The organism is Rhizobium sp. Leaf341 (assembly GCF_001424325.1).
GTDB lineage: Bacteria > Pseudomonadota > Alphaproteobacteria > Rhizobiales > Rhizobiaceae > Ferranicluibacter.
The window spans coordinates 226,659-338,098 of the sequence record NZ_LMPE01000003.1 but is presented as its reverse complement, the minus strand read 5'-3'; the positions used below and the strand labels follow the sequence as shown (position 1 = coordinate 338,098).

Annotated in this window: 110 protein-coding genes, 1 tRNA gene and 1 pseudogene (1 of these 112 only partly in view); 58 read left to right on the top strand and 54 right to left on the bottom strand. The window is 62.8% G+C overall.

What is annotated here, in order from left to right; all coding sequences use genetic code 11:
* From ASG03_RS03240 to ASG03_RS03180, 13 genes are all read left to right on the top strand, one after another.
* A protein-coding gene (locus ASG03_RS03240) for a phage tail length tape measure family protein (protein WP_062692162.1) crosses the window boundary here: on the top strand, nt 1–1,367 show its 3' end. The gene continues 1,747 nt to the left of window position 1, outside the view; 1,367 of the gene's 3,114 nt are visible here — the last part of the coding sequence; its start codon lies off the left edge, out of view; it ends in the stop codon at nt 1,365–1,367.
* Nucleotides 1,368–1,369: 2 nt separating this feature from the next.
* Nucleotides 1,370–2,137, top strand: coding sequence for a hypothetical protein (locus ASG03_RS03235; protein ID WP_062692160.1), 768 nt, complete (start codon nt 1,370–1,372; stop codon nt 2,135–2,137).
* A complete protein-coding gene (locus tag ASG03_RS03230; protein ID WP_062692158.1) occupies nt 2,137–2,739 on the top strand; it encodes a hypothetical protein in 603 nt (200 codons plus the stop codon). The genes ASG03_RS03235 and ASG03_RS03230 overlap by 1 nt, the downstream gene beginning before the upstream one ends.
* An 18-nt stretch (nt 2,740–2,757) precedes the next feature.
* Complete coding sequence (locus ASG03_RS03225) at nt 2,758–3,174, top strand: DUF6950 family protein (protein ID WP_062692156.1); 417 nt, start codon at nt 2,758–2,760, stop codon at nt 3,172–3,174.
* Nucleotides 3,171–5,402, top strand: a complete 2,232-nt coding sequence (locus tag ASG03_RS03220) for a hypothetical protein (RefSeq protein WP_062692153.1) — start codon at nt 3,171–3,173, stop codon at nt 5,400–5,402. Before ASG03_RS03225 ends, ASG03_RS03220 begins: the two co-directional genes overlap by 4 nt.
* Complete coding sequence (locus ASG03_RS03215) at nt 5,399–5,821, top strand: hypothetical protein (RefSeq protein WP_162241356.1); 423 nt, start codon at nt 5,399–5,401, stop codon at nt 5,819–5,821. Before ASG03_RS03220 ends, ASG03_RS03215 begins: the two co-directional genes overlap by 4 nt.
* A 68-nt stretch (nt 5,822–5,889) precedes the next feature.
* Nucleotides 5,890–8,007 (top strand): hypothetical protein, encoded by a 2,118-nt coding sequence (locus tag ASG03_RS03210; RefSeq protein ID WP_062692149.1) that lies wholly within the window; start codon nt 5,890–5,892, stop codon nt 8,005–8,007.
* The gene (locus tag ASG03_RS03205) at nt 8,004–8,759 is read left to right on the top strand and encodes a hypothetical protein (RefSeq protein WP_062692148.1); all 756 of its coding nucleotides are present in this window, start codon (nt 8,004–8,006) and stop codon (nt 8,757–8,759) included. Before ASG03_RS03210 ends, ASG03_RS03205 begins: the two co-directional genes overlap by 4 nt.
* 72 nt (nt 8,760–8,831) lie before the next feature.
* On the top strand, nt 8,832–9,668 hold the full coding sequence (locus ASG03_RS03200) for a glycoside hydrolase family 108 protein (protein ID WP_062692145.1): 837 nt from the start codon (nt 8,832–8,834) through the stop codon (nt 9,666–9,668).
* Nucleotides 9,665–9,916, top strand: coding sequence for a hypothetical protein (locus ASG03_RS03195; protein WP_156381717.1), 252 nt, complete (start codon nt 9,665–9,667; stop codon nt 9,914–9,916). The genes ASG03_RS03200 and ASG03_RS03195 overlap by 4 nt, the downstream gene beginning before the upstream one ends.
* Nucleotides 9,917–10,033: 117 nt before the next feature.
* On the top strand, nt 10,034–10,315 hold the full coding sequence (locus ASG03_RS03190; protein WP_062468522.1) for a hypothetical protein: 282 nt from the start codon (nt 10,034–10,036) through the stop codon (nt 10,313–10,315).
* Nucleotides 10,312–10,755, top strand: a complete 444-nt coding sequence (locus ASG03_RS03185) for a hypothetical protein (protein ID WP_062692138.1) — start codon at nt 10,312–10,314, stop codon at nt 10,753–10,755. Before ASG03_RS03190 ends, ASG03_RS03185 begins: the two co-directional genes overlap by 4 nt.
* A 24-nt stretch (nt 10,756–10,779) precedes the next feature.
* A complete protein-coding gene (locus ASG03_RS03180; RefSeq protein ID WP_062692136.1) occupies nt 10,780–12,570 on the top strand; it encodes a phage head spike fiber domain-containing protein in 1,791 nt (596 codons plus the stop codon).
* 249 nt (nt 12,571–12,819) lie between these two features.
* Here ASG03_RS03180 and ASG03_RS21330 read toward each other — a convergent pair whose 3' ends face one another.
* Nucleotides 12,820–13,602: a hypothetical protein gene (locus tag ASG03_RS21330; protein WP_156381716.1), complete on the bottom strand. Its 783-nt coding sequence runs from the start codon at nt 13,600–13,602 to the stop codon at nt 12,820–12,822.
* Between the two features lie 151 nt (nt 13,603–13,753).
* Nucleotides 13,754–14,323, bottom strand: coding sequence for a hypothetical protein (locus ASG03_RS21325; RefSeq protein WP_156381715.1), 570 nt, complete (start codon nt 14,321–14,323; stop codon nt 13,754–13,756).
* Between the two features lie 313 nt (nt 14,324–14,636).
* On the opposite strand from ASG03_RS21325, the gene ASG03_RS03170 reads away from it, so the two are divergent.
* Nucleotides 14,637–14,915 carry a hypothetical protein gene (locus ASG03_RS03170; protein ID WP_062692131.1) on the top strand — a complete coding sequence of 93 codons (279 nt, stop codon included), beginning with the start codon at nt 14,637–14,639 and terminating at the stop codon, nt 14,913–14,915.
* Between the two features lie 361 nt (nt 14,916–15,276).
* Here the strand turns inward: ASG03_RS03170 and ASG03_RS22215 are convergent, their stop codons facing one another.
* Together ASG03_RS22215 and ASG03_RS03165 are read right to left on the bottom strand one after the other, a co-directional pair.
* Nucleotides 15,277–15,513, bottom strand: coding sequence for a DUF4189 domain-containing protein (locus ASG03_RS22215; RefSeq protein ID WP_156381714.1), 237 nt, complete (start codon nt 15,511–15,513; stop codon nt 15,277–15,279).
* 352 nt (nt 15,514–15,865) lie between these two features.
* Nucleotides 15,866–16,105, bottom strand: coding sequence for a hypothetical protein (locus ASG03_RS03165; protein WP_062692129.1), 240 nt, complete (start codon nt 16,103–16,105; stop codon nt 15,866–15,868).
* 13 nt (nt 16,106–16,118) lie between these two features.
* Between ASG03_RS03165 and ASG03_RS03160 the strand changes: the two genes are divergently transcribed.
* Together ASG03_RS03160 and ASG03_RS21320 are read left to right on the top strand one after the other, a co-directional pair.
* Complete coding sequence (locus ASG03_RS03160; RefSeq protein ID WP_062692127.1) at nt 16,119–16,316, top strand: hypothetical protein; 198 nt, start codon at nt 16,119–16,121, stop codon at nt 16,314–16,316.
* Between the two features lie 259 nt (nt 16,317–16,575).
* Nucleotides 16,576–16,782: a hypothetical protein gene (locus ASG03_RS21320; RefSeq protein ID WP_156381713.1), complete on the top strand. Its 207-nt coding sequence runs from the start codon at nt 16,576–16,578 to the stop codon at nt 16,780–16,782.
* A 394-nt stretch (nt 16,783–17,176) separates the two neighbouring features.
* Here the strand turns inward: ASG03_RS21320 and ASG03_RS21315 are convergent, their stop codons facing one another.
* From ASG03_RS21315 to ASG03_RS03145, 4 genes are all read right to left on the bottom strand, one after another.
* Nucleotides 17,177–17,341, bottom strand: a complete 165-nt coding sequence (locus tag ASG03_RS21315) for a hypothetical protein (RefSeq protein ID WP_156381712.1) — start codon at nt 17,339–17,341, stop codon at nt 17,177–17,179.
* A gap of 31 nt (nt 17,342–17,372) precedes the next feature.
* Complete coding sequence (locus ASG03_RS21310) at nt 17,373–17,618, bottom strand: hypothetical protein (protein ID WP_156381711.1); 246 nt, start codon at nt 17,616–17,618, stop codon at nt 17,373–17,375.
* Between the two features lie 175 nt (nt 17,619–17,793).
* Nucleotides 17,794–18,030: a DUF6894 family protein gene (locus tag ASG03_RS03150; RefSeq protein ID WP_062692122.1), complete on the bottom strand. Its 237-nt coding sequence runs from the start codon at nt 18,028–18,030 to the stop codon at nt 17,794–17,796.
* A gap of 193 nt (nt 18,031–18,223) precedes the next feature.
* On the bottom strand, nt 18,224–18,490 hold the full coding sequence (locus ASG03_RS03145; protein WP_062692121.1) for a DUF6894 family protein: 267 nt from the start codon (nt 18,488–18,490) through the stop codon (nt 18,224–18,226).
* 740 nt (nt 18,491–19,230) lie between these two features.
* Between ASG03_RS03145 and ASG03_RS03140 the strand changes: the two genes are divergently transcribed.
* Entirely contained in the window at nt 19,231–19,968 is a 738-nt protein-coding gene (locus ASG03_RS03140) for a response regulator transcription factor (RefSeq protein WP_244475140.1), read from the top strand.
* A gap of 78 nt (nt 19,969–20,046) precedes the next feature.
* Here ASG03_RS03140 and ASG03_RS03135 read toward each other — a convergent pair.
* The 4 genes and pseudogenes from ASG03_RS03135 to ASG03_RS20920 all read right to left on the bottom strand — a co-directional run.
* A pseudogene (locus ASG03_RS03135) lies at nt 20,047–20,373 on the bottom strand (integrase core domain-containing protein); the annotation flags it as partial.
* A gap of 128 nt (nt 20,374–20,501) precedes the next feature.
* Complete coding sequence (locus ASG03_RS20930; protein ID WP_082475511.1) at nt 20,502–21,083, bottom strand: DUF1349 domain-containing protein; 582 nt, start codon at nt 21,081–21,083, stop codon at nt 20,502–20,504.
* 641 nt (nt 21,084–21,724) lie between these two features.
* Nucleotides 21,725–22,216: an ArsR/SmtB family transcription factor gene (locus ASG03_RS22210; RefSeq protein WP_082475510.1), complete on the bottom strand. Its 492-nt coding sequence runs from the start codon at nt 22,214–22,216 to the stop codon at nt 21,725–21,727.
* Nucleotides 22,217–22,573: 357 nt separating this feature from the next.
* On the bottom strand, nt 22,574–25,225 hold the full coding sequence (locus tag ASG03_RS20920; RefSeq protein ID WP_162241355.1) for an EAL domain-containing protein: 2,652 nt from the start codon (nt 25,223–25,225) through the stop codon (nt 22,574–22,576).
* A gap of 603 nt (nt 25,226–25,828) precedes the next feature.
* On the opposite strand from ASG03_RS20920, the gene ASG03_RS03120 reads away from it, so the two are divergent.
* The gene (locus tag ASG03_RS03120) at nt 25,829–26,041 is read left to right on the top strand and encodes a hypothetical protein (RefSeq protein WP_062692116.1); all 213 of its coding nucleotides are present in this window, start codon (nt 25,829–25,831) and stop codon (nt 26,039–26,041) included.
* 319 nt (nt 26,042–26,360) lie between these two features.
* Here the strand turns inward: ASG03_RS03120 and ASG03_RS22205 are convergent, their stop codons facing one another.
* Nucleotides 26,361–26,693 (bottom strand): ArsR/SmtB family transcription factor, encoded by a 333-nt coding sequence (locus ASG03_RS22205; RefSeq protein WP_082475508.1) that lies wholly within the window; start codon nt 26,691–26,693, stop codon nt 26,361–26,363.
* A gap of 629 nt (nt 26,694–27,322) precedes the next feature.
* On the opposite strand from ASG03_RS22205, the gene ASG03_RS03115 reads away from it, so the two are divergent.
* Nucleotides 27,323–27,688 (top strand): response regulator, encoded by a 366-nt coding sequence (locus ASG03_RS03115; protein WP_062692115.1) that lies wholly within the window; start codon nt 27,323–27,325, stop codon nt 27,686–27,688.
* Nucleotides 27,689–27,774: 86 nt separating this feature from the next.
* Here the strand turns inward: ASG03_RS03115 and ASG03_RS03110 are convergent, their stop codons facing one another.
* Nucleotides 27,775–28,002 carry a hypothetical protein gene (locus ASG03_RS03110; RefSeq protein WP_156381710.1) on the bottom strand — a complete coding sequence of 76 codons (228 nt, stop codon included), beginning with the start codon at nt 28,000–28,002 and terminating at the stop codon, nt 27,775–27,777.
* Between the two features lie 244 nt (nt 28,003–28,246).
* Here ASG03_RS03110 and ASG03_RS03105 point away from each other — a divergent pair, with 244 nt between their 5' ends.
* Entirely contained in the window at nt 28,247–28,447 is a 201-nt protein-coding gene (locus ASG03_RS03105) for a hypothetical protein (protein WP_156381709.1), read from the top strand.
* Between the two features lie 107 nt (nt 28,448–28,554).
* A complete protein-coding gene (locus ASG03_RS21305) occupies nt 28,555–28,725 on the top strand; it encodes a hypothetical protein (RefSeq protein ID WP_156381708.1) in 171 nt (56 codons plus the stop codon).
* A gap of 183 nt (nt 28,726–28,908) precedes the next feature.
* Here the strand turns inward: ASG03_RS21305 and ASG03_RS03100 are convergent, their stop codons facing one another.
* The 8 genes from ASG03_RS03100 to ASG03_RS03065 form a co-directional block, all read right to left on the bottom strand.
* Entirely contained in the window at nt 28,909–31,260 is a 2,352-nt protein-coding gene (locus ASG03_RS03100) for a bifunctional diguanylate cyclase/phosphodiesterase (RefSeq protein ID WP_082475507.1), read from the bottom strand.
* Between the two features lie 15 nt (nt 31,261–31,275).
* Nucleotides 31,276–33,009: a pilus assembly protein TadG-related protein gene (locus tag ASG03_RS03095; RefSeq protein ID WP_082475506.1), complete on the bottom strand. Its 1,734-nt coding sequence runs from the start codon at nt 33,007–33,009 to the stop codon at nt 31,276–31,278.
* Entirely contained in the window at nt 33,009–33,434 is a 426-nt protein-coding gene (locus ASG03_RS03090; protein WP_062692106.1) for a TadE/TadG family type IV pilus assembly protein, read from the bottom strand. Before ASG03_RS03090 ends, ASG03_RS03095 begins: the two co-directional genes overlap by 1 nt.
* A 128-nt stretch (nt 33,435–33,562) precedes the next feature.
* Nucleotides 33,563–33,820, bottom strand: coding sequence for a hypothetical protein (locus ASG03_RS21300; protein WP_156381706.1), 258 nt, complete (start codon nt 33,818–33,820; stop codon nt 33,563–33,565).
* A 138-nt stretch (nt 33,821–33,958) separates the two neighbouring features.
* Entirely contained in the window at nt 33,959–34,546 is a 588-nt protein-coding gene (locus ASG03_RS03080) for a hypothetical protein (RefSeq protein ID WP_062692102.1), read from the bottom strand.
* Between the two features lie 216 nt (nt 34,547–34,762).
* Entirely contained in the window at nt 34,763–35,074 is a 312-nt protein-coding gene (locus tag ASG03_RS03075) for a hypothetical protein (RefSeq protein ID WP_062692100.1), read from the bottom strand.
* Between the two features lie 7 nt (nt 35,075–35,081).
* Complete coding sequence (locus ASG03_RS03070) at nt 35,082–35,399, bottom strand: helix-turn-helix domain-containing protein (RefSeq protein ID WP_162241354.1); 318 nt, start codon at nt 35,397–35,399, stop codon at nt 35,082–35,084.
* Nucleotides 35,400–35,415: 16 nt separating this feature from the next.
* Complete coding sequence (locus ASG03_RS03065) at nt 35,416–36,543, bottom strand: site-specific integrase (RefSeq protein ID WP_062692095.1); 1,128 nt, start codon at nt 36,541–36,543, stop codon at nt 35,416–35,418.
* A gap of 1,350 nt (nt 36,544–37,893) precedes the next feature.
* Here ASG03_RS03065 and ASG03_RS03055 point away from each other — a divergent pair.
* Complete coding sequence (locus ASG03_RS03055) at nt 37,894–38,115, top strand: hypothetical protein (RefSeq protein WP_156381704.1); 222 nt, start codon at nt 37,894–37,896, stop codon at nt 38,113–38,115.
* A gap of 172 nt (nt 38,116–38,287) precedes the next feature.
* Here the strand turns inward: ASG03_RS03055 and ASG03_RS03050 are convergent, their stop codons facing one another.
* From ASG03_RS03050 to ASG03_RS03040, 3 genes are all read right to left on the bottom strand, one after another.
* A complete protein-coding gene (locus ASG03_RS03050; RefSeq protein WP_062692089.1) occupies nt 38,288–38,524 on the bottom strand; it encodes a helix-turn-helix transcriptional regulator in 237 nt (78 codons plus the stop codon).
* A gap of 198 nt (nt 38,525–38,722) precedes the next feature.
* A complete protein-coding gene (locus ASG03_RS21650; protein WP_062692087.1) occupies nt 38,723–39,238 on the bottom strand; it encodes a hypothetical protein in 516 nt (171 codons plus the stop codon).
* Between the two features lie 3 nt (nt 39,239–39,241).
* The gene (locus ASG03_RS03040) at nt 39,242–39,502 is read right to left on the bottom strand and encodes a helix-turn-helix domain-containing protein (protein ID WP_062692085.1); all 261 of its coding nucleotides are present in this window, start codon (nt 39,500–39,502) and stop codon (nt 39,242–39,244) included.
* Nucleotides 39,503–39,572: 70 nt separating this feature from the next.
* Here ASG03_RS03040 and ASG03_RS03035 point away from each other — a divergent pair, with 70 nt between their 5' ends.
* Nucleotides 39,573–39,824 carry a hypothetical protein gene (locus ASG03_RS03035; protein ID WP_062692083.1) on the top strand — a complete coding sequence of 84 codons (252 nt, stop codon included), beginning with the start codon at nt 39,573–39,575 and terminating at the stop codon, nt 39,822–39,824.
* A 718-nt stretch (nt 39,825–40,542) separates the two neighbouring features.
* Here the strand turns inward: ASG03_RS03035 and ASG03_RS03030 are convergent.
* Nucleotides 40,543–40,616 (bottom strand) — tRNA-Gln (locus ASG03_RS03030).
* 1,231 nt (nt 40,617–41,847) lie between these two features.
* Between ASG03_RS03030 and ASG03_RS03025 the strand changes: the two genes are divergently transcribed.
* The 3 genes from ASG03_RS03025 to ASG03_RS03015 are packed head-to-tail and all read left to right on the top strand — an operon-like array spanning nt 41,848 to nt 44,549.
* Nucleotides 41,848–43,386: a Ppx/GppA phosphatase family protein gene (locus ASG03_RS03025; RefSeq protein ID WP_082475583.1), complete on the top strand. Its 1,539-nt coding sequence runs from the start codon at nt 41,848–41,850 to the stop codon at nt 43,384–43,386.
* A complete protein-coding gene (locus tag ASG03_RS03020; RefSeq protein ID WP_062469844.1) occupies nt 43,383–44,165 on the top strand; it encodes an RlmE family RNA methyltransferase in 783 nt (260 codons plus the stop codon). The genes ASG03_RS03025 and ASG03_RS03020 overlap by 4 nt, the downstream gene beginning before the upstream one ends.
* Before the next feature lie 3 nt (nt 44,166–44,168).
* The gene (locus ASG03_RS03015; RefSeq protein WP_062692081.1) at nt 44,169–44,549 is read left to right on the top strand and encodes a VOC family protein; all 381 of its coding nucleotides are present in this window, start codon (nt 44,169–44,171) and stop codon (nt 44,547–44,549) included.
* A 305-nt stretch (nt 44,550–44,854) separates the two neighbouring features.
* Here ASG03_RS03015 and ASG03_RS03010 read toward each other — a convergent pair whose 3' ends face one another.
* The gene (locus ASG03_RS03010; protein WP_062693019.1) at nt 44,855–46,279 is read right to left on the bottom strand and encodes a DHA2 family efflux MFS transporter permease subunit; all 1,425 of its coding nucleotides are present in this window, start codon (nt 46,277–46,279) and stop codon (nt 44,855–44,857) included.
* A 450-nt stretch (nt 46,280–46,729) separates the two neighbouring features.
* On the opposite strand from ASG03_RS03010, the gene ASG03_RS03005 reads away from it, so the two are divergent.
* On the top strand, nt 46,730–47,731 hold the full coding sequence (locus tag ASG03_RS03005; protein WP_062469835.1) for an MBL fold metallo-hydrolase: 1,002 nt from the start codon (nt 46,730–46,732) through the stop codon (nt 47,729–47,731).
* A gap of 62 nt (nt 47,732–47,793) precedes the next feature.
* Here the strand turns inward: ASG03_RS03005 and ASG03_RS21645 are convergent, their stop codons facing one another.
* Nucleotides 47,794–48,102, bottom strand: a complete 309-nt coding sequence (locus tag ASG03_RS21645) for an ATPase inhibitor subunit zeta (RefSeq protein WP_062692079.1) — start codon at nt 48,100–48,102, stop codon at nt 47,794–47,796.
* Between the two features lie 405 nt (nt 48,103–48,507).
* On the opposite strand from ASG03_RS21645, the gene guaB reads away from it, so the two are divergent.
* The 3 genes from guaB to ASG03_RS02985 all read left to right on the top strand — a co-directional run bounded on the left by guaB (nt 48,508) and on the right by ASG03_RS02985 (nt 51,359).
* Nucleotides 48,508–50,004, top strand: coding sequence for an IMP dehydrogenase (gene guaB, locus ASG03_RS02995; protein ID WP_062469829.1), 1,497 nt, complete (start codon nt 48,508–48,510; stop codon nt 50,002–50,004).
* A 73-nt stretch (nt 50,005–50,077) separates the two neighbouring features.
* The gene (locus ASG03_RS02990) at nt 50,078–50,488 is read left to right on the top strand and encodes an MAPEG family protein (protein WP_062692077.1); all 411 of its coding nucleotides are present in this window, start codon (nt 50,078–50,080) and stop codon (nt 50,486–50,488) included.
* Nucleotides 50,489–50,579: 91 nt separating this feature from the next.
* On the top strand, nt 50,580–51,359 hold the full coding sequence (locus ASG03_RS02985; RefSeq protein WP_062692076.1) for a 3-hydroxybutyrate dehydrogenase: 780 nt from the start codon (nt 50,580–50,582) through the stop codon (nt 51,357–51,359).
* Here the strand turns inward: ASG03_RS02985 and ASG03_RS02980 are convergent.
* The gene (locus ASG03_RS02980) at nt 51,334–52,272 is read right to left on the bottom strand and encodes a hydrogen peroxide-inducible genes activator (protein ID WP_062692074.1); all 939 of its coding nucleotides are present in this window, start codon (nt 52,270–52,272) and stop codon (nt 51,334–51,336) included. The genes ASG03_RS02985 and ASG03_RS02980 overlap by 26 nt on opposite strands.
* A gap of 333 nt (nt 52,273–52,605) precedes the next feature.
* Between ASG03_RS02980 and katA the strand changes: the two genes are divergently transcribed.
* Nucleotides 52,606–54,102: a catalase KatA gene (gene katA / locus ASG03_RS02975; RefSeq protein WP_062469817.1), complete on the top strand. Its 1,497-nt coding sequence runs from the start codon at nt 52,606–52,608 to the stop codon at nt 54,100–54,102.
* A 64-nt stretch (nt 54,103–54,166) separates the two neighbouring features.
* On the opposite strand, the gene ASG03_RS02970 is transcribed toward katA, so the two are convergent.
* The gene (locus ASG03_RS02970) at nt 54,167–55,117 is read right to left on the bottom strand and encodes a LysR substrate-binding domain-containing protein (RefSeq protein WP_062469814.1); all 951 of its coding nucleotides are present in this window, start codon (nt 55,115–55,117) and stop codon (nt 54,167–54,169) included.
* Between the two features lie 195 nt (nt 55,118–55,312).
* Between ASG03_RS02970 and ASG03_RS02965 the strand changes: the two genes are divergently transcribed.
* A complete protein-coding gene (locus ASG03_RS02965) occupies nt 55,313–55,603 on the top strand; it encodes a DUF1127 domain-containing protein (protein ID WP_062692072.1) in 291 nt (96 codons plus the stop codon).
* 218 nt (nt 55,604–55,821) lie between these two features.
* Here the strand turns inward: ASG03_RS02965 and ASG03_RS02960 are convergent, their stop codons facing one another.
* The 8 genes from ASG03_RS02960 to ASG03_RS02925 all read right to left on the bottom strand — a co-directional run bounded on the left by ASG03_RS02960 (nt 55,822) and on the right by ASG03_RS02925 (nt 64,481).
* Nucleotides 55,822–56,643 carry a DUF937 domain-containing protein gene (locus tag ASG03_RS02960; RefSeq protein WP_062692070.1) on the bottom strand — a complete coding sequence of 274 codons (822 nt, stop codon included), beginning with the start codon at nt 56,641–56,643 and terminating at the stop codon, nt 55,822–55,824.
* Nucleotides 56,644–56,760: 117 nt separating this feature from the next.
* Complete coding sequence (locus tag ASG03_RS02955; RefSeq protein ID WP_062692068.1) at nt 56,761–58,134, bottom strand: glutamate--cysteine ligase; 1,374 nt, start codon at nt 58,132–58,134, stop codon at nt 56,761–56,763.
* 145 nt (nt 58,135–58,279) lie between these two features.
* Nucleotides 58,280–59,017: a 16S rRNA (uracil(1498)-N(3))-methyltransferase gene (locus ASG03_RS02950; protein ID WP_062469800.1), complete on the bottom strand. Its 738-nt coding sequence runs from the start codon at nt 59,015–59,017 to the stop codon at nt 58,280–58,282.
* A 9-nt stretch (nt 59,018–59,026) separates the two neighbouring features.
* The gene (locus tag ASG03_RS02945) at nt 59,027–60,532 is read right to left on the bottom strand and encodes an inorganic phosphate transporter (RefSeq protein WP_062472172.1); all 1,506 of its coding nucleotides are present in this window, start codon (nt 60,530–60,532) and stop codon (nt 59,027–59,029) included.
* A 376-nt stretch (nt 60,533–60,908) separates the two neighbouring features.
* Nucleotides 60,909–61,424 (bottom strand): NUDIX hydrolase, encoded by a 516-nt coding sequence (locus tag ASG03_RS02940; RefSeq protein ID WP_443216576.1) that lies wholly within the window; start codon nt 61,422–61,424, stop codon nt 60,909–60,911.
* Nucleotides 61,425–61,768: 344 nt separating this feature from the next.
* Nucleotides 61,769–62,533 carry a FadR/GntR family transcriptional regulator gene (locus ASG03_RS02935; protein ID WP_443216586.1) on the bottom strand — a complete coding sequence of 255 codons (765 nt, stop codon included), beginning with the start codon at nt 62,531–62,533 and terminating at the stop codon, nt 61,769–61,771.
* 158 nt (nt 62,534–62,691) lie between these two features.
* On the bottom strand, nt 62,692–63,306 hold the full coding sequence (locus tag ASG03_RS02930; protein ID WP_443216585.1) for a L,D-transpeptidase: 615 nt from the start codon (nt 63,304–63,306) through the stop codon (nt 62,692–62,694).
* 338 nt (nt 63,307–63,644) lie between these two features.
* Nucleotides 63,645–64,481 (bottom strand): L,D-transpeptidase, encoded by an 837-nt coding sequence (locus tag ASG03_RS02925; RefSeq protein ID WP_062692065.1) that lies wholly within the window; start codon nt 64,479–64,481, stop codon nt 63,645–63,647.
* A 219-nt stretch (nt 64,482–64,700) separates the two neighbouring features.
* Between ASG03_RS02925 and ASG03_RS02920 the strand changes: the two genes are divergently transcribed.
* The gene (locus ASG03_RS02920; RefSeq protein ID WP_062469788.1) at nt 64,701–65,345 is read left to right on the top strand and encodes a DNA-3-methyladenine glycosylase I; all 645 of its coding nucleotides are present in this window, start codon (nt 64,701–64,703) and stop codon (nt 65,343–65,345) included.
* A gap of 53 nt (nt 65,346–65,398) precedes the next feature.
* On the opposite strand, the gene ASG03_RS02915 is transcribed toward ASG03_RS02920, so the two are convergent.
* From ASG03_RS02915 to ASG03_RS02905, 3 genes are all read right to left on the bottom strand, one after another.
* On the bottom strand, nt 65,399–65,599 hold the full coding sequence (locus tag ASG03_RS02915; protein WP_062469785.1) for a hypothetical protein: 201 nt from the start codon (nt 65,597–65,599) through the stop codon (nt 65,399–65,401).
* A gap of 92 nt (nt 65,600–65,691) precedes the next feature.
* Complete coding sequence (gene copM / locus ASG03_RS02910; RefSeq protein ID WP_062692054.1) at nt 65,692–66,123, bottom strand: CopM family metallochaperone; 432 nt, start codon at nt 66,121–66,123, stop codon at nt 65,692–65,694.
* Nucleotides 66,124–66,159: 36 nt separating this feature from the next.
* Nucleotides 66,160–66,579: a hypothetical protein gene (locus ASG03_RS02905; protein ID WP_062692053.1), complete on the bottom strand. Its 420-nt coding sequence runs from the start codon at nt 66,577–66,579 to the stop codon at nt 66,160–66,162.
* Nucleotides 66,580–66,746: 167 nt separating this feature from the next.
* Between ASG03_RS02905 and hisS the strand changes: the two genes are divergently transcribed.
* From hisS to ASG03_RS02880, 5 genes are all read left to right on the top strand, one after another.
* Nucleotides 66,747–68,231, top strand: coding sequence for a histidine--tRNA ligase (gene hisS, locus ASG03_RS02900; RefSeq protein WP_062692052.1), 1,485 nt, complete (start codon nt 66,747–66,749; stop codon nt 68,229–68,231).
* Nucleotides 68,232–68,334: 103 nt separating this feature from the next.
* A complete protein-coding gene (locus tag ASG03_RS02895; RefSeq protein WP_062692051.1) occupies nt 68,335–69,480 on the top strand; it encodes an ATP phosphoribosyltransferase regulatory subunit in 1,146 nt (381 codons plus the stop codon).
* Nucleotides 69,477–70,178, top strand: coding sequence for an ATP phosphoribosyltransferase (gene hisG, locus ASG03_RS02890; RefSeq protein ID WP_062469770.1), 702 nt, complete (start codon nt 69,477–69,479; stop codon nt 70,176–70,178). The genes ASG03_RS02895 and hisG overlap by 4 nt, the downstream gene beginning before the upstream one ends.
* Nucleotides 70,179–70,323: 145 nt before the next feature.
* On the top strand, nt 70,324–71,031 hold the full coding sequence (locus ASG03_RS02885; RefSeq protein ID WP_062692050.1) for a glutathione binding-like protein: 708 nt from the start codon (nt 70,324–70,326) through the stop codon (nt 71,029–71,031).
* A gap of 205 nt (nt 71,032–71,236) precedes the next feature.
* On the top strand, nt 71,237–72,469 hold the full coding sequence (locus tag ASG03_RS02880; RefSeq protein WP_062692048.1) for an NAD(P)/FAD-dependent oxidoreductase: 1,233 nt from the start codon (nt 71,237–71,239) through the stop codon (nt 72,467–72,469).
* Nucleotides 72,470–72,475: 6 nt separating this feature from the next.
* Here ASG03_RS02880 and ASG03_RS02875 read toward each other — a convergent pair whose 3' ends face one another.
* The 3 genes from ASG03_RS02875 to groES all read right to left on the bottom strand — a co-directional run bounded on the left by ASG03_RS02875 (nt 72,476) and on the right by groES (nt 75,228).
* Entirely contained in the window at nt 72,476–72,697 is a 222-nt protein-coding gene (locus ASG03_RS02875; RefSeq protein ID WP_062692046.1) for a DUF3072 domain-containing protein, read from the bottom strand.
* Nucleotides 72,698–73,215: 518 nt separating this feature from the next.
* The gene (gene groL, locus ASG03_RS02865) at nt 73,216–74,853 is read right to left on the bottom strand and encodes a chaperonin GroEL (RefSeq protein WP_062469759.1); all 1,638 of its coding nucleotides are present in this window, start codon (nt 74,851–74,853) and stop codon (nt 73,216–73,218) included.
* A 78-nt stretch (nt 74,854–74,931) separates the two neighbouring features.
* The gene (groES, locus tag ASG03_RS02860; protein ID WP_062469756.1) at nt 74,932–75,228 is read right to left on the bottom strand and encodes a co-chaperone GroES; all 297 of its coding nucleotides are present in this window, start codon (nt 75,226–75,228) and stop codon (nt 74,932–74,934) included.
* A gap of 253 nt (nt 75,229–75,481) precedes the next feature.
* Between groES and chrA the strand changes: the two genes are divergently transcribed.
* From chrA to ASG03_RS02830, 6 genes are all read left to right on the top strand, one after another.
* Nucleotides 75,482–76,849, top strand: a complete 1,368-nt coding sequence (chrA, locus tag ASG03_RS02855) for a chromate efflux transporter (protein ID WP_082475504.1) — start codon at nt 75,482–75,484, stop codon at nt 76,847–76,849.
* 124 nt (nt 76,850–76,973) lie between these two features.
* Entirely contained in the window at nt 76,974–77,822 is an 849-nt protein-coding gene (locus ASG03_RS02850; RefSeq protein ID WP_062469749.1) for a TIGR01459 family HAD-type hydrolase, read from the top strand.
* 1 nt (nt 77,823) lies between these two features.
* Entirely contained in the window at nt 77,824–78,804 is a 981-nt protein-coding gene (locus ASG03_RS02845) for a bifunctional riboflavin kinase/FAD synthetase (RefSeq protein WP_062692043.1), read from the top strand.
* A 347-nt stretch (nt 78,805–79,151) separates the two neighbouring features.
* Nucleotides 79,152–82,088, top strand: coding sequence for an isoleucine--tRNA ligase (ileS, locus tag ASG03_RS02840; protein WP_062693017.1), 2,937 nt, complete (start codon nt 79,152–79,154; stop codon nt 82,086–82,088).
* 188 nt (nt 82,089–82,276) lie between these two features.
* The gene (locus ASG03_RS02835; RefSeq protein ID WP_062469743.1) at nt 82,277–82,894 is read left to right on the top strand and encodes a hypothetical protein; all 618 of its coding nucleotides are present in this window, start codon (nt 82,277–82,279) and stop codon (nt 82,892–82,894) included.
* A 7-nt stretch (nt 82,895–82,901) separates the two neighbouring features.
* Nucleotides 82,902–83,381, top strand: a complete 480-nt coding sequence (locus tag ASG03_RS02830) for a GNAT family N-acetyltransferase (protein ID WP_062692041.1) — start codon at nt 82,902–82,904, stop codon at nt 83,379–83,381.
* Between the two features lie 3 nt (nt 83,382–83,384).
* On the opposite strand, the gene ASG03_RS02825 is transcribed toward ASG03_RS02830, so the two are convergent.
* Nucleotides 83,385–83,834 carry a nucleoside deaminase gene (locus ASG03_RS02825; protein ID WP_062692039.1) on the bottom strand — a complete coding sequence of 150 codons (450 nt, stop codon included), beginning with the start codon at nt 83,832–83,834 and terminating at the stop codon, nt 83,385–83,387.
* 757 nt (nt 83,835–84,591) lie between these two features.
* Between ASG03_RS02825 and ASG03_RS02820 the strand changes: the two genes are divergently transcribed.
* The 3 genes from ASG03_RS02820 to ASG03_RS02810 are packed head-to-tail and all read left to right on the top strand — an operon-like array spanning nt 84,592 to nt 87,526.
* Nucleotides 84,592–86,094 carry a pseudouridine synthase gene (locus tag ASG03_RS02820; protein ID WP_443216584.1) on the top strand — a complete coding sequence of 501 codons (1,503 nt, stop codon included), beginning with the start codon at nt 84,592–84,594 and terminating at the stop codon, nt 86,092–86,094.
* A 6-nt stretch (nt 86,095–86,100) separates the two neighbouring features.
* Complete coding sequence (rsmD, locus tag ASG03_RS02815; RefSeq protein WP_062692034.1) at nt 86,101–86,664, top strand: 16S rRNA (guanine(966)-N(2))-methyltransferase RsmD; 564 nt, start codon at nt 86,101–86,103, stop codon at nt 86,662–86,664.
* A 7-nt stretch (nt 86,665–86,671) separates the two neighbouring features.
* Nucleotides 86,672–87,526, top strand: coding sequence for a patatin-like phospholipase family protein (locus tag ASG03_RS02810; RefSeq protein WP_062692031.1), 855 nt, complete (start codon nt 86,672–86,674; stop codon nt 87,524–87,526).
* Between the two features lie 27 nt (nt 87,527–87,553).
* On the opposite strand, the gene ASG03_RS02805 is transcribed toward ASG03_RS02810, so the two are convergent.
* Nucleotides 87,554–89,386: a monovalent cation:proton antiporter-2 (CPA2) family protein gene (locus ASG03_RS02805; protein WP_062692029.1), complete on the bottom strand. Its 1,833-nt coding sequence runs from the start codon at nt 89,384–89,386 to the stop codon at nt 87,554–87,556.
* Between the two features lie 201 nt (nt 89,387–89,587).
* Between ASG03_RS02805 and ASG03_RS02800 the strand changes: the two genes are divergently transcribed.
* From ASG03_RS02800 to lpxK, 6 genes are all read left to right on the top strand, one after another.
* Entirely contained in the window at nt 89,588–90,934 is a 1,347-nt protein-coding gene (locus ASG03_RS02800) for a TldD/PmbA family protein (protein ID WP_062692026.1), read from the top strand.
* A gap of 189 nt (nt 90,935–91,123) precedes the next feature.
* Entirely contained in the window at nt 91,124–91,939 is an 816-nt protein-coding gene (locus ASG03_RS02795; RefSeq protein ID WP_062692024.1) for a 3'(2'),5'-bisphosphate nucleotidase CysQ, read from the top strand.
* Between the two features lie 78 nt (nt 91,940–92,017).
* Entirely contained in the window at nt 92,018–92,245 is a 228-nt protein-coding gene (locus tag ASG03_RS02790; RefSeq protein ID WP_062469721.1) for a DUF4170 domain-containing protein, read from the top strand.
* A gap of 166 nt (nt 92,246–92,411) precedes the next feature.
* Entirely contained in the window at nt 92,412–93,725 is a 1,314-nt protein-coding gene (waaA, locus tag ASG03_RS02785) for a lipid IV(A) 3-deoxy-D-manno-octulosonic acid transferase (RefSeq protein WP_062469717.1), read from the top strand.
* Between the two features lie 92 nt (nt 93,726–93,817).
* Nucleotides 93,818–94,588 carry an HAD family hydrolase gene (locus tag ASG03_RS02780; protein WP_062693016.1) on the top strand — a complete coding sequence of 257 codons (771 nt, stop codon included), beginning with the start codon at nt 93,818–93,820 and terminating at the stop codon, nt 94,586–94,588.
* Nucleotides 94,588–95,643: a tetraacyldisaccharide 4'-kinase gene (gene lpxK, locus ASG03_RS02775; RefSeq protein ID WP_062692023.1), complete on the top strand. Its 1,056-nt coding sequence runs from the start codon at nt 94,588–94,590 to the stop codon at nt 95,641–95,643. The genes ASG03_RS02780 and lpxK overlap by 1 nt, the downstream gene beginning before the upstream one ends.
* 42 nt (nt 95,644–95,685) lie before the next feature.
* Here lpxK and ASG03_RS02770 read toward each other — a convergent pair whose 3' ends face one another.
* The gene (locus tag ASG03_RS02770) at nt 95,686–95,961 is read right to left on the bottom strand and encodes a DUF2093 domain-containing protein (RefSeq protein ID WP_062469707.1); all 276 of its coding nucleotides are present in this window, start codon (nt 95,959–95,961) and stop codon (nt 95,686–95,688) included.
* A gap of 199 nt (nt 95,962–96,160) precedes the next feature.
* Nucleotides 96,161–98,083, bottom strand: a complete 1,923-nt coding sequence (gene mutL, locus ASG03_RS02765) for a DNA mismatch repair endonuclease MutL (protein ID WP_062692022.1) — start codon at nt 98,081–98,083, stop codon at nt 96,161–96,163.
* Between the two features lie 516 nt (nt 98,084–98,599).
* Here mutL and ASG03_RS02755 point away from each other — a divergent pair.
* Together ASG03_RS02755 and ASG03_RS02750 are read left to right on the top strand one after the other, a co-directional pair.
* Complete coding sequence (locus ASG03_RS02755; RefSeq protein ID WP_062692020.1) at nt 98,600–100,405, top strand: response regulator; 1,806 nt, start codon at nt 98,600–98,602, stop codon at nt 100,403–100,405.
* A gap of 177 nt (nt 100,406–100,582) precedes the next feature.
* Entirely contained in the window at nt 100,583–102,064 is a 1,482-nt protein-coding gene (locus ASG03_RS02750) for a putative bifunctional diguanylate cyclase/phosphodiesterase (protein ID WP_244475138.1), read from the top strand.
* 123 nt (nt 102,065–102,187) lie between these two features.
* Here ASG03_RS02750 and ASG03_RS02745 read toward each other — a convergent pair whose 3' ends face one another.
* From ASG03_RS02745 to ASG03_RS02720, 6 genes are all read right to left on the bottom strand, one after another.
* On the bottom strand, nt 102,188–102,823 hold the full coding sequence (locus ASG03_RS02745; protein WP_062692019.1) for a PRC-barrel domain-containing protein: 636 nt from the start codon (nt 102,821–102,823) through the stop codon (nt 102,188–102,190).
* Between the two features lie 196 nt (nt 102,824–103,019).
* The gene (locus ASG03_RS02740; protein ID WP_062469681.1) at nt 103,020–104,747 is read right to left on the bottom strand and encodes an IlvD/Edd family dehydratase; all 1,728 of its coding nucleotides are present in this window, start codon (nt 104,745–104,747) and stop codon (nt 103,020–103,022) included.
* A gap of 130 nt (nt 104,748–104,877) precedes the next feature.
* Nucleotides 104,878–105,750, bottom strand: a complete 873-nt coding sequence (locus ASG03_RS02735) for an SMP-30/gluconolactonase/LRE family protein (protein WP_062692018.1) — start codon at nt 105,748–105,750, stop codon at nt 104,878–104,880.
* A complete protein-coding gene (locus tag ASG03_RS02730) occupies nt 105,747–106,445 on the bottom strand; it encodes a 2-dehydro-3-deoxy-6-phosphogalactonate aldolase (RefSeq protein ID WP_082475580.1) in 699 nt (232 codons plus the stop codon). The genes ASG03_RS02735 and ASG03_RS02730 overlap by 4 nt, the downstream gene beginning before the upstream one ends.
* 82 nt (nt 106,446–106,527) lie before the next feature.
* Entirely contained in the window at nt 106,528–107,484 is a 957-nt protein-coding gene (locus ASG03_RS02725) for a 2-dehydro-3-deoxygalactonokinase (RefSeq protein ID WP_244475137.1), read from the bottom strand.
* The gene (locus tag ASG03_RS02720; RefSeq protein WP_062472144.1) at nt 107,481–108,251 is read right to left on the bottom strand and encodes an SDR family NAD(P)-dependent oxidoreductase; all 771 of its coding nucleotides are present in this window, start codon (nt 108,249–108,251) and stop codon (nt 107,481–107,483) included. Before ASG03_RS02720 ends, ASG03_RS02725 begins: the two co-directional genes overlap by 4 nt.
* Before the next feature lie 181 nt (nt 108,252–108,432).
* Between ASG03_RS02720 and ASG03_RS02715 the strand changes: the two genes are divergently transcribed.
* The 3 genes from ASG03_RS02715 (at nt 108,433) to ASG03_RS02705 (ending at nt 111,138) form a co-directional block, all read left to right on the top strand.
* Nucleotides 108,433–109,335 carry an IclR family transcriptional regulator gene (locus ASG03_RS02715; protein WP_082475503.1) on the top strand — a complete coding sequence of 301 codons (903 nt, stop codon included), beginning with the start codon at nt 108,433–108,435 and terminating at the stop codon, nt 109,333–109,335.
* 198 nt (nt 109,336–109,533) lie between these two features.
* Nucleotides 109,534–110,271 carry a helix-turn-helix transcriptional regulator gene (locus ASG03_RS02710; protein ID WP_062469672.1) on the top strand — a complete coding sequence of 246 codons (738 nt, stop codon included), beginning with the start codon at nt 109,534–109,536 and terminating at the stop codon, nt 110,269–110,271.
* A 96-nt stretch (nt 110,272–110,367) separates the two neighbouring features.
* A complete protein-coding gene (locus ASG03_RS02705; RefSeq protein WP_062692016.1) occupies nt 110,368–111,138 on the top strand; it encodes a helix-turn-helix transcriptional regulator in 771 nt (256 codons plus the stop codon).
* Nucleotides 111,139–111,440: the final 302 nt, after the last annotated feature.

Below are 111,440 nucleotides of genomic sequence, written 5' to 3'. Positions count from 1 at the left end.
GTGGCATGTCTGCGCAAGACCAGAAGATCGTCCAGATGCAGCGCCAGTATGGTCTGCAGGAGGATCCAAACAGCGCTACAGGCCAGGCAATTGCTCGGTCGTTGCAACTGGATGAGATCCAGTCCGCATCCGACCAGTTTATCGACAACCTCAGCGGCGCGCTCTTGAGCGGTGGCGAGGATATCGGCAAGAAGCTGGGCGACATGATCCTGCAGGAGCTTCTGTCTTCCGCACAGAAGCAGCTTTCAGGCATCCTAAAGCAGGTGTTTGGGGCGCTGTTGCCTGGAGGGGCAGGGTCTGCCGCTGCACCAAGTGCAGTCGGGGCTATTGGCAGCGTTGCTTCCGCAGCAGCCCCCGCAGGCACCGTCGTTCGCGGCGGAAGTGCCGTGGATCTTGCTAGCAACCTTCTTGGCCAAAGCGAGCGAAGCCCTGGAAACATCAACGCCTTCCTCAAGAAGGGCGGGGTGGACATCAATGCGGCTCAAACCGCTTGGTGCGCGGGCTTTGTCAACTCTTCGCTTGAGCAGGTCGGCGTCAAAGGCTCCGGTTCGCTGACGGCGAACTCTTTCCAAAACTGGGGCACCAAGATTGCGCCGGGCCTCGCGCAAAAAGGCGACGTTCTTCTTCAGACCAATGGTTCCGGGGCTGGGCAGTCTGGCGGACACGTCGGGTTTGCTACAGGCGCAACGCGCGTGGCCAACGGCCAGCAGCAACTGCAAATGCTCTCGGGCAACTCGTCCGACTCGGTAATGAACAGCTGGGTCAGCGCCACAGAGGTTCAGGTCCGCCGTTCTACCGAGGCAGCCGGAGCGCTGGCCAAGGTTGCGCAGTCTTCCGGCGCAGCCACTCAGGGCCTCGGCAGTCTGGCAAATGCTTTCCCAGAGGCACCACAAGCGGGCGGCGGCATGAGTTGGTTGTCCAAGCTGTTCATGCCGAACTTCGTCCCGAACGGCGCACAGGCAACGATCGCTGCTGGCGGCGGCATCGGCCTCTACGACTCCGGCGGCTACACCGGCCCAGGCGGCAAGATGACGCCCGCCGGCATCGTGCACAAAGGCGAGTACGTCTTTGATGCAGAGTCCGTGCGACGCCTCGGGGTGCCAAACCTCGAGCGGCTTCGCGGATACGCCTCGGGCGGTATGGTGGGCGCACCCGTCGCACCGCGCCTCAACAAACGCCAGTCGATCGACACCGGCCAGAACACGCCCCGCGACTTGAACGTCAATGTCAGCGGTGCGTCCGGCGATCCGCATGTGCGCGAACTCGTGCGGCAAGGCGTTCAAGAAGCGCTTGCCGCTGATCGCGAGCAACAGCGACGCGGCGGGTTCGGCAACATGCAGAGTAAGTTCGCCAGCCAGAAGGGGTAATAATGGCCCGATACCTAAACGTGCCTACCCTTGAGGCGAACTTCCTGGCGCCGCTTAAGACGACGTTCGACGTCCAGGGATCATCCCTTGACGGCGGACGCAACAGCTTCGGCGAAGGCATCACGATGGAGATGACGGGTGGCGGTGTCGTGACCGCCACCTACGAAGACTGCAAGATCAAAGACAAAGAGCAGTTTCGCTACATCAACCAGCTTGGGGCGCGGCTGAACGGATCCTTCCGGTTTGTAAACGTCCCGATCATCACAGACTGGTTTGGGCCGTTTCCGGCTGCGGGTCGTCTTCCTTCCTTATCGGTGGGCAACATCCCGCATTCTGACGGCTCGTTCTTTTCCGACACGTCCGGCTACAGCCAGACGACGGTATGGGGTGCCGTGACGGAAGCGGCTGCGCTGAATGCCGGCATCTTGAAGCTGAAGATCTACGGCATGCCGCGCAGGCTTGACTGGTCGGAATGGTTCTCGATCTATCATCCAACGAAGGGGTGGCGGGCTTACAGGTTCTGGGACATCCTGGAAGCGAAGCCCGCTTTGCCCGACGGGGTGGACGTCATCGACGGAGCATCACGACCTTTCCAGCAGTACCGCTTGGCGATCGGCCCGGCACTGCGTGAAGCGGTTCCGGTCGGCACGCGTGTCGAGTTCGCGCGCCCTCGCTTCGTTGCCAAGTTTCCGGCCGGCTTCACGCTGCCATCAGTCGTCGAGGCGTTCTTCGTCACGCAGCAATCCATCCAGTTTACCGAGGCGTTTTGATGGGCTGGGTACCAGACAACATCATCCAAGAGCTGCGCGGCAGCCACCAGCTCGGCATCTTCATGCGGGTGGACACTGATCCTGCACTGCACCTATGGTTCGGCGTAAACGACATGCCGATCGGCTTTGACAGCATTGATCCGGATGGGACGGTCTACCTGGGTGGCGGAAGGCTGCAGGGCATCCCGACGCTCGAGATCCTCGTCAACGGGACGTCGGATAGTGTCGAGTTCACGATCTCCGGAATTGAGCCAGAGGCCGGCTCCAAGATGATCAACAGCCTTCCACCCGTCCGCGGCGCAGAAGTCCATATGGGCATCACGACGCTGGATCAATATTTCCAGCCAATGAGCAAGATCATCCCGCTCTGGCAAGGCACGGCCTCGCATATCGGAGAGGCCAGCCCGGCGGTTCAGTCGGGGCAGAGCCCCTCTTTGACGCTCTCCCTGGCTGTTGCCGCTGGCAATGAGACCAGATCGCGCCCGTCGCGGTCTCTCTGGTCGAGCGCGCATCAAAAGGCGATCTACCCGACCGACAAGTTCTGTGACGGAACGGCCCGTCTTGCGCGGGGCGTCCAGCCCTCTTGGCCGCAATACGGCTAACGCCGGCAAGGTGACTCCATGACATCGCTGACAGAGTATGCGGCCCTCCCGCACCGCTGGGTGTGGGGTGGGATGGGCGGTCATGACTGCACGACATTCTGCGCGCGCTGGGTTGAGATCGTCACAGGTAAAAATCCAGGCGCTGGCCTGATCGGCACCTACTCTTCGCGTGAGGAGGCAAATGCCCTTATCGCGTCTCATGGCGGCATTGAGCGCATGCTCGACGAACGCTTGGGGCAGGTCGGCATCAGCCGCGCTAAAGCCCCGCGGTCCGGGGACGTAGGCCTGATCTCCGCACCCGTCGGTTTCGACGCCACGGGCATCACCAACAAACAGATTCCCGCCATCCGCTTCGGCCCCTTGTGGCTGGCGATGTCGGCGCGCGGTCCTGTTGCAAAGCAGGCAACGCATAGCGCTGCCTGGAGAATTGAATGATCAGAGACGAGCGCTTTTATTCGCACTCATACGCGACGCCTGATCAACGGATTCTGTGGGAGCACACGCTTAGACGCACGACAACGCTCTATCCGATCGCGCGACGCGACCCGATCTTCACGCCACTGTTCGTCGCCATGGGCCTGACAGGCACGATTGCCGGCACGACAATTACGACTGCGTCGATCGCCTCCGCAATTGCCACAACGGCGCTGACATTCGGCCTTCAGATGTTGATGGCGCCAAAACCGCCGAAGCCCGAGGATGGCAAAGCGCCAAAGACTCAGGCAATCCCTTATCGCGCCTGGTGCGTTGGCACGAACCGCATGGCCGGCGCCTACATGCTTTGGGAGTCGCTTGGGAACAACCTTGTTGCCATCCAAGCGATTGCTGGCCACCCTGTTTCTGCCTACAAGCGTTTTTGGCTGCACGATGACGTCGTCGAGCTCGCGGACCTCGATGCAGTCGGTCAGCGCAAGACCTCTGGCGATCCTTACCGCGATAACGTCTACATCTTCCGGCGGCTCGGAAGCGAAAGCGCCGCGGCTCTTCATTATCAGAACATCATCGACCGTTACGCTGACAAACCAGCGTCAGAGCGCCTTTGGACGTCTCAGCATCTCGGCTTTGGTCAGGCATCCGTCGCGCTGTTGGCGCGTGCGGCCAAAGCCAAGGACCAGCAGAGCCGGTTTCCCTACGGTGTACCGAACCTGACCGCCGAAGTTGACGGTGCCAAGTGCTGGGATTTCAGGAACGCGGCACAGAGCCCGACGAACCCTGCGACATGGACGTTTACGAAGAACTCCGCGCTCATTCTGGCGTGGCATCTGTGCTTTAGCGAGTTCGGCGAGCGGCTGGATTATACGAAGGCCCTCTTGCCGACGCTCGATCTTTGGAAAGAAGAGGCCGACATCTGCGATGAGGCCGTTCCGCTTCTCGGAGGCGGCACAGAGAAGCGCTACGAGTGCAACGGCTGGGACACGGCAGAAAACAGCCCAAAGGCCGGCTTGAACGCCATCCTTGCAACCTGTGACGGCCATCTGGTCGTTCGCGGCGACGGCGCCCGTATTCTGACAGTGGGCAAGTTCCGCGAAAGCCGGTGCGTCACTCTGACGGATGCCGACATCATCGGGCACTCGATTCAGTACGATGTCCTCTTCGAAGACGAGATCAACCGCCTCGTTCCGAAGTTCACGTATCCGGAGGTCGACTACGCGACCGCTGACACCGACTATTTCGAGGACATCCCGGCGCAGATCAACGCAGGTCGGGTTCTTTCCGAGGAGGCCGAATACACGTGGGTCCAGCAGTGGCGGCAGGCTCGCCGACTTGGCAAGCGGGAATGGCTCCGGATCCAGCAGAAGGTCAACGGTTCGATCGATGTCTGGAACTCAGGAATCAACGCGGTCTACAGCCGCTGGGTAAGGCTTGCTACGCCGATCCGCCTTCCGCGGCTCGATGGAAAGATCGTCGAAAACCGCAGAGCCGTCGTTGCCCTGACGAAGGGCGGCTTCTCGATGGATATCAAGGCACATCCAAGTGACATCGACGTCTGGATACCAGCCACAGACGAGGGCAAGCAGCCGCCTGTTCCGCCCAAGCAGAGCAAGGACAACATCCCGATACCAGTCATCAATCTGGTTCAGTCAAAAGCCAATGGCTCGAGCGTTTACATTCGCGTGGACGTCATAGATCCGAGCGATGACAGCCTGACACCAACGGTTCGCTTCCGCCTGTCCGATGACGGGACAGGCAATCCAGGGGAATGGGTGGAGCAGAGTTTTCCTGATGCTGTCCCGTCAGGCGGCTTCATCAAGATGAATACGAATGTCGTGCCGTCTAACAAGCTGCTTGATATTCAGGTCGCTTTCATGACGTCGAAGAAGACAGGCACATGGTCGCTTGTGGCGCAGGTTTCGTCGACCGTCGATTCCACCGCGCCAGCAGTCGCTGAAGCTCTGTCGTGGACATCACCGACGTTCAGCGCGCGCGCGGCCAACGCCACAGCCTCACAGGGTCGAACTGCGTACCTTACCTTCAAGATCGGTACGACGGCGCAAACCTTCGCGGCGGCAACCCTTATCAACAAGCTGGCCGCCGCACCTGGCGACGTTCGTTACGTGCAGCCAACACCCGTAGCCGGGACAATCCGACGCCTTTGGGTGCAGCCCGAAAACGGTTCCGGCGTCGTCGGCCCGACCGCCTACCTGGATGTGACCTTCCCATGACGCAAACCGATGAACGAGCAATGGTGGCAGCCGCTGACCAGGCGGCCGCTGATGCCAAGACGACCGCGAAAGCGGCGCAGGATCTGGCATCGGCGATCGACAGCAGCATCAAGGCTGGTGCTCTCGTCTGGGAGTATTACTACACGATCACACAGGCTTTGCCGGTGTCGGTCGCGCTTTCAGGTCTCCGGCTTTCAGCTCCCGCGGCCAAAGCGAAAGTCGGGGATCTTGTTTTTATCCACCAGGCTGAGCGACCCAAGGTCGGGGCACTGACGCTCGGCTTCATCTTCGTGCAGTCAACCGGCTTTGTGAACGCAGATGGCGCGATCGACGTGAACTGCGTTCTACCGCCAATCAGCGCGGTTGGCGCCTTGTCGGTTCCGCTCCGGCTTCGCGGCTTCCGCCCGCCGTCCGCCTGATCACCGCAACAATTTGAACATCTCGCACCCTGCCTTCGGCGGGTCGCTTCCGCATGGAGAACAGCCGTATGGGACAGATCACTGACCTGGCAAAAACCGTATATGCACTTGGTCCCTCGACGGCGCCATCCCAGCCCGACAAAAGCCAGATCGTTTCTCTGTTTCAGCTTCTGGAAACGATTCTGGGCACAGCGATCAGTGGGCTGGTCATCGGCAATTCGGTCGTCTACGCGACGCGTGCAGCGCTTTATGCGGCAGCCGCAAGACCCGCCGGCAGCTTGGCTATCGTCTACAACGACAGCAACCAAGCTTATAACGGCGTCTATGTGACGAATGGTGGGACTGGTTCGGCGGCGTGGTCGCTGACCAGTCTGATCCCGCCCAGCAGTTTCGTTGCGGACCTTTCCAACGTTGTTTCCGGGCTTGCCGCGGAGGTTGCCGCTCGCACCACGACCACTGATGAAGTCGTGGCCGCGCGCAGTGGTCAGCCGAGCCTTACGGCGCGCTTCACCACGGAAGTTGCAGCCCGCACCGCCGGCGATGCGAAGGTGAAGGCGTCGTTCGGCCGAGCCTTGTCGGGGACACGTTCGCGCGGCGGCAAAACCCCAATGTCGAAGGGCAATGCCGGGGCGGTGACATGGTTTGACGCGCTCCTGCAGCGGGTTCGGTCATACGGCGATCCCCTGACGGGACACGCGGTTCGTCGGGCCGGCTGGATCGTCCCGATGGTCAACCGGATGGGAGCGATCATCGGTGGCATGGCGCGCGATGGCGAATGGTATTCGCCCGGCGCTGTTTCTGCTCCGATGGCATATCCGGTCGTCGTAACCGATGGCAATCGAGCACAGGCGCATGTCGCTGATGGCGCGGTCGAGCGGCGTCTGTCGCTCTACGAGAGCCCTGTGCGCGCCAGCAAAGTTGCAGCTCCCGGCCTGGTGAGGTCGGCATGCGCGGATGGTTCGATCCGGCATTCTTCCTATCGAGGGCAGGGGGTCGATCTGGCGCCCGACAATGCGCTGCGCCTCATCATCAAAATGGGCCAGTCCCTGGGGTATGGAGGCGTCAATAACGACCCTGCCGCCTACATCACGCAAGCGCCGTCGCCGCGGGTGTTGATGTGGCAGCAAGGCGTCGTGCCAGCCGGGGCTTCACAGGCAGCTATTGCCGCGTCTGCACTGACCACCATGGTACCCGCTTTCGAGCAGGTTATATCGGCAAACTTCGGCGAAACAGGCGACGTCGCGCTGGCCTGGATGCTGAACGGCCCGGCTGGGCGGCGAGGTGGCTCGACCTATCAGGTCGCCAACTTCTGCAAGGGCAACACGCCTTACAGCGGGATCAAGAAAGGCACGGTGCCTTACGCCAATGCGATCGCGCATCTTCAGGCCGTCAAAGCATGGTGCACGGCCAACGGCTACACGCCGGTCATCGAGGCGCTGATCTTCGATCACGGCGAGAACGACAGCGCGGCTGATGTTAGCGAGGCGACGTTCCAAGGGTATCAGGTCGAACTGCTGACCGACTTCTCTGCCGATGCCGCTGCAATCTTCGGGGTCACACAGTTCTGGCCCATGTTCGTGGTCCAGAAGGGCATCTTTCGCAGCGGTCTCTTGTCCGGCCCGTCGCTTGCGCAAGCCAACTGCAACGCCGCCAATAGCCGTATGTTCTGCGTCGGCCCGCAGTACATGATCGACTTCCAGGACTTCTACCATCCTCCATCCTGGATGCACCGAGTTCGCACGGCATACATCGGCAAAGCGATCAGATCGCGCCTGATGACGAACGAGGACACGTGGTCTCTCCTGAAGGCCGTCTCCGGCACGATCGTTGGGCAAGGATTCGAGCTCGTCTTCAACGTGCCGCGGGGGCCGATCCAGCTCGACACGTCCATCGTCTCCGACCCTGGGACGATGGGCATCACCTACACGGACGACAGCACCACCCCGGCCGTCATTTTGCCCGGTTCGCTGAGGGTGAGTGGCCCGGACCGGATTGTCGGGTCGTTCGACAAAATGCCGACCGGCGGCAATCGAAAGATCCGGATCGGCTGGGCAGCCGGCACCAACGCGGCGCAGGGCCGCATCAACGGGCCGAGAACCTGCATCCACGACAGCGATATGGAGGCATGCCCGGCCACCGGCTGGCTTCTCCTCAACTATGCAATCCATCAGGAGATCAGCCTATGAGCTATAACCTTGCCGTTCCCGGCCCGTCTGTTGCCGGCTTGCCGATGCCAACCCTTTCGGCGAGCGAGGCGGCAGCCTTGGAAACGCCCGGGCTCATCGAGCGCATCTCGGCGCGCGACCCGGCCTATTCCGAGACGGGCCTTGCCTATTACGGCGGCGTTTCCGGCGGGCTCTGGCGGGGCCGTGGTGGCGCTTTTGCGGATAAACAAAGTCTCGGGCGGCCGTCAGTTCGCTTCAATGCGGGTGGATTTGCCTACGTCACGGGACAACTGGCCCTGCCGCCATCCTACACGATCTATGTGTTGGGCCGCGTGAATGCAGCCAAGAGCTTCAACTCGTTGTTCTCCTCACTATCTCAGACGGATGCTCGTGCATGGATGTGCATGGACGCCGCAAGGACTTTGCGGCTCATCCACGGGGCGGGACAGGTGGGGACGACAGCCACGGTCGCAGACGGCGCATCGTTCGTTGCCATGGCTTCGTTTGATCTCGCAACACTGACCGGCGCTGTTTCGCTCAACTCGCTGGGCGGGTTGGTTACCGGCGCCTTGCCCATTCAGAAGGGCAGCCCCGTGTCGTCGATCGGCGGAATTCAAAGCACCGACAACGACACGACAGCCCTGCACACGCTCAACGGCTGGATCGAAGAGGTCTGGATCTATTCAGGATCTCACGGGCTCGACGGCGCGGACGACACGCGTGCCGCCATTATCGGGCACCTGGCTGCCTACGGCGGCGTGACGCTTTCCTGATCACTGCTGCTGCGGTCGGGCGGGCATGATGCGTGTCGTTTGAAGCTACCAACACCACAAGAGGAAACAACCATGGCGCGGGAAACCCTTCCCGTCGCCCTTGACCTGATGTTCGGGCACGAGGGCGGCTATTCAAATGCCAAGACGGACAGCGGGGGCCCGACCAAGTACGGCATCACGCATAAGACGCTGGCGGCGCACCGCGGACTGAAGTCGGTCACGGCCGCCGAGGTCAAGGCGATGACGCTGGCTGAAGCCACGGCGATCTACGAAAAATCCTACTGGACGCAGTCTGGCGGCGATCTTCTGCCTGTCGGCCTCGACTATGCGGCCTTTGACTTCGGCGTGAACTCCGGACCCGCGACGGCGATCAAGAAGCTGCAGGCCGTGCTTGCCGCCGCAGGCGTTTACACTGGCAACATCGACGGGCATATCGGCGAGCAGACGCTTGCCGGCGTGAAGGCTTACCCGGGCGGCGTTCGAATGCTGATCATCGCCTATTGCGACGAACGCATGAAGTATCTGCGTGGTTTGGGCGGGTCCACGGGCTTTGGCCCGAATGGTCGCGGCTGGACGATCCGCGTGACCGGCAAGGATCCGCTGAAGAAGTGGAAAGACCAGCCGGGCGTCGTTGGCAACGCGCTTCGCATGACCAGTGCAAAGGGTCCGGATCCTGTGGCCGTGGTGGCGCCGGTCGAGGCTGCGGCCAAAGCAGACACCAAGATCACCGGCCTACCTGAGATCCTGAAGAAGCCGGAGGCATGGGGCCCGCTGGGCGGCCTCCTGTCGGCCTGTGGCGCGATTGCCGCCGGTAGCGGGCCGTTGCAGTGGGCGCTGGCGATCGCGCTTGTGGCGGGCGTTCTCGTCGGCGTCTGGTACTTCGTGCGGCGTGTGAGGCGAGGGGCTTGATCATGTTCGCAGGAATATGGGCCAGGATCCAAGGCTACGTCGCGGCGGCAGGTGTGGTGCTGGGCATCGTCATCTCCGCCTTTCTCTACGGCCGCACTGACGGCAAGGCAGACGCGGCCGCAGAAGTGGCCAAAAACAACGCGCGCGCCAGACAAAAATCCAAGGAAGTCGAAAATGAAATCAACGGTCTGGATGATCGTGGCGTTGACGATGGTCTCGCTAAATGGATGCGCGACGGCAAGCGGTAACTATTGCGACATCGCGAGCACGATCAGGCCGTCTGTTCTCGACAGTATGACGACGGAGACCAAGCGTCAGATCCTCGCAGAAAACGAAAAGCTCGCAAACCTTTGCGGGGTAAAGGCATGACAGAACCAGTGCCCGGCCGCCTCGTCGAGCTCTCCGAGGATACGCGCAGCTGGCTGGCTGACCTGCGGGAAGACGAACTCAAGACCCTCAAGGAAGTCGTGAAAATGCCAGCGGACGATGTTCGTGACGGCTTCAAGATGGTGCGCGATCTGCGAACCGTCGCGCGGTTCCTGCGGTGGCTCATCTACGGCGCGATCGCGATCTTTATCGCAACCGTCGCGCTCTACGAAAACGTCCTGAAAATATGGGGCTGGATCAAAGGAGTGCCTGCAGCATGAAGCGCATTCTTTACGGCTTTATCGCCGGAGCCACGGCTGCGATCGTGGCCGTGAGTTCTTTCAACATGGCCGTCATGGTCGTCGACCGCGAACCTCCCATCACCTACCAGGCAGCCCGCGCGATCGACACGGAAACAAAGCCAGGCGGCACGATCGAGGTCGAATACAAGGTTATCCGCAACCGTATCTGCCCGGTGGTCGCCAAGCGATGGATCCACGATTCCGCGGGCCAGAAGCATTCCGTGCCGCAGTACACCGTTGGCGCCGATCTGACGGCGGGCAGGGAAACCTATCGTCGGTCGATTACCGTTCCAACGTCTGCGGCGATCGGTCCGGCACGCTATGAAGTCGTGCTCGAGTACACCTGCAACCCTCTTCAAAAGCTGCTTGGCCCGACGACCGTAGTGTCTCCGCCGGTTCGCTTTGTCATCGTGCCTTAAGGGCCGTTTTCTCAAGGATTCATCATGGCTTATCGTTCCGGCAATTCGTCGGCCGCGCGGGTTGCGCGCATGCATTCGACAGCAAGCTACATCGGGAAGGGGATCGTCGCGTCCGTAGGCCCGTGGGCGCCCACTCCCGGCGCCATTCTCGACATCGACTTCGCAAGCGATCGCGCTTACGCGGGCGGCCAGACATTCACGAGCATCGCGGCATATCTTGCTTCTCCCGGCCTGTCTTTCACCCGCGCCAGTGGGAAGACTGCAGTCCGTCGGGATGGCACCCTCAACTTGTTCGCCAACGACGCGCCGGCGCGCACAGGACGCGGCGTGACGCTCGAGCCTGCCATGACGAACTATGCGCCATACAGCAGCGATTTCACCGCAGGCTGGTCGTTTATCCCTGGCGGCACAGGCGTTCTTTCGGCGCCGGCAAGCGCGACTATTTCCGCGACCTTCCCGCTTCCGGACGGCATGAATGGCGATGTCGGCAAGGGCTTCACATGTACGGGCCTTGTCTGGGACGCGCCTCGCAGCCGCTTTCTGGTAGGCAATGATGGCCGCAATATCGAGACGGGCGGCAATGGGCTGGTGAAAACCTCGATCGTCGCCCTCAACGCTGCTATGGCCAAGACTGCAGAATGGGCAATCGTGTGGCCAGGAGACGCCACGAACAATTTGGGCATTCAAGGGATAACGATCGACACGCCCAACGACCAGGTTGCGGCTGTTACCCCCGGCCACGACTTTATTGCCTTTTTCGATCCCACCAGCATGGCATATGTGGGGAAGATCGACTTGCCAGTTGGCACGCAGCCCAACGGGCTTGCCTACGATGCCAGCCGCGACGCCTTCTGGGTTTCCAAGACTGACGCGTCGGTCATCAATCTCTTCAGCCGCGCCGGCACCATCATCCGGACTTACCGCCCGGGCGTGCTGGAAGCGCAGGGTCTTGACCATCTCTCGCGTATTGAGGCGACCGACGAGCTCGTCTTCACGTCTGGTGCGAACGGTTCGTCCGGCATCGTCTGGACGCTTGATTGCGGCAAAATGCGGGTCAAGCGCGCGATGACGGTCGTCGAGGCCAAGGCAATCGAGGGCGTTGCAATTGTCGGTTCAACTATCAACGTCGTCTCGGATGGATACTTCCACGGTGCGGGTGCGCCCTACAACGTCAACGCGCTCCTGAAGTACCCTCTCTCGGCCCTGGTGGACTTCGCCTACCTCCGGCTCTGGCAGGACTTCGAAAGCCTGAACGGACTAGCGGTGAAGGCCGATCGGCTCATCTTCAACAAGGGCGCCGGCCAGACACAAGCCGATTTCTCGCTCGTTTCCATCGGTGGCCTGGCGTCCGGCGCAAGCGCAACCAAGACCTTGTCCATGTGGGCGAAGAGCGCGGACGGTGCCACCTATACGGCCTTCATGCGCTGCGACACGACGATCCAGAACATTGTCATCGGGCCGAACTGGCAGCGCTACTCGATTACAGGCACAATGGTGTCCGCGCCTTCGATCCAGATCGGGCTGCGCAAGGGGAATGCGCCTTATCTGACGGACGACTTCTGCGACATCGTGGTCGGTGGCGTCCAGTTGGAACTCGGATCTTTCGCCACCAGCTTGCTCGACAATCCCGGCGCCGCGGCTGTTACGCGCGCGACAGACGGCGGCGTTCTCGCTGTCGTTGCTGGCCCGAAAGATCTCATCGCTACATTCGACAACAGTACTATGCAGACGATCGCGGCCGTGAACGGCAACTATGCTGTCCCGACCAATCTCAATCGATCGACGCTCGCGCGGTTGGTGGCCTTGGCGGCTTAGGCTGCCACTCCATCATCGAAAATGCCAAACCAAATTCTTCTCATTGAGAGAGCACTGATATGTTAGATGAGCATAGTCTCGCAAGTTCCATCCCGGCGGAGTGGACGGCGTTTGAAATTCGGTCACTGGCCAAAAGGGCGCGATACCGCTGTGAACTGTCCAGAATTGATGACGAACTTGGCGAGATCATTAAAGTCGGCTTTGGCGCCACCGTCCATCTGGCGGTATGTGCCGCCGTGGCTTCCGCACCTATGATAGAGTCAAGATGACGTTATTCCTCACAGTGTCCACTTGTGCGATCATAGATCGTAGGTTCCACAAAACTCTCCGTCCCGCTAGTGGAACATCATCTGCAAACACTAGAAGATGAACGTCGGACATTTGCCGGTAGATGTCTCCCATAGACCCAGCTGGAGATTTTAACCTAGACGTTATTCTGTTTGGAATGGGCACCGCTACTTCCAGTGGACTGAGTCCTTGATTTAGAAATCGCGCCCCGAGAATGGCCACGCCCATATTCCCAAGGGTAGCTGGTGTAATAATCGCTAGCTCGACGAGAGTTCTGTGTTTCCCTATAATGTCTAGGTCGTGGAGATCCTTGATCAAATTTCCGCCGCCGGCGTATGGCTTCTGTTGCCGCACAATGTTTTGAAACTTTTCGCCCAATCTGTGCAGCTGCCGCTTCTTGTCGGCAAACATTTCATCCAAAGCGCTTTCACTACTGGCAACTGGAAACATCAGCTGACGCGAGGATACTCCCTTCAGCAGTCCACACTCGTAAACGAGAAGGTCCAGAACGGCCCGGCAATTATGGATACAATCGATCATGCCGTCTTCGATCTCTTCAGGAATGGCCTTTGACGGAACTCGGATGTGTTCGTAAAACCCCTCGCCATCCGGCCCGATTGTTTGCCAGTTAACTGATAAATTGCTTCGGAACACGCGGTCGAGATCAACAAGGCGGTCGTAGAGCGTAATGGCTCGTCGAAGTTTTCGCGCTGATGAATAAAAGGGGTCCCGCGTCCGGCTCATGCCTTGTCCCGCGTGGCTGGATGTTTCCCGCGATACTCTTTTTCTGGTGGACCTGATAACGGCGCAAATGGATAATGTGAGGATGTTCCTGCCCCTGCAACACGGAGCTCGCCTTGCGAATGACTAGTGAGCGTTGCTCGTTTTCGCCAAGCTAGGAAAACCCAAGCTTCGCCGGAATTGTTGTAATAGCGATGGAGCGACGGCCTAAAAGTAATCGGGCCCTCGAACCGCCTGAAGTCTGCATTCTCGCCGTTCGAGCTCCAAGCAAATACAGGCCTTCGCCGGGTAACGTAAGCCCCGTCCAGATTGCTCTGTTTATTTTCTCGAAGTCGAGCGTGAAAGGCTGGCGTACACCTTTGACGGTTACACCATGCATTGCGAAGGTCCCAGCGGCTAGTTTGCACGCCCATGATTCGAGAGCAGAGCCGTCGATGAATATCCAATTCGGTGCGGGAACCGTCTGCCTGTAGTGAAGTGGGCTGAGCTTTTCGCGCAGCTCTGCGTAAAGCTTTCCAGCCATTTCATCCAGCGGCGCGAGGCACTCATTATGGCGTTTACATAATATGTTGCCGCCATGCGAGTTAATCCCAATGATCACATCCTTTTCGGGATCAGCGTCTCGAAAACCACGCGCGCCGATTTCTTCCCATTGCTTAAGAATGCTCTTTGAAAGAGGGTGTTCTAGAGAAATCTGATTATCGCAGTCGCAAGTGTCTCCCATATAGCATTTTGGGTGAGAGTATCCGGTCGTCGGAGGCTTCGGCGAGTGGTTGAATGCCGACGAACGATATGCCCCATCGATGGAACGGCAGCATTTCGCTATAGGCTTCCCACTTCGGCAGGGGCAATGTGGCCCTAGCCAAGGAAGCCGCGTTTTTTGTTTTTGCATAACGATCTCCCGGCATTCTCACGCTGCCAATGAATTACGATGATTAACTTGCATATCAAAATGTAAGCTTAGATTGAACTGCTTGGCACCCCATCACCATGTGGTGGGGTGGCCGACTTCGCACCACCATCCTATCTCCGCCTCCATGAGCTCCTATGAAACCCAGTTTCGCGCCATCGTTGGTGACAATCATAAGCCGTCCGATCACCTCGACAGCGATCAAGCGCAAGCGTTGTCGGCGCAGATTTTCGGAATGCCCGACGTGCAGATCGTTCGGAATGGATTCTTCATTCAGTACGAAGGATGGTCGATTGACCAAGACGTGTACCTATCGGTTTCGGTCACGGATGATCATCTAAGCGGGACGCGCGCGCTGTGTGAGCCAAGTATGGATATCGAGCGAGTTGTCGGCGCGGATTCCTGACGGAGACGAACCGCGCTACGATTCGAACACGGCGCCACCTGGGCCATCCCGTGCGTTATGTTCTGCGGGGTGGGAGCGGCATTATCGAGCTAGCCGTCTTTGATGGGATGAAAGCATCGGGGGAAGCGATCGACGCGACTGCGGGCCGAGGACGTGACCGCAGGTAGCGGTTCAACGATCCCCTGAACCATGGCAAGGACAAAACCGAGCGTCGGTCCTTTGACATTTGGTCACTGGCATGACTGAGCCAGTACATCTGATTATCAGCTTGTAGTCCCGTCTCCGGTCACCCGGCGGCGGGGTTTTGCGTTTCGCCTTCTGGTCCGATCATCCGGACGACGATCGCTATGATGTACTAATATCAATCGTCCTCATCGCAGGAATCGATCTCACATTCAGACTCATTAGTCGTGCGGTTTGCGCACTCGTTTAGAGCCTTCGTGCGAGCACCGTCCTCTGAAGAGTAGTTGTAGCTGTAGCCATAGCTGCCTTCCTCCGAGACAGCGATGCAGCCCCAAGCGAATGCGGATGTATTGGAGCCAACAAGTGCTCCAGCAATTGCCAGAGCGGTGAGTGCCGCCCGTACAATAGTCGTCATGTTATTCCCCCCCAGTGCGGCGAAAGTGCCGAATTCCACGTAACACCAGAATTGGAAATCTCAAATGCTTCTTCTCGGCCTGGCTGAACTCAATTGAGCCATTGAGAATGCGCTTCGCCGCTCGCCGACGCGCACTTCCGCTTCTCAGTTCGGAGAGGGGTCAGTTGTCGCGGATGCCGGCACGATGGTCGTGGTGGGAGCCTGTTCTTTGGGCTGATAGCCAATCCAGAATAGCGACACAGCGGCAACCAGCGCGAAGGCTGCGAGTAAAGCGGCTCGTTTCATCCCTGGCTCCTGATCTTGGTGCACGCTGAACGTGCGCTCAACTTTGTTTGTTTGCCAGACTGAAGTCCTACTGCTTCTGCCCCGTATCCGGTTCCCGGGGGTGGGGTTGTTTTAGGAAGAAGCCATGCTCGATTTCCGCAAAAAGTGGCTCGGCCCGAGCTTCCAGAAGCACCACATCCAGCTGGACGACGAAGTCTACATCGTCCTGCATCGGTTCACGGAAGCTGATCGCGGCTACCCGCATGACCACCCATGGAGCTTCACCACGACGATCGCCAAGGGCAGCAATGTTGAGGAGCTCTTTCATCTAGACGGCACAAGTGAACGCGCTGCGCAAGCGCGTCGGTTCATTCCATGTGACGGCCGGTCACATCCACCGCATCGTCGAGCTGCCCGAAGGAGCATGCGTCACTGCGGTTCTCTATGGCCTGAAGGAGTCGGAGTTCGGCTTCTACCAGTTCAGGCCGGATGGCGCTAGGCAGCGCCGGTGGGATGAGGCTGAGTGGAGCTGGGCATGATCGTTTGGCTCATCGCCTCATCTTCGGCCTAAGCAAGGATTACCAAGCTTACCGGCGCCTATGATCGGGAGCACTTTGATTGTGCGATGGGCTTCGGCCCGCCCGAAGACATCGGTCGTTGGCGCTGAAGGAAGAGCGAATGACCACCGGCAGACCGGCAACGTTATGTCAGTCCCTCGCACTTCTGCACTCAGGCTATCTCGACCAGCACGAACTTTTTCCTACGAGACGAGTTCCGGTTTCCTACGGGAGGCCCGAGATGGAAAGTATCGAAAACTGGTTGCATCATGAGTTGAAGGGTCTGATGCCGCAAGGCACTGACGCCCAGGAAAAGGCCGACGTGAAGCTTTACGCTGAGAGGCTTTGGCATGCGGGAATAAGCGCTGGCTACACGAACGATCAGCTCAAGGAAGCTTGTGGTGGCGACATCGAGCGGTATCTACTCGATCAGCTCCACCGCCCTTGAACGTTACCTGATCGCCACGCCCGCCAGCGCCTCCATCCCGCGTCGAGCATCCAATGCGCTACTGATCCCGCATACCGGAAAAGGAGCCGGGTACTCTTGCCTGGCCTTAAACTAGCTTATCGATCGCAGCTTCAATGCTTGGCCTTAAATCAGGTGGGCAGCGCCTTATTCGCACATTTGCAATGGTCGTGTCGAAGGAGGCGAGTTCTCAATCCCTCGCTCTGACAGAACATCCGCTATCCATGACATCTTAGGCACGAATCCGTAAGTCGCCTTCACTTTCTGCTGAATAGCTCGGTACGTTGCCTTCTGACCCTCCCAAATCATGCGAAACGCAAACCAAGCCACACTGATGCGGCTTGCGGCGATGGGGGTTTAGACGACCAATCATCATCTAGTGATGGGTAACGTTGTTTCGCATGTGGACCAGAAGTTTGATCGGATCGTAGCCAAACTCGCGGCTGTATGCCTGAATGAGCCGTGCCAGGAACTCCTGGGTTTCACCGGCAGCCGCATGCATCTGCAGATGCCGGACACAGTCTGCGAATGATGGATTCATGCGCGTTCTCCGCGCTGTCGAGCAAGCCGCCTCATGAATAGGAGCCGGGCACAATGGCAAGAAACAAGGCGGTGGCCAGCCCAAGGATCAGCGCGCATTCTACGACAACGAGCAGTACTCGACGGATCAGAAATGAGCGTCGTGCTGCGATAGGGGACCGTGCGTGGTCGAACACCGAATGACTTCGAAGGGGAAGGCTGCGATAAGCTGCTTTTCCTTCCCACTCATCGGCTGCAAAAACAGCGGTGTATTTGGCTAAGGGCTTCTTGGAAGACATGATGTCCTCCTCATGTTGAGGCCAAGGCTTTTAGCCCTTAAGCGGCAGCGCCCGCTAAATTTGCTGCAGAAGATTAACTCTGCGCTTTATAGGTGAAGATGGCAATAGAGCTATGCGCAGAGCTTTACGCAGGCCGCGACCGATCACAGCTGACCATTCATGATCATATGCGAAGTCACGTGAATCGGATAAGTGACCTGAACGCAAGCTCGCCTGCGACGGCACCGTCCTCGGTGGTGATTTCAAAGCAGCTGCCGTCGATGACGTGATTAGCCAACACCTTCTCAGCGAGCATTTCCCGCGCAGCTTGAGATGCTTCCTCGTAAGCTTCTTCGAAGGTAGCAAACTCGGCACCTTCCAAATCCCGATCGAGAACGTCATGCCTCCGAATGTTGAAGTAGTAGTGGGTCATGATGGCTCCGTTCAGTAAGCGCACCGAACAGCCTAACGGCACCAACGTTCCCAGCCCAAGATGATTTGGCGAGGTTTCATGCTCTTTTTGCGCCGTGATAGCCTCAATGCGGCGCGACTTGACTCACGCCGTTCGTTCCGCGCGGTGGAAGCGGCAATCGATGTAAGAGGTTCTAGCACCAAGGGCTGCAAGGCTAGTTACGCAGGCTTTTAGGTAAAGTAACCGACTTGCTAGCTGGTCCTTCGATCGTGAAACTCAGATCGAATTGGACTACCCCTTCCGGGTCGACAACCACCATCTCCCACGTGTCGCCCATCCAGCTGTTCATTTCGCCATCATTTATCATCTCAGAAAAGGCCCTCAGCGCTTCCATTTTGACGTCTTCAATCGTCTCAAAATCCAGTCCCACTTGATCTACAGCGAAAATGCCATTTCGAACGTGGAAAAAATAGCGGGCCATTTCTAGGCCCTTTCTGCGATAGCTTTTGAGTAAAGCCGATATTAACGGCGCATAAACTGCTTGATAAGGTCGAGCTCAATGTGACGTGTAACGTAAAAAATTTCCTCGCGGACGCTCAAATCATTTGGCGCGGGAAATTTCGGCCGAGTTCACTTGGCAACTAGGCTTTGTCATTGTCGTGCTCATGGCCTAAGGCCCGCTCGGCAACCTTACTCGCCGTTGTCTAGTGACTGAAGCGGTGATTGGGTCGCAGTACCGCGTGATACCGAAAACCTCATGCCCGTTGATCTCAAGGCCAATGTCTATAGCCTGCGTGAGACCACGCACGGAAGAACCTCTTCCAATTAACTGTCGTGCGCTTTGTAGATGGAGATAGCAATAGTGACAGGGATATCTTTTGCATGGCCATTATACGCGGCAGCATTTCCTACTGTTATGATTGCAAAAAAACGACGATTTATAAAACCTGCAGTCAAAAAATGAAACATACAAACGCTTTAGTTTAAAATTTCACTTAACAATTGGTTGATTTCGTGTAACGTTGAGAACGTCCTAAAACTAAAGAGTTTGGGTAATTTGAGTCTATACAATTCTTGTTTGATGTGGGCGTCTCCCGCATGCGGCGCCTTGCGGGCCATTTAATCTCTATGGCGGACAGTATACGCATAGGTACGCGCCGGGTCGTCTCAAATCGATTTCAAAGTTTCGGCACAGTTGTGCAGTCATTAATTGGAGCGGACATGATGCCCGTCGCAAATTCAGTTATCGCTCATTTACCACTGCTACAGCCATACTACCCGCAGCGTGGATTGGATGACTTGCAAGGCGATATGGAGGTTTCCAAGCTCGCTATCATCGATGACCGGCCACTGGAACGGGAGTGCCTGGCGCGAGGTCTTGTAGCGAACGGTCTTCGCATGAACGTTGAACTGTTTTCAACGATCTCTCTGTGGCGCAACGCCGCAAACACTACCTATGTCGGTATACTTATTAACATTGGTCGCGACGATTTCAGTAAGACTACCCTCCGGCGGGACGTCCGGCAACTGGTCGCCGACTATCCTGATATTCCTATAATCTTTCTTGCGGTAAATAGAGAGATTCGGCAGGTCATCCATGCTTTTGAACTTGGCGTTCACGGCTATATCTCGTCAGCGATCGGCCTTGCCGTCTGCGTTGGCGCGATTTCTCTGGCTGTAGCTGGTGGCGTTTTTGTCTCGGCCGATAATCTTGATGAGCTGCGCCAGCTAATCGCGGTCTCTACGGATAGAGATCAGCGGCGTAGTGAAATTTTCACGAGCCGCGAGATCAATGTCATTGATGCGCTGCACAAAGGTAAGCCCAACAAGATCATCGCATATGAGCTTAATCTTCGGGAGAGCACGGTGAAGGTGCATGTCCGAAACATCATGAAGAAGCTTCAGGTACGCAACCGAACTGAGGTGATATTTAAGGTCTCCGCAATGTTCGACGACTGAAGTCGCGACGAAGTCGGAGTATCAGAGTTGCTACAACTTTCGGATCTGGAGTGCACCCCGTTTCACCGGACATGTCGGCTAGTTTGATTTATCCCTGATGAACTGCCGAGGGGAAGGTATCTTGAGCGCGGAATGGGGATGGATTTCGTTATAGTCCTCAACCCATCCGTCGATGAGCCGGAGCGCTGTTTCGGCGTCCGGTAGTGCTGCGATGCGGATATAGTCCCGCTTCAGGGTTTTGACGAAGGCTTCCGACATGCCGTTCGACTGCGGACTGGCCATCGGCGTGAAGCAAGGCGTCAGATTGAACGCCTGGGCAAACAGCGTCGTGTCCCTCGCGGTGTAAGCAGAACCATTGCCGGAGAGATGCTCGATTGCGTGCGGGGCTCGGGTTGCAGCGAACCGCGTCGCGCCTTCAAACCAGCTATACCCGCCATCGTTGGTGGTTCATCAAAGCGGTCGTCGTTTTCAGCGAGGCTCCTCGCCCATGCGCCAGAATCAAACGCTACGGCTTCAGTATAGAGAAATGACGGCTACGTAAGGTCGTGAAGGTCTTTGCCCAAGGCCGGTCCCAATTGCCACTCACTAAATCTGACCTCCAAGCCTTCACGTTCGGGTGTGCAGCACATTGGCCCAACGAGATAATGGTCAGCTTTTGGGAAAAGACAGAGGCGGACCAGTGGCCAAGTTTGCCCATCCTGTGAAGCTTGTATCCTCAGAACGCCGTTCTGGACGGTCACCCTTATCCAGAAATCTGATGGGTTACCTTCATAACGCCCCGTTGCCCAGTCGGAGGCTTCATCCGTCAGCACACTGCCGAGCAAGCCATATCCATCCGAGAATTCGATCCCAGTCTTTACCCACCGTCTTTCATCAAGCCTGACCATGAGGCCAGCCTGATCGTAAAGATGCTCAAAATTCGCTTGGACTCGAACCTGGGCAGTGAAATCGCATTGGGCCTTGAATGCGTAAAAGTGGCCGCTGTCTCGCACAAATCCATAGTGCGTCTCTCGCCAAAAATCCGTGTTGGCGTCAGTTGTTACGGAAAGTTCGGGATCCGAAGCATTTATTTTTGTGGGCTCATTGAGCCACCTTCCATTTCTAAGACTTCGCAACAGCGTCTCCTATGACACAACCAGCGGACTTGATCAGCTTCAACTTTCGTAAAGCTGTAGTTCCCAAAGATCCGAATTGCCGCCAACAGGCAGGGTCTGACAGGTGACGTCCGCTTCGGGCCTTCATGGACGTCGAGCACATCAGAGGCACTATCTCCTAAAACTGCCTGTCCGCTTACAGTCCTATAGCAGACGCCGCCGCACCATCATCACAGGGTGGCGCTTCACCCCCGGCTCGATCATGTGCGCAAGGAGCTTCACATCCACCGCGAGATCAATCGCAGGTAATAGTGGTGTGGCCCGCGCGAAGAAGAGAGGAGTGGGACGGCTGACAGCAACGAAGTCAGTCCATTGCCGGCTCGTCACTGTACGACCATTCTTTGAATCGTTCCGTGCGGCCGGCCTTGGTAAGGCGGTAAGACGGAATACGCCCATCCATTTCGATTTCGACTAGTCCCAGATCGCGGGCGACGATAGCAGTCTTCAACCCCACGCCCTTCGGCGCCCTTCTAAGCTCGTAAGTAGCAAGAGCGGCGAGCAGTTTTTTCTGGCGATCGTTCTTGGGAGCGCGCATCGCAAGGGGCAACTAAGGGGCACAGACACGAAGTGTCGGGCGCGTGGGCGTAATGGCGAAACCACGATCATCGCCGATGAAATACAGGTGCCGGAGGCAAGCCTCCGAGGACGATCAAGTTTTGCAGACATTTCTCGCCCGACAGCCCATTTGCAAAACTGTCACACCCGCACCTCGATAGAGGTAGAGTTGTGTCGCATGATTCTCGCTGGGACTCAATCGAACGTTGAGCAGCACGTGACTTCATTGACCGTCTCCTCCTAAGGCGTTCTGGCGGCGTCTGGCTTGCGGCAATAGCAATCACTTGCAGCGCAAACTCAGACGCAGATGGGCTAAGTGAGCAATACCGCCGCTGGCTTTGTCGCCTCTGATCGATTAAGCCAGCCGACTTCAGCTTGCCCAAATGCTGACAAGTTGAAGTATGCGAAATACCAAGCATTGCCGCTAGTTGTCCTACCGTAAGTTCGGTCTCGAGCAGGGCGTTCAGGATTTTAATGCGTTGGGTATTACGCAAGGCACGCAGCAGGGCTGAAGCACGATACGCCTCATCTTCGGTCACTAATCATCCTTGAATCGCATGGGTTATCAGGTCCTCAGTGGGGCTTGATAGGAGCCGCTCTTAGATTCGCAGCTGTCGCCAGCACGGTGGCTTGCTCGTGCGAGAGAAGGACCATCGGCACACCATCAACCACCAGCGCAAGGCCGGATCGCGCGTCGACTACTGACCACATATCGTCAGTGTCATGAAGGACTATGTAAGCGTCTTGTTGATAAGGATCAGGCATAGGCGTCAATAGCAAAGCCAGCCACTGCCATCAAGAATATAATACAGCTATTTCTTATCGAGCTTCGTAGTGATTTTTTTGTGCGGAGTAGGTTGGGTATCGCACGCTATTATCAGATCTCACGGCCGTTCTTACGAGTTAGGTACATATTTGCTCTTCGGGACAGGCATTGAGGTATCAAGGATTTGTCCGAAACAAACGACAGCGACACGCTCTCCAGTCGCTTTGGCAATATACATATACTCGTCGGCGCGCTCGACGTATGACAGGGCCGTGTCATACGCTTGCAGGAAAGTAACCCCTACAGCTGCCCCGGTTGATGTCACTTGTCCATTGACGGGTATGGGCTTGAACACGCGTTCCATTGTCTTCAGGAGTTGTGACTGAAGGTCACCGGCCAGCTTGCGGTCAACATCTAGGACCACGACGAATTCGTCACCGCCGATCCTCGCGATAAAATCGGTTGCTCGAAAGCTTTCCCGGAGCCGACTTGCTATCGTTTGGAGAACCTCATCCCCAGCGGAATGTCCAAGGGTATCGTTGACGGCCTTGAATTTATTGAGGTCGATGAACGCGAGTGCGAGTTTCCGGTCGTTTCGCAGGTTTCGAGCAACAGCCTCTGCAAGGAACTCGTCAAACGCGGCGCGATTGGGTAGGCCGGACAGAGCGTCCGTACGAGCCGAGGCCTTGAGGGCATGTTCAATCTCACGCTGTTGCCTAACGCGGGCCGAGACGTCGAGGATGATCTCGACGTCGAACGAAATGTTATCGATCACTGTGCGCTGCGCTGAAATCAAAGTCGGAACAATGGTGCCGTCAGCGTGAGCGATATCTACTTCTTCAAGCTGATACGATCCTTCTTCCGCGAGTAGCCGATGTCGACGATCTCGTGCCGGATTATCGATGGCGGCGCCTTCGTCGGTCAGCCGTTTGCCCTTGATGTCGTCCCATTTCAATCCTGTGAGGCGCAAGTAGGCTTCGTTCACCTTGACATAGGTGGAAGTTCGCGCGCCGCTTGTCGTGATCGACATGGCAATGGGTGATAGCTCGAACATACGCATCAGCATGGAAACAAGATGTTCCGTCGGCAGATCCTGAGCTGCAGGCGCTGTTTGATTTGCATCAAATTGCTTCTTGGAATGAAAGCTTATTGCCGAAGGCACGGCAGGATCCTGAGGGGCCCCAGTGGCAACCACCGCCGACCGTTCAACCATCTCTAGGATTGTTCGATAGCGCGGACTTTTTGCCCCGAACTCTTCTTCTGCAGAAATCTCCGTGATCACGCCAAACCACTTTAGGATCTTGCCGCCGGTGTCGACATGGGGCTTTGCCCGGCTCAGCATCCACTGCCAGGTCTCGTCCTGAAGCCGCATCCGAAACATGGTTTCGAACGTGTTCCCGGTGGGCAGCCATTCCAGCCACTCCTGCCTCACGCGCAGCCGATCATCGGGATGCATGCGGTCATACCAATCGACGATCCGATCAGCCGTGGTCAGTTTGGAGGTGTCAGGTGTCGGACCCATGAAATTGACGACACCGCTGGCATCGCTCGACCAGGGAATGTTGGGACTGAGCCCTATCGACCAACGCGCGTGATCCTCCGTTTCCATCAACGCCGCTTCGATACGCCTGCGCTCCGTCATGTCGATGGCCGTCACCGATATACCGATCGGCTCGCCAGCATCATCGTCCACGCGCTGGTTGATGACGAAAAATTCTTTTTCATGCCCGATCGGCTGGTAGTCTTCTACGGTGACGGTTTCGCCGTTCAGGACTCGCTGAAGATCTCTGGTGACGTGGCGCGCTTCTCTGCCGGGCATGAAGTCGTGGACAGTCCGATTGACCATCTGGTCCGGCGTCAAACCGAGCATCTGGGCAAAGCGGGTATTAACGCTGATGTGACGAAGATCCAGGTCGAGAAAGGCGAAGCCTATCGGCGCTGTGCTGTACAGCACATCCAGTTGGTGGACACGATGGAAAAGCGAGGCGTTGGCCGCCCGTGTCGGCATTGCCTGCTGCTCACGGGAATTGAGAAGCCGAAGGGTTTGTTGACCATCGGCCGGTCTCCCGAAAAGCCAGCCTTGGCCGACGTCACAGCCAAAACGACGTAATAACGCTGCCTGCTCATCCGTTTCTACACCCTCTGCGACGACTGTCATGCCGAGGCTCTGCCCCAACCCGATGACGGAAGCGACAATTTTTCGGCTTCCACTGTCGTGCTGCATCGAGCGCACGAAGCTCATATCGATCTTCAGCTTGTCAAAGGGAAAGCCATGCAAGCAGGTCAAGCTCGCGAACCCGGTGCCGAAATCATCCAAGGCAAGGCCCATGCCAACGGACTTGAAGGATTGAATGGTTGACTTAACAGTCTCGTCATCTTCCAGAAGAGCACTTTCGGTGATCTCGACATGGATCCTGCTCAACGGAAATCCTGTCGCACTGATCGTCGTGGTCAGAAACTGAAAAAGATTTGGGTCGCGAAATTGAGTGGGCGAGATGTTGATCGCGAGGACGAAGGACCCTGGCCAAGTCACCGCTTGGCGACAGGCGTCGGTCACGATCTTGCTTGTCAGCGCATTGATAAGGTCACTCCGCTCGGCAATTGGAATGAAGGCGCATGGCGCAATCGCCTTACCATCTTCAGTGCTCCAGCGTGCAAGGACTTCGAAACCGAAAATTGCGCCGCTATGGATGTCAACGAGGGGTTGAAATGCCGGCCATATCTCATTCGACGATATCGCTTTTCGCAGCGATTCTGCCGTAGCGATAGCGGTTTGGGCCATTGGTGGCCGCTTGGCCTCGACCGAGTCGGGCGACTTTTGCGAGCGTTTACTGCTACGTTGGCGACGAGTTATCATAGCGCTTCCACCTGTACGGAAGCACAGTGGAGAAACTTATTTAAAGACTGATTAGCTTTGCAGTCTCGATGCTAGCAATTTGTTCCCGTCCAACACTTACCTAGGCTGTTCCAATGTGGGGGACGTCATCCAAAGCGTTCGTTTCATCAGAAAGCTGCTCCAAGGAACAATTACATGATAGTGCTTTGCGATAAGCTTTCCAACCTCCAATACCGACGTCCCTCGCGCTTAAAGTCCGGTCGCCTACATTAAATCGACTTTCGTCATCAAGTTGAAGACGAGGCCGTCTGCTCGATAATTCATTCGCGCCTCGACGCCTACCGACATGGCCAGGGTCTTTTTTGATCATGCGCGTTCCAAATCCACTGCCTGAAGGTAGTGAGACTTGCGGCCCCAAGTCCACCCTAGAGATCAATCGGAGGTGACCCACGACGAACGCGCGGCTGCGCACGGCCAGGCTATTTACCTCTGTGCCCATCACGACTAATGGTCAGCTGTTAAAAGCATATTAGATAAGGGTTTTTTTAAATGTGGCTTGTCCTCACCCAGAAGAACAACATAACCACGGTGGTCGATTTCGGAAAAGTTGCCTATTTTTGGCGGACAACCGAGGATGAAACCCGTATTGAGTTTGCAGAAGTTGTCGTCAACTCTAAGCAAGTTGAAGTCTTTAAGAGCATCACGGTTCTGGAAAAATTGGAAACTATCAGCAAAATGCTGAAGGCACGACCTGCACAATAGCTGCAATTGGCCAGCTTTGCGCCCGATGATGTTCACAATACAAGTGCTGCGTACAACGGTTTGAAAGCGGCGCGACCCGGACCACCCCGCGCTATGTTCTGCGGGGTGGAGGTGGCATTTCGATCTCGCACCATCTTACGGGTGAAAGGCATCGGACGTAGCGATCGATGGGAATGCGCGGGTGCCAGAGGTAAGCCTCCGAGGACCGTAAAGTTTTGCAGACATTTCCCGTCCGACAGCCCATTCGCAAAAACTGTCACACCCAAACCTCTTGCGAGGTTACTTCATCTGCCATGATTCTAGCTCGAACGAAATAGGTTTAGCCAGCCGGGCGGCCTCTCGAGCGTTTCCGTTTTGGGTCAATCAACGGTGCATGCTCTTCGCCTACAGCGATCAGCTGCTGCAAGGTTTTGGACATAGATGGCGCGATCCTGCAGTGTTGAGATTGCTTGTCTCGTCTCTGAGCGAGAAGGCCTGCTGCTTTGAATATGAGCAAATGCTGTGAAGTCGCGGATGGAGAAAGCCCAATTATGTTCGCCAGATCCCCGACTTTTATCTCCCGCTTGGCCATGCCTTGCACCATCCGGACGCGCATGGGATTAGCGATTGCTCGAAGAATGTTCGCTGCACGCCCGGCCTGGTCTTCCGTCATGATGTATGCTCACCTTTGATATGCACTTTAACGGCAGCGTGGTAGGCGCTCTTCTCGGTCCCTTTGGTCCTCCCAGACCTTCGATCCCGCGTTGCCGGCTGCGCGTTACCTATGACACCACCTCTTATGGCTGCAAAGAACCTTTTCCATCGTTTCCCTGAGAAGGGGCCAAAAGGCGAGCGCTTATGACCCGATTGCCAAAGTAAAACCGAGTATGCGGCCTATACGATCCGCCGTCTTAAAGTCGTCTTCATTGAACATGGGAGGCTCCGATGATCCCAATGCAAGCTCACGCAGTGCCAGTAGATAGTCAAGACTGCACATCAGCTCCTGCGATGGCTGCAGCGACAGTAGCTGCCGGTCCCCGAAACATCCCCAGCACGAACCAACGAAGCAAAGGGAGTTGATGCGTATAGGCGATGAACATTGTGCCAACGATTGAGGCAGTCCATACGACAGCTATTTCCATTGTCCGCCCCGGGAAGTTCTGAGTTCATCAATTATCAACAGAGCCCAGACGATCGAGCTGTGAATGTGGCCTTGTTAAATTAACGATTGATTTTGCGGAAAACCGGAATACGAATGCGTGGTCTTCCGCCGGAGGACCCTTCATTTGATGCGGATAAGCCATGCTTACGAAGCTCAACGTCCTTGTGCTCGAAGACGAACCTCTCATCGCTCTGGATATCGAAGACACTCTGGAGCGAGCCGGGTTCGGCAGAATCACCTTATTGCATACCTGTCGTGATGCGCTGCACTTCCTCGCACAAGAGAGACCCGATGTCGCTCTGATCGATGTCCAATTGCAAGACGGTGTCTGCAACGAAGTGGCTGAACATCTCGCTGCTGCGAATGTGCCGTTCGTGGTCTATTCAGGCTTGGAAGAGGCCGCTGAAGAGTTGGGAGAAAGCTTCCGTCGCGGACGGTGGCTGCTAAAACCTGCCTCAGCCAAAGATCTGGTCGAGGCTTTGGAAGGGAGTGTGGCCGGTGCCTGACATCAGGAAAGCGTCGAGCTGAGTTAATGGATGGATCTTTGAAGGGGCCCATCCCGTATCACTGTGTCGGCGGCGATCCAGTAATTTTAATGCAGCAACCGGGTACCGCGTGTCGCTTGTTCAGCAACTGGCGTGACGAGATAGATGACGGAACCCTCCGGATCGAGTGAGAATTCTCGCGGCTCAGCTCCCGCAGTGATCACCTCGATCCACTCTTCGAATGTTGCAACGAGCAGATGTCCAGTGATGTCGAGTAGCGAACGCAAATCTGACGGTGTCATCACCGATGTCGCGAGGAGGACGTCATGATGCATGACTTCGATTCTGTAATTTTGCATAAATGGGCTTTAGCTGAGAGGTAGGTTGCATTCCTTACGCTACAGTACGAGCAGCTTGGCAAATGCATTGCGATCACATGCTTACCAGTAAAGTTAACTTCGAGCCTGCTAACCAGACGGGCGCTCCTCTTGAAACCCTCTCGACAAGCTCCTGCCATCTGTATGACGAGGGAACGAAATGCTGTTTGGTAAATTTGTCACCTGAATGACGGAGGCAAAAATGCGGTATGAAGCCGGCATGGCATTCTTCTTCGACGTGTTTTCGAAGTCAGTCCTGATAACGTTCCGCGGCCGAGAGTACACCCTGCAGGGCCCTTACCCCACCCAACGTGTCGCATTCCAGGCAGCTGAACAGTTCTGTCTCGACCGTGGTTGGGTCGATCCCCATGCAAACACCGATGGTCGTCAGAAACAGCAATAAGCAGTTGCAATTTTCAGCAACTCTATTTTTAGGGTTGCGTTTAACACGCCTTGCGCAAGCTTTGTGCGTTATGTTTTCCTGAACCCAGACCATCCGGGAAACACAACATGGAAGAGAGAGAATACTGCATTGAACATCTGACCGCCGCTCAGCTCCTCGCAAGGCAAGCAGGGGATATCATCTTAGCTTATCTCATAGGCATGGCGTTGATGCATGCGCAGGGTCTCGGCGATGAAGATGATGCTGAGATCGACGAGTTGGCGGAGCGGTCGGCGTGATTTTAGATGAACGCGTCCGCTCGGATAGCTTCGCTTAAGTTCACCATGTTAATGACACTTCGGAGATTGGCTGTACCGTTGCCCGGTTACAATCTCCGAGGTGCTAACAAGACTGCAGAGCCCGTAGCACGAGCTACGGGCTTTTGCGTCTAGAACATCAAAGAGCTTAGCACTGCGGCCCCGTCATCTGCCGCCGGCGAACGCCGTCCGTCCGGAAGACCTCGCGATGCGCCTTTCCGGTCCGGCCGCTGGTTTCCCGAGCAGATATCCCTGAGCATGCGCGCAGCCTTCGTCGATAACGATCTGATACTGGGCCGGTGTTTCGATGCCTTCCGCCGTGACGGGCAGGCCTAGCGAGCGTCCGAGGCTGACCACCGACCGCACGATTGCACGGGCATTGGGATCGGTGGCCATGCCTGCTATGAAACTCCGGTCGATCTTCAGGCGGTCGAACGGAAACGACTGAAGGTTGCTCAGCGAGGAGTAGCCCGTTCCGAAGTCGTCCATCACGATTTTCACGCCAAGCGCTTTGATCTGCGTCAGGATATCGAGTGTCATGGCACGGTCCTTGAGGAGCGCGGTCTCGGTGATTTCAAGTTCCAGTCGCTGCGGGGCAAGCCCGGTGACATCCAGAATGCTGCCGACGACGAAAGCCAGGTTCGCCAGCCGGAACTGGATGGCGGACACATTCACCGCGACCTTGAGCGCCGGGTTCCAGTCGGTAGCCTGCCTGCAAGCTTCCATAAGTGCCCATTCCCCGATCGCGAGGATAATGCCGCTCTCCTCCGCGATCGGTATGAACAACTCCGGAGAAACATTGCCTCGCGTCGGATGCGTCCAACGCAGCAGGGCCTCGTATCCAACAGTTTGACGAGGCTCCAGGGCCTCGATGGGCTGGAACACGAGATGAAGCTCGTCTCGGGCAATCGCCTGGCGCAGGTCGCCTTCCAGAAGGCGACGGTCGCGCCGCTCTTGATCCATCGTGAGATCGTAGAAAGCGTGCATGCCCCGCCCGCCGGCCTTTGCTCGGTAGAGCGCGACGTCGGCAGCCTGCGTCAGCGTGTCCGCGTCAAGTCCATCCTTTGGATAAACGGCGATCCCGATGCTGACCCCCACCGCCGTCGGGTCTATGGAGACGTTCATTCTCTCCCGGAAGGCCGCGTGCACGCGTTCCGCAAGCGCTCCGGCGCTCACGTTACCCACCCCTTCCGACGTGAGTATCACGAATTCGTCGCCGCCGATCCGCGCGACCGTGTCGCCTCCGCGGCAGCAGGCCCTGAGGATGCCCGCGACATCCCGGAGCACTCTGTCACCCTCGGCGTGACCGAAGAGGTCGTTGACGGCTTTGAAGCGGTCGAGGTCCAGGGCGAGAAGGGCGAATGGCTTTCCGGTCTCAGCGCCATGGGCGAGCTGCATCTCCAGACTGTCCTGGAACGTCGATCGGTTGGTCAGTCCGGTCAGGATGTCGTGGCGGGCGAGATACTCCACCTTTTTCTGTACCGTACGCCGTTCCGTCAGATCACGAAGCGCGATGACCTGGGAGGGTCGTCCACCGTATTCTATGGTATGGACCGCGATTTCGAAAACGCGGGCCTTTTCTCCCAACAGGGGAACTGCTTCCAGAGTGCCCGTCCGTGCGGCGTCTATCGGTTGGCCGTCCGACGCGGTCATGAGGTCATCGGGCCGCAAGCCGACGAGGGCGGCGGCGTCCCGATCGAGGAGACGGGCGAACCTGGCGTTGACCTCGATGATCGCGCCATCCCGTACAATTGCCAGACCGTCGAGCGTCGAGTTGGCGAAGCCTTTCAGGTCGACGAGATGGCGGTCGATGACGACGGCGACGATGGACGATGCAAGGATTAGCAGCGTGACCATCGCGACGGAGCTGGTCAGCCAGATGGTGTCCGCCGACCCTTTCGTCGAAAGGGCGATGGAAGGGTCTGGCGTGATGACGGTCGCTGCCATCGAGGTGAAGTGGAGGACACAGATGCCAAGCACTGCCGAGCCAGCCGCAGGGACTATGCGCATGCGGGTCCGCACGTGCTTAAAGGCCAGAAGACATAGAGTGAAGAGGGCGAACGCGATGGCGCCTCCTGCTGCGATCTCGGCCCACTCGAAGTGAAGCCGGGCTGCCGCCTCGAGTCCGGCCATTCCGACGAAATGCATCGCCGCTACCGCAAGCGTTATCAAAGCGGCGGACGTCGCTAGCCTGTAAACGTCTTGGAAGCCACCCTGGATAGCAAGCCAAAAGCCCACGATGGCGATAAGGGCCGAAAACGCAGTGAGGAGAAGGTCAAAGTGTAGGGTGATACTCCCTTGGTAAGCGAGCATTGCGACGAAATGCGTAGCCCAGACGCTCAGTCCTGCCGAACATGCCGCGACAATGCGCCAGTTTCGCCTGCGCGCGTGGGTGTTTTCTTCCGCACGCATCAAAAGATGGAAGAAGGCGAGCATTCCGATGGAGGCGATGACGGCGGAGACCGACGTGATCGCGGCGTCGTGTCGGTCGGTGACGCAGTCCAGAACGGTGAACATCAGGTTCTCCTCCGCCTACTGCACGAGAACGGGGTTGGCGCAGTCCACGCCCGTTACCTGGATATCGGCTTCTCCCACCCGTACTCCCGCCGTCGCCAGCACGCTGTCGAGCAACGCGTCGACACTCGGAGTAACGGCGCCCAGAGTCTTTGCCAGCGCCGCCTGCAGGACTTTCGGCGGAGTCAGTGACAGACCGAGGAGCAGCTTCACTTCGACTGAAAGGTCCAGATTCGTGATGAGCGACTGCGTCGCCGATGTCGTGAGACCCGTGCTCGACACGGACTTCGTCATGCCGCTGGCGATGGCGGACGGCGAAAACGTGACCCTCTTGAGCTGCGTGCCGCCGACGGTCGTCGACGACATCCCGTCGATCGCAAGCGCTGGCGTATCGACGAGCCTTGTTCTCGTCACCCTCGGCTTCGAGCCGAAATTCTTCATGGCTGACGTGTCGACGGAGCCAATGGACACCTCCGCGACGCCGGGTGCGGCGTCGATGCTCACCGTGGCGTTGTCGGGCTTGCCGCCGTGGCATTGGATGTCTGCGAGCTTCGCTTCGGCGTGTGCGACCTCCACATAGAGGGGCAGGACGATCTTCGTTCCAAGAAGTTCGGCAAGCCCGTCGATCCGGACCGTGGCGGAGAGGCGCACCTGCGCCGTTCTGACCGCCTCGCCTGGTTCTCCGATGCGGTACGGAGGCGCGCTGACCGGCGGCTCGCCGACGGCGAGATTGAGATCGACGGTTCCAAGGCCGGGGAGGGCAGCCTGCGTCTGGACGGAAACGAGATCGGACCCGTTCGCCACCGACGCGCTCGACTGCAGGAGATCGAGCAAGCCCACTTTCATCGCGATGCCGTTTTTTGCATCGACCCTCAAACGCGACTTCGAACCGAGGTCGACGAAGCGCCCGAGCGTGAACTTGTCCCCGCCCGGGGGCACGATCCTGCGGAGTTCGCTGACAAGGCCCGACGCTCCCGCGGCGACCCCGCCGTACTTTGTCACGGCGCTCAGGAGCTGAGGCATAGTGAGCTCGGTCTGGAGAACGTCTTCGTAGGTGGCGGCGGTCAGGTTGAGGTCGGTGGCCAATCCCTTCGACAGGCGGAAAAGGTCGATATCGGCCGCCGCCAAGGAGCGGTAGTCCACGGCGCTGAACGTGAGCTTCGCGCCGAGCATTCTGCCTAAAATGGCGTTGAGCAAGCCGCCTTGAAGGCTCGCGAGCCGTGACCCGATCGAAAACGCGGCCGTCTTCGATATCGCGGCGGTCCCGGTCGCCGACAACATCGGCGGAGCGGTGAACATGCCCGCGAAGAACAGCGTCCCCGGCTGCTGCACATGGACGCGAACGGCATCCGCCAGCTGCGCGGCGGGCTTGAAGCGCTCGTCGGGCGAAAGCGCTGGATCGGGTGCGTAGCGTCCCTTTTCGACCGTGACACGCCCGGTGGGCGCGGCGACGGTCCCTTCCGGAAGCAGGGCGCCTTTCGGCGACTTCCATCCCTGCGGGGTCTTGAGAACCATCGCAAGGCCGTTGTTGTCCAGATGGGCGAGGAGTGCATCGTCCGAATGCGCCATGTCCGAGGCGACGGCGATCGCGGCAAGGTCCGCCACAGTCTGGAGCTGTCGGTGCTCGAGCGTCAGCTGACCGTAGTCGACGGCGACGGCGACGATGCCGAGGCAGGCCGGAAGTGCCAGCGCGGACATGACGGCGATGTTGCCGTCCCTACTGGAAACGAGTTTCGACAACGAGCCCATCATCACACGCCACCGATACGGATGGTCGTGGAGCGGACGATCGTCGAGCTCGGCATCGCGAAGGTCATCAGGTTCCAAATCGGAAGGTCACTCGCGTCGTAGGTGAGCTTGACGGTGAACTGATTGGCAACTGCCGCATCATCTGCAACCTGAACTATCAACCGTGCCTGGTTGATCAAGGCGTATCCTGCAGTCGCCTGAGACGTCGCGTACCCTGTCGCGAGGCTTGTTCGCTCCGCGGGTGAAAGTCCCGCGACAGCAGAACGGGCTGTATCCGCGGCGATCTGCTGTAGAGAATGACAAGCACCGAAGTATATGCCCCACCCGAACATGCTAAAAAGCATGCAGATGAAGAGCGGAGCCAGCATTGCGAACTCGATTGCGGCAACGCCCTCTGCGTTGCGCGAAAAGCGTGACATAATATTCATCACAACCTCACGGTCTATTGCGGACCGAGCCCCCTCGGTGCGCCATTAGGTTGCACTTCATTTATTAACGATGTATTAAAGACACATTCACTAGTTTTGGTGAGATTTGGAAGCTGCTATCTCCGGTTTTATAAAGCGGCGGGACCTGCACATTGGTCTGAAGGGGAAAATGTCCGAGAGTTTTCAGCGGCAAGTCCCAATTGTGGGGCAAACTCTGCGGGCGTGCGCAACATCCTCAGTAATTCTCCACGGCGACGTTTAGTGTCTCCCTGACAAGATGCTCGTAGAAGAAATAAAGCTGTTCCGACGCCTTCGTTAAAATGGAGGACGCTCTTGCTGATTCGAAGATCAACATCGGCGTGGTCGGCTTGAGTAAGTTCGTCCATGGAGCTCTCTTTATTCCTGTCCTCGCGGTGATCATGATGAATGCATGGACGGTAACAAGCTGCATAGTGACACGCCACCTTGCAAAGCTTAAAAGTTTTCGAAGCTTCCCAAGCTGTATATAGCTACCGAAGGCAAGTTCATTTAATGCTCCTTCGAAGCTCTACCCATCTCGAATTGTCAGTAAGCTCAGTCCTTCGGCTGTTTAGAACTGCGCTCTCGGGCGGCTTACGAACGGCTGCCCGAGACGCTGCTATCTGCTCGGCGCGCTCCATCGTCGATAGATGCGGAAACCAATCATCGGCTTCCTTTTTGAAAAACCAACCTGTCTTCTCTGGATAGACGGCAGCAAACCATGTGATGAAGAGGCCAACGGGGATGGGCGACTTCCCAGCCAGGACAGAATAGTCGAGGCAGGCAACCAGAATGATCGTCTCCGCATCAAGATCCGTGATGTCGTCGAGAAGGGCATCTGGATCGCTGTTCGCGTGCTTGGCAAAATTTCGAGGACGATTGGAGGTGTCGTTTATCTGCTTCTCAGTAGAGCCGTGCACCTCAACGAACTTCTTCCGCATCCTTATTTTTCCAGTGCGTTTCAGCAGTTGATCGCAGATCTCACTGGCATTGCTGGCAAGCTGATAAGCGGCCAGCGGCTCATTCAAAAACCACTGAATATGTATGGCTGCCAGTAGCTGCCGTCGCGCGGCATCAAGCTTCGATATGGTCATAATAAGATCCCAGGCAGGCCTCGTTTTCGGCGGATCAAGAGCGTGCCACGATCTATTACAAATGTCTTGTGGCGGCTCGATTGCGGACCGTTTGGCTGGACGGAATGAAACGGAGGAGACTGGCCGGTAGTCGATGTTCTGACAATTGCTAAGTTTGGGCGAAGGCTGCGCTGTTCGCAACGTTGGGATCTGGATCCCACATCACGCCCCCTTGCCCTAGCCGGCGAGGGTGCTTTTTTGCTTTGTAGCGCGGTTCACCCTCCTCCCCACCCACTGCCCCAGCCGCTCTTCACCATCTGGCGCTGTCGCTGCGAACCCAGCCGTGATCCCGAAGTATCCGTCATAGAACTTCCGCACCAATGGGACGGGCCGGCCGTCATGCAGCGGGTCAATGTGCGGAAAGCCCTTTCTCATGAGCTGCGGGATGACCGTTTTCACATACAGATCTGCTCGCTCCTTGCCCACGATCGCCACTGCGATCTGCTTGTCGGTTGCGAACATGGGGAGTGAGGCGAGGGGGTCTGTCATGATTGGCTCAACGCTTCCGTTTAGTCTCGGCGATCAGGCGATCAACGTTCGCCATAAAATCTCCACCCATACCACTATGTGCGGCCGCCACATTCTGCGTCTTGGCCCCGCTGACGGGTGCGTCCCGCATCCTCCGCCGGTTCACGAAGTCTTCGATGTCTCGTGGATGGAACGCCATGCGCTGCCGCACCGTGCCATTGCCTATAGCGATGAAGGCGATCTCGCCGTTGCGGACAAGATCGCGTAGAGTCTTGGTCGACATGGCCAGCAGGGTGGCGACCTCTTTGGTGGTCAGTAGCTGAAGCACTTCTGCTGGCTTCTTCATCGCTTCCTCCCTTCCGTCACGTCGCATTGTCTTTCTGCCCAACTCCCCACTTCACGTGCTTCCCCACATAGCCCAATGGATCCGCCCACCATTCTGCAGATCGCCACAAGTCGGGGACGGGCAGGGTGTTGATTGCCTCAATGAGCGGCGTCTGCGGCAGATTGGTGTAATGCCGGCTCATGCTGTCCACCGCGTGGCCAAGGATCTGGTCTTTGATGTGTGGGTGGATCTGGTTTATCACCAGCTGCGTCGAGACCGTGTGCCTGCCTGTGTACGGGCTCACATCGTTGATATGAATGCCTTGCTTCGCCAGACGTTCACGCGCGCCGTTGATCGCTCCCTTTAGCTGGCCGCCGCGTTCCTCAAAAAGTTGATAGGCAGTCCCGCGGTAGTTCTGAAAGACCTGAGGCGGTCCCTTCTTGCGCTTCAGAAGCGACGTGAAGAGCGGCACCAGGAACTCATGTATCGGAACGCCGCGCGGCTCTCCTGTCTTTGTGTGCTCGAGCGTGATCCATCGTCCGGCCACATTGACGTCGCCTGGCTCAAGCGTGAAAAGCTCAACCGGCCGCATGCCTGTGTAAAAGAGCGCCGTCATGACCATGGCAGGGGCAGGGGACATGTTCAAAACGAACTCTGCGGCTCGCTCGTAGGACACGGGATGGGCGCCAGACCTCGCGGTTGTCGATCGCTTCCTGGTGCCCTTTTGCTTCCTCGGTCGCGCCCACAGCCTTGGCTCTGCCCATTCATTCTTTGTGGCATGATTCCAGACCGCAATGAATGGCGTGAAGAGCTGCCGGTTGCGTGTGACGGCCGTTGTGTCGGGGTAGAGCTTGAATGACAGCAGGTCCAAGTGATTCTGATGGATGTCCCGCAGCAGCGTATTGCCGAAGGCATTGACCAGCGGCGCCATGAAGCGCGTAGACCCTCCGGCGACGAGGTAGGCGTCGACCGCCGTCTTGAACGTCACGACCGCTTTCTTCCCGAATATGCTTTCGTCCAGCAGCGCGCGCTCCCGCAGAACGCGAATGGTTTCTGCGGCAGCTTTGTCAGCGGTCTTTGTGGACTCGCGAACTGCGAGGCCGCGGACGGTGCCGCTGAGCCAAAAGTTCGGGCTGCCTTTTCGTTTGTAGAGTTTGAGGACCACCACAGGCCTCCCATAAGAAAACACTATGCCGCCGGCACGAATGCCGATGACGTTGTCACTCTCCTCTGTGGTGGTATTCGCGCGGCTTGGTGGGCCGCCATCAAAAGCTAGATGGCGGGGAGCGGCTGGTCAATATCCGTGTTGCGTTCAGCGAAGCAGCTACCGAAGCGGCTTAGGTCTTGGTGGGAACGGCCCCTTCCCCTGATTGGCACGCGCTGCAGCTGCCGCTTTTGCATACTTGGGCGGGATCGATGCTTTAACTTGGGCCTGCGACGGAATTGTCACCCTCCGCCATCCGTTCATCGTCATGCACTGTTTGACAAATTGATCAGCTGCTATTGCGTTTCCGATCGCGTTACCAAGTCCGGCACCAGCCACGTAAGCCTGGCTCCCGTAAGCGATATACCCCGTTTGCGTGCTCGACGACATCATTTGGCATTGGGCTTCTACCATCTCCATGTTGGGTGGATTCGGCACAATCGGAACGTACGTGTAATTCGTTTGGCAAGCCGATAGTGTGGCAGCGCAAAGTGCTGCAATCATGGTCTTTTTCACTGATGTCCCCTAAACCCCTACGGGAAGTACCATAATTTAACGGGGCAGCTTTGCAACAGGTTATACCAGTTTGCCGCGAAACTTTCGGCACGTGATTAACCGGTGCCCTTGCATGTTTGCGAAACACTGGTTAGGCAAAATGAATCCCTTGACTCTCCTCGTCTACCAGAACAAAATGGGAACATAGTCCGCCGTTTCTGAAAACATTCCCAACCGAGAGTCCTCCCATGACTAGCGCGTCGCACCACCGTGTTCAGCAATCCGAAGCATTCCAAATGTCAGCCGATACCCTGGCTGAGGAAATCATTGCTTCCTATAACGGCGACCACAGGGCAGCGCTAAAGTCTGTTCTGGCGGATTCGCTGTTCTTCCAGTCACAGCTGCACACTGCGTCGTGCTTGCTCTCCAAGGGGATGGGGAGGGGCTGGACTCCTGCCTTCGAACGGATCCCTGTTCGGGAGCGCTGACCGTGAAGCACAATCGCGGCAGCGAATTGCGTGCGGAAATGTCAGCGCCATTTAAGCCTGCCCGTAGCAGAGACGCGAACTACGATTTATGGCGTCTGATTGGCCACCTTCCCCAGTATGAGATTCTTGGCGGAAGGTGCCCGCAATGCTCGCACGTTGGCTGGCTCGACATGGCTGCCGTTCGACAGCGGGCAGGGGCTAATATGAGCCTTAATCAGTTTCAGGAAAAACTGAAGTGCCATTGCGGAAACCGCAGCGGTAATTGCTTGATGATCGGCACCTTGGCGCGATGAAGCCCACAAATGACGAGACAGGAACCGAGTTCACAATGACAGCCGACCGCGCGATCATCTCCCTTTTGCAGGAACTCAACATCCGGCCCTCTACGGACATCAGCCTGTTCGAGATTGGTCCGCCGCTAACACGACAGGGTTACGATCAAGACGCAATTCTGAACGGTTTGTTTTTCCTCCAGCGGCAAAAGATGATCGATCTTCGCGGCAATCGGCTGCACGTCCTGAAAGAACTACGCCACCAAACAGGGCATTGATCAGTCGATGTTCAGTTGACATTCCTGACTTAATGGTCGCTCAGGCTGCGCAGCATGTGATTGGTGGCGGTTGAACGTTGTTACGGTGTTTTTTCCCACCAAGTGTTTCAGCGAGCCCAAATAGCTTCAAGTTTGCCATCTGGGAGCAGTTCATAGAGGCCTATGTCGTAGTCTAGGCCCACCGGTCTTTACGCACCTGCGCCGTGATACGCGCCTCAATCTTTTTCTGGATCCAGTCGAGCACCTCGCTTTTCACGAAGGCAACTCGTCGATCGCCGAGGTCGACGGCAGCCGGGAAACGCCCGGTCGCGCGATACCGGTTCAGCATCCCTCTCGACATACTCGTCATAGCTGCTGCCTGGTTTAACGAAACCAAGACCGCGATGTCGTTGTCGTGCTTGTTGAACATATGGCTCTCCCGGTTAGTAAGGTGAGCATAGTCGGCATTGGCGATCTGGGCAACGCAGCGGCGAAGAAAATTTTTCGTAAGTTATTGTATTGTTTTACAAATTTGTCAATCTGCTTGCGCAGACGCGCTCGAGGGCCCTCTCCATTTTTGTCTATGGATTGTTCCGATGAGCGCAAGATCGGTGCGGGCCGTCACGGGTCAATGCATTCTGCCGCGAGCGCGTGCCGATGCTGCTTCTTTAACGGCCCGTTCCAATTCATCTATCGCGCGCACCACGTCGATCCCGCTTTCCGCTAGCCGGATCCACCACTCACCGTCGGCATCTAGATATTTCTCAGCCCAACCGCGAATCGTCATACGTCTGGCGATGTCAGTCATCCGGCTCGGCACAAGGTCTGAAGGCAGGCCCCGAGCCAGGCCATGCGGTGCGTCGTGCAGTAGCCACAAGAGATCAATTTGCGGCTTATTGATCTGCGCCATCACCATGTCTGTCCGATACAGATTTGCCTTGAGGGCATAGCCAGTCTCAGTCAGAACGACGAGCTTGCCTGCTCGCACTTCCGCGAGGCCCAGCTTCTGTAGCTCAGCTATTACTTCTGTTTCACCGTAGCGGAGGCGATCGTAACGTAAGGAGCCGCCTTCGGAGCTGAGCCTATCAATCAGTCCGACCTGCGCAGGCGTCGGCTTGCGCCACGAGAATGGCTTTGGGGGCATTAATTAGCGATCGCGCAAGCGGACGCCAGGGCCGCCTGCTCCTTCGTACGCGCCGTCGATGAACTGGGCGCCCTCAGCCTCTAAGGCTTCTACAATCTTCGTGATGGTTTCCGGTCTACCTCCGAGGGCCTCGTCGCTCCCTGCTTCCAGTCGCTTTATCGTCGGTTCTGATACACCAGACTGCTTAGCCAACGTCATCTGCGACCAGCCTAAAAGAGCACGTGCTGCCTTCACCTGTCGAATTGATACTTTTCGTATTGACATTGCTTAATCCTCCGCTATTGATACCAACAGTATCGAGACGCAAGCGCGAACGCAACGAGGAGCCGCAGACATGGTTAAGGAGACCGGTACAGCAAACGACCCCAGAGAGGCCTACCTCGAATGGCTGGCTATGGAAGCACGCCTTCTTCGTATCGAGCTCTACGGAGACGTTTATTATGCAGCCAGAGAATTTACGCCGTGCGGCACGTTCGCCCGCGACTACCACTTCGGTGGTGATTGGAAGAGCAAGCCACAGCCATCCACGAGGGCGCTGACAGTGCTTCGCGCCGTCGGTGTTGAGATCCCAGGCGACGACGCCTGACATAGTTTGCCGCGTTCCCGTCTCCTCATCGGTAGATCGCGGCCTTTTCTACCGAGCACGTGCGTACACCACCTCGCGGCCTCACCAGCCGAAGCGCACAGCTCAAGGCGCGGCGTTAGCTGCTGCCGGCCGCTCGCCTGACAGGCGGGCGGTAGAAATAGAAAGAGCCAGTGGCGCTGGAGGACGCCACTGGCTCTAGAAAGTTCGATCCGAGGCCATGGGGCAGGGGAGGAAGTGGCGCTCGTTGCTAATGCAACTCCGTAGACTAGGAAGTGTTCCTCCGCTACCCGGGAACAGTAAACCGGGAGGGCGCCGAGCGAACCCGCATTCTACAACACCCTCCCGGCAGCGCGCACTCTAAAGGCGCGCTACACCGAGAATATGATTAGTAGGGCGAATGTTCCGCGTGGGGCGGCAGACATTAAAAGAGCCCGCAGCCGGGAGGAGGATGGCCGCAGGCTCTCACAGCCGAAACTGCGCCGACAACGCAGTTGGAGAGACGTCGTCGGTTAAGGGGATATGATGTGCCGCCGAACAAACTCAAGAGAGGGCGGACGTTTCAATAGCACAAGTCCGCCGGTCCATGTCGGAGCCATGTCGCATTCCCATTTCTCCGCCGATTACGATTCGTTACAAATCAACGGCTTATGTCGCGACAGATTCCGCGATCTGCGACAAGGATTCTAACTGGAATGGCATCTAAGTGTTTGATTTTGTATGGCTGGGGAACCTGGATTCGAACCAGGACTAACGGAGTCAGAGTCCGTGGGTCTACCGTTAACCTATTCCCCAACGCGCGGGCTGTGCCCGTCGGTGTGCCGGGCTTATAGACAAAAGACGGGGGGATGCAAAGGGGGTTTTTGAAAAACTTTGCGGGGCCGGATTTTCCCTGTTGAAACGGCCGGTGCGGGGCTGTCCCGGAGGGCGGGTTCGGGAAGGCGGGGCGGCGCTCGGGAAAAAGCAGTTGGCGAAAGGCGGGCGCACTGGTAGAGTCGGGACAACGAAAATCGAGAGAGCGTCTTGAGCGACCGACAAGGCTTCGCGCGACGCGGTGGTAAGATCAGTGAAAGACCCCGAGCACGGCGATACGCCGGTCGAGAGCGGGGCGTCGGCAGCGGCAGGAAACCCGGGACATGCGAGCCCCGGGTCCGGCAAAGCCAAGCGCAGGCGTCGTAAGGCGGCGCGCAACGGTGCCGCATATGCCAGCTCCCAAAACCCCTCCGTCTCCGGAGGCGGTCCCTCCGGTCCGGGACTTCCGGACGGCGAACCCGTGCGCAAACGCAAGCGGCGGCGTCGGACGAAGTCCGCGGGCGCAGGCACGCGTCAGGGCCCGGCCGTCGCAACGGGCGGCCGTCTGCCGTCGGGATCTCATGATCATCAACCGGGCCGCGGACAGCCGACCCGCGTGGCTGGCACTGGTTCCGGCACTGGGTCCGGCATTGCGCCGGATGGCGACCTCGCCGCGTCCCTCTCCCCGAGCGACGCGGGTCGCGACGCCCCGAGGCGGGATACCACAGGACGGGATACGACCGCGCGGGACACAAGGAGCCGCAACGGCGAGGGCTCCGCGACGGGGTCCGCAGGTTCGCAGAGCCGTGGCCCGACCATTCCGGCTTTCAACGACGCGGGTTTTGATAAAGGCGGCGCGTCTCGCGAGGAGGGCTCGGAGCCCGGCGCCCGCAACGGCACGGCGGCTGCACGCGGGTCCTCCGGCCGGACGGGCAGCGAGCCGGCCGGGAACGGCATGGGCCGCCATGATGATCGCCCTGACCAGCGCCCCGACCAGCACCAAGATCGCGGCGATGGCCGGTCGGAAGCCTCAGGACGGGATGGCGATAGCGCGGGGCGGAAGACGGGCCAGGGCCAGGCCGCCGACCAGCAGGGGCGTGGGCCGGAAGCGCAGGGCGACCGTGCCGGCAAGGGTCACCGACATCATAGGCACCGTCATCGCCGCACGGCGCAGGCACGTCCGCTCCAGGGCGCGGATGTGCTGCGGTCCGGGCGCGATCGCGCAGGATCGGGCATGCAAGCAACGCCGGGCGCAGCGACAGCGAGCCCAGGCGCAGCCGGGGCAGGGCCAGCAAGGACAGCAGGGGTACCGGGCGCGGGCGCGGCCAGGCCGGCGGATGCGCGGCCGACGAACGGTGGACGTACACCGGCCCAGCGGTCGGGGCGTGGCGCCGGCGGGCATGGCGGCGCTGCTTCTTCCTCATCCACGGGGGCGCCATCGGGCGTTTCGGCCGACAACCTGGGGGGCACCCCTGGGCGGGCGGCCTCGCCGCAAAGCGGCCATTCCGGACACCAGCGTTTCGAGCAGGGCAGCGCCCGCACGGATGCATTGAGGGGGCATGCGTCTGGAAAGACCGGCCCTGCGGGGTCGTCCGCGGATCTGGCGCAGGGGCGTGAAGCCGGCGCGCAGGCGGGTTACGGCGCGCGCAGCCTGGCCAGTGGCACTGGCGGCTCGGGCGGCTCGGGCGCCGGCCGACGCGCGGATCCCTTCGAGGGCGACGATATGGCGCCGATGCCGCTCTATGCGGCGCTCGATCTCGGCACCAACAACTGCCGGCTTCTGATCGCGCAGCCGACGCGGCCGGGGCAGTTCCGGGTCGTGGATGGCTTTTCGCGCATCGTCCGGCTTGGCGAGGGCCTTGCGGCCACCGGCCGCCTGTCCGAGGATGCGATGAACCGCTCGGTCGAGGCGCTGAAGATCTGCGCTGCGAAACTCGGGCATCGCAACATCCGGCGCAGCCGGCTGATCGCGACCGAAGCCGCGCGCGCCGCCGAAAACGGCGTGGTCTTCATGGAGCGCGTGTCCGCGGAAACCGGCCTTGAACTTGAGATCATCGACCGGGAAACCGAGGCGCGGCTTGCGGTGTCCGGCTGCGCGTCGCTGGTCGGGCGCGAGGCGCGCTCCGTCGTGCTGTTCGATATCGGCGGCGGTTCGTCGGAAATTGCCGTGCTGCGCATCGGCGACACCCGGTCGAGCCGGCTTGCCAACCACATCACCCACTGGACCTCGCTGCCGGTCGGCGTCGTCACCCTGTCGGAGCGCCATGGCGGCCGCGACGTCACGCCGGAAAGCTTCGAGGGCATGATCCGCGAAGTCTCCGGCATGCTCGATCGCTTCGACTGCCCCGATGTCGAGGCGGTCCACGCGGCGGAGGATTTCCATCTCATCGGCACCTCGGGTACCGTCACGACGCTCGCCGGCGTGCATCTGGACCTGCCACGCTACGATCGCCGCCGGGTGGATGGCCTCTGGCTGTCCGACGACGAGGTGTCTGCGATGCAGGCGCGGCTGCTGTCCTGGGATTTTGCCGCGCGGGCGGCCAATCCCTGCATCGGGCCGGATCGGGCGGATCTCGTTCTTGCCGGCTGCGCTATCCTGGAGGCGATCCGCCGACGCTGGCCGTCGACCCGCATGCGGGTTGCCGATCGTGGGCTGCGCGAAGGACTTTTGACCGATATGATGGCCGATGACGGCGTCTGGCGTCGCGGCCGCGGCCGCCGCCCGTCGCGAACCGGCCCGCAAACCGGCTCCGAGGAGGGCCGAAACGTATGACAAAGCCTCCCATCGGTGGAAATCGGACCGGTCGCAAGCTCGGACAGAAGGTGAAGAAGGGCAAGCTGAAGGCGTCCTCGCGACGCTGGATCGAGCGCCATATCAACGATCCCTATGTGCAGCGCGCCCAGCTGGAAGGCTATCGCGCCCGTGCGGCCTTCAAGCTTCTGGAGATCGACGAGAAGCACAAGATCCTCTCCGGCGCTCGGCGCATCATCGATCTGGGCGCCGCCCCCGGCAGCTGGTCGCAGATCGCCGCCAAGGTCACGAGCTCGACGGACACCGACCCGCGGGTGGTGGCGATCGATTTTCTCGATGTCGATCCGCTGCCCGGTGTCGTCATCCTCAAGCTCGACTTTCTCGACCCTTCGGCTCCCGACGCCCTGATGGATGCGCTCGGCGGCACGCCGGATCTCGTGCTGTCCGACATGGCGGCCCCCACCACGGGCCACCGCCAGACGGACCATATCCGCACCATGCATCTCTGCGAGGTCGCAGCCCATTTCGCGATCGACGTTCTCGGACCCGGCGGCCATTTCCTCGCCAAGACGTTCCAGGGCGGAACGGAGCGCGAGCTTCTCAATCTGCTGAAGCAGAATTTCCGTCAGGTCCTCCACATCAAGCCGGCCTCGTCGCGGGCCGAATCGGTCGAGATGTTTCTGCTGGCTAAGGACTTCAAGGGCCGTCGCGAGGGCATTTCCGACCATCCCGACCTGCGGGCGGAAGGCGAGGATTTCCGCGACGCGCGCGAGGATGTGGGCGAGCACGACGAGGACTGAGCCGTGCTGCTGTACGTCACTGTCGGCACGAACGACCCGGCGCGCGCAGGCACGTTCTACGATGCTGCACTGGCGCCGCTTGGCCTCGTCCGCCGGCAGGAGAGCGGCTCGGAGATCGGCTATGGACATCCGGATGACAGCCGCTGCCGCGTCTGGGTCGTCGCACCTCATGACGGGCGGCCTGCGACCTTCGGAAACGGCGTGACGATCGCACTGGAGGCTGCCAACCGTGCCGCCGTAGACGCGTTTCACGCGGAGGGCCTTCGGTTTGGAGGGACTTGCGAAGGCGCACCCGGCCTTCGGCCGTTTCATGCCGCGTTCTACGCAGCTTTCTTGCGCGACCCCGATGGCAACAAGATTGCAGCCGTCTGCGAACGCGCATGATCCGTTGCGGCGGCGCCTGTTGCCGCCCCATGTCGATATCGGGGTCGGAGGCTCGGTGTTCCCCGAGGTAAACATGGGGCCGGAACACAATCGAGGCTGAACGTCCCGAAAGGTCCGCCCGCCAAACGTCCTGATCCCGGGCTTGGCCCGAAATCGGGCGCGCCGACGTTTTTCGGGTCACGGCGGGGTTCTTCCCCGAGGACTGAGGCTGCGGGATATCTGTCACGCCCGGAATGCCGAAGACGACGGGTGTCTGTCCTTGCGAAGGCGCACGTGCCCGTATCCTGCGCGAGCGCTCCGCCACATCACTTTCCGGCCAGCTGCTCCAGTTGCGCCTCACCCTTCTCGCGGGACGCGGCGCCGTGTCCCGAGACGGCGGCACCGGCATTCTTCGCCATGCCGAGGAAGGGGATGACGGAGACGAGGGTGATGGCGGAGATCAGCATGAAGGCGAGCTGGAAGTCGGCAAGTTCCAGCTGCGTGCCGGTCCAGCGGTTCTCCACCTCCAGAATGGCGCCGGCCACCGCCACGCCCATCGCCAGGCTCATCTGCTGCAGCACGGCGCTCATCGCCGTCGCCTTGCTGGCCATCGCGTCGGGAATGTCGGCAAACGACAGGGCGTTGATGCTGGTGAAGAAGAACGAGCGGGCAAGCCCGGCCACAAGCAGCACAAGGCACATCACGAGATAGGGCGTTGCCGGTGTGAAGAGCCCGTTGACGAAGGTGAGAACCGTCGCGATCAGCGCCGCGATGATGAGCGTCGTACGGAAGCCGGCGCGGATGAGCACCCGCTTGGCGAAGAATTTCGTCGTGAGCGCTCCGATGGCGCCGACAAAGGTGATCATGCCTGACTGGAAGGGCGAAAGTCCGAATCCGACCTGCAGCATCAGCGGCATGAGAAAGGGAATGGCGCCGATCGAGATGCGGAACAGCGTGCCGCCGACGGCAGCGGCGCGGAAGGCGCTGTCCTTGAACAGGTTGAGATCGAGCAGCGGCGCCGGATGGTGCCGGGCATGGCGGACATAGAGGATGCCGCAGAGGATCCCGACAACGGCTGCAATCGCACCGATGATCGGCGGCAGGGCAGGCAGGCTCATGACCGACAGGCCGAACATGGTGCCGGAGGCGGCAATGGCGCTGAGAAAGAAGCCGGTGATGTCGATCGGTGGCGGCCGGTCGCTGATGACCTCCGGGAGATAGACGCCGGAGAGGATATAGCCGAGAATTCCAACGGGCACGTTGATGATGAAGATCCAGTGCCAGGAGAAGTAGGTGGTGATGAAACCGCCGAGCGGAGGGCCTGCCAGGGGTCCGACGAGCGCGGGAATGCTCAGCAGCGCCATGGCGCTCACGAGCTCGCTGCGCTGGGTGCTGCGCACCAGCACCAGCCGCGCGACGGGCGTCATCATGGCGCCGCCCATGCCCTGGAGAAAGCGGGCGCCGACGAAGGAGACCAGATCTCCGGAAATGGCGCAAAGCACGGAGCCGGCGATGAAGACGAGGATTGCCGAGCGGAAGATGCGTTTCGCGCCGAACCGGTCGGCCATCCAGCCGCTCAACGGAATGAAGATGGCGAGCGACACCATATAGGAGGTCAGCGCCAGCTTGAGCGTGATCGGGCCGACGCCGAGGTCGCGGGCGATCGCCGGCAGGGAGGTCGCGATGACGGTGGAATCCATCTGCTCCATGAAGAGCGCGACGGCAAGGATCAGGGGAACGATGCGGTTCATGCGAAGGCAAACCTTTGCGACGGCCTTTCGGCTCCCGGCAGGATCCGGGATGATTACCTTGGTTGAGATGTGGATGCGCGTGCGCAGGGCATGCGGTCGGGAAGGATTTCTGGAAGGGACATAGACACGCTGCGCCGAAAGTCCCGTGTCCCGTCTCACGCCGCGGTCAATTTCCTGTGAAGAATGCGCGGCCGCGCTGTCAAGCTGTCTGCCTCGCTCTACCTCAGAGCCTCTCGCGGGCCTTGCGCGTCATGACGGGGAGGGGGCGTACCCCGTGTCCGATCCGCGTCACGGGAGCGGCGTGCCGTCTCGACAGCCTCCGGCCGAAGGGCGCCAGCCATGGGTTTGCGCAGCACGGCTTCGGCTCGGCCTTGGGTTCGTCTCGCCATCGGGTTTGCCTCGCTATTGGGTTCGCCTCGCTATTGGGTTCAAACACAAAGGAAACGATTGATGCACGGATTTTCTCTCGGCAGACGCACCCTTTTTGCAGCCACCGCCCTCGGCGCGCTCGCAGCACCCTTCATCCTGAAGCGCGCCGCCTTTGCGCAAGGTGCCGCAGGGTCGGCGGGCAAGGAAACGCCCACGGCCTCGACCGGCGGCAAGAGCGCGACCGTCAAGCTTGGCGATTTCATCGTGACCATTGTCAGCGATGGCCTGCGCGTTGCCGACAAGCCGAACGAGACCTTCGGGACCGACCAGCCCCCGGAAGCCGTGGCGGCGCTCTTGCAAAAGAACTTCCTGCCGACCGACCGGTTTGCCAACGGCTTCTCGCCCGTCGTCGTCGACACGGGGTCGGAGGTGGTGCTGTTCGATACGGGCAACGGCGAGGCGGGCCGTCCGGCCGGAACCGGTTATCTGCTGGAGGGCCTGCGGGCCGCGGGCTATCCGCCGGAGAGCATCACGCTCGTGGTTCTCACGCACATGCACGGCGATCACATCAATGGTCTGATGGAAGGCGGCAAGCCGGCCTTTCCCAATGCCCGCTACGTCATGGGCGAGACGGAGCTTGCCTTCTGGAAGGATCCGGCCCGCGTGGGAACGCCCGCCGAGGGTGGACACAAGGCCGTGCTGACGAATGTCGTGCCGCTGGTCGAGAAGGCAACGCTGATCGGGGACGGTGCCGATGTCGTTTCCGGTATCACCGCCATGGCGGCCTTCGGCCATTCACCCGGGCATATGGTGTTCCGCGTGTCCTCGCAGGGCAAGGATCTGATGCTCACGGCCGATACTGCCAACCACTATGTCCTGTCGCTGCAGCAGCCCGACTGGCAGGTGAAGTTCGACATGGACAAGGAAAAGGCCGCAGCATCGCGCCGCAAGGTGTTCGACATGGTCGCCGCCGAGCGGCTGCCCTTCATCGGCTACCACATGCCCTTTCCGGCTGTCGGCTATGTCGAGAAGCAGGAGGCAGGCTACCGCTTTGTCCCGGCGTCCTACCAGCTCTACCTCTGAGGGCAGAAAGGGCAGGAAGGGCAGGTTGGCGGCCTTGCCGGTGTCGGATGACGCCGCAACCGTCAGCCTGCGGACATTTCGTCCTTGAGCGAGCGCAGCATTGCCGCCATGCGCTCGCGAATGTCGTCTTCCAGGAAGATGACCCCGGCGGCGTCGAAATCGGCGTTCAGCCGGTCCATGACGCCGTTCGGATTTTCGACGCCGACCGCCATGATGTCGCGCGCATAGGTTTCGCGATCCGGACTGTCGAGCATGGCCGCGGCCCACAGGCCGATCAGGGCATTGCGCCGCGCTTCCGCACGGAATGTCAGTTCCTCTCCGCGGACGAAACGCGTTTCCTCGGCTTGGGCGATCTTGCGCAGGGGCGTCATGGCTTCGGTTCCTCGTCTCTTCCTGTCTGTGTGTTCCGCCGATTGCCTTTCCGGGCACCGCGTTGGGGATGGTTCTACCGGACAGCGCTTAATGCCCGTCAAAAAGGCACGCCTAATAAAAACTGAAAATGCGCGCCCGCGAGACTTCGTCCGTACGCGCAAGGGGGCCGGCGCTTGCCGCAGGGCGCACTTGCAGGGGGCTACGCTTGGAGGGGACTTACTTGCAGGGGACGGCTGCGGCCGGCCGGCTTTTTCTGTTCCCATCCCGTCACATCCGTGTTACGTGCCCTCGCCAACTTCCATGAAACACTTGCCGTCATTCCCTCCCAGAATGCCCGGCAGGCGACGCTCCCGCCGGAACCCCGTCCGTCCGGGCGTCTTGCACATTTTTAAAGGAATTGGCCCATGGCGCGCATCATCGAAACGGCTACCGGTCTGGAGGCTCTGACCTTCGACGACGTCCTCCTGCAGCCTGGTCACTCCGAGGTCATGCCGGGCCAGACGAACATCGCCACCCGTATCGCCCAGGATATCGAACTCAACCTGCCGATCCTGTCTTCGGCCATGGATACGGTCACGGAAGGCCGTCTTGCCATCGCCATGGCCCAGGCCGGCGGCATCGGCGTCATCCATCGCAATCTCTCTCCGGTCGAGCAGGCCGAGCAGGTCCGCCAGGTCAAGAAGTTCGAGAGCGGCATGGTCGTCAATCCCGTGACGATCGGCCCGGAGGCAACGCTCGCCGACGCGCTCGGCCTCATGAAGACCTACGGCATCTCGGGTATCCCGGTGGTCGAGAATGCCGGCAACGGCAAGACGCCCGGCCGCCTTGTCGGCATTGTCACCAACCGCGACGTCCGCTTTGCCTCCGACCCCAGCCAGCGCATCTATGAGCTGATGACGCGCGAGAACCTGATCACGGTGAAGGAAAACGTCGACCAGCAGGAGGCCAAGCGCCTGCTGCACACGCACCGCATCGAGAAGCTGCTGGTGGTGGATGCCGACGGCCGCTGCGTCGGCCTGATCACGGTCAAGGACATCGAGAAGTCGCAGCTCAACCCCAATGCCTCCAAGGATGCGCAGGGTCGCCTGCGCGCCGCGGCCGCCATTTCGGTCGGCGACGACGGCATCGAGCGCGCCGAACGCCTGATCGACGCCGGCATCGACCTGATCGTCATCGACACGGCGCATGGTCATTCCCAGCGGGTGCTCGACGCCGTCACCCGCGTCAAGACCATGTCGAACTCGGTCCGCATCATGGCCGGCAACGTCGCGACGTCCGACGGCACGCGGGCGCTGATCGACGCGGGCGCCGACGCCGTCAAGGTCGGCATCGGTCCCGGTTCCATCTGCACGACGCGCATCGTTGCCGGCGTCGGCGTGCCGCAGCTGGCCGCCATCATGTCGGCCGTCGAGGCGGCGCGTGCCGCGGATATCCCCGTCATCGCCGATGGCGGCATCAAGTTCTCGGGCGACCTTGCAAAGGCGATTGCGGCCGGTGCGTCTGCTGTCATGATCGGCTCGCTCCTGGCCGGTACCGACGAAAGCCCGGGCGAGGTGTTCCTGCACCAGGGCCGTTCCTTCAAGGCCTATCGCGGCATGGGATCAGTCGGCGCCATGGCCCGGGGCTCGGCAGACCGCTATTTCCAGGCCGAGGTGCGCGACACGCTGAAGCTCGTGCCGGAGGGCATCGAGGGCCAGGTGCCCTACAAGGGCCCGGTCTCGGGCGTGCTCCACCAGCTGGCCGGCGGTCTGAAGGCCTCCATGGGTTATGTCGGCGGCAAGACGCTGAAGGATTTTCAGGACCGGGCCACCTTCGTGCGCATCTCGGGTGCCGGCCTTCGCGAAAGCCATGCCCACGACGTGACGATCACCCGCGAAAGCCCCAACTACCCCGGCGCATGAGCGCGGATCGTAACGGACATCGAACAGGAGCCGCACGCCACCCGTGCGGCTCTTGTTTCTCGAGCGAGGACCCATGACGCAAACCGCCATCCTCTGGCCCGTGATCGCACAGGTCCTGCTCGTCTACATCGTCTACGGCGTGATGGGACAACGGCGCTTCGGCGCTGTCCGGCAGGGGAAGGCCCGGGCGCAGGATTTTCTCGTGCCCTCGGTCGAGCCGGAGGCAAGCGCAACGGTTGCCCGCAACCTGACCAACCAGTTCGAGCTTCCGGTCCTTTTCTACGTCGTCTGCACGCTGCTCGCCGTGACCAACGGCGTGTCCTTCCTGACCGTGTCCGCCGCCTGGCTGTTCGTTCTCTCCCGCTATGGTCATGCGTACGTGCATCTGACCTCCAACCGGCTGATGCTGCGCCACAGGCTGTTCGTTGCCGGTTTCCTTCTCAATGCGCTGCTCTGGCTGCTGCTCGCAGTCCATATTCTCTGACCGCAAGGCGAGATTCCGCCGTCCGCCGACTTTACCGCGTGCGCGAAGCCGCTATCGTCGCCGCCACGACCGGACATTAAGGGAGCGCTTCATGAAACTCAAAGACAAGGTCTGCATCGTCACCGGGGCTGCAAGCGGCATCGGCCGCGCCATTGCCGCGCGCTATGCCGCCGAGGGCGCGCGCGTCGCGATCGCCGATCTCTCGCTCGAAGCGTCGGAAGGGGCCGCTGCGGACCTCGCCACAGGGCCCGGCCAGGCCATCGGCCTTGCGATGGACGTCACCTCCGAAGAGGCGGTCAATGACGGCGTGGGCGCCGTGGTCGAAAAATGGGGTCGCGTCGATGTCCTCGTTTCCAATGCCGGCGTCCAGATCGTCCACAGGATCGAGGATTTCCCCTTCGCGGACTGGAAGAAGATGCTGTCGATCCACCTCGACGGCGCGTTCCTGACCACCAAGGCCTGCATGCCGCACATGAAGCGCCAGGGTGGAGGTGCGCTGATCTACATGGGCTCGGTGCATTCCCATGAAGCCTCGCCGCTCAAGTCTGCCTACGTCACGGCCAAGCACGGTCTTCTTGGCCTCGCCCGCGTGGCGGCCAAGGAAGGCGGTCCGCATGGCGTGCGGTCCAACGTCATCTGCCCCGGCTTCGTAAAGACGCCGCTCGTGGAGAAGCAGATCCCCGAACAGGCGAAGGCGCTGGGCATTTCGGAAGACGAGGTGGTCAAGCGCGTCATGCTGGGCGGCACCGTGGACACGGAATTCACCACCATCGAGGACGTGGCGAATGTCGCACTCTTCCTGGCCGGCTTCGAGACCAATGCCCTGACCGGCCAGTCGCTGATGGTCAGCCACGGTTGGGCGATGCGGTAGCGACCCCTGCGGTCTCGCCGAGCAGCTTTGCCGAGGCGTCGATGACGACCTCGGCGAGCGCCTGGTGATCGGCCGTCCGGCGCGACCGTGCCCGCCAGATGAGTCCGATCTGCCGCGAGGGCTGCGGCTCGGCAAAGGGCACGATGCGCATGCGGCTGCGCCCGCGCTCTTCCTTGACCGCAATTTCCGGGATGAGCGTGATGCCCATGCCGTGGCTCACCATCTGCAACAGCGTCGCCATGGAGGTCGCGCCGTAATTGGCCACGCGCCGTCCGGCCGAGGCGCCGCAGACGGCAAGCGCCTGATCGCGCAGGCAGTGACCTTCCTCGAGCAGCAGCAGCCGGTCGACATCCACCTGCGCTTCCGTCATCGGCGACATCAGAAGCGTGCTCTCGTCCTCGGCCATCGCGATGAGAAAACGGTCCTTAAACAGCGGGAGAACGTCCAGCGTCTCCTCGCCCTGCGGCAGCGCGACGATCGCGCAGTCGAGCCGACCCGCCTTCACATCCTCGACGCAGCCCGAGGTGAGAAGCTCGCGGAGCTCGATCTCGAGCTTGGGAAACCGCGCACGCAGCATGGGAATGAGCACGGGAACCAGGTAGGGCGCGACGGTCGGTATCACCCCGAGCCGCAGCCGGCCCTCGAGAATGCCGGTGACCTGACGGGCCCGGTCGTAAAGCGCATCGACCGACTGCAGGATCGTGCGCACCTCCGGCAGCAACGCCTCGCCCTGCCGCGTGAGGAGCGCCCCGGCCCGGTTGCGCTCGAACAGGGCAGCACCGAGATCCTTTTCCATTTCGGCGATCTGCGCGGAGAGGGCGGGTTGGCTGACATTGACCAGCTCCGCCGCCCGGCCGAAATGGCGCGTGGTGGCGAGGGCATCGAAGTAGCGCATCTGTCGAATGGTGAGCATGATCGGAATTTCCTATCGAACATCACAAGAAATACAATTGGAAATTATCGATGGAGAGTGCGAGAAAGGGGGCAGCCTTGGTTTTCGGACATGTCGCATTTTCGGCATGATGGAGGACGAGGATACAGCTTGAAGCCGGACGGGCAACAGACACCGCGGGATTGCCTCCGAGCATCCCGAGCGGTCTGCCGAGGGTTTTTCAAGCGAAACGGGGTGGGCAGGCTCTCGATGAGAGGCCTGCGCGCCGATCGTGCCGGAGCGCTTCGCGGCGCTCGGCGATGAACGAGCGGGATCGGCACGACCGGACCCGACATGTCCAGACAGGAGGACGAAATGACTGATCGCCCGACAATGACGACAACGGCCGGCGCACCCGTGCCGGACAACCAGAATTCGCTGACGGCCGGCCCCAAGGGCGGCATCATGCTGCAGGACTACCAGCTGATCGAAAAGCTGGCCCATCAGAACCGCGAGCGCATTCCGGAACGCGCCGTGCACGCCAAGGGCTGGGGTGCCTATGGCACGCTGAAGATCACCGGCGACATCTCCAAGTACACCAAGGCCGCCGTTCTGCAGCCGGGTGCGGAAACGCCGATGCTCGCCCGCTTCTCCACCGTTGCCGGTGAGCAGGGTGCAGCCGATGCCGAGCGCGACGTGCGCGGCTTCGCGCTGAAGTTCTACACCTCCGAAGGCAACTGGGATCTGGTCGGCAACAACACGCCGGTGTTCTTCGTCCGCGACCCGTACAAGTTCCCGGACTTCATCCACACCCAGAAGCGCCATCCGAAGACGAACCTGCGTTCGGCGACGGCCATGTGGGACTTCTGGTCGCTCTCGCCGGAAAGCCTGCACCAGGTCACCATCCTGATGTCCGACCGCGGCTGTCCGACGTCGCCGTTGCACATGAACGGCTACGGCTCGCACACCTTCTCGTTCTGGAACGATGCCGGCGAGCGTTACTGGGTGAAGTTCCACTTCAAGACCCAGCACGGCCACAAGTTCTACACGAACGAGGAATCCGAGCAGGTCATCGGCAAGACGCGCGAATCCTACCAGGAGGCGCTGTTCGGCTCGATCGAGGAAGGCAATTATCCGCGCTGGACCGTCCAGGTGCAGATCATGCCGGAACTGGATGCCGAGAAGACCTCGTACAATCCGTTCGACCTGACGAAGGTCTGGCCGCACAGCGAATATCCGCCGATCGAGATCGGCACGATGGAGCTGAACCGCAACCCGGAAAACTACTTTGCGGAAGTCGAGAACGCCGCGTTCTCGCCGTCCAACATCGTTCCGGGCATCGGCTTCTCGCCGGACAAGATGCTGCAGGCCCGCGTGTTCTCCTATGCCGATGCCCATCGTCATCGTCTCGGCACGCATTATGAGCACATCCCGGTCAACCAGCCGAAGAACCCGGTTCATCACTATCATCGCGATGGCCAGATGAACACGTTCGGCGGCATTCGCACGGGCAATCCAGATGCCTATTACGAGCCCAACTCGTTCAACGGCCCGGTCGAGCAGCCTGCAGCCCTCGAACCGCCGCTGCGGATCGATGGCGACATGGCCCGCTTCAACCACCGCGACGGCAACAACGACTATGTCCAGGTGACGGCCCTGTTCAACCTGTTCGATGCCGACCAGAAGGCGCGCCTCTACTCCAACATCGCAGCCGCGATGGGCGGCGTTCCCGGCTACATCGTCGAGCGCCAGCTTGGTCACTTCAAGCAGGTCCACCCGGACTACGAAGCCGGCGTGCGCGCCGCGCTCAACAAGGCGCACGGCTACCAGGCCGACACGATCAGCGCCGACCAGCCCGCCGCCGCCGAATAATCGGCGTCAAGGTTTTGGGATGCGGAAACCGGGAGCGGAAACGCTTCCGGTTTTTTCGTGACCGCTACCAGCCGGACAGCAGGTGGCCCTGTCGCTGCCGCGGCAGGCGCGAGAGACCCTTCAGGTCGCCGTCCAGATCGTCGCCGGCCACTTGGGGCGTGATGTTGTCGAGGCAGGCGGTGATGTGATTGCTGATCGCCGTGGAAAGCGACGGGGACAGGCCCGGCCGCTTCATGATGCCGATCTGGACCGGGGCGAGGGCGGGAAAGCCGTCCGCCTGGGTCAGCACCTTCATGCCGCTGCGCAGGGCGGATTCCGGCAGGACGGAAACCGCCATGCCCGCGAGCACGGCGGCTGCGACGACGGTCGAGGACCAGCTCGTGAAAAGGATGTTGTATTCCTTGCCCGTCGCATCCAGCGCGGAGCAGGCCGCCTGCCGCCATTGGCAATCGCGCTTGCCGACGGCGAGCGGCACCGGGGCGTTCTCCGGCAGGGGGTGGTTGACCGAACTGACCCAGCAGAGCGGTTCCGTCCGGACGACATCCGACGCGCGCGTCCGCGGATTATGCGTGACGAGCGCGATGTCCAGCTCGCCGCGGGCCATCTTCTCCGCCAGGTCCACCGAAGGCTCGCAGACGATGAACAGCTCGACGTTCGGATGGGTCTTGGCAAAGCGGACGATGATCTCCGGCATGTAGCGGTCGGCATAGTCGTCGGGCGTGCCGATGCGCAACGTTCCTTCCAGCCGGTTGTCGTCGAAGGCGGCAACGGCCTCGTTGTTCAGCCGAATCATGCGCCGTGCATAGTTCAACAGCTTCTCGCCTTCGGTCGTCAGCCGGTTTCCCCGGCCGTCCTTGGCAAACAGCGCCTTGCCGATCCGCTCCTCCAGCCGCCGCATCTGCATGGAGACGGCCGACTGCGTCTTGAACACCCGCTCGGCCGCCCGGGTAAAGCTGCCCGTATCGGCAATGGCAACGAACGTCTGAAGCTGGTCGAGGTCGAGAGGAGAGGCCATGGGTGCGCCTATAAAATTGTTTGATCAATACCATTAGAAACATTCGTTGGACTGATCAATATCGATTTGCGACTGTACCCTCGTAAACAACGTCCTCCCAAGACCCGCTGCGCCAATGCTTCGGAAACCTCCACCCCATCCGCGTCCACTCTCGGGCGCCGGATAGCCGACCCGTGCCTTTCAGGAGCTGAGCCCATGCGCACGCAAGAGACCGCTTTCGATATCACCCTCGCCGGCGAGCCGGCCGCTCTGCGCCTGTCCGCGCTCAAGCGGGGTCTCGTGACGGTCTGGCGCCTCTTCAAGAATCGCCGTGCCATCGGCCATCTCCAGGATCTCGACGACTATCGGTTGGCCGATATCGGTCTCACCCGGCACGATCTCCGCACCGCCGCCACGTCGGCCTTCTTCGAGGATCCGAGCCGGCATCTGACACGGGCCGCGCGCGAGCGTACCGGTCGCTACTATCGGGATGCCCGCGGCCTCTGATGCCGAAGACGGACTGACAACGAAAACCGCAGACCGTCCGACCCCTTTGGCGCTCCATGCTCTTCCCCGGGCATGCGACGCCCGGATGGTGCGACCGCTCGCATCATCCGCGTTCCCCGCAGGGTTACAGCCAACGACCCTGCCGCTTGCCCGGCGCTCCGATCCGTTCGGCGCCGGGCTTTTTTATGCGTTCGGACGCGTCGTGCCGGCGCAACGTCTCAGGCCTTGGACTGAAACTGCGCAAAAAGCCCGTCGATCGCCTTCTGATATTCCTTCTGCGCCTCGATGCCGCTGTCGAACATGGTGTTGAACATGTCGACGACGGGAGCCTTCGGCGCGGGCGGGGCGTCCGCCGGCTTGGTCTGCGGCGAGCCCATGGTCATCATGTCCTGGAAGGCCTTCATGAAAGGGTTGCCAGCAAACATGTCCGGGGCCGATGGCGGCTTTTCCGGCGATTTCGGCGGCGTGAAGAAGGCCTGCATGGTCTGCGTGAACGGATTGTCGAAAGGGTTCGGCATGGCCGGCGCCTCCTTCTTGCGGGCAAGGCCGACGGCCTCCAGCCAGCTCTGCATCGCCGGGCCGAACGGATTTTGCGCCAACGACGGGGACGCGTTCATCTGGCCTGTCGCCTGTTTGAACAGGCCGCCCATGATGGCGCTGGCCACCACCGGCAGCATCTGCCGGTAGATGTCCTGCCCGATCCCCGTCAGCTGCGCGGCCTGGGCCGCCACCGCACCCGACATATCGCGCGATCCGAAGATCTGTCCGAGCGCCGCCTGTCCGTCGGCCAGCCCCTGTGGAGTGAAGGCCTTGGTCATGTCTTCGAAATACTTGGCGTAACCGCCGCTGCTCATTGCGGCGAGGAAGGTGCCGAAATCATAGGGATTGGCCGCATTGGTCTTCAGACCGGCCGAAAAGGCCGGCATGAGGGCGGCGGTCGCCTTGGCCATCTGCTCCTGCGCGAGCCCGAACTGCTGCGCCATCACATCCATGGCGCGGCCGTTCTGTGCCTGCATCATCATGTCGAATAGGGGGATCATCGTCTCATCCTTGTTGCAGACAGCAGGTCAGGCTGCACTATAACGGGAAAAAGACGTTGGCATATCGCTTTTTGAACCGCCTTCCCGGCGATCATGAACCTGCGCGCGCAGAGGCTCTCAGTAGGCATAATCCTTGAAGACCGGCTCGACGGAGCCGTTCCAGCGACCGTTGTAGAGCGCCAGCATGTCCTCGGCCAGCGTGGTGCCGCGCGCCACGACCTCGTCGAGTGGGCTGAGGAAATGCGCTTCGTCCACGCCGTCGCCGTTCAGCCGGTTGCGCGCCTTCAGCCCGGCGCGCGAGATCGTCAGAACGTCGCGGGCGACGTCGCTCAGCCTGCGGCCCCGCACCGTGGCGCCCAGTCCCTGCGCCGGGACCGTGTCGCGCAGCGCGATGACGTCCTCGTAGGTCCAGTCCTTCACCAGTTCGGCAGCGCCCGCCAAGGCGGCGTCGTCATAGAGCAGGCCGACCCAGAAGGCCGGCAGGGCACAGATGCGCCGCCATGGACCGCCGTCCGCGCCGCGCATTTCGAGAAAGCGCTTCAGCCGCACATCGGGAAACAGGGTCGAGAGATGATTGGTCCAGTCGCCCATGTTGGGCTCCCAGTCGGCCAGTTCGCCCTTCAGGGCGCCGCCCATGAACTGGCGGAAGGTCATGTGCGTGCAGTCGTGGTAGCGCCCGTCGCGCACGACGAAATACATCGGTGCATCCAGCGCCCACGTGACATAGTCCTCGAAGCGGAAAGTGCCGCTGAGAGCCGCGGGCAGCACGCCGGCGCGCTGGTTGTCGGTATCCCGCCAGATCTCGCCACGCCAAGACTGCAGCCCGTTTGGCTTGCCCTCCGTAAAGGGCGAGCTTGCAAAGAGCGCGGTCGCCAGCGGCTGCAGCTTCAGCGAAACCTGCATCTTCGCGGCCATGTCGGCTTCCGAAGAGAAGTCGAGGTTCACCTGGATCGTGCAGGTCCGGTACATCATGTCGAGACCCTGGGTGCCGACCTTCGGCATGTAGCGGGTCATGATGTCGTAACGCGACTTCGGCATGCGCGGGGTTTCGGCAAGCGTCCATTTCGGGCTGCCGCCGATGCCGAGGAAACGGATGCCGAGCGGCTCGGCAATCTCGCGCAGCACGGCCAGATGCGTGTTGGATTCCTTGCAGGTCTCGTGCAGCGTCTCGACCGGCGCACCCGACAGTTCGAACTGCCCGCCGGGCTCAAGGGAAATCGCGCCGCGACCCTGCGGTTCGACGAGACCGATCAGATGGCCGGCATCGATGATCGGATCCCAGCCGGTCTTCTGCTGCATGCCTTCCAGGAGTTTCAGGATGCCGGCATCGCCCGCATAGGGAACGGGACTGTTGTCCGCCGTGTAGAACACGAACTTTTCGTGCTCGGTGCCGATGCGGAAGGCCTCTTTCGGCTTGTTGCCGCCCGCCAGATATTCGGTCAACTCGGAAACGGAGGTCACCGGTGTCTGGTCGGTGGTATCGCGGGCCATGGGCATCGTCTCGAAAACGGAGAAACCCGGCCGTCCAGCAGGGCATGAGATCAGCTAATGTCAGGCTGATTGAACCGCTTTGAGATGCGGTGCAAGCAAAAATATTTCAACCTATGTTCCAAAATTTCATCGGCGCTGTGGCCTTTCAGCGCCAGTCGCCGAGCGTCGCCTGGATGATCGCCATGGCAGCGACGGCGGCCGTGTCGGCCCGCAGGATGCGCGGCCCGAGCGGGATGGCCGTCACGAAGTCGAGCCCGCGCAGCCGGCTCCGCTCCGCATCCGAAAAACCGCCCTCGGGACCGACGAGCAGCGCATAGCGGGCGTCCGACAGTCCGCGCAGGACAGGCAGCGGATTGTCGCCGGCATCGCCCTCGTCGCAGAAGAGAATGCGCCGGTCGGTCGGCCAGGTGTCGAGGAGCGCGTCCAGCCGCGTCGGCTCCCGAACCTCGGGAATCGCCAGCACGCCGCATTGCTCGGCGGCTTCGACGGCATTCGCCTGCAGCCGCTCAAGGCTGGTGATGCGCCCCTGCACGTGCTGCGTCATCACCGGCTGCAGCAGCCCTGCGCCCATCTCCACCGCTTTCTGGACGAGATAATCGAGCCTGCCCACCTTCAGCGGGGCAAAGAGGTAGTGGAGGTCGGGCAGGGGAGACTGCGGCCGGGTCTGCTCCCTGGGGATCAGCGCCACGCGCTTGCGGGTCGGCATGGCGATCTCCGCCCGCCATTCCCCGTCGCGCCCGTTGAAGACGAGGAGGTCGCGGCCTTCCTCCATGCGCAGGACGTTGGCGAGGTAATTGAACTGGTCCTTCGTCGTTTCCACCGCGATGCCGGAGGCGAGATCCGGCTCTACGAACAGACGCTGCATGCGAAAATTGGCTCTCATGACACGCTTCTACAGAAAAATGGCCGAGAAGAGAATGTAGAGGAGCGCCGAGAGCAAAGCGGAGGCGGGAACGGTGATGATCCAGGCGCCGACGATCGTCATGAAATGCGAACGCCGCACGAGCTGCCGCCGCCGCGTCTCGTCTGCGCCGTGCTCGGTGCGCAACTGGAAATCCGACTGCCCCGTCTTGCGTCGGACATAGTCCAGCCGCAGCTTGGAATTGCGGGTGTACCACTCGCGGAAGAAGCCGATGCCGAACACGGCGCCGACGGCGATGTGCGTGGTGCTGACCGGCAGCCCGAAGGTCGAGGCGAGGATGACGGTCATGGCGGTGGCCAGCGCCACGCAGAACGCGCGCACCGGATTGAGCTTGGTGATTTCCTCCCCGACCACGCGGATCAGTTTCGGTCCGTAGAGCAGCAGTCCGGCCGAAATGCCGAGCGCGCCGATCAGCAGGACCCAGAAGGCAACCGCGGCCGTTTCGCCCGGCACGGCCGTGCCGACATTGGCAACGATGGCCGAGAGCGGACCGACCGCGTTCGAAACGTCGTTGGACCCATGCGCGAAGGAGAGGAGGGCCGCCGATACCACGAGCGGCAGATGGAAGAGCGGCCGAAGGGACTGGTTGCGGTTTTCCAGCCCCACCGCCTGCCGCGCGACCGAGCGCCGCGTCGCGACATAGACGACGAGACCGACGACGAGCCCGGCACCCACCCCTTCAAGAGGCGGGATCTCGTAGACCCGCTCGAGGCCGATCAGCGCAAAATAGAGGGTGAAGATGCCCCCCATGGCGGCCAGCAGGATCGGGATCCAGAACACGGCCCCGGCGATCTTGTCTTCCCGGTAGATGATGAACGTCTTGATGAAGAGCAGTAGGCCGGCCGCCACACCACCGCCGATGAAGGGCGACAGCATCCAGCTGAGCGTGATGCCGCCGAGCGAGAGCCATTGCACCGAGGAAAACCCGACGGCCGCCACCCCGGCGCCGAGAATGCTGCCGACGATCGCATGGGTGGTGGAAATCGGTGCGCTGCACCATGTCGCGATGTTGATCCAGGCCGCGGCGGAAATCAGCGCCGACATCATGACCCAGACCAGCGTCGGGCTGTCGGTGAAGGCCGCGGCGTCGACGAGCCCGCCCTCGATGGTCGAAACCACCCGCCCGCCGGCGAAGAGAGCCCCGGCGATTTCGAAGACCGCAGCGATCGCCAGAGCACCGGTCATCGTCATGGCCCGCGCGCCGACGGCCGCACCGACATTGTTCGTCACGTCGTTTGCGCCGATGTTCATCGCCATGTAGCCGGCGATGGCGGCGGCCGCGACGACGACGATCGCGCCGGGCGCCTCGGACACTGCACTGGCCGCGACGATCATGACGAAGACGAGGAAGAGAAAGCCGAGCCCGAGGCCCGCGGAACTCTTGAGGACGAAATGCGACGCCTCTTCGTTCAGCGTCAGCTTGTCGAGATCCTTGTCGAGTGTCGATTTTTCAAGCGACGGTGCCGTCTTCCCCATGATCATTCCTCGTCGCGCGTCGCCTGCCGCTGCCGCGCTCCCCGAAGCCTCGGGCCTGAAGCCCGAAACATTCCGGTCGCAATCGCGCCATATGCCCGCCGGGGCAGGAGCGCTTGCGGCCGAGTGCGACCGCCCGGGGCGCGCCTGCATCGACAGCGTCGATATTGTTAAAAAAAGCTTACCTTACAAGGCTCACGCGAGGCTTGCCGACGATCGGCAGGCCGACGCGGGACTGCGGCAAACCCTGTCGTGCCGAGCGCTACGCCGGGAACCGGGCATCCTCGTGATGATGGGGGAAACCAAGCGACGCTGCACACTTTCGGGCGACATGCATGAGCCGCGAGCGAAGCGCACGGGAAAAGCTGACGCCGGAAAGCTAACGAGCCGCGCTGCGGGCCGCTTCGACGGGCGGCTGCGCGGTCGCCAGAAGCTGTGTCTGGAAATCGAGGATGAGCCTGCGCAGGCCCGGTTCCGCGACGCGGCCGGCGGCCTCCGTGAAGGTCACCCATTCCAGAGTGCGGGACCCTTTTTCGGGAAAGCGCTTCGCCATCTCGGACACCACGACCGGAAAGACGTGGACACGGCACGGAATCTTCAGACCCTTGTTCATGCCCTTTTCATAGGTGAAGCTGCCGATGGTGTCCGCCGAAGCTTCGCCTTTGACGCCGGCTTCTTCCCAGGCCTCGCGCGCCGCCACCTCGTGCGACGCCTTGCCTTCCATCGGCCAGCCCTTCGGAATGACCCAGCGACCCGTGTCGCGGCTCGTGATCAGCAGCATTTCCGGTACGTCGCCCTTCTTTCGGAACCGGTAGCACAGGGCAGCAAACTGCATGCGTTCGGGCCGGCGGAACATCAGGCGGACTTCGGAAACGATGCTATCGAGGATGGTCAATGATTTCAGGGCCTTTCAATGGGCAGTCTCGTCAGGCCATCTCGTCACGGCCAGGCTCGTCAGGAATTGCGCTGGCCGCGAACGGCCGGATATGCTTGCCGCGAACGGCTCATCAGGCTTGCTGCGAGCGGTCCACACGGACGGAGCGCGGCGATCGGGACGTCGGGAATACATCGACGACTCGCGCTTTGACCGGGCCGTCAGAAAAACAGAATGAACGTGGACGTTGTCACAGTCTATCGCAAACGACATCGATCGTTGATTCTTACTATGCCTGCAATCTTGCGCAGGCGTGGTCGCGCACCGCCATCCGCTATCACATATGCGACATCAAATGGCGCATTTCAATCCTGAGACCTTTCGAGCAGCCGCAGCCGCGAAATCCGCGCCCGATCTTCGGCGCGATGGGCATCCCGGCTGGCTTCCATCACGAAATCGATGTGGCGCTCGGCAGCACGGCGGGCCTCCGGAGGGTCTGCCGCCAGGATCGCCGCATGGATGGCCTCGTGCTGCGCAAGCAGCCTCTCGGCGGCTCCCGGTGCCTGGAAAACCGTTGTCCGGCTAAAAAAGATATCCTGTTCCAGAAGACGGTAGCACGACCTGAGCGTGTGCAGGAGGATGATGTTGTGCGCGCTTTCGCCGACGGCCATGTGGAAGTCGATATCGGCGGTGAGGCCGCTGTCGCGGTCATCGGCATCGTGTGCCGCCCGCATGCGCGCCACGATCCGCGTCAGGCTCTTGCGATCGGCCTCCGTCGCATGGCGTGCGGCCCGCTCGGCCGTCAGGCCTTCGATCTCGCGACGGTAATCGAGATAGTCGCGTGCCGCCTTTTCGTGCCGCACGATCAGGGCGCGCATGGGCTGCGAAAAGATCTCGCCGATGATGTCGGCAACGAAGGTGCCGCCGCCGTGCCGGCTGACGAGCAGGCCGCGCGTCTCGAGTTCCTTAAGGGCTTCCCGAAGGATCGGCCGCGACACGTCGAAGCGGGCGGCAAGATCGCGCTCGCCCGGCAGCCGGTCGCCGTCGCGCAGGACGCCGTCGAGGATCAGCGTCTCGATGCGCTGCACGATCTCGTCGGCCGCGCGGTTCGGGGGAATGGCGGAGAACATTTCGACCGGCTCGTCCGCCACGCGTTTCCCCTCCGTGTTTCCAGCCCCAGCCATGTGCCTCGGCGGGTAAGAATGCCGCATAACCGAACACGGAAACAGAGACAAAAAAGGGACCGACCAGCGTCCTGCCGGCCGGTCCCGATGATAGGCCTTCGCGATCAGCCGCCGAAAATGGTGCGCAGCAGGTCGACGCCCCGATCATCGTAGGACACTTCGCCCTGCTTGTTGCCGGGGCCGACCACGATCACCTTGGCGCCGATCGAGGCGCGGTCGTATAGATGCTCGACGTCCTGGTTCATCATGCGGATGCAACCGGACGACATGTTCTGCCCGATCGTCCAGGGCTGGTTCGTGCCGTGGATGCGGAAGCCGCTGTCGCTTTTGCCCTTGTAGAGATAGAGCGCGCGGGCGCCGAGCGGATTGTTGACGCCGCCCTCCATATAGGCCGGCAGGATGTGGCCGTTCTTGCGCTCGCGGGCGATCATTTCCGCCGGCGGCGTCCATCCCGGCCATTCGGCCTTGCGCTGGACCTTCACCACGCCCGACCAGCCGAAGCCTTCGCGCCCGACGCCGATGCCGTAGCGCGTCGCCTTGTTGTTGCCTTCGACGTAGTAGAGATATTTGTGATTGGTATCGACGATGATGGTGCCGGGCGCCTCGTCGGTCCGCAGCCGCACCTTCGTGCGCCAGAATTCGCGCGCCGGCTTGCGCTGCGATGCGGTGACCGTCGTTACGTCGCTCTGACCGATGGTGGCGGCCGGCCGTTCCATCATCGTTGCCGATGCCGTGCTCGCGCCGCCGATCAGCAGCGCTGCCGCTAGCGCGGCACCTGCCGCGCATCCCAGTTTCGTCGTCATGGTAATCTCCCTCTCAAGCCCGCCGGTCGCGCCGCCGGCCCCCTAGAGGTCCGGCAGAAGCGCAACGCATCGGGGAAACGCTATTCGATCGCACGTATCCCGCAAGATCATCTGGTGCGACATCGACGGAATGTGATCGTCCCCGATAACACGTCGAGGGCGATTGTTGCTGAAAAGGCACGATACAGTGTCAAAACCCGCTTACGCCGCGGCCTCGCATCGACCGGTGCCGCGGCGATCCAGATGGCTCCCGCTTACTGGACGATGACCCGTGTCCCCACGCTGACCCGTTCGTAGAGATCGGTCACATCCTCGTTGCGCATGCGGATGCAGCCCGACGACACGGCATAGCCGATGGTCCAGGGCGCGTTGGTGCCGTGAATGCGGTAGAGCGTGGACCCGAGATACATCGCGCGGGCACCGAGCGGGTTCGCCGGGCCGCCCTCCATGCTGGCGGGCAGATAGTGGCCCTTGGCGGCTTCGCGGGCGATCATTTCGGATGGCGGGTGCCAGTTCGGCCATTCCGCCTTGCGCGTCACCTTGTGCGCCCCGGCCCACTCGAAGCCGGGCTTGCCGACACCCACGCCATAGCGCCGGGCTTCGCCGTTTCCGGTGACGAGATAGAGAAAGCGGCTGGTGGTATCGATGACGATCGTCCCGGGCCGTTCGCGCGTCTCGTAGGCGACGGTCTGCGGCAGGAATTGCGGATCAATCGGACGAACGGGCCGCTGCGGCGCCACCATGCCGGCGGAGCGGACGAGCGGCGCGGCCCGCTGCAGGGCCGGACGCTGGTAGATGACCTGCTGGCGCGGGGCGAAGATCCCCGAACGTTCGCGGTAGATGACGCGCGGCGGATCGCCGGCCACGCGCGGGCGCAGGATGCGGCGCTCTTCGATCCGTCCCGCCCCGACGCTTGCTCCACCGCCCGTCCTGGGTCCCGCGCCCAGCTGCATCAGCCAGGGGGCCGTGAGATCGGGGCTGACGATGACCGGCGGACGGTTGCCATAGCGCTCGGCAGCCTGCGCGATGCCGGCGCCGACATCGCTGACGACGAAGGACAGGAGGGTGGAAAGGATCAACAATGTCTTCATGACGGGCTCGTTCTCGATCTGGCTGTCGGCGAGGGCGCGGCCGGTGGTGCGTCCGGCCTATCGCAAGAGCCTGACACCCGAGCGCGGTAGGAAGCGTAAACAGACATTGCGGAACGGGTGGTCGCACGCGGAAAGTCTTCGGTAGGGTTATTGCGTGCTTTCGAGAAATGGTTGACGAAGCATGAAGGCGCGGGCTGCGGCCTTCAGGGAGGTGATGGGATGAGCGAAACCGAGGCGGCACCGAAAGGGTTGATCACCGGTCCCGACGGGCTGACGCGCTGCTTCTGGCACGGCAACCTGCCGGACTACCTGCGCTATCATGACGAGGAGTGGGGCCGTCCGGTGACGGACGATCGGCGTCTGTTTGAAAAGATCTGCCTCGAAGGCTTTCAGTCGGGACTGTCCTGGCTGACGATCCTGCGCAAGCGTGAAGCCTTTCGCGCCGCCTTTGCCGGCTTCGACATCGACGCGGTGGCGGCGTTCGACGATGCGGACATCGAGCGCTGCGTCACAGACGCCGGCATCGTGCGCCATCGCGGCAAGATCGTCTCGACGATCAACAATGCGCGCCGCGCACAGGCGCTTCGCGCGGAATTCGGCACGCTGGCCCACTACTTCTGGCGCTATGAGCCGGCCCTGCACGAGCGACCGGAAAGCGTCACCTTCGCCGAAATCGCCGCCAATCCGACGACGCCGGTGTCGGTGCGGATGTCCAAGGACCTGAAGAAGCGTGGCTGGACCTTCGTCGGCCCGACCACGGTCTACGCCTTCATGCAGGCCATGGGCCTCGTCAACGACCATATCGAGGGCTGCATCTGCCGCCAGCCGGTCGAGGATTTGCGCGCGCGCCTGGTTCGACCCTGACGGACGCTCCTGCATGTCGCCCGAACCTGTGCCGCAGTTTCGGGAAACGCGCTTTAGAGCCGCCGGCCCCGACCCCCGCCCCGGCGCCCGCTCGCCAGCAGCGCGATGCCGATGACGGCGACGACGAGGCCGATGACCAGCCACTGCGTCTGTCCCGTCATGAAACTTCCGCCCATCAGATTGGCGCCCTGAAGGATCCAGATCAGCCCCACCAGGAGACAGAGCACCCCGGCAATCGTCTTGAAACGCGTCATCCCATTCTCCTCCCTGTCGGCGACCCGGATGGTCCGCCGTGTGGCGCGGGGACCGGCTTTCGCCTGCGCCCCGCGCCATTGTCCTTCAGGCTCTAGCCGCCGTTCTTGGCAAGCCAGGCCTTCATTCTGGCGATTTCGGCTTCCTGAGCCGCGATCACCTCCTGCGCCAGCGCGCGAAGCTCGGGATCGGTGCCGAATTCCAGCTCCACCTTTGCCATGTCGATCGCGCCCTGATGATGCGCGATCATGCCCTTGGCGAAGTCCACGTCGGCCTTGCCGGTATAGGTGATGGCCATGCCTTCGTGCATGCGGGCGTTCGCCTTGGCAAAGGCCTGGCTCGATAGGCCCTGGTCGCCCTTCGGCGCTGCCATGCCGCCCTTTGGCGCTGCCATGTCGCCCGACATGCTGCCATGGTTCATGGCGTGGGGATCTCCGGGCTTTGCCGGATCCTGTGCGAAGGCGGAGGCGGCAGAGAGAGAAAGAAGCGCGGCCGTCGCGGCGCCGAGGATGAGGTTTCGAGACATGATCTGTCTGTCCTTTCGAGATGAGGGGAATGCCTGTCAGGTCGAAAGAAAGGATCGGGGCGGCGGCGGCGTCGGCGTCTGGAAAAAGGCGATCAGCGGACGGTCCAGGGCCGGCCGGATGCCCTGCGCGGGAAGGGTCGGGTGCTTGCCATGGTCGGCCTCGATCTCCAGCGCAAAGCAGGCCGAGCAGAGCATGGGATGGGCACCCTTGCCGGAGGTGTGACAGCCGTGTGCGCAATCGCACGGTCCCGAATGCCGGTCGTCGTCACCCAAAGAGACGGGAGGGGCGGCGACACCGGCGCCCTGCGCGATGAGGGTCGTGCCTTGGACATGCCCGTGCGCGCCATGCGCGAGCCCCTGCGCGTCATGCGCGAGCCCCTGCGCCTGCGCAACGGCCGACGTCCATCCCGACAGGATGGCGCAAAGCATGGACAGGGCTAGCAGGAGCGCGCGCATTCTCTCAACATAAGCAGGATCTGCACCAAGGGAAGACCCTGTTCGTCTTGCCCCCGGCTCCGGCCCGGCGGTGCCGCGCCGCCTTGCTGCCATGGCCGTGATCGGCTAGGGAAGGCGCCAAACCCTTGAACGGACTTTCCAACCGCAAGCGAGACGGTCGAAACGCCATGAACGACAAGAAGAAGAAGCCTCAGAAGCTCAAGGCCCGCCTGCCGCGCGGCTTCGTCGATCGCTCTGCCGCCGACATCCGCGCCGTCGATGGCATGGTCGTCAAAATCCGCGAGGTCTACGAGCGCTACGGCTTCGATCCCGTGGAAACGCCGCTGTTCGAATACACCGATGCGCTCGGCAAGTTCCTGCCCGACAGCGACCGCCCCAACGAAGGTGTGTTCTCGCTCAAAGACGACGACGAGCAGTGGATGTCGCTGCGCTACGACCTGACCGCGCCGCTCGCCCGCCATGTCGCCGAGAATTTCAACGAGATCCAGCTTCCCTACCGCACCTTCCGCGCCGGCTGGGTCTTCCGCAACGAAAAGCCGGGCCCCGGCCGTTTCCGCCAGTTCATGCAGTTCGATGCCGACACGGTGGGCGCTGCCGGCGTCCAGGCAGATGCCGAGATGTGCATGATGATGGCGGATACGATGGAGGCACTGGGTCTTGCCGGCCAGTTCGTCGTCAGGGTGAACAACCGCAAGGTCTTCGACGGCGTTCTCGACGGGATCGGCCTTGCCGGCGACGACAATGCCGGTCGCCGCCTGACGGTGCTGCGCGCCATCGACAAGCTGGACAAGTTTGGACTCGACGGCGTGAAGCTCCTGCTCGGCGAAGGCCGCAAGGATGAAAGCGGCGACTTCACCAAGGGTGCCGGTCTCGGCCCCGATCAGATCGCCAGCGTGCTCGCCTACCTCGCGCAGGACGGCTACCAGCCGACAAGCGACCTCTATGCCCAGGGCATGAGCGAGCTGGACCAGATTGAGACGCTGGTGCGTGCCGCCGGGTATGGCGACGATCGCATCAAGATCGATCCCTCCGTCATCCGCGGCCTCGAATACTACACCGGTCCCGTCTTCGAAGCGGAACTGACCTTCCCCGTCACCAACGAAAAGGGCGAGAGTGTCGTCTTCGGCTCGGTCGGCGGCGGCGGTCGCTATGATGGGCTCGTCTCCCGCTTCATGGGCCAGCCCGTGCCGGCCACCGGCTTTTCCATCGGTGTCTCCCGCCTGATGACGGCGCTGAAGAACCTCGGCAAGCTTGGTCAGGAGGAGGTTCTCGCCCCGGTCGTCGTCTGCGTGATGGATCGCGACATCGACAGCCTCGGCCGTTACCAGCGCTTCACCCAGGCGCTGCGCCACGCCGGCATCCGGGCCGAAATGTACCAGGGCAACAAGAAGAACTTCGGCGACCAGCTGAAGTATGCCGACCGCCGCGGCGCGCCGCTTGCCATCATCCAGGGCGGCGACGAGCGCGAACAGGGCGTCGTCCAGATCAAGGATCTGATCGAGGGCAAGCGCCTGTCCGGCGAGATCGAGGACAACGCCACCTGGCGCGAGGCCCGCGTCGCGCAGGTCTCGGTGCCGGAAGCCGAGCTTGTCGACAAGGTTCGCGAGATGCTGGAGGCCCAGAAGCAGGACCGCGACCGGGCGGCAGGCTGACCCGCGTGTTCCCGTTCGCCTCGACTGCGCAGCCTCTCCCCGTGACGCCGCCGAGCTTGCCATCGTTCAACCCCGCCCGCACGCCTCCGGGAACCGCACATCCATGACCCTCTCCGACATGCCCGATTTCGCCCCGGATCTGCTCGCAGCCTTTACGGCCCGCGGCGCCGCACGGGTGCATACCCCGGTCATCCAGCCGGCCGATCCGTTTCTCGACATGGCGGGCGAAGACCTGCGCCGCCGTATCTTTCTCACCACGAGCGAGACCGGAACGAGCCTCTGCCTGCGGCCGGAATTCACCATTCCCGTCTGCCTGCGCCACATCGCCACGGCGACCGGCACGCCAAGGCGCTACGCCTATCTCGGCGAGGTCTTCCGCCAGCGCCGCGGCGGGGCGGAGGAGTTCTATCAGGCTGGCATCGAGGATCTCGGCGAGAGGGATGTCGCCGGCGCCGATGCGCGCGCCATCGTCGACGCGATGGACATGGTGCGCCTCGTCCTGCCGGGCGATGGTCCCGGCCGACATCTTCGCCTGACGCTTGGCGATCAGGCGGTGTTCGAAGCAGTGGTCGCGGCCCTCGGCCTGCCGGTCGGCTGGCAGAAGCGGCTGATTCACGCCTTTGGCGACGCCGGCCATCTCGAAGCGCTGCTCGAACGGCTGGCGCGTCCGCAGCCTGTGGCCGGCCTCGATCCCGAGATCGAAGCCCTGCTGGCGGCCGACCGGGACGACGATCTGATCGCCTGGCTGGAACAGCGGATGGAACAGACCGGCTATTCCACCAATGCCAGCCGCTCGCCGGCCGAAATCGCCCGGCGCCTCAAGGAAAAGCGCGCACTGGCCGCAACCCGCCTCGACGGATCGGCGCTGCTGCTCCTGCGCGAATTCCTGACATTGCGCCTGCCGCTCGCCGAAGCCTCGGCAGCACTTGCGGGTTTTGCCGATGCCGCCGACCTGAGGCTCGGCCCGGCAATGGCCGCTTTCGACGCGCGTCTTGCCGCGCTCTCCAATGCCGGCGCCGACCTTTCGGCCATGACCTATCGCGCCGCCTTCGGCCGGCCGCTCGACTATTACACCGGCATGGTCTTCGAGATCACGGCCACGCGCGGTGACGTGCTCGCCGGCGGCGGTCGCTTCGACCGGCTGATGACGTTGCTGGGGGCCGAAAGCCACATCCCGGCCGTCGGCTTCTCGCTGTGGCTCGACCGCATCGAGACGCAGCGCTTGCGCACAACGGGAGAGCCGGCATGACCATCACCATCGCGCTCCCCTCCAAGGGCCGCATGAAGGACGAGGCTTCGGCCATCTTCGAGCGTGCGGGCCTGAAGATCTCCACCGTCGGCAACGACCGCTCCTATCGCGGGCGGGTCGACGCCATGGACGATGTCGAGATCGCCTTTCTCTCCGCGTCCGAAATTTCCCGCGAGATCGGTGCCGGCGCCGTCGATTTCGGCGTCACGGGGGAAGACCTCGTGCGCGAGGGTCTCGCCAATGCCGACGAGCGGGTCGAATTCTGCGCCCGCCTCGGCTTCGGCCATGCCGATGTCGTCGTCGCCGTGCCGGATATCTGGCTCGATGTCGACACCATGGCCGATCTCGGCGATGTCGCGGCCGATTTCCGCGCCCGCCACGGCCGCCGTCTCGCCATCGCCACCAAATACTGGCGGCTGACCCAGCAGCATTTTTCCGGCAGCCATGGCATCCAGCTCTACCGCATCGTCGAGAGCCTCGGTGCCACCGAAGGCGCACCGGCGTCCGGCTCCGCCGATATCATCGTCGACATCACCTCCACCGGCTCCACCCTGAACGCCAACCATCTCAAGATCCTCTCCGACGGCATCATCCTGCGCTCCGAGGCCTGCCTCGTCCGCGCCCGCAAGCCGGAGCACGACGGCGATGCCAGGGTGCGGGAGATCGTGGGCCGGGTCCAGGAGGCTCTGCGGGGGTAGTGCCGGGCGCGCTCGCGGTCAGAGCCGTCGTGGTCAGAGGATGTCCGGCGCCCGGCTCCGGCGGAAAATCGCAGCGCCGCCCGCTGACATCCCGCCCCATCGCACCTATGTGAAACCGCAACCCTTTCCAAGGAACCCGTCTCCCATGGCCGATCTCTCTTCCTTCCCCATCACCACCCGCTGGCCCGCCACCCGTCCGGATGCGATCCAGCTCTATTCGCTGCCGACGCCGAATGGCGTGAAGATCTCGATCGCGCTCGAAGAGCTCGGGCTCGATTACGAGCCGCACCTCATTTCCTTCGGCACCAACGATCAGAAGTCGCCGGAATTCCTGTCGCTCAATCCGAACGGCCGCATCCCCGCCATCATCGATCCGAACGGTCCGGACGGGAAGCCGATCGGCCTGTTCGAGTCGGGCGCCATCCTCGTCTATCTCGCCGAAAAGACCGGAAAGCTGCTGCCGGCGTCTGCCGCCGGGCGCTACGAGACGCTGGCCTGGGTGATGTTCCAGATGGGCGGCGTCGGCCCGATGTTCGGCCAGTTCGGCCATTTCTACAAGTTCGCCGCCGACAAGGTGGCCAACAATTCCTATCCGATGGAGCGGTATCGCGACGAATCCAAGCGGCTGCTGTCGGTGCTCGAGGCGCGCCTTGAAGGTCGCCAGTGGCTGATGGGCGACGACTACACCATCGCCGACATCGCGACGTTCCCCTGGATCGACGGTGCCCGCAAGTTCTATGGCGGCGATCAGGTGCTCGATTATGCGAGCTTCCCGAACGTGCTCGCCTGGGTCGACCGCGCGCTGGAACGCCCGGCTGTGAAAACGGGCATGGACATTCCCAAGCGGAACTGATCGCTCCCCACCGCGACGCATTGACGGTTCCGCTCGGGACGGGATAATGCATCTCGCCCGAAAGTGCGCAGCGGTTTCGGGAAACGACATGCATCAAAACAAGACCTTAAAGCGCGTTGCGTGAATCCTTTTTCACGCGACGCGCTTTAAGTCATCGGGCGGACCGATGCGAAGGGAAGACGGCGTGGCGCAAGAGCTGGGTGACATGGGGAACGGGCCGTCCGACAGGCTCGTCGTGATCGGCGGCGGGCAGGCGGCCTTTGCGCTTATCGCCAAGCTGCGCGCCCTGAAGGACGACAGGCCGATCACGCTGATCTCGGACGAGAAAAGCCTGCCCTACCAGCGCCCGCCGCTGTCCAAGAAATACCTCCTGCGCGAAATGACGCTCGACCGCCTGCAGTACCGGCCGGAGGCCTGGTACGCCGATCATGCGATCGACCTCCGGCTGGGCACCCGCGCGACCGCCATCGATCGTGCGGCACGAAGCGTGCTTCTGTCGGACGGCACGCGGCTCGGCTATCAAACGCTGGCGCTTGCGACCGGGGCTGCGCCCCGCCATCTGGCCGACAGCGTCGGCGGCAGGCTCGACGGCGTCTTCACCCTGCGCGATTTCGAGGATGCCGACAGGCTGGCCGAGGCGATGCGGCCCGGACGGCGCGCCCTGATCATCGGTGGCGGCTATATCGGGCTCGAAGCGGCAGCCGTTGCGCGCACGCTCGGGCTCGAGGTCACGCTGATCGAAATGGCCGACCGTATCGTCCAGCGCGTGGCGGCCGCAGCCACCTCGGACATCCTGCGGTCCCTGCACGTGTCGCGCGGCGTCGACCTCAGGGAGGGCACCGGCCTGACCCATCTCACGGACCAAAGCGGACACGTGACGGGCGCACACCTCTCGGACGGAACAACGATCCCGGCCGATCTCGTCATCGTCGGCATCGGCGTGACCGCCAACGACCGCCTTGCCCACGAGGCCGGCATCGAGACGGCAAACGGGATCATCGTCGATCTCCACGGCCGCTCCAGCGACCCCTCGGTCTTCGCGATGGGGGATTGCGCCGTGCTGCCGTTCGCCGACATGCTGATCCGTCTGGAATCGGTGCAGAACGCGGTTGACCAGGCCGAAGCCGTCGCCGCGACGATCGCCGGCATGCCGACGCCCTATCATCCGAAGCCATGGTTCTGGTCGGATCAATACGACGTCAAGCTGCAGATCGCCGGTTTCGGCCTCGGGCACGATGAAACGGTCACCCGCGCCGGACAGAGGGAAGGCAGCGCCTCCGTCTGGTATTTTCGCCAGGGCAGGCTGGTCGCGGTCGACGCGATCAACGATGCCAAGGCCTATGTCGTGGGGAAGAAACTGATCGAGACGGGAACGACGCCGGACAAGTCCGCCATCGAAGATCCCGCCACCGACCTAAAGGCGCTTCTCGCCTCGTGATCCGGGCTATTCGCCGAGATCAAGCTTGCCCCGAAGCGCGTCGATCCGCTTGGACGCCTCCGCCTTGGTGATATCCTCGGCAAACTGGTCCGGCGCATGCGCCTGTTCGGAAAGCGTCTGAAGATAGGACCGCTGCGCCCCCGTCATCGGCTCATCGCCGCTGACCCAATCGTCCGGGTTCTTTTCGGTGTTGGAAGACGTGTCGTTGGCAATCGCTTTGTCGGACATAGAAGGCTCCTGTGGTGTCTATGTTCGCTAAACGTTCACGCACGGAGGAGGTTCCGTTGTTCGGTGAAGGGTGCTCGGAATTCTGCATGTCGCTGGCCCTGAGCAATGTCGGCCTGCGTCAGTCAATGCCGAGTTGCGATCCCGTTCAGCAGGCGCTGCAGGCCGTTTCGGAAACACGGTCCCCGTCGTCATCGAGAAGAAGCCGGACCCGGTCGAGCGTCGGGTAGGATAGATCAGACACGACGGTATGATCCGGAGCCGTGCCTTTTTCTTTCATGAGGTTGACGCTCGCGCGGGTCGGGGTTGCCCCGATCGTGACGTTCCACATCGACCTTATGGCGGTCCTCACGTCGCTGTCGTGCACGCATGACAGCTCAACCCAGGTGGTCGGCAAGCCGCCGCATTGTGACATGGCGCACCCGACACCGCATGGTGAGAGCACCGCGGTCAATCCCCAACCCACGAAAAAGGGCGGCCCTTGCGGACCGCCCCCATTCCGTCAATCCGGATCGGATTGATTACATCATGCCGCCCATGCCGCCCATGTCGGGCATGCCGCCGCCCATCGGAGCGTCCTTCTTCGGCAGCTCGGCGATCATGGCTTCGGTGGTGATCAGGAGCGAGGCGACCGAAGCTGCGTTCTGCAGCGCGGTGCGCACGACCTTGACCGGGTCGACGATGCCCATGGCGATCATGTCGCCATATTCCGACGTCTGGGCGTTGTAGCCGTAGTTGTCGTCGTTCTTTTCGAGGATCTTGCCGACCACGATCGAAGCTTCGTCACCGGCATTGTCGGCGATCTGGCGAACGAGCGACTGAAGGGCGCGACGAACGATGGCAACGCCGGCCTGCTGGTCCGGGTTTTCGCCCGTGACGTTGAGAACGGCCGAGCAACGCAGCAGGGCGACGCCGCCGCCGGGGACGATGCCTTCCTGAACGGCTGCACGCGTTGCGTTCAGCGCGTCATCGATGCGGTCCTTGCGTTCCTTGACTTCGATTTCCGTCGAGCCGCCGACGCGGATGACGGCAACGCCACCAGCGAGCTTGGCCAGGCGTTCCTGCAGCTTTTCGCGGTCGTAGTCCGAAGAGGTTTCTTCGATCTGCGCCTTGATCTGGGCCACGCGGCCTTCGATCTCGTTCTTGGCGCCGGCGCCGTCGACGATGGTCGTGTTTTCCTTGGAGATCGAGATCTTCTTGGAACGGCCGAGCATTTCGAGCGTGACGTTTTCGAGCTTGATGCCGAGGTCTTCGGAGATCACCGTGCCGCCCGTCAGGATGGCGATGTCTTCCAGCATGGCCTTGCGGCGGTCGCCGAAGCCCGGAGCCTTGACGGCAGCGATCTTGAGGCCGCCACGCAGCTTGTTGACGACGAGCGTTGCAAGAGCTTCGCCTTCGACGTCTTCAGCGATGATGAGGAGCGGCTTGCCGGTCTGAACGACGGCTTCGAGAACCGGAAGCATTGCCTGCAGGTTCGACAGCTTCTTCTCGTGAAGGAGAATGTAAGCGTCGTCGAGGTCTGCGACCATCTTTTCCGGGTTGGTCACGAAGTAGGGGCTGAGGTAGCCGCGGTCGAACTGCATGCCTTCGACGACTTCGAGTTCGGTTTCGGCGGTCTTGGCTTCTTCGACGGTGATGACACCCTCGTTGCCGACCTTCTGCATGGCTTCAGCGATATCAGCGCCGACCTGCTTGTCGCCGTTTGCCGAGATCGTGCCGACCTGGGCGACTTCTTCCGATGTGGAGATCGGCTTTGCCTTGGCCTGCAGGTCCTTGACGACGGCCGTGACGGCGAGGTCGATACCGCGCTTCAGGTCCATCGGGTTCATGCCGGCGGCAACGGCCTTGTTGCCTTCGCGAACGATCGCCTGGGCCAGAACGGTTGCCGTCGTGGTGCCGTCGCCGGCGATGTCGTTGGTCTTGGAAGCAACTTCCCGGACCATCTGCGCGCCCATGTTCTCGAACTTGTCTTCCAGTTCGATTTCCTTGGCGACGGAAACGCCGTCCTTGGTGATGCGCGGTGCGCCGAAGGACTTGTCGATGACGACGTTGCGGCCCTTGGGGCCCAGCGTGACCTTGACGGCATCAGCGAGGACATCGACGCCGCGCAGCATCTTTTCGCGCGCGGTGCGGCCGAATTTTACTTCTTTAGCTGCCATTTTGAAAACTCCCGGGCATAAGCCCAAATTTTAAGTTCGTCGGATTGTACGAAGAAACTGCCGGAGGCAGAGCCGAAATCAGGCGATAACGCCCATGATGTCGGATTCCTTCATGATCAGCAGGTCTTCGCCGTTGAGCTTGACTTCGGTGCCCGACCACTTGCCGAACAGGATGCGGTCGCCGGCCTTGACGTCCAGGGGGACGACCTTGCCGCTGTCGTCACGCGCGCCGGAGCCGACGGCGACGATTTCGCCTTCCTGCGGCTTTTCCTTGGCGGTGTCGGGAATGATGATGCCGCCCTTGGTCTTGGCTTCGGACTCAACGCGACGGACGACGACGCGATCGTGCAGGGGGCGGAATGTAGTGCTTGTCATTGTCTTTTCCCTCGATCAAATGACGCTGGGATCTCTTGGGATCCATCGATCTGTTAGCACTCCTGTAGGTCGAGTGCTAGCACTGCTGAGATAAGAGCGCTGCGGACGGGAGTCAAGATCGGCGTGGGTTTTTCTGTCGCCGCCCTGTCACGCGGGCGTCGTAAGGAGCGGGATCCGCAAGCGGCGCCGGCCCTTCGCACGGCGCAGACGACACGCGGAACGATCGGCCGGCCGGCGTGGCCACGGGAAGAGTATGAACGAGCAACACGGCACGAATGCGACAGCCGCCCAAGGGAGCCTGGCGGACGATGATCCTCATGATGGGCGCATGGCCGCCCGGCCGACGTTTGCGGAGGCAGCGCAGGTCTGGGCGCGCATCGGGTTCTTGAGCTTCGGCGGCCCCGCAGGCCAGATCGCGCTGATGCACCGCGAGGTCGTGGAGACCCGGCGCTGGGTGGCGGAGGATCGGTTCCTGCATGCGCTGAACTACTGCATGCTGCTGCCGGGGCCGGAGGCACAGCAGCTCGCCGTCTATATCGGCTGGCTGCTGCACGGCACGCGCGGCGGGCTGGTGGCCGGCATCCTCTTCGTGCTGCCGGGCCTCTGCATCTTGCTCGGCCTGTCGACGCTCTATGCGCTCTATCACCAGACAGGCACGCTGTCGGCCGCCTTCTTTGGCTTGAAGGCTGCGGTTCTCGCCATCGTGGTGGAGGCGCTGCTGCGCCTTGCGCGACGGGCGCTGACGACGACCACGGCGCGAACGATCGCCGCCGTCGCCTTCGCGTCCCTGTTCTTCTTCTCCGTTCCGTTCCCGCTGGTCATCCTGGCCGCCGGCCTGTTCGGGCTGCTGCGCGCCGACCGCCTGAGTGTCGTCCCGCCCGCGCCGGACACCGCGGCGCCCGCGCGGACATGGTCGCAGACGCTCATGCTTGTCGCCGTCTGGGCCTGTCTCTGGGTGGCGCCGCTTGGCCTCATCGTCCTTCTCTGGGGCGGCGGGACGGTTTTCTCCGCCCTTCATGTCTTCTTCTCCAAGATGGCCGTGGTCACCTTTGGCGGGGCCTATGCGGTGCTGTCCTATGTCGCCCAGCAGGCGGTGGAAACGCATCACTGGCTGCGCCCGGGCGAAATGCTGGACGGCCTGGCGCTCGCGGAGACCACGCCGGGGCCGCTCGTGCTGGTCTTGACCTTCGTCGCCTACATGGCCGCGTTCCGCGTGCCGCCGGCCGGGCTCGATCCCGTCCTCTCCGGTCTCATCGGCGGGCTGGTGGCCACCTGGGTCACCTTCGTGCCCTGCTTCGCCCTGATCTTTCTCGGAGCACCCTCCGTCGAGCGGCTGCGCGGAAACCGGATGGCGGTTGCCGCGATGGCAGCGATCTCGGCAGCCGTCGTCGGCGTCATCCTCAATCTCGCCGTCTGGTTCTCCCTGCACGTGCTGTTCGAGCGCGTGCAGCAGATCCGCGTCGGTCCCCTGGTCGTGGCGGTGCCCGACCTTGCCTTTTTCAACCCCTGGGCCGCGCTTCTCGCGCTTCTGGCGGGCGGCCTCCTGTTCGTGATCCGCCTCGGCGTGGTCGGCACGCTAACGGTCTGCGCTGCCGGCGGCCTTCTTCTCTCGCTGTTGTGAAGCCCCCGAACGGCGCAATTCCGCAGGAATGCGGCGGATAAGCAGGGCGAATGCCGCGTTTAGGCTTGTCTTTTGGCGACGTCCTTGCGATGTCAGCCGACAGAAGTCTCAATGGGAAGCCTGCATGGCCGTTCGCATCAACAGCTTTCGCGACATCGCAAACCGTTATGACGTGGTGCTTTGCGACGTCTGGGGCGTGCTCCACAATGGCGTCGCGGCCTTTCGCTCGGCCTGCGAAGCCCTGACGGACGCGCGTAATCGCGGCCTGACCGTGGTGCTCGTCACCAATTCGCCGCGCCCGCATCCCGGCGTCATCGTCCAGATCCGCGGCCTCGGCGTACCCGACACCGCCTATGACAGGATCGTCACCTCCGGCGACGTCACGCGGGCGCTGATCGCGGCAGGCCCGAAGAAGGTCTACTTCATCGGCTCCGACCGCGACTTTCCGCTGCTGGCCGGTCTCGGCGTCGATATCGTCTCGTCCGAGGATGCCGAGATCATCGTCTGTGCCGGATTTTTCGACGATGAAACAGAGACGCCGGACGATTACCGGGCGACGCTCTCGACGCTCGTCAAGCGCAACCTGCCCTTCATCTGCGCCAATCCGGATCTCGTGGTCGAGCGCGGCGATCGGCTGGTGCCCTGCGCCGGCGCCATCGCCAAGCTCTATGAGGAACTGGGCGGCGAGGCGCGCATCGCCGGCAAGCCGCACAAGCCGATCTATCGCGCGGCGCTCACCGAAGCGCGTAGCGTGCGCGGTGCGCTGGACGGCGCCCGCGTGGTCGCCATCGGCGATGGCATGCCGACCGATGTTCGCGGCGCGCAGGACAGCGGGATCGATGTGCTCTACATCGGCGCCGGCATCCACGGGGCTGAATACATGACCGGCGAGAAGACCGACGAGGCCAAGCTGGCCGCGTTTCTGAAGAAGGAGGGCGCGACGCCGAAGTGGTGGATGCCGCGGCTCGCCTGACATGACAGTCTTTCACCGCAACGAGACCAGGACTCCCCTGCCGGCCCATCTCCATGCCGGCGTCATCGCCATCGGCAACTTCGATGGCGTGCATCGCGGACATCAGTCTGTGCTCGATCGCGCGCTGGCCGAGGCCGAGGCCCTGGGTGTCCCCGCGCTCGTTCTCACCTTCGAGCCCCATCCCCGCGCCGTGTTCCGGCCCGACGAGCCCGTCTTCCGCCTCACGCCGGCGCCGCTTAAGGCGCGCATCCTCGAGGGCATGGGCTTTGCCGCCGTCATCGAATATCCGTTCGATCGCGGGTTTTCGCAGATGTCGGCCCATGATTTCATCCGCGACGTGCTGATGGACTGGCTGAAGGCCGGGCATGTCGTCACCGGGTTCGACTTTCATTTCGGCAGGGGGCGCGAAGGCGGTCCCGCCTTCCTGATGAAGGCCGGCGCCGACAACGGCTTCGGCGTCACGCTGGTCGACGCCTTCCGCGACGAGAACGCCGACGTCATCTCGTCGAGCCGCGTGCGCAGCCTTCTTGTCGATGGCAACGTCGCGCAGGCAGCAGGCCTGCTCGGCTACCACTACACGGTCGAGGCGGAGGTCATCGGCGGCAAGCGCCTCGGCCGCACGCTCGGCTATCCCACGGCCAACATGCGTCTTGATCCCGGCGTCTGCCTGAAGAACGGCATCTATGCCGTCCGCTTCCGCCGCGCCGACGGTTCGCTGCACGATGCGGTCGCAAGCTTTGGCCGGCGGCCGACGGTCACCAGCGACGGCGAAGCCCTGCTCGAGACCTTCCTGTTCGACTTTTCGGGCGATCTCTACGGCGAAATCGCCTCGGTCTCCTTCTTCGGCCATCTGCGCGACGAATTGAAGTTCGACGGCCTCGACCCGCTGATCGTCCAGATGAAGAAGGACGACGCCGAAGCCCGCGCCCTTCTCGCCGGCGTCACGCCGCTCGGGCCGATCGATCTGGGGCTGTGTTTCTGATCCAGCCTTGGCGGCTGTGAGAAGGACATCGCGCGACGTCACCGTTCCAAGCATCAGGACCGCGGCGCCGTTTCTTCCGGCATCCCTGACAGGGCGCGCCTCATCAGGCGGACGCCGCGTGCGTGCGCCCCCTTCCATTCCGCCGCGAAAACCCTTAGACAACCGCCATCATGACACATCTGCGGCCAGCGCCTTCCCTGCGAATTACCGGCCCGGCCTTTCGCGCGCGCTAAGCGGCCGGAAGGTCCGGGTTCCAGCATTTGCGCCGCCGACGGGCTGAAAAGCTCCGCGCGTCTGTTTCCTGCCCCGACATCGCGCTTCGACAGCGCCAGAGAATGATTGCCGATATGACCGACACCGTTCAGCCCTCCAAGACGAACGAAGCGTTCGACTACTCCAAGACCCTCTATCTGCCCGAAACCGAATTTCCCATGCGCGCCGGCCTGCCGCAGAAGGAGCCGGAGATGGTCGCCCGCTGGCAGCAGATGGACCTCTACAAGCAGCTGCGCGCCTCCGCTGCCGGCCGCGAGAAGTTCGTGCTGCATGACGGTCCGCCCTATGCCAACGGCAACATCCATATCGGCCATGCGCTGAACAAGATCCTGAAGGACGTCATCACCCGCTCGTTCCAGATGCGCGGCTTCGACAGCAACTATGTGCCCGGATGGGATTGCCACGGCCTGCCGATCGAGTGGAAGATCGAGGAGGAGAACTATCGCGCCAAGGGCAAGGGCAAGCCCGATCTCTCCGAACCCGCCGCCATGATCGAGTTTCGCCGCGAATGCCGCGCCTATGCCGAAAAGTGGATCAAGGTTCAGGCGGACGAGTTCAAGCGTCTCGGCATCACCGGCGATTTCGACAATCCGTACCTTACGATGAATTTTCATGCCGAAGCCCGCATCGCCGGCGAGCTCCTGAAGATCGCGAAGTCCGGCCAGCTCTATCGCGGCTCCAAGCCGATCATGTGGTCGGTGGTGGAGCGCACGGCGCTCGCCGAGGCCGAGGTGGAATATCACGACGTCGACAGCGACATGATCTGGGTGAAGTTCCCGGTGCGGACGGGTTCCGGGACGGTGCAGGACGCCTTCGTCGTCATCTGGACCACGACGCCCTGGACGATCCCCGGCAACCGCGCCATCGCCTTCTCGAACCGTGTCGCCTATGGGCTTTACGAGGTCACCGAAGCTGTCAACGACTTCGGACCCCGTCCGGGCGAGAAGCTGATCTTCGCCGACAAGCTGGCGCCTGAGTCGTTTGCCAAGGCCAAGCTCCAGGCGACGCGTCTGGGCGACGTTGGTGCCGACGAACTTGCCGCCATCACCTGCGCCCATCCGCTGGCCGAGCTCGGCTATACCTTCGATGTCCCTCTCATCGCCGGCGACCACGTCACCGACGAGGCGGGCACCGGCTTTGTCCATACCGCCCCCAGCCACGGGCGCGAGGACTTCGACGTGTGGATGGACAATGTCCGCGACCTGCAGGCGCGCGGGATCGACACGGCCATCCCGTTCCCCGTGGACGATGCCGGCTATTACACCAAGGATGCGCCGGGCTTCGGCCCCGAGGCCGAAGGCGGCGCCGCGCGCGTCATGGACGACAACGGCAAGAAGGGCGATGCCAACGAGCGGGTCATCAAGGCGCTGATCGCCACCGGCACGCTCTTTGCCCGCGGCCGGCTCAAGCATTCCTATCCGCATTCCTGGCGCTCCAAGAAGCCGGTCATCTTCCGCAACACGCCGCAATGGTTCGTCTACATGGACAAGGACCTGGCCGACGGCACGACGCTGCGCAACCGCGCCCTGAGCGCGATCGACGATACGCGCTTCGTGCCGGCAGGCGGCCAGAATCGCCTCCGCGCCATGATCGAGGGCCGTCCGGACTGGGTGCTCTCCCGCCAGCGCGCCTGGGGCGTGCCCATCTGCGTCTTCGCCCGCGAGGACGGCACGGTGCTTTCCGACGATGCCGTCGATGCCCGCATCCTCGAAGCCTTCGAGGCCGAAGGCGCGGATGCCTGGTTTGCGCCGGGCGCCAAGGAACGCTTCCTCGGCAATGATCATGACCCGGCCCAGTGGACGCAGGTCACGGATATCCTCGACGTCTGGTTCGACAGTGGCTCCACCCACGTCTTCACGCTGGAGGATCGCCCGGATCTCAAATGGCCGGCCGACGTGTATCTCGAAGGCTCTGACCAGCACCGCGGCTGGTTCCACTCCTCGCTGCTCGAAAGCGCTGCGACGCGCGGCCGCGCGCCGTACGACACGGTCGTCACCCACGGCTTCATCATGGATGAGAAGGGGGAGAAGATGTCGAAGTCGAAGGGCAACGTCACCGCGCCCCAGGAAGTGATGAAGGATGCAGGCGCCGATATCCTGCGCCTCTGGGTCATGACGTCGGATTATGCCGACGACCTGCGCGTCGGCAAGGCGATCATCCAGACCAACATCGATGCCTATCGCAAGCTGCGCAACACCATCCGCTGGATGCTCGGCACGCTGGCGCACGACACGGGCGAAGACGTCGCGCTCGCCGACATGCCGTCGCTGGAACGGCTGATGCTGCACCGGCTGGCGGAACTCGACGACGTCGTGCGCAGCGGCTACGACGCGTTCGACTTCAAGCGGGTGACACGCGCGTTGATCGACTTTTCCAACGTCGAGCTGTCGGCCTTCTATTTCGACATCCGCAAGGACGCGCTCTATTGCGACGCGCCGTCGAGCCTGCGCCGCCGCGCCAGCCTCTGCGTGATCCGCCGCATCTTCGAGTGCCTCGTCACCTGGCTTGCCCCCATGCTGCCGTTTACGACCGAAGAGGCCTGGCTGTCGCTGAAGCCCGATGCCGTCTCGATCCACCTGGAGCAGTTCCCCGAGCTGCCGGCCGAATGGCGCGACGAAGCCATTGCCGAGAAGTGGCGTCTGATCCGCGACATCCGCCGCGTCGTCACCGGCGCGCTCGAGGTCGAGCGCCGGGAAAAGCGCATCGGCGCCTCGCTCGAGGCCGCCCCCGTCGTTTACATCGCCGATGCCGCAACGGCGGAAGCGCTGAGCGACGAGGATTTCGCCGAGATCTGCATCACCTCGGCGATCGAGATCGTCGTCGGCAAGGCGCCGGAGCAGGCCTTCCGTCTGGAAGGCGAAAACCGGATCGCCGTCGAGCCGCGCCTCGCCGAGGGCCGCAAGTGTGCCCGCTCGTGGAAGGTGACGACCGATGTCGGTTCCGACCCGGATTACCCCGACGTCACGGCGCGCGATGCGGCGGCCCTGCGGGAGCTGGGCGTTTCGGTCTGAGGGCCGTGACGTCATGACGACCGGGTGAATTGCGCTCAAGCGGTTCATCCGGTAGAACCCTGCCTGAAAATGGGCGGATTCATCCGTCATGGGGCAGGAATTGGCGGGCAGATCGGCCAAAGCGCCTCCGGGGGGTCCGGAAGCGCGCAGGAGCCGCGGGGCAGGCCGCACGCGCTGGAAGGGTTTGAATGACAATGTCGCGACAGTATGGTGCGAGCGCCGGCGTGCTCTCGATCATGGCCGCAAGCCTTGTGCTCACCGGTTGCATCGGCGGCCCGACCTACGGGACGGACAAGACGGCTGGCGAGCACCTGATGGATGACCTCGGCAGCGCAGTCAGCATGGGCAGCGACAAGGCCGCCAGCGTCAAGTATCAGCCGCGCCCCGGCCTCGTCCTGCCGCCGTCCGGCGAGCGGACCGCGCTCGTCCAGCCCCAGGCGTCGCTGGCCAACAAGGACAATCCGGCCTGGGTGGAAAGCCCCGAGGAAACACGCCAGCGCCTGCGCGAGGAGGCCGACGAGAATTCCGATCGGCCGGGTTACGTCTCGCCGCTCGCCAAGGCGTCCGCCAATGGCCGCAAGCTTACCGCCCAGGAACAGCAGGACGCCTATCGCGAGGCCCGCAAGGTGCAGATGGGCGCCTATTCCGACAAGCGTCGTTTCCTCAGCGATCCCCCGCTCGATTATCGTCGCGCACCCGAGGCGTCGCTGACCGACCTTGGCGAGGAGGAAAGTGTCAAGGAGCGTCGTCGCAAGAAGGAAGCCCAGGTGCAAGGCAGCGGCAAGAAATGGTGGCAGATTTTCTGAGCCGGCCATGAGCGTCACGATCCGCGAGGCGACCGTCGAGGACGCCGCCATCATCCTGCGCTTCGTGCGCGAACTGGCGGCCTACGAAAAACTGGAACATGAGGTGGAAGCGACGGCGGACAGCACTGCGCAGGCGCTGTTCGGCCCGGACAGCGTTTCCCGCGCCGTCATCTGCGAGCGGAACGGTGCCCCCATCGGTTTTGCCGTCTGGTTCTTGAGCTACTCCACCTGGCAGGCCCGCAACGGGCTCTACCTCGAAGATCTCTACGTCACGCCGGAGGCCCGCGGCACCGGCGCCGGCCGCAGCCTGTTGCGGCACCTGGCACGCATTGCCGTTGAAAAGAACTGCGGCCGCTTCGAATGGAGCGTGCTCGACTGGAACGAACCGGCCATCCGCGCCTATCGCGCCATCGGGGCCGAGCCGATGGACGGCTGGACCCGCTACCGTCTGGCGGGCGATGCCCTGCAGGCATTCGCCGCCGGCTGAAGCCTACCGCCGCGCCGTGAAGAAGGCGCGCAGCAGGGCCGCCGCCTCCGTCTCGCCCAGGCCCGAATAGACGTCGGGCGCATGATGGCAGGTCGGTTGCGCATAGAAGCGCCCGCCATGCTCCACGCCGCCGCCCTTCGGGTCCGGCGCGCCGTAATAGAGCCGGCGAATGCGGGCGAAGGAGATCGCGGCGGCGCACATGGCACAGGGTTCGAGCGTCACATAGAGGTCCGCACCGGTCAGGCGTTCCGCGTCGACGGACCGGCAGGCCGCGCGGATCGCTTCGATCTCCGCATGGGCGGTCACGTCGCGGCGCTCCCGCGTCCGGTTGCCGCCGGCCCCGATCACGGTGCCGTTCAGCACGACCACCGCGCCGATCGGCACCTCGCCGCGGGCCTCTGCCGCCCGCGCCTCTGCCAGCGCCAGATCCATGAAGCCCGGTGATGCGGCCATTCGCGTCATTATTTCTCTTAACCCATCGGCTCCGACCTGATAGGAGAGCCTGAAAAGGCAGGCAACACAAATGACATCCAATGACAAGCCCCAGCGGCCGCGCGGCAAGCCCGCAAGCGGCGGCAAGACGACCGACCGGGCGCCGCGCGGAGCGGCAGCCGACGGCAAGCCGAAATTCGGCAAGAAGCCGTTCGACCAGAAGGCCGGCGATAAGAAGCCTTTCGACAAGGGTGGCAAGCCTGCGTTTGGCAAGCCTGCTTTCGGCAAGACCGGCGGTCCCCAGCGCGGCAAGCCTGCCTTCGCCAAGCGCGATGCCGCGGCGACGGACGAGACCCGCACCGCAGGCCGCCCGTCGTCCGAGGGTTTCCGCGGCGCCGAGGCCCGCTCCGAAAGGCCCCGTTCCGACAAACCCCGTTCGGACAAGTCTTGGTCCGATAAGCCCCGTTCCGATAAGCCCCGTTCCGATAAGCCGTGGGGTGAACAGCCGCGAAACGACAAACCGCGCGCCGACAAACCGCGTACCGATAGGCCCAGCTTCGACAAGGCCCGCGGGGAAAAGCCGAATTTCGAAAAGCCGAAATTCGACAAACCTAAGTTCGACAAGCCGCGCGGTGACCGCACGGCCGATCGGGCCGGTGATGATCGTCCGGCCCGCGCACGCGCCGTCGCCGCGACCGCCGTGTCCGACGAGGCTCCGCAGCGCATCTCCAAGATCCTCGCGCGCGCCGGCATCGCCTCGCGCCGCGATATCGAGCGGATGATCATGGAAGGCCGGGTCAGCGTCAACGGAACCAAGCTGGAAACGCCGGTTGTCAACGTCACGCTGTCCGACAAGATCGAGGTCGACGGCCAGCCGATCCGTGGCATCGAGCGCACGCGCCTCTGGCTCTACCACAAGCCGACCGGCCTGGTGACCACGAATTCGGATCCGGAAGGTCGGCCGACGGTGTTCGACCGCTTGCCGGAAGAGCTGCCCCGCGTGCTCTCCATCGGCCGTCTGGATATCAACACCGAGGGTCTGCTTCTGCTGACCAATGACGGCGGTCTCGCCCGCGTGCTGGAATTGCCGGCCACCGGCTGGCTGCGGCGCTACCGTGTCCGCGCGCATGGCAAGATCGAACAGGCCGATCTCGACAAGTTGAAGGACGGCATTGCCGTCGACGGCGTGCTCTACGGTGCGATCGATGCGACGCTCGACAAGGTTCAGGGCGCCAATGTCTGGATCACCATGGGTCTGCGCGAAGGCAAGAACCGCGAGATCAAGAACGTGCTCGGCGCGCTCGGCCTCGACGTCAACCGCCTGATCCGCATCTCGTACGGTCCGTTCCAGCTCGGCGAACTGCCGGAGGGCGCGGCCCAGGAGATTCGGGGCCGCACGCTGCGCGACCAGCTCGGCCCGCGCCTCATCGAGGATGCCAAGGCCAATTTCGACGCGCCGCTGTTCAACAATCCGGATGCTGACGACGAGGGGCCGCTGGTTGCGACCGACCGGAGCGGCGATCGGGATCACGACCGGTCCGGCGACCGGGGGCAGGGCGGCTACGAGAAGCCGGCCTTCCGCGAAAAGGCTGCAGACCGCAATGAGCGCCTGCGCGGACGCCTTGACACGCGTCCGGCCGACACCAACAAGCGTGGCGGCCGCGACAGCGCGCCTGCGGCGCGGGGTGACGATCGTCCGAAGCGCGAGCAGGTCGGCCGTCCCCGCAAGGCCAATGTCTGGATGGCGCCCGGCGCCCGTCCCATCGCCGAAAAGAAGGCCGGCTCCGAGGCTGCTCAGGCCGAAAAGCCGGTGCGTCGCGAGCGTCCGGAAGGCGCGCCCAAGGTCAAGCGCTACGGCCGGACCAAGGATGGCCAGGCGATCGCCGGCAAGCATCGCTTCGACCCCGACCGCAAGGGCGCGGGGTCCGGTTTTGCCCGGCCCGACACGGGTCCGCGCGTCATCGTCGAGCGCGACAAGGACGATCGCGACTGGATTAAGGCCAGCGAGCCTCCGGTCCGCGAGGAACGCGGCGGCTTCAAGTCGCGCGACGGCGGCGATCGCGGTGATCGCGCCCCGCGTGACGGCAAGAGCTTCGGCGACCGCAAGCCGCGCGGCGACCGCCCCGATGGCGAGCGCTCCTTCGGCGCCAAGAAGAGCTTTGGCGACAAGAAGAGCTTCGGCGATCGTCCAGCCGGAAAATCCTTCGGCAAGCCCTCCTTCGGTGGCAAGCCGTCCTTTGGTGGCAAACCTGGCGGCAACAAGCCGCGCGGCGGGAAGTAGCCGCCGGTGCGCATCGTGGGTGGCGCGTTTCGCGGCCGGGCTCTGGCGAGCCCGGCAACGGCGGAGATCCGGCCGACATCAGACCGGACGCGGGAAAGCCTGTTCAACATTCTCAGCCATGCCTATCCGGAAAAGCTCGCGGAGACCCGTATCCTCGATCTCTTTGCCGGGACGGGCGCGGTCGGGCTCGAAGCCCTGTCGCGCGGCTGCCGGCAGGCGCTGTTCGTCGAAAACAGCGCGGAGGGCAGGGGCTTGCTGCGCACCAATATCGAGACGCTCGGCCTGACGGGTCGCGCCAAGATCTATCGACGCGACGCGACCGACCTCGGCACCGTGGGCACGGTCGAACCGTTCCAGCTGGTCTTTGCCGATCCGCCCTATGGCAAGGGGCTCGGCGAGCGGGCAATGGCCGCGGCCGCGGCTGGCGGCTGGATCCTGCCTGATGCCCTTGTCATCCTCGAGGAGCGCGCCGACGTGACGCCGATGCCCGGTCCCGATTTCGAGCCGCTCGATATCCGGCAGTTCGGCGATACCCGCATGCATTTCTACCGCTACCGCATGCGCGGCTAACCCGGCCATGTCGGCGACGCCACCCGTTTCGCCCGGATCGCGCGGTCCTACGGTCGCTCTCGCGCTCGGCGGCGGTGGTGCACGGGGCCTGGCCCATATCCCTGTCATCGAGGCGCTGGACGAACTCGGAATCCGCCCGTGCGTCATCGCCGGCACCTCCATCGGCGCGATCATGGGCGCCGGCATGGCGGCGGGCATGCGCGGACACGAGATCCGTGAGTTTGCGCTGTCCACGGTCGGCCGGCGCACGGAGATCGCCAACCGCCTCTGGCGCCTGCGGCCCTCGACCCTGCAGGCGATCGGCGGCAGCTTGCGCTTCGGCCCGTTCAATCTCGAACGCGTGCTGTCCGCCTTCCTGCCGGAGGCCATTCCAGAGAGCTTCGAGGCCCTGTCCATTCCGCTCAAGGTGATTGCCACGGATTACTACGCACAGGGCGAGAGGGTGCTGGAAACGGGCGACCTGCGCACCGCCATCGCGGCGTCTGCCGCTCTTCCCGGCATGTTCCAGCCGGTTCGCCTCGGCGGACGGGTCATGATCGACGGCGGCTTCGTCAATCCGGTCCCCTTCGACCATCTCCACGGTCTGGCCGACATCGTCCTCGCCGTCGATGTCGTCGGCGGCCCGGAGGGCGACGGCACGACGCTGCCGTCGCGGATGGATGCCATGTTCGGCGCGAGCCAGCTGATGATGCAGACGATCATCGCGATGAAGATGACCGCTCGCCCGCCCGATCTTCTCGTGCGGCCGACGGTCGGTCGCATCCGCGTCATGGATTTCCTGCGCGCGCAGGAGGTGCTGGCCATGAGCGCCGGCGTCAAGGATGAGGTCAAGAGACAGCTCGACCGACTTCTCTCGGCGTGAGCCGGTCATGCGTCCGGTCGGTCGCGGCTATTTCGCCACGTGCGCCCGTTCGGCCGCGGCGATTTCCTCGTCCGGCCCGAGCGGCGCGGACGGTTCGCGCTTCGGCTTCATCAGCGGCTCGGGCTTGACCGGGCGGAAATGCAGCATGTCGCGGCCGGCCGACGGCCCCTCGACGGCCTGCACCTCGAGCCGCGCCTCGTCGCGCCGGCGAATGTCCGTGGTGATCGCGATCGCCTGCGCATCCGGCACGCCCAGGTTCTCCAGCGTACGCTGGCCGAACAGCAGGCCGGATTCAAGCGTTTCCCGCAGTTCGTAATCGACGCCGCGCGCGCGCAACTGCAGCGTATGCTGCCGGTCGTAGGAGCGCGCGAAGATGCGGGCATTGGGAAATTCCGACTGGACGAGATCGACGATCCGGTCCGTGATCTCCTTCCGGTGCGTGCAGATCGCCACGATCTTCGCCCGCTCGATGCCGGCGGCCCGCAACACGTCCAGGCGCGTGCCGTCACCGAAGTAGATCCGGAAGCCGAAGGTCGACGCCTGCTCCACGCGGGCGGCGGAATGGTCGATGATCGTGACGTCGCGTCCGCCGGCCAGCAGGATCTGTGCGGCGATCTGCCCGAAGCGGGAAAAGCCGATCATCAGAACGTCGGCGCCGGCGCCCTCAAAATCCTCCTCCATCTCGTCTTCCGCCTCTTCCTCGTCGTCCCGCACGAGAAAGCGCGACAGGGCGGAGGCGGCGGGCGTCAGCGCCATGGACAGCGTGACGATGACCACGAGCAGAGAACCGGTTGCGGCCGGAAACACGCCGGCCGCGGCGGCGGCGCTGAAAAGCACGAAGCCGAACTCGCCGCCCTGCGGCAGGAGAAGCGCGATGCGCACCGCCTCGTTGTGGGGGGAGCCGAACAGCCGGCTGACGGCGTACAGACTGACGGCCTTGATAATCACCAGCAGGGGCACCGCGATCAGCACCACGTGCCAGTTGGAAAAGATCACGTCGATCTGCAGCGACAGGCCGACCGCCATGAAAAACAGGGCCAGAAGCAGGCCGCGAAACGGCTCGATATCGGCTTCCAGCTCATGCCGGTAGCTCGATTCCGCAAGGAGCACGCCGGCGAGAAAGGCGCCCATCGCCATGGAAAGCTGCGCCATCTGCATCAGCGTCGCCGCGCCGAGCACGATCAGCAGCGCCGCGGCGATCATGATCTCGCGCGCGCCGGTGCGGGCGAGGATGCGGAACAGCGGGTTGATCAGGTAACGCCCGGCCAGCACCATCACGAGGATCGCGCCGAGCGCGACCGAAAAATCCTCGATCGGCGGCGTGGTGTCCTCCGGCGCCTGTAGCGCCAGCAGCGGGATCAGGGCCAGCAGGGGCACGATCGCGAGATCCTGCAAGAGGAGTATCGAGAAGGCCCGCTGGCCGTAGCGCGTATTCGTGTCGCCCTTCTCGTCGAGGATCTGCAGCGCGAAGGCGGTCGAGGAAAGCGCGAGACCGAAGCCGGCGATGAGACTGCCGCCGGCGTCGAGCAGGCCGAATGCAAAGATGGTCAGGGAGAGCAGTCCGCCGGTCACCAGCACCTGCGCCGAACCGAGCCCGAAGATATCCCGGCGCATGGCCCACAGCCGCGACATCTTCAGCTCCAGCCCGATCACGAACAGGAGGAAGACGACGCCGAGTTCGGCAAAGCCGAGAATGGCTTCCCCGTCGCTGATCTGGTGAAACACCGGGCCGATGATGACGCCGGCGGCGAGATAGCCGAGCACGGTCCCCAGTCCGAGCTTCTTGAAAAGGGGAGCGGCCACCACGGCGCCACCGAGCAGCAGAAGCGCCTGGGAGGTCAGGACGGGTGTTGTCGACATGTGGACGGTATCCTCAACCTTGGCCGTTTTCCGCGCGGGCGCAACGGATCAGGCCCACCTTCGATCGAAGGCTATCTGCAGGATGGCGTTCTTCCCGGCCGGCAAGACGGAAATAAGGCGCGCTTCACGGGGAGAATCGCGCCGCGCCCTTGATGCCCGGGCCAGTGCACAATAAATGGGACGCGAAGGAAAGGCCAGTTCATGCCCCAGACGATTGATTCCGCCGCACTCGAAAAGCGGGCCGCCGAGCTCGTGGACCTTGCGAGAAAGGCGGGAGCCGATCAGGCCGACGCCGTCGTGCTGCGGGGGCGTTCGCGCTCCGTGTCGGTGCGCCTGGGCAAGGTGGAGGCCACCGACAGTTCCGAAAGCGACGACTTTTCGTTGCGCGTCTTCGTCGGCCGCCGGGTCGCCAGCGTCTCCGCCAATCCGGGCTTCGACCTCAAGGTGCTGGCCGAACGGGCCGTCGCCATGGCCAAGGCCTCGCCCGAAGATCCCTATGCCACGCTTGCCGACGAGGCGCACATCGCCCGCGACGTCCCGGATCTCGACCTGTTCGACCCGAGCGAGATCTCCACGGAGGAGCTGACCGAACGCGCGCTCGCGGCAGAAGCTGCGGCCCTGGCCGTGCCGGGCGTCACCAAGACTAGTGGTGCCGGCGGTTCGACCGGCATGGGCGGCCTCGTGCTCGTCACCTCCGGCGGCTTCTCCGGCGCCTATATGGGCACCCGCTTCAGCCTGTCCGTCAGCGCCATCGCAGGCGAGGGCACGCGGATGGAGCGCGACTACGACTTTGACAGCGCCCTGTTCCTTGCCGATCTGCGCGGCGCGGCCGACATCGGCCGGCATGCCGGCGAGCGGGCTGCCGCCCGTGTCAATCCGCGTCAGGTCGAGACGCAGAAGAACGTCACGGTCGTCTTCGATCCGCGGGTGTCGCGCGGTTTTGCCGGCCACATCGCCGGCGCCATCAACGGCGCATCCGTCGCCCGCAAGACCACCTTCCTGCGCGACAAGATGGGCGAGCGCATCCTGAAGGCCGGCATCAACCTGACCGACGATCCGCTCATCCCGCGCGGCTCCGGCTCGCGCCCATTCGACGGCGAGGGCGTGACGGGGCAGAAGATGACGATGATCGAGGACGGGGTTCTGAAGAACTGGTTCCTCTCCACAGCCACGGCCCGCGAGCTCGGCCTCCAGACCAATGGTCGCGGTGCGCGCAGCGGCACGGCGGTCAATCCGTCGTCGACCAATTTCGCGTTGGAACCGGGCGACATCTCGCCCGAGGATCTCATCCGCAGCGTCGGCACCGGCTTCTACGTCACCGAACTCATCGGCCACGGCGTCAACATGTTGACGGGGGAATATTCCCGCGGCGCCTCGGGCTACTGGATCGAGAACGGCGAGATCGCGTTTCCCGTGTCCGAGGTGACGATCGCCTCGAACCTCAAGCAGATGTTCATGGCCCTGACATTGGCGAACGACATCGACCGCAGCTATTCCGTCGCTGCGCCGACGATCGCCATCGAGGGCATGACGCTGGCGGGGAAGTAACGCCACGCGCCGGTCCGGTCTCCTCCTGTCCGGCTTTGGCCCCACATTGTCGATGACGGCCGGCGCATCCCGGAAAACGCGGGGATTGCCTAGCCGCCACCATGTTTTGGCCGCACTTCGCCTGTCAGACCGCGGATGCGGTCCGGAGCGCAGGATGCCGCGCGGTACGACCATTCGGAAAGGACCACCATGAACGCCGACCATCATCCGCCGGATCAGTGGACCAGGGACCTGGAGCTGATCACAACGGCAGCGATGGCCGCCGGCGAGAAGGCCCTGACCTATTTCCGCAAGAACCCGGACGTCCGCTACAAGCATGAGGACCGCTCGCCTGTCAGCGAGGCGGACTATGCGGCCAACGACATCCTGAAGGACCGTCTGCTGTCGGGCCGGCCCAATTATGGCTGGCTGTCGGAGGAGACGGATGATGACGAGGCGCGGCTCGGCTGCGACACCGTGTTCGTGGTCGATCCGATCGACGGGACGCGGGGGTTCATCGCCGGCAAGGACGTCTGGTGCGTCAGCGTCGCCGTGGTCCACAAGGGCCGTCCGGTCGCGGGCGTCCTCTATGCGCCGGCCCTCATCGAGCTCTATCAGGCTAAGGAGGGCGTCGAGGCCCGGCGCAACGGCGTGACCATCCGCGTCGCCCAGCCGGTCGCCGGCCAGCCCCCGCGGTTCGCCATCGCCGAGGACCTGCTGCCGAAGCTCAAGGCCGGCTATGGCCATGATGTCGGGCGCGTCTCCCACGTTCCCTCGCTGGCCTACCGCATCGCGATGATCGCCGACGGCCGGATCGACGGAACCGTGGTCAAGCGCAATGCGCATGACTGGGATCTCGCCGCGGCGGATCTGATCCTGCAGCAGGCCGGCGGCGTGCTTGCGGGGTTGGACGGCCGGCCCCTCATCTACAACCGGCCAAGCGTGCGCCACGAGGTTCTATGCGCCGCCGCACGGCCGGCTCTGCCGGCGCTTCTGGACGCGGCGGCCGGCCTGCACGGGCATTGACCTTTGCGGCGGGATGCCGCACATCACCAGGCGATAGGCGCGCGACAAGACAAAGACGTCAGACGAAAAGAGGCAAAAATGACGGAAAACAAGCAGCTGCTGCACATGGTCTTCGGTGGCGAACTGAAGACGCTCACAGGCGTCGAATTTCGCGATCTCGACAAGCTCGACGTGGTCGGCATCTTCCCGAACTACGAGAGCGCGCTGTTGGCGTGGCGCGGCAAGGCCCAGGCAACGGTCGACAATGCGCATATGCGCTATTTCATCGTGCACCTGCACCGCCTGCTCGACCCAGGCCAGCTCTGATGCTTCGGGGCGGATGCGGCATGCGCATGTCCGGGCCGTCGCGTTCCGCCCGTCCGGCCCCGGCTGGCCGGCGTGGCGTCGGCGATGCGGCCCTGGCTGACGCGCCGCCCGCCGATTTTCATCTCGTGCTGTCCGCAGACGATCACGGTTTCCGGGGCTGCGCCCGATGACGCGCCTCTTCGCGCGCATGGCACTGTCGGGGTATCGCTGGGTCGGAACGGCGGTCTATCCGCTTGTCTGGTCGTATCTTGCCCTCCGCGCCGCGCGCGGCAAGGAAGACCGTGCACGCCGGCAGGAACGCTACGGCTTTCCCAGTGCGGCCCGTCCCCAGGGACCGCTCGTCTGGTTTCATGCGGCAAGCGTCGGCGAGACTGTTTCCGTCGTGCCGCTCATCAAGGAAATCCATCGCCGCGGCATCGCCGTCGTGCTGACGAGCGGCACCACCACGTCGGCCCGCGTCGTCGCCGAGCGGCTGGGCGATATCGCCATCCACCAGTATGTGCCGCTCGATTTCAAGCCGGCCGTCTCCCGCTTCCTCGACTACTGGGAGCCGGACCTCGCCATCATCGCCGAGAGCGAGATCTGGCCGATGACCATCATGGAGCTCGGCAAGCGTCACATTCCGCAGATCCTCGTCAATGGCCGCCTGTCCGACCGCAGCTTCGCGCGCTGGAAGAAGCGACCGAACCTCGCTGACGCCATCTTCGAAAATCTCGCGCTCGTGATCGCCCAGTCCGAGGCCGATGCGGAGCGGTTCAGCACGCTCGGTGCTCTGCCGGTCATGGTCTCCGGCAATCTCAAGGTCGATACCGATGCGCCGCCGGTCGACGGCGGGGTGCTGCGCCAGTATCGCCATCAGATCGAGGACCGGAAGACCTGGGCGGCGATCTCCACCTTCGAAGGGGAGGAGGCGGCGGCCGGCTCGGTGCATCTGGCGCTCAAGGAACGCAACGCGCTCCTGACGATCATCGTGCCCCGGCATCCCGAGCGCTGCGATGCGATCGAGGCGATGCTGGTCGGCAAGGGGCTGACGGTCGCGCGCCGCACCCGCAATGATCCGGTGACGCCGGAGACCGATATCCTGCTCGGCGATACCGTTGGCGAAATGGGCCTTTACCTCCGCCTCACCGATGTCGCCTTCGTCGGCCGCTCGCTCTTCGGCGAGGGCGGGCAGAACCCGATCGAGCCGGCCATGCTCGGCTGCGCCATCCTTTCGGGCGGCAATGTCCAGAATTTCCGCGAGACCTATCAGGCACTGGCCAAGAACGGCAGCGCCAAGATCGTGCGCGATCCCGAGATGCTGGCCAAGGGCGTGCACTATCTCCTGACCAATGACGAGGTCCGCCGCAAGATGATCGAGGCCGGCCAGGAGGCCGTGCACGACATGCGCGGAGCCCTGTCGGCAACCATTCGCGGGCTGGAGCCCTACATCAATCCGCTGACGGTGAAAGCCCGTCTGCTGCCGCGCGACGACGCCTGAACCATGCCGGTCTCGCGCGTCCGGATCGCAGCATGACCGAACATCCGCAGGCGCCCGCTGGCCCGTTCGAAATCACCGGAGAGACCGCCGAGATGGTCAAGGCACCGCATCCGATACAGATCGCCGGCATCCTCTTCGACAAGGATGGGACGCTGCTCGACTATGCGCGGAGCTGGGTTCCGGTCAATTACGAGATCGCCCGCATCGCCGCGCGCGACGACGCGGATCTGGCGGCGGCGCTGCTGCGCGCCACCGGCATGGATCCGGACACCGGCGTGGTGACCCCCGACAGCCTGCTGGCCGCCGGCAATACGGCCGAGATCGCCGAGGGCATGGTCGGCGCGGGCGCAGCCTGGACGCGCGCGGCGCTGACGGTCGCTCTCGACGATCTGTTTTCCCGGTCCGCAGCCTTTGCCGTGCCGGTGACCGATCTGTCCGCGCTGTTTTCGGCGCTGCGCGCGCGCGGATACAAGCTCGGCGTCGCCTCGAGCGACAACGAAGCTTCCATCCGCCGCACGGCCGAGCGTTTCGGCTTCGACGACTGTCTCGATTACGTCGCGGGCTATGACAGCGGTTACGGCGTCAAGCCGGAACCCGGCATGGTGCACGGCTTCTGCGCTGCAACCGGCCTGATCCCCGATGAGGTCGTCGTCGTCGGCGACAACAATCACGACATGCACATGGGACGCAACGCAGGCGTGGGCCTAACGGTCGCGGTGCTCACGGGCACCGGCTCGCGCCAGTCGCTGGCCTCTGCCAGCGATCATTGCCTGGCCGATATCACCGAACTGGCCGCCCTTCTCGACCGGCTCGGCTCGGCAGAGGCGGGCCAGGATGTGGCCCTGCCGGATGTGGCGTCCTGATGGTCTCCGAGGCGCCGCCCTTCTGGTGGGAAAAGTCCGGCTGGGCCGCCCGGGCGCTGAGCCCGCTCGGCTGGATCTACGGCCGCATCGCGGGCCGCCGCATGGACCGCGCGCGCCGCTGGGCCGCACCCGTGCCGGTCCTTTGCGTCGGAAACTTTACCGTGGGCGGGGCCGGCAAGACGCCGACCGCCATCGCGATCGCGCGGGCCGCGCGCGGCCGCGGTCTCAAACCCGGCTTTCTCAGCCGTGGCTATGGCGGCTCGCTCGACGTGACGACGCTGGTCGACCCCCGGCATCACCGGGCGCTGGAGGTGGGAGACGAGCCGCTGCTGCTGGCCCGCGCCGCACCCACCGTGATCTCCCGCAAGCGTGTCGAGGGGGCGCAGCGGCTGGTGGCGGAAGGGGTCGACCTCATCATCATGGATGACGGCTTTCAGAGCGCGCGCCTCGTGTTCGATTACGCCCTCCTCGTCATCGACAGCCGTCGCGGCATCGGCAACGGCCATCTCGTGCCGGCCGGTCCCGTGCGCGCGCCGCTGGCCCAGCAGCTGCGTCATGCCTCCGCCCTCCTGAAGATCGGCCGGGACGGCGCCGCCGACCCGGTGGTTCGGACCGCCGCGCGGGCCGGCAAGGGCGTGTTCGTGGCCGACATCGTGCACGAGGACGACGGATCGCTGCGCGGCCGGCGGGTGCTGGCCTTCGCCGGCATCGCCGATCCCGAGAAATTCTACCGCACGGTCCGCGCGACCGGGGCGGAGATCGTCGTTAGCCGGGATTTCCCGGACCATCATCACCTCGACGAAGACGAGATCGCCAGCCTTCTCGACGATGCCGACGCTTCCGGCCTGCTTCTGGTGACGACGGCCAAGGATCGGGTTCGTCTGGACGCAGCCCACGGCACCGGCCACCCGGGAAGCCGGGTCGGCGACCTCGCGCGCGAGGTGCGCGTCATCGACGTCGACATCGTCTTCGACGATCCCGCAGCTCCCGACAAGATGATCGACGCCGCCCTGGCTGCTGCCCGGCGTCGGCTGCTCCGCCGCAGCGGAGCCTGATTAAGTACGTCGATTCTGTCTGGTAAATGCCGTCCCGCCCGGTCAGACGGCGTCTGCACCACCGTCAGGCAAGACGAAGCTGTCGACGCCGGACGTCTGTCCGGGCAGGATCCCCGCGCGCTTGTCCGCATCGAAGGCCGCCTGCGCGTCGATATAGGGCTCCTGTCGCGCCACGCTCCAGTAGCGCAGCTCCTCAACCGGGATCTCGCGCCCGGTCACGGCACAGATGACGAAGGATCCCGGCAGGATGACGTTGAAATCGCCATCCAGATATCGGATCTTTGCAAGCCTGTTGCCGCTGCCTTCATACCGGTTCATCGTCGTGTCCCTCTTGTTCGGTCCGTAGGTCGTTCGGTCTTGGGTCGTTCGGTCCCCGGGTCATTTGGCCCCGAGTCGTTCGGTCCCTATAGCGCCAAGCCGATCGGACCCGTCCCCGTGCCGCCACCCGTGTCGCGCCGCTCTAAACCTTCGCTGCGTCTTTTTCCAGCGGTCATCCGCCAGCGGGCTGCCGGTGCCGTCAGCCGCTGCGTCCGAACAGGCGCTCGATATCGGAAAGCTTGATCTCGATATAGGTCGGACGCCCGTGATTGCACTGGCCGGAGCCGGGCGTCGCCTCCATCTGGCGCAGCAGCGCGTTCATCTCCTCGGGGCGGAGGCGGCGGCCGGAGCGCACGGAGCCGTGGCAGGCCATGGTGGCCGCGAGCGCTTCCAGCCGGCCGGCAAGGCCGTTGGCGGTGTCCCATTCCGCCAGCTCGTCGGCCAGCTGCCGGATGAGGCCCGCCGCATCGATCTCGCCCAGCATGGCCGGCGTCTCCCGCACGGCGACGGCACCCGGGCCGAAGCGCTCGATGGTCAGCCCCAGCCGCGACAGTTCCTCCGCATGCGTCATCAGCCGGTCGCAGTCGTCTTCCGCGAGATCGACGATATCGGGGATCAGCAGCGCCTGCGCCGGAAGCGCCTTTGTCGAAAGACCCTTGCGCAGGTTCTCGTAGACAAGCCGTTCATGCGCGGCATGCTGGTCGACGATGACAAGCCCGTCGCCCGTCTGCGCGACGATGTAGTTTTCGTGGAGTTGCGCCCGGGCCGCACCGAGCGGGTGATGCGCCGATGCGGTCTCCGCGCCGCCCGTCGCCAGGTCCACCGGCTCCGAGACCACCCGTGCGGACGGCGCGAATGCGGTGAACGCGGCCTGGGCCGCCTCGCCGAAGCCGCGCCCGCTTGTCTCCAGAGGCCGGTAGGGCGAGCGCTCCGCGGCCCAGGGTGCGGTGGGAGCCTGTGCGGCGGTGCCGCCCCATCCATACCCCCCGCCCGATCCTGCTTGGTGACCAGATCCACCTTGGCCAGAGACGCTGTGCCCGGAAGATCCCGGTCCGAAGCCGAAGGCCGGGCCCGTGCGGCCGGGCTCCGGACGGAACGCGTTCATGAAGCCGCGCGCCCCGAGCGTCGAGGCGCGGTCGCCTTCCGACGCCAGGGCCTGCCGGATGGCCCCGACGATCAGGCCGCGCACGAGACCGGGATCCCGGAAGCGCACGTCGGATTTCGCAGGATGCACGTTGACGTCCACCAGCGCCGGGTCGATGGAGATCGACAGGACGGCAACGGGAAAACGCCCCTGCGGAATGGTTTCGGCATAGGCGCCGCGCAGAGCTGAGAAGATCAGCTTGTCCTGGACCGGCCGCCCGTTGACGAACACGTATTGCTGCAGGGAATTGCCGCGGTTGAAGGTGGGAACGCCGGCAAATCCGGTCAGCCGCACCCCGTCGCGCTCGGCATCGATTTCGATGGCGTTGTCCCGGAAGTCGCGGCCGAGCACTTGGGCGATGCGTTCCAGCCGGTCGTCGCCGGTCGAGGCGAATTCGAGCGTCGTGCGGTCCGGGCCCGACAGCAGGAAGCGCACGCCCGGAAAGGCGATCGCCATGCGCCGCACCACCTCGGAAATCGCAGCTGCTTCAGCCCGCTCGGTCTTCATGAATTTCAGCCGGGCAGGGGTGGCGAAGAACAGGTCGCGCACCTCAACCACCGTGCCGTGATTGGCGGGCGTCGGCCGCACGGCCTGTACCGCGCCGCCGTGGACGGCGATTTCGGCGCCATGATCGCTGCCGCTCGGGCGGCTTGCAATCGTCAGCCGCGCGACGGACCCGATCGAGGGCAGCGCCTCGCCGCGAAACCCGAGCGTCCGGATGTCGAACAGGCCGCCGGCAAGCTTGGAGGTGCAGTGGCGGCGAACGGCCAGTGTAAGATCGTCCGGCCCCATGCCGCAGCCGTTGTCGACGACGCGCAGCAGCGTCTTGCCGCCGCCGGCCGTCGCGATCTCGATCCGGGTCGCACCGGCGTCGAGCGCATTCTCGATCAGTTCCTTGGCGGCGCTCGCAGGACGCTCGATGACCTCGCCGGCCGCGATCTGGTTGATGAGCGTTTCAGAAAGAAGAGCAATGGGCATGGTGCATTCTCCGTTATTCCAAGCGTCCCGCCAAGGACCGGGAGCCCGACTTGCACCGATATCGCCAGGATATCCCCCGCGCGTTCGATCGCCGGCGCCGGACTGCCCTTCGAAAGGGCCAAGCCAGGTCGGCTTTTGTCGGCAGATGCGGCGGATGCGGCGGACAGCGACGCCGCACGGTCGAGCGGGGCTTGCCGTCCTTGCGGCATGGCCCGCCTTTCCGCAGGGTTAAGGGTGCATTAAGCCGGCTGTGGCATCCTGTGCCGGACCAAGGCAGACGCGCCGTCGATCCGACGCCGGTTGCCGACGCCAAGGGACTTGCCGCACCGGCGCTGCCGGCAAACACGGCCCTGATGCCTGGACGAAAAATGTCGCAGCCATGCCCGCTTGTCGGCCATCGCTGCGCCGGTGCGATCGCGATGCTGACCGCGCGCATCCGGAACAAACGCCACGCCCGGTCAGGGTCGTGACGTCGGCATGTTCCCGAAATGCTCGTCAAGGACTGTGAGGCCGTGAATGAATGATGTCGCGTCATCTGGCGCACCTGTCCAGCACGCCATGCTGGAAGCGGTCACGGATGCGCTCGGTCTGGCGGTTTTCGTCTGTGATCGCAACGATGAACTGATCTTTGCCAGCAGGCCCATTCAGCAGTTCTATCCCATCGAGGACAGGTTTCTCGCACGCGGCACCCGGCTGCGCGATTTCCTGGGCGCGGTCTTCGATCTTGGCGTCCACTCGGGAACGACGACGGACGGCAACAGCCGCCGCATCAATCGCGACGAATGGATTTCGGAGCGCGTCTCCCTTCACTGGCGCGAACGTTACGATGCGGTCGAACGCATTGCACGGCAACGCTGGATCAGCGTGCGCAAGCGTAGGCTTGCCAATGGCCTCTGTGTGGTCTCGCTGACCGAAGTGTCCGAGGTCAAGAAGAAGGAAGAGCAGCTCGCGCTCGATCTGGAGCGGGCGGAGATGACGGAGGGCATTCTCGACGGCCTTCCCAACCCGATCTGCGTGAAAGACCGCAGCCTGAAATACATCGGTGTCAACAAGGCCTTCTGCGACCTGCACGGTATGACGGCCGACCAGATTCTCGGCCGCTCCGCCTGGGATTTCATCGAGCCGGATCTTGCCGAGAAATTCGAGAAATCCGATCGCATGGTGTTTGAAACCGGCAGCGAGTTCAGTCTGCCGGAACAGATCGTCCGGGCGAACGGCGAGGACTGCTGGGTTGTCACGCGCAAGTATCGTGTCGGCAATGCGCAGCGCGGCATTCTCGTCACCTGCATGAACGACGTGACCGATGTGGTCGTCGGTTTTGGAGACGGCGAGGTTTCCCCGGAGATGTCGCGGAGCCTGGCCGTGAAGTATTACGGCGCGTTCGAGCCGGCACAGAACTGTCATGATCCCTATCGCGCACTGGACCTGCATGTCCTTGCGCAGACGGCGCAGGCGACCCCGGTCGATCGCGTGCGTCCGGCCGAGCCCGCGAAAGCCGAAACTGTCGGTGTGTCCGGCCGCATTCTCGTGGTCACGCCCGACATCTTCCGCGAGGCCCGTCTCGTCGTGCTTCTCTCCGACCGCGGCCACGAGGTCTGCGCCCTTCGCTCGACGGCGGAGGTCATGGCCTTCCTCGACGCGATCCGTGCGGCAAAGCTCGAGCTGGACCTCGTGCTCCTCCACCCGGACTTCCAGGAGATCGAGGCCATGCTGGCATCTGGCCCGACATCTGGCGGCGCTTCCCCCTCGACGCTCGTTCTCGATCCGGCCTGGGCGGACGCGACCCTGGTCGAGGCTGTTTCGCAGGCGCTCGCGGCAGGCCCGGCGCAGTCGGCCCCCACGCTTGCGGCAGCGGCGCCGGCCGCGCTGCTGCAGTCGCCGGCCGATTGGGAGATCGTGCTGCCCGATGCCGGCCGCTCGACCTCCGACATCGACGTTCTCGTCGCCGAGGACAACGACATCAACCAGATCGTCTTCTCCCAGATCCTCGACGGTCTCGGCCTGTCCTATCGGATTGCGGCGAATGGGGAAGAGGCGGTGCGGTTCTGGCAGCAGTATCGCCCGCAGCTCGTCTTCATGGACGTGTCGATGCCGGTCATGAACGGCTTCGACGCCGCCCGCGCGATCCGGGCGCACGAAGCGCGCCTGTCCGTCCGGACGCCGATCGTCGCGGTCACGACGCAGGCTCTCGACATCGATCTCGAGCAGGCGCGGGCCGCAGGTATGGACGATCACATCGTCAAGCCGATCAGCCCGGACATGATCGAGCGCGTGCGCAATCGCTACCTGACCGACGGTGCCGACTATCGGCAGCATCGCTGATACGCCTTACACGATAGTCGCGGATATACTGCATCCGCAGGTCTCTAATCTCCGGATTTATTTGCGTCTCTGCAAGTCTCACGAGAATTAGGGATACCGGCTGTTGCAATTTTTTAACGGTCTGCCACCATGGTCCATGCGGTCAGCGTACCGACTGGAATGTTCAGGACCTCCGCGATGGATCAGGACGACAATGCTTCGCGCCGCAAGGGGCAGCCACGGATTTCGCCGCAGAACCGGCCGGGGCCTTATGCCGCCATGTCTCCGCGCGCCGGCGATGTGCCTGCGGAGTACAGCCCTGTCGTCCCCCACGATTCCGCCGATCCGCGACACCCGGTCGATCTGCATGCGCTCGCCTTCATCGACCCGCTGACGGGGCTCGGCAATGCGAACCGCCTGCGCGAAACGGTGCGGGCGATCGCGACGGAACGCGCCGCCGACCCGGCGCCCTTCACCATCGGCCTTGCCAATCTCGACGGCTTCAAGCCGCTCAACGATCTCTTCGGGCACGATGCGGGCAACGAGATCCTCTGCCAGGTCGCTCGCCGCCTGGAAGCCTGCATGCCCGACGGCTCGACGGTCATCCGCATGGGCAATGACGAATTCGCCTTCGTTCTGCCGCTGATCTTCGAGCGCAAGGGCGCCGAGCGTATCGGTTATATGCTGAAGGAGGTGCTGCAGGCCCCGTTCGATCTGGCCGAGCGCACCGTGCGTCTCTCCGCCTCGTTCGGCTTCGCGGTCTATCCCTTTGCCGGCGAGGCCTATGACGACCTGCTGAAAAGCGCCGACACCGCCCTTTACCGCTCGAAACGGCGCGGACGCGGACAGATCACGGTCTATTCCCTGGAAATCGCCCAGGAAATGCGTCGCGCCACGCAGCTGGAGCAGGCGTTGCGCAACGCCATCATTGCCGACGAGATCGACGTGCATTTCCAGCCGATCGTCAGCCTCGACACCGACATGGTGGTCGGCTTCGAAGCCTTGGCCCGCTGGTGCGACCGGGATCTCGGCTATGTCTCGCCGGCCGTCTTCGTGCCGCTGGCCGAAGAACGCGGATTCATCGACGCCCTGTCGGAGACCCTGCTGCGCAAGGCGGCGGAAGCCGCATTGCTCTGGCCGAAGGAGCTGTTCCTCTCGTTCAACCTGTCGTCCGCCCAGCTGATGGACCTGGCGACCAGCAGCACCGTGCTCGCCATCATCCATCGCGTCGGCCTCGATCCGCGTCGCCTGGAGCTCGAGATCACCGAGACGGCGATGATGAGCGACGCCGATATGGCGCAGAAGATCGTGAAGGAGCTGCGCGATGCAGGCGTGCGCATCTCGCTGGACGATTTCGGAACGGGCCAGTCCAGCCTCGGGCGCCTGCGGGATTTCACCTTCGACAAGGTCAAGATCGACCGGTCCTTCGTCTGCCGCATCGTCAGCGATCGCGCTTCCGAGCACATCATCAAGGCGATCGTCACGATGTGCGACGGCCTGGGGCTCGAGGTCGTGGCGGAAGGCATCGAGGATTTCGCCGAGGCGTTGAAGCTCAAGGCACTCGGCTGCGGCATGGGGCAGGGCTATTTCTACGGAAAACCGGCGGATGCCACGGCCACGCTGCGCTATCTGCGCGAGCGCTACCGCGATACGGAGACCAAGCGCCCCGTCGCGATCTGAACGCGGCCGTCTGCGACCGGGCAGGCCGTCGTGGCCGAAAGATCGAAATCACAAGCGATAACCACGTCACAAACGAAAGCGGCGGTGCTTTCGCACCGCCGCTTCTCGTCCGTTTTGCGCGGATCAGTTGTTCGTCGTGGCCGGCTGGCCGGCCGGAGCAGCACCACTGGCCGGAGCCATCGTGTTGTTGCCAGCGGGCGCCATGCTGTTGCCGGCCGGAGTGGTCGACGAGGTGGTCGAACCGTCAACCGGCGTTGCGGCATTCTGCTCGGCGACCTGAGCGGCCTTCGTCTTGAACTCGGGCGCAGCCTTCAGCGTGTCGGCGGTTTCCGTCGTGGTCAGCTTGATGTCGTCGGAATTCGGGACTTCGGCGACCGTGACCTTGTCGAGCGGCACGGCAACGTTCTTTTCGCCGATGCCGAGGAAGCCGCCGACGCCGATGACGGCTGCTTCGACGGAGCCGTCCTTGGAGAAGATCACATCGTTGATTTCGCCGATGCTTTCATCCGAGGAATTGTAGACCGACTGGCCGAGATAGGTGCTGGCGGCAATCTGGTCCGCGCCCTGCTCGGTGATGTAGTCGCCCGACGAGGCCTGCGTGCCCATCGGCGCGGTCTTGGTAGCCGGTGCCTGATCGGTTGCCATCGGCGCGGCCGGTGCCGGCTGTGCGGCATCCTGGGCGGAGGCGAACGGTGCGAAAGCAACGATGCCGGCAAAGAGGGCGCCGGCGGCGACGGAAGTAACGAGCTTGTTGGTCATGATGTAACCTTCCTATTCAGTTTCTTCTCGGATCGTGGCGCGGGGTTCAATCACGCCGCACCGGTGATGCTGAGAGAACGGCCCGTCCCGGAAAGTGGTTCCGAAAAAAAATGGCCTGCCGAAAGCGGAACTTTCGGCAGGCCGGGACGTCGTAATAGACGGTCTGAAGACCGCGTGCGGAGCCTTTAGCGGGTCGTCAGTGGCTTTCGCGGAAGACCTCGCTGCCGCTTCCGCCGACCAGAAAGTCGAGGTCCGCGCCCTTGTCCGCCTGCAGCACCGTGTCCTGATAGAGCTTGTAGTAACCGCGCGTCCACCGCGGCTCGGGCGCCACCCAGGCGGCCATGCGCGCGGCAAATTCCGCCTCGGGGATCATCAGGTTCAGCTCGCCCTTCAGCGTGTCGAGGCGGATCCGGTCACCGGTCTTCACGATGGCGAGCGGCCCGCCGGCATTGGCCTCGGGGCTGACATGCAGCACCACGGTGCCGAACGCCGTGCCGGACATGCGCGCGTCGGAGATGCGCACCATGTCGCGCACGCCCTTTTCCACCAGACGCCGCGGGATCGGCATGTTGCCGACCTCGGCCATGCCGGGATAGCCCTTCGGACCGCAACCCTTCAGCACGAGGATGGTGTCTTCCGTGACGTCGAGATCGGGATCGTCGATCTGCGCCTTCATGTCCTCGATCGTCTCGAACACATGGGCCGGACCCTCGTGCACGAGCAGGTGCTCGCTGGCGGCCGAGGGCTTGATCACCGCCCCGTTGGGCGACAGGTTGCCGCGCAGGATGCGGATGCCGCCGGCCTGGCGGAGCGGATTGTCGAGCGGCCGGATGACGTCGTCGTTGAAGACTTCGGCATCCTTGTAATAGTCCGAGATCGGACAGCCGTAGACGGTCGGCGCATCCGCGTGCAGCATGTCCTGGATGCGGTTCATGACGGCGGGCAGGCCTCCGGCATAGGCAAGATCCTCGATCAGGTACTTGCCCGACGGCATGCAGTTGACGATGCAGGGAACCTGCGCGCCGACGCGGTCGAAATCGTCGAGCGTCAGGTCGACGCCGGCGCGTCCGGCAATGGCGAGGAGGTGCACGACCGCATTGGTCGAGCCACCGACGGCCGCGTTCGCGACGATGCCGTTCTCGAAGTTCTTCTTGGTCAGGATCTTCGACAGGCGCAGGTCTTCATGCACCATGTCGACGATCCGCTTGCCCGTCATGTGGCTGAGCGCCATGCGCCGCGCATCGACGGCGGGCAGGGCGGCGTTCAATGGCAGCGACAGGCCCATGGCCTCCACGACCGAGGCCATGGTGGTGGCCGTGCCCATCGTCATGCAGACGCCGGGTGAGCGTGACATGCCACTTTCCGCCGCCATGAACTCCGCAAGGCTCATCTTGCCGGCGCGGACGTCTTCGGAGAATTTCCACACATCGGTGCCGGAGCCGATATCCTTGCCGCGCCACTTGCCGTTCAGCATGGGGCCCGAGGACACGACGATGGTCGGCAGGTCGACAGACGCCGCGCCCATCAGCTGGCCCGGCGTGGTCTTGTCGCAGCCGCCGAGCAACACGACGCCGTCGATGCCGTAGGCGCGGATCGCCTCCTCGACGTCCATGGCCAGAAGGTTGCGGAACAGCATGGCCGTCGGCCGCATCTGGGTTTCGCCAAGCGAGGAAACCGGGAATTCGACCGGGAAGCCGCCGGCCTCCCAGACGCCGCGCTTCACGCCCTCGGCCAGGATCCGCAGGTGGCTGTTGCAGGGCGTCAGTTCCGACCAGGTGTTGCAGATGCCGATGATCGGACGACCGTCGAAGGCATGGTCCGGAAAGCCCTGGTTCTTCATCCACGACCGGTGGATGAACCCGTCCTTGTCGGTGCCGCCATACCAGTGGCGGCTTCTCAGTTCCCGTTTCTTCTCGTCGCTCATGGAAGCCTCCCTTCGGCTCGGCGCTTCGGCCGCTGACCAATTGTCCTACTTTTTGTCGTCCCGACTGTAAATCGACGATTGCACGCGATGCCCGGCAGGGCGCCCGCCGGGCGCGATCGTCCTTCGTCGATCAGAGCACGTAGACCGGTTCGAAGCGGCCCTTGACCGCCACGTCGAGCAGGAAGGTCTTGCCGGCATCCGCATCCGCCGAGCGGGCTGCCGCATCCAGTCCCTGCCACGCCGAGGTGAAGAGCAGGCGATCGGCGCTGCGGCCGACAAAGGCCGGGCAGCTCGGCTGCGTCACCGGCACGGTGTGCCGCGCCACCCGCTTGCCGTCGGGCGAATAGACGTCGATGGCGGAGGCACCCCAGCGGGCGACCCAGATCAGGCCTTCGGCATCGCACACCGCGCCGTCGAACCCGCCTTCGGCCTCGGGCTCCTCGACCATCAGCATGGGTTCGCCGGTGGGCAGGCCCGTCGCCGGATCGAGCGCCACCCGCATGAAACGGTTGAGGCCCGTGTCCGAGTAATAGCCGGTGCGGCCGTCCGGCGAGAAGCAGATCCCGTTCGGGATCGTGATGTCGCCGACGATGCGCGTCACCTTGCCCTTGGCAACGTGATAGATCGCGCCGGCCTTCTGCTCGGCGCTCCGGCCCATCGTGCTGATCCAGAGCGCGCCCGAGGCGTGAACCCGGCCGTCATTGGTGCGGTTGCCGGGCTTGTCCTCGAGGTCGCCATACTTCTCGAAGGCACCCGTCTCGGCGTCGCGCAGGAAGAGGCCCTGATCGCTGGCGATCAGCTGGCGCTCGCCGTCCACCAGCGCCATGACGCTGGCGAGAAAATTCAGCGGCTGGACGCTCTTGGCCTGGCTGTCGAGGTGAAGCCCATGAAGCTCGCGCCCGACGATGTTGAACCACCAGACGGTGCCGGTGGAGGGGTCGAAGACCGGGCCTTCGCCGAGTTCCGACGGGTTGTCGCTGACGATCTTTGCAGGGGCGGTCATGCGGATGCTCCATAGCCCGTTGTTTCATAGCCCGTTGTTTCATGGCCCGTTGTTTCATAGCCCGTTGTTTCATAGACGGCGTCATAGGCCTTGGTGGTGATGCGGGCCCGGGCCCCGATCTCGGCCGCGCTCATGCCGACCTTGTAGATGCTGGAGCCCAGCCCGAAGCTCTTGATGCCGATCTTGGCGTATTCCTCGAAATTCTTTTCCGACACGCCGCCGACGGCCGCGATCTCCAGATCGGTCGGCAGCACGGCCCGGATGGCCGAAATGCCGGACGCGCCGAGCACGCTGGCCGGGAAGAACTTCAGTCCCGTCGCACCGGCACCGGCCGCCGCCAGCGCTTCCGTCGGCGTGAAGACGCCGGGCATGGTCACCATGCCCTTGGACGCCGCATGCGCAATCACGTCCACATCGACGTTCGGGCTGACGAACAGCCGCCCGCCGGCCTGTTCCAGACGCTCGACCTGATCTTTCGTCAGCACGGTGCCCGCCCCGATGAGGCAATGGGCAGGCGCCGTCTTCACGGCGATTTCGATCGAGCGGAACGGATCCGGTGAGTTCAGCGGAATTTCGATCGCCGTGAACTCGGCCTCGACGAGTGCCGCGATCGCCGCTTCCGTTTCTTCAGGCTTCAGCCCGCGCAGGATGGCGATCAGCGGATATTTCATGGTGGGAAAAGGAACGCGTGTCATGGTGTCGTCTTTCTGGAGGCGCTGGCGCAAATGGCCGGCGAGAGGGGCCGGGGACGGCGTGAGGCGTGTGACATGAAGGCGCTTACGCGGGCCAGAGCGCACGTGCCGCCGCCGCCAGTCCGCCACGAACGGCCTCGTCGGCGTCGATGCGCGCGCTCGTCAGGCCGGCAGCCGCCAATGCCTGCGCGTAGAGCCCGGCCAGGGGACCGGACGCGACAAGGCTGATCGGCGCCTTGGCATCGTCCGTCAATGTGGTCGCCCCGGCGATTTCGAGGCCGATCATCAGGCCCGAGAGGCGGGTTTTGGCGTCGGTCGCACCATGTCCGTGCAGCAACTGGCCGGAGCGGACGGTGAACAGGAGGTTCGTCGCCATGCCCGGATGGGCCATGGCCTCGGCGACGGCCGCCACGAAGGCCGGATGCGCGCCGTCGAAAGCCTGCGCGTCGGCGACGGCATGGCTGAGGATCGAATGCCGCGACACGACGTCGAACAGTTCGCCGCTCATGAAGGTCGAAAACCGCTCGACCTTGCCGTCGGCCACCCGCACCCACTTGCTGTGCGTACCCGGCATGCAGACGAGCCGCGTTCCAGAGAGAGCGCCGACGCTGCCGAGCAGTTGTGTCTCCTCGCCGCGCATCACGTCGGGCATCGCGGCATCGCGCTGGGCAAGGCCCGGCAGGATGCGGATGTCGCGCGCCGCATCGGGAACCGCAACGGCATGGCGAACGATCTCCGACAGGGCGGCCGGCGTGTCGAGATAGCCTGCCTCGACCCAGCCTTGCCGCGCCCCGGCCATGCCGCAGATCACGACCGGCAAGGTGGCGTCGGCGCCCATGGCGTCCAGATGCGCTTCCAGAACCGTGGAGAAGCCCGTTTGTGCCGCCGTCGTCATGCCCTCGGCGCTGCGACGTTCCGACAGGATCTCGCCGGTATCGCCGATCAGCCAGATCCGGAAACTCGAGGTTCCCCAATCCACGGCCGCGTAGCGGGCCCCTGCCGCGGAGCGGGCCACGCCCGCATCGCTTGTCGTCGTCGTCACAAGACACCTCCGTCGATGATCATTGCCTGGGCCGTCATTCGCGCCGAACAGTCGGACGCCAGGAACAGGCAGGGGCCGACGAGGTCGTCGGCAAAAAGCGTTTGGGGAATGCACTGTCGCCGGCGCATCGCCTCGATGGTCTCGTCCGTCAGCCACAGCGCCTTCTGCCGCTCGGTCACCACCATGCCCGGCAGCAGCGCGTTGACCCGCACGCCCGAGGGACCGAGCGCGCCGGCGAGCGACTTGGTCAGGCCGATGATTCCGGCCTTGGCGGTCGCATAGGCCGGAACCTCGCCCATGTTGAGAAGATAGGCAATCGAGGAAAAGTTGACGATCGCTCCGCCGTCGCCGGCCGCGAGATAGGGGGCGGCCGCCTGGCTCATGAAGAAGAACGGCTTGAGGTTGATGGCGAGATTGCCGTCCCAGTCGGCCTCGGTGACCGTGCCGAAATCTTGGCGGTCGTCGCGGGCCGCATTGTTGACCAGCACCTTCAGCCCACCGAGCGCCTCCGCCGCGCGACCGACCAGCGCCGGAAGGGCGGCGACGTCCCGAAGGTCCGCCGCGATGAAGAGCGGTGCATGCGGGCCGATCCCGGCGAGCCGCCGCGAAACGTCCGCGCCCATATATGCGTCATTGTCGATATATGCGACCCTCGCGCCCTGTCGCGTGAAGGCTTCGACAAGGGCCGCACCGATACCCGAGGCGCCACCGGTGATGAGAATGCCGCGATCGACCAGATCCGAGAAGGTTGCAGAAGGCCCGGGCATGCTGACGACGCCCTCCCTCCAGGCAGTCATTCCAAATAGCTGTTCCAATATTCGGAACAAGCGTTTACTATGTGGAATATCGGTCACATCGCGCTGGGGTGTCAAGGCGGAAAGCGGCAACGCACCCAGGCATCGATACCCGGTGCAGGGTCTGGCCCGTGCCGGAGAGACGGGAGTGCGAATGGCAGTGCGCGGCGACATCCAGGCGCTCGGCGACATCGACGCGCTTGGCGAAAACCAGCCGCTGGGCGATGGTGCGGCGGCGGATTGCAACGCCGGGCGCGTCGCCGGGGCCGTGTGCGACACGGGAACCCTTGGCAAGGCTCTCGCCGTGCTCGAGGTGGTCGCGACGGCCGACGCGCCGCTCCGTTTTACCGACATTCATGCGCTCTTGCGCCAGCCCCGCGGCACGCTGCATCGCCACCTCTCGCATCTGGTCGAGGAGGGCCTGCTCGTCCAGCGTGCCGATCTCGCCTATGAGCCGGGCCTGCGCCTGCTGGCATTCGCCCATCGTGCCTGGTCGCGCAGCGATCTCAGGCGCATTGCCCGGCCGCATCTCGATCGGCTTCACGCCGAAACCGGTGAAACGGTCCATCTCGGCGTGCTGCGCAAGACGGAAATCGTCTATCTGGACAAGGTGGAGAGCCGCCAGACCGTGCGGATGGAGAGCCAGATCGGGCGCGTCTCGCCGGCCTATTGTACGGGGCTGGGCAAGGCCGCCCTGTCGGCATTGTCGCCGGCGCGGCTCGACGCCAGTCTTGCCGGCATTGCCTTTCACCCCTTTACGGTGAACACCCATCGGTCTCGCTGCTCGCTGGTTGCGGATCTGGACGAAATCCGCAAGAAGGGCTACGCGATCGACGCGGAAGAACATGAGGTCGAGATCCGCTGCGTCGCGGCGCCCGTTGCCACGGGCGACGGCGCGGGCGGCGGGGTCGTCGGTGGCATCTCTGTCACAGGACCGGCCTATCGTGTCACCATCGGGCAGTTGGAGGCCTGGTCTGGGCTTGTCCGGGAGGTTGCGGCGGCCGTGGCCCACGACGCGGCGATCGGTCTGGCCCCTGTCGCGGCAGGCAAGGACTGAGGGAATTTTTAGAGGACAAACATCATGTTTAAATCAGACCAATTAGAAAGTGATGGTAGACGTCACACAGACTTCATATAATGTGGAAGACCGCCGGGAGTGTAAAAACAGGCACCGGTATCGTTTCAGATGATGGAACTCGGGGGTCGGCCACGGAGTTGGCTGCGGGCGCCATCAAGGGGATTCGGAGGAAGTTTCATGGGTAGGAGGTCAGTCGCGCCCCAAATCGTCGTCTCCGGCATGAGCTGGACCATCGGCGATCTGAATGATGAGAACGACGTTCGCAGCGTGTTCGACAGCATTTGCGCGCATTACGGCTTTCAGGGTTTCGCGGTGGTGTCGCTGCCGTCCCGTTCGGTCCCGTCGCTGCGCAAGGTCCTTCTGATGACCAACTGGTCGATGGAGATCGTCAAGCAGTATGACGATATGGCGCTGCTGAAGACCAGCCCGGTTTTCGAGCAGCTGCGGATCAGCACCGTTCCCTTCACCATCGACAACACCTCGCCGCTGGCCTTCGCCCGGATGGCGGCCCGGGCCGGCGCCAAGGGCCTCTTCGCGCGCTCGGGTTTCGGGCGCATGGTGTTCATCCCGGTCCATGATGCCGACGGTCGCCGCAGCGCCGTGGCCTTCGGGGGCGACCGGCCGGAACTCAGCCGGCAGGAGCTGAACGCCGTCACCTTCGTGGCCGGGCATGCCTTCAATCGCCTCAGCGAGATCTGGTCGGCCTCGCGGCGCGCCCCCGGCTCCCTGTCGCGGCGCGAAATCGAATGCCTGCGCCTCGCGGCGGGCGGAAAGACCACCGTGGAGATGGCGCGCCTGCTGAGCCTGTCCGAATACACGGTCAATCACTATCTCGATCGGGCCACCCGCAAGCTGGACAGCGTCAACCGTGTTCAGACCATCGCCAAGGCTCTCCGGGCCGGGTTGATCGCGTGAAGGCAGCGGACGTGCGGGGTGATGGAATGACGTGCGCGGCGGAAAAGCCCACGATGCGCGCGCGCGTCATGCGTGGATCGGGGGCAGGGATGTCTGATGTCTGACGCGGCGGGGATCATCACCAGCCCGATCGTATCCTTCGGTTCGGCGCCGAGCGATGCGGCAAGCGACATTGCCGAGATCGCCCGGTTGAGCAGCCGCGAGGACATCATTGCCTTCATGGCGCGCATCACGCGCGACCGCGGCTTCCCCTATTTCAGCCTCTTCACCCTGCCGACGGCCGATCAGACGCGATATTCGCAGATCGTCGTCCTCTCCAACGTCCCCGAAGACATCATGCAGCTTTACGAGGAGGGCGCCTCTCCGCGGGACGATGCCGCCTTCATCCTTCTGCGGACCACGACGACACCCTTCCGCATGGTCGTGCAGGAAAACGCCTCGGACCCGAACAAGGTGCTGACGGAAGATCACGCGCCGCTTGCCCGGGATCTCGGCATCCGCGGCGCCTTCTTCTTTCCGGTGCACGATGCCGCGGGCGGGCGGGCCGTGTTCGTCCTGCTCAGCCCCAGCGCCGATCTTGCCGTCGAGGATATGACAGATCTGCACATGATCTGCCTCTGCGTCTACAATCGTCTCGTCAATTCCGGCGGGATGGACGGACACCAGAAGAAGGTCGACCTGTCCGAGCGCGAGATCCAGTGTCTGAACTGGACGGCGGCCGGCAAGACCAGTTCCGAGATTGCCGAGATCCTCGGCCTCTCCGAACACACGGTCAATCACTACCTCAACCATGTCGCCAAGAAGCTCGACGCGGTGAACCGGATCCAGGCGGTGGTCAAGGCCATGCGCCTCGGTCTGATCAGCTGACGGCGCCGGCGTCTGAATAAGATGCAGGCGCATGAAGATTTGCTCTCAAAACGAGCAAATGTAAGGTCATGCCGACGCCCACCTCCCAAAATCCCGTTCGTTTCAGACTGGCACGCTTCCTGCGTTGTTTCTGTCAGGTCCAGAGGGGACCCTACAAAAAGAACTGCGCCCCAGAAGGTCGCGAATAAGGCCGTCTTTTGCTGACGTGATCCCGGATGAACGGACACGGACGCCAAAGGCGGCCTTTGTCATGTCGTTCGGCCCATCTTGCTGTGCGGGGATTTTTTGCCGTCCCTGCATTT

Excerpts from the sequence above, each read along its gene's own strand:
- ASG03_RS02810 (WP_062692031.1), top strand. The coding sequence starts at position 86,672 with ATGTCGGCGACGCCACCCGTTTCGCCCGGATCGCGCGGTCCTACGGTC.
- copM (WP_062692054.1), bottom strand. The coding sequence starts at position 66,123 with ATGTCTCGAAACCTCATCCTCGGCGCCGCGACGGCCGCGCTTCTTTCT.
- ASG03_RS22215 (WP_156381714.1), bottom strand. The coding sequence starts at position 15,513 with ATGACGACTATTGTACGGGCGGCACTCACCGCTCTGGCAATTGCTGGA.
- ASG03_RS20920 (WP_162241355.1), bottom strand. The coding sequence starts at position 25,225 with ATGGCCCAAACCGCTATCGCTACGGCAGAATCGCTGCGAAAAGCGATA.
- ASG03_RS21305 (WP_156381708.1), top strand. The coding sequence starts at position 28,555 with ATGGAAGAGAGAGAATACTGCATTGAACATCTGACCGCCGCTCAGCTC.
- ASG03_RS02930 (WP_443216585.1), bottom strand. The coding sequence starts at position 63,306 with ATGATGGAACGGCCGGCCGCCACCATCGGTCAGAGCGACGTAACGACG.
- ASG03_RS03080 (WP_062692102.1), bottom strand. The coding sequence starts at position 34,546 with ATGACCATATCGAAGCTTGATGCCGCGCGACGGCAGCTACTGGCAGCC.
- ASG03_RS03070 (WP_162241354.1), bottom strand. The coding sequence starts at position 35,399 with ATGAAGAAGCCAGCAGAAGTGCTTCAGCTACTGACCACCAAAGAGGTC.
- ASG03_RS03025 (WP_082475583.1), top strand. The coding sequence starts at position 41,848 with ATGCAAGCAACGCCGGGCGCAGCGACAGCGAGCCCAGGCGCAGCCGGG.
- ASG03_RS21330 (WP_156381716.1), bottom strand. The coding sequence starts at position 13,602 with ATGAGCCGGACGCGGGACCCCTTTTATTCATCAGCGCGAAAACTTCGA.
- ASG03_RS03150 (WP_062692122.1), bottom strand. The coding sequence starts at position 18,030 with ATGACCCACTACTACTTCAACATTCGGAGGCATGACGTTCTCGATCGG.
- ASG03_RS02720 (WP_062472144.1), bottom strand. The coding sequence starts at position 108,251 with ATGCCCGGGCCTTCTGCAACCTTCTCGGATCTGGTCGATCGCGGCATT.
- ASG03_RS02925 (WP_062692065.1), bottom strand. The coding sequence starts at position 64,481 with ATGAAGACATTGTTGATCCTTTCCACCCTCCTGTCCTTCGTCGTCAGC.
- ASG03_RS02875 (WP_062692046.1), bottom strand. The coding sequence starts at position 72,697 with ATGTCCGACAAAGCGATTGCCAACGACACGTCTTCCAACACCGAAAAG.
- ASG03_RS02885 (WP_062692050.1), top strand. The coding sequence starts at position 70,324 with ATGGCCGATCTCTCTTCCTTCCCCATCACCACCCGCTGGCCCGCCACC.
- katA (WP_062469817.1), top strand. The coding sequence starts at position 52,606 with ATGACTGATCGCCCGACAATGACGACAACGGCCGGCGCACCCGTGCCG.
- ASG03_RS02915 (WP_062469785.1), bottom strand. The coding sequence starts at position 65,599 with ATGACGCGTTTCAAGACGATTGCCGGGGTGCTCTGTCTCCTGGTGGGG.
- ASG03_RS03010 (WP_062693019.1), bottom strand. The coding sequence starts at position 46,279 with ATGAACCGCATCGTTCCCCTGATCCTTGCCGTCGCGCTCTTCATGGAG.
- ASG03_RS02935 (WP_443216586.1), bottom strand. The coding sequence starts at position 62,533 with ATGTTCTCCGCCATTCCCCCGAACCGCGCGGCCGACGAGATCGTGCAG.
- mutL (WP_062692022.1), bottom strand. The coding sequence starts at position 98,083 with ATGCCCATTGCTCTTCTTTCTGAAACGCTCATCAACCAGATCGCGGCC.
- ASG03_RS02740 (WP_062469681.1), bottom strand. The coding sequence starts at position 104,747 with ATGAGCGACGAGAAGAAACGGGAACTGAGAAGCCGCCACTGGTATGGC.
- groL (WP_062469759.1), bottom strand. The coding sequence starts at position 74,853 with ATGGCAGCTAAAGAAGTAAAATTCGGCCGCACCGCGCGCGAAAAGATG.
- ASG03_RS03035 (WP_062692083.1), top strand. The coding sequence starts at position 39,573 with ATGGTTAAGGAGACCGGTACAGCAAACGACCCCAGAGAGGCCTACCTC.
- ASG03_RS03200 (WP_062692145.1), top strand. The coding sequence starts at position 8,832 with ATGGCGCGGGAAACCCTTCCCGTCGCCCTTGACCTGATGTTCGGGCAC.
- ASG03_RS03220 (WP_062692153.1), top strand. The coding sequence starts at position 3,171 with ATGATCAGAGACGAGCGCTTTTATTCGCACTCATACGCGACGCCTGAT.
- ASG03_RS02715 (WP_082475503.1), top strand. The coding sequence starts at position 108,433 with ATGGCAGTGCGCGGCGACATCCAGGCGCTCGGCGACATCGACGCGCTT.
- waaA (WP_062469717.1), top strand. The coding sequence starts at position 92,412 with ATGACGCGCCTCTTCGCGCGCATGGCACTGTCGGGGTATCGCTGGGTC.
- ASG03_RS03040 (WP_062692085.1), bottom strand. The coding sequence starts at position 39,502 with ATGTCAATACGAAAAGTATCAATTCGACAGGTGAAGGCAGCACGTGCT.
- ASG03_RS03225 (WP_062692156.1), top strand. The coding sequence starts at position 2,758 with ATGACATCGCTGACAGAGTATGCGGCCCTCCCGCACCGCTGGGTGTGG.
- ASG03_RS02965 (WP_062692072.1), top strand. The coding sequence starts at position 55,313 with ATGCGCACGCAAGAGACCGCTTTCGATATCACCCTCGCCGGCGAGCCG.
- ASG03_RS02705 (WP_062692016.1), top strand. The coding sequence starts at position 110,368 with ATGTCTGACGCGGCGGGGATCATCACCAGCCCGATCGTATCCTTCGGT.
- ASG03_RS03100 (WP_082475507.1), bottom strand. The coding sequence starts at position 31,260 with ATGTTCACCGTTCTGGACTGCGTCACCGACCGACACGACGCCGCGATC.
- ASG03_RS03110 (WP_156381710.1), bottom strand. The coding sequence starts at position 28,002 with ATGCATCATGACGTCCTCCTCGCGACATCGGTGATGACACCGTCAGAT.
- ASG03_RS02730 (WP_082475580.1), bottom strand. The coding sequence starts at position 106,445 with ATGACACGCGTTCCTTTTCCCACCATGAAATATCCGCTGATCGCCATC.
- ASG03_RS03120 (WP_062692116.1), top strand. The coding sequence starts at position 25,829 with ATGTGGCTTGTCCTCACCCAGAAGAACAACATAACCACGGTGGTCGAT.
- ASG03_RS02990 (WP_062692077.1), top strand. The coding sequence starts at position 50,078 with ATGACGCAAACCGCCATCCTCTGGCCCGTGATCGCACAGGTCCTGCTC.
- ASG03_RS21650 (WP_062692087.1), bottom strand. The coding sequence starts at position 39,238 with ATGCCCCCAAAGCCATTCTCGTGGCGCAAGCCGACGCCTGCGCAGGTC.
- ASG03_RS02780 (WP_062693016.1), top strand. The coding sequence starts at position 93,818 with ATGGTCAAGGCACCGCATCCGATACAGATCGCCGGCATCCTCTTCGAC.
- ASG03_RS03050 (WP_062692089.1), bottom strand. The coding sequence starts at position 38,524 with ATGTTCAACAAGCACGACAACGACATCGCGGTCTTGGTTTCGTTAAAC.
- lpxK (WP_062692023.1), top strand. The coding sequence starts at position 94,588 with ATGGTCTCCGAGGCGCCGCCCTTCTGGTGGGAAAAGTCCGGCTGGGCC.
- ASG03_RS03095 (WP_082475506.1), bottom strand. The coding sequence starts at position 33,009 with ATGATGGGCTCGTTGTCGAAACTCGTTTCCAGTAGGGACGGCAACATC.
- ASG03_RS02960 (WP_062692070.1), bottom strand. The coding sequence starts at position 56,643 with ATGATCCCCCTATTCGACATGATGATGCAGGCACAGAACGGCCGCGCC.
- ileS (WP_062693017.1), top strand. The coding sequence starts at position 79,152 with ATGACCGACACCGTTCAGCCCTCCAAGACGAACGAAGCGTTCGACTAC.
- ASG03_RS03145 (WP_062692121.1), bottom strand. The coding sequence starts at position 18,490 with ATGGCCCGCTATTTTTTCCACGTTCGAAATGGCATTTTCGCTGTAGAT.
- ASG03_RS02850 (WP_062469749.1), top strand. The coding sequence starts at position 76,974 with ATGGCCGTTCGCATCAACAGCTTTCGCGACATCGCAAACCGTTATGAC.
- ASG03_RS21300 (WP_156381706.1), bottom strand. The coding sequence starts at position 33,820 with ATGGACGAACTTACTCAAGCCGACCACGCCGATGTTGATCTTCGAATC.
- ASG03_RS02755 (WP_062692020.1), top strand. The coding sequence starts at position 98,600 with ATGAATGATGTCGCGTCATCTGGCGCACCTGTCCAGCACGCCATGCTG.
- ASG03_RS02790 (WP_062469721.1), top strand. The coding sequence starts at position 92,018 with ATGACGGAAAACAAGCAGCTGCTGCACATGGTCTTCGGTGGCGAACTG.
- ASG03_RS03055 (WP_156381704.1), top strand. The coding sequence starts at position 37,894 with ATGACAGCCGACCGCGCGATCATCTCCCTTTTGCAGGAACTCAACATC.
- ASG03_RS03215 (WP_162241356.1), top strand. The coding sequence starts at position 5,399 with ATGACGCAAACCGATGAACGAGCAATGGTGGCAGCCGCTGACCAGGCG.
- ASG03_RS02805 (WP_062692029.1), bottom strand. The coding sequence starts at position 89,386 with ATGTCGACAACACCCGTCCTGACCTCCCAGGCGCTTCTGCTGCTCGGT.
- ASG03_RS02825 (WP_062692039.1), bottom strand. The coding sequence starts at position 83,834 with ATGGCCGCATCACCGGGCTTCATGGATCTGGCGCTGGCAGAGGCGCGG.
- ASG03_RS02945 (WP_062472172.1), bottom strand. The coding sequence starts at position 60,532 with ATGGGGAAGACGGCACCGTCGCTTGAAAAATCGACACTCGACAAGGAT.
- ASG03_RS02985 (WP_062692076.1), top strand. The coding sequence starts at position 50,580 with ATGAAACTCAAAGACAAGGTCTGCATCGTCACCGGGGCTGCAAGCGGC.
- ASG03_RS02970 (WP_062469814.1), bottom strand. The coding sequence starts at position 55,117 with ATGGCCTCTCCTCTCGACCTCGACCAGCTTCAGACGTTCGTTGCCATT.
- ASG03_RS21315 (WP_156381712.1), bottom strand. The coding sequence starts at position 17,341 with ATGAATCCATCATTCGCAGACTGTGTCCGGCATCTGCAGATGCATGCG.
- ASG03_RS02735 (WP_062692018.1), bottom strand. The coding sequence starts at position 105,750 with ATGACCGCCCCTGCAAAGATCGTCAGCGACAACCCGTCGGAACTCGGC.
- ASG03_RS03230 (WP_062692158.1), top strand. The coding sequence starts at position 2,137 with ATGGGCTGGGTACCAGACAACATCATCCAAGAGCTGCGCGGCAGCCAC.
- ASG03_RS03190 (WP_062468522.1), top strand. The coding sequence starts at position 10,034 with ATGACAGAACCAGTGCCCGGCCGCCTCGTCGAGCTCTCCGAGGATACG.
- chrA (WP_082475504.1), top strand. The coding sequence starts at position 75,482 with ATGAACGAGCAACACGGCACGAATGCGACAGCCGCCCAAGGGAGCCTG.
- ASG03_RS02820 (WP_443216584.1), top strand. The coding sequence starts at position 84,592 with ATGATCATGGAAGGCCGGGTCAGCGTCAACGGAACCAAGCTGGAAACG.
- ASG03_RS03115 (WP_062692115.1), top strand. The coding sequence starts at position 27,323 with ATGCTTACGAAGCTCAACGTCCTTGTGCTCGAAGACGAACCTCTCATC.
- ASG03_RS02845 (WP_062692043.1), top strand. The coding sequence starts at position 77,824 with ATGACAGTCTTTCACCGCAACGAGACCAGGACTCCCCTGCCGGCCCAT.
- ASG03_RS03180 (WP_062692136.1), top strand. The coding sequence starts at position 10,780 with ATGGCTTATCGTTCCGGCAATTCGTCGGCCGCGCGGGTTGCGCGCATG.
- ASG03_RS03105 (WP_156381709.1), top strand. The coding sequence starts at position 28,247 with ATGCGGTATGAAGCCGGCATGGCATTCTTCTTCGACGTGTTTTCGAAG.
- ASG03_RS02800 (WP_062692026.1), top strand. The coding sequence starts at position 89,588 with ATGCCCCAGACGATTGATTCCGCCGCACTCGAAAAGCGGGCCGCCGAG.
- ASG03_RS02880 (WP_062692048.1), top strand. The coding sequence starts at position 71,237 with ATGGGGAACGGGCCGTCCGACAGGCTCGTCGTGATCGGCGGCGGGCAG.
- ASG03_RS03205 (WP_062692148.1), top strand. The coding sequence starts at position 8,004 with ATGAGCTATAACCTTGCCGTTCCCGGCCCGTCTGTTGCCGGCTTGCCG.
- ASG03_RS02745 (WP_062692019.1), bottom strand. The coding sequence starts at position 102,823 with ATGACCAACAAGCTCGTTACTTCCGTCGCCGCCGGCGCCCTCTTTGCC.
- ASG03_RS03235 (WP_062692160.1), top strand. The coding sequence starts at position 1,370 with ATGGCCCGATACCTAAACGTGCCTACCCTTGAGGCGAACTTCCTGGCG.
- groES (WP_062469756.1), bottom strand. The coding sequence starts at position 75,228 with ATGACAAGCACTACATTCCGCCCCCTGCACGATCGCGTCGTCGTCCGT.
- ASG03_RS02905 (WP_062692053.1), bottom strand. The coding sequence starts at position 66,579 with ATGCGCGCGCTCCTGCTAGCCCTGTCCATGCTTTGCGCCATCCTGTCG.
- ASG03_RS03185 (WP_062692138.1), top strand. The coding sequence starts at position 10,312 with ATGAAGCGCATTCTTTACGGCTTTATCGCCGGAGCCACGGCTGCGATC.
- ASG03_RS02830 (WP_062692041.1), top strand. The coding sequence starts at position 82,902 with ATGAGCGTCACGATCCGCGAGGCGACCGTCGAGGACGCCGCCATCATC.
- ASG03_RS21320 (WP_156381713.1), top strand. The coding sequence starts at position 16,576 with ATGGAAAGTATCGAAAACTGGTTGCATCATGAGTTGAAGGGTCTGATG.
- ASG03_RS22205 (WP_082475508.1), bottom strand. The coding sequence starts at position 26,693 with ATGACGGAAGACCAGGCCGGGCGTGCAGCGAACATTCTTCGAGCAATC.
- guaB (WP_062469829.1), top strand. The coding sequence starts at position 48,508 with ATGGCGCGCATCATCGAAACGGCTACCGGTCTGGAGGCTCTGACCTTC.
- ASG03_RS02710 (WP_062469672.1), top strand. The coding sequence starts at position 109,534 with ATGGGTAGGAGGTCAGTCGCGCCCCAAATCGTCGTCTCCGGCATGAGC.
- ASG03_RS02950 (WP_062469800.1), bottom strand. The coding sequence starts at position 59,017 with ATGAGAGCCAATTTTCGCATGCAGCGTCTGTTCGTAGAGCCGGATCTC.
- ASG03_RS21310 (WP_156381711.1), bottom strand. The coding sequence starts at position 17,618 with ATGTCTTCCAAGAAGCCCTTAGCCAAATACACCGCTGTTTTTGCAGCC.
- ASG03_RS03090 (WP_062692106.1), bottom strand. The coding sequence starts at position 33,434 with ATGAATATTATGTCACGCTTTTCGCGCAACGCAGAGGGCGTTGCCGCA.
- ASG03_RS03020 (WP_062469844.1), top strand. The coding sequence starts at position 43,383 with ATGACAAAGCCTCCCATCGGTGGAAATCGGACCGGTCGCAAGCTCGGA.
- ASG03_RS03005 (WP_062469835.1), top strand. The coding sequence starts at position 46,730 with ATGCACGGATTTTCTCTCGGCAGACGCACCCTTTTTGCAGCCACCGCC.
- ASG03_RS02955 (WP_062692068.1), bottom strand. The coding sequence starts at position 58,134 with ATGGCCCGCGATACCACCGACCAGACACCGGTGACCTCCGTTTCCGAG.
- ASG03_RS03210 (WP_062692149.1), top strand. The coding sequence starts at position 5,890 with ATGGGACAGATCACTGACCTGGCAAAAACCGTATATGCACTTGGTCCC.
- ASG03_RS02980 (WP_062692074.1), bottom strand. The coding sequence starts at position 52,272 with ATGCTCACCATTCGACAGATGCGCTACTTCGATGCCCTCGCCACCACG.
- ASG03_RS03170 (WP_062692131.1), top strand. The coding sequence starts at position 14,637 with ATGAGCTCCTATGAAACCCAGTTTCGCGCCATCGTTGGTGACAATCAT.
- ASG03_RS03165 (WP_062692129.1), bottom strand. The coding sequence starts at position 16,105 with ATGAAAGAGCTCCTCAACATTGCTGCCCTTGGCGATCGTCGTGGTGAA.
- ASG03_RS21325 (WP_156381715.1), bottom strand. The coding sequence starts at position 14,323 with ATGGGAGACACTTGCGACTGCGATAATCAGATTTCTCTAGAACACCCT.
- ASG03_RS02895 (WP_062692051.1), top strand. The coding sequence starts at position 68,335 with ATGACCCTCTCCGACATGCCCGATTTCGCCCCGGATCTGCTCGCAGCC.
- ASG03_RS02770 (WP_062469707.1), bottom strand. The coding sequence starts at position 95,961 with ATGAACCGGTATGAAGGCAGCGGCAACAGGCTTGCAAAGATCCGATAT.
- ASG03_RS03075 (WP_062692100.1), bottom strand. The coding sequence starts at position 35,074 with ATGACAGACCCCCTCGCCTCACTCCCCATGTTCGCAACCGACAAGCAG.
- ASG03_RS02835 (WP_062469743.1), top strand. The coding sequence starts at position 82,277 with ATGACAATGTCGCGACAGTATGGTGCGAGCGCCGGCGTGCTCTCGATC.
- hisG (WP_062469770.1), top strand. The coding sequence starts at position 69,477 with ATGACCATCACCATCGCGCTCCCCTCCAAGGGCCGCATGAAGGACGAG.
- ASG03_RS03140 (WP_244475140.1), top strand. The coding sequence starts at position 19,231 with ATGATGCCCGTCGCAAATTCAGTTATCGCTCATTTACCACTGCTACAG.
- hisS (WP_062692052.1), top strand. The coding sequence starts at position 66,747 with ATGAACGACAAGAAGAAGAAGCCTCAGAAGCTCAAGGCCCGCCTGCCG.
- ASG03_RS02920 (WP_062469788.1), top strand. The coding sequence starts at position 64,701 with ATGAGCGAAACCGAGGCGGCACCGAAAGGGTTGATCACCGGTCCCGAC.
- ASG03_RS21645 (WP_062692079.1), bottom strand. The coding sequence starts at position 48,102 with ATGACGCCCCTGCGCAAGATCGCCCAAGCCGAGGAAACGCGTTTCGTC.
- ASG03_RS02750 (WP_244475138.1), top strand. The coding sequence starts at position 100,583 with ATGGATCAGGACGACAATGCTTCGCGCCGCAAGGGGCAGCCACGGATT.
- ASG03_RS02795 (WP_062692024.1), top strand. The coding sequence starts at position 91,124 with ATGAACGCCGACCATCATCCGCCGGATCAGTGGACCAGGGACCTGGAG.